This is a genomic window from Paracoccus liaowanqingii, assembly GCF_004683865.2.
Lineage (GTDB): Bacteria > Pseudomonadota > Alphaproteobacteria > Rhodobacterales > Rhodobacteraceae > Paracoccus > Paracoccus liaowanqingii.
In genome coordinates this window covers 722,501-837,843 of the sequence record NZ_CP038439.1, presented here as the reverse complement: position 1 = coordinate 837,843, position 115,343 = coordinate 722,501, and the positions used below count along the sequence as shown (strand labels likewise).

96 protein-coding genes, 1 tRNA gene, 2 rRNA genes and 11 pseudogenes (2 of these 110 running past the window's edge) are annotated in these 115,343 nt (G+C 63.8%); 59 read left to right on the top strand and 51 right to left on the bottom strand.

Annotated elements, in window-relative coordinates; all coding sequences use genetic code 11:
- The 7 genes from E4191_RS04005 to E4191_RS03975 form a co-directional block, all read left to right on the top strand.
- Positions 1-692, top strand: partial view of a glucose 1-dehydrogenase gene (locus tag E4191_RS04005; protein ID WP_135312253.1) — the 3' portion only. Its footprint begins 163 nt before the window's first position; 692 of the gene's 855 nt are visible here — the last part of the coding sequence; its start codon lies beyond the left edge, outside the window; it ends in the stop codon at positions 690-692.
- A 326-nt stretch (positions 693-1,018) separates the two neighbouring features.
- Positions 1,019-1,768, top strand: a complete 750-nt coding sequence (locus E4191_RS04000) for an SDR family NAD(P)-dependent oxidoreductase (RefSeq protein WP_231714309.1) — start codon at positions 1,019-1,021, stop codon at positions 1,766-1,768.
- Positions 1,765-2,613: an alpha/beta hydrolase fold domain-containing protein gene (locus tag E4191_RS03995; RefSeq protein ID WP_135312251.1), complete on the top strand. Its 849-nt coding sequence runs from the start codon at positions 1,765-1,767 to the stop codon at positions 2,611-2,613. Before E4191_RS04000 ends, E4191_RS03995 begins: the two co-directional genes overlap by 4 nt.
- Positions 2,614-2,832: 219 nt before the next feature.
- The gene (locus E4191_RS03990) at positions 2,833-4,350 is read left to right on the top strand and encodes an ATPase domain-containing protein (protein WP_135312250.1); all 1,518 of its coding nucleotides are present in this window, start codon (positions 2,833-2,835) and stop codon (positions 4,348-4,350) included.
- A complete protein-coding gene (locus tag E4191_RS03985) occupies positions 4,347-5,813 on the top strand; it encodes a sensor histidine kinase (protein ID WP_135312249.1) in 1,467 nt (488 codons plus the stop codon). The genes E4191_RS03990 and E4191_RS03985 overlap by 4 nt, the downstream gene beginning before the upstream one ends.
- 164 nt (positions 5,814-5,977) lie before the next feature.
- Positions 5,978-7,906, top strand: a complete 1,929-nt coding sequence (locus tag E4191_RS03980) for a hybrid sensor histidine kinase/response regulator (RefSeq protein WP_135312248.1) — start codon at positions 5,978-5,980, stop codon at positions 7,904-7,906.
- A gap of 211 nt (positions 7,907-8,117) precedes the next feature.
- The gene (locus E4191_RS03975) at positions 8,118-8,342 is read left to right on the top strand and encodes a transposase (RefSeq protein WP_331459641.1); all 225 of its coding nucleotides are present in this window, start codon (positions 8,118-8,120) and stop codon (positions 8,340-8,342) included.
- Positions 8,343-8,596: 254 nt separating this feature from the next.
- Here E4191_RS03975 and E4191_RS03970 read toward each other — a convergent pair whose 3' ends face one another.
- The gene (locus E4191_RS03970; protein WP_135312247.1) at positions 8,597-9,625 is read right to left on the bottom strand and encodes an IS110 family RNA-guided transposase; all 1,029 of its coding nucleotides are present in this window, start codon (positions 9,623-9,625) and stop codon (positions 8,597-8,599) included.
- 18 nt (positions 9,626-9,643) lie between these two features.
- On the opposite strand from E4191_RS03970, the gene E4191_RS03965 reads away from it, so the two are divergent.
- Entirely contained in the window at positions 9,644-10,069 is a 426-nt protein-coding gene (locus tag E4191_RS03965; RefSeq protein WP_331459629.1) for an IS5 family transposase, read from the top strand.
- A gap of 51 nt (positions 10,070-10,120) precedes the next feature.
- On the opposite strand, the pseudogene E4191_RS24810 reads toward E4191_RS03965, so the two are convergent.
- Positions 10,121-10,324 (bottom strand): annotated as a pseudogene (locus E4191_RS24810) (M20/M25/M40 family metallo-hydrolase); the annotation flags it as partial.
- A gap of 392 nt (positions 10,325-10,716) precedes the next feature.
- Positions 10,717-11,211 (bottom strand): MarR family winged helix-turn-helix transcriptional regulator, encoded by a 495-nt coding sequence (locus E4191_RS03955; RefSeq protein WP_176562625.1) that lies wholly within the window; start codon positions 11,209-11,211, stop codon positions 10,717-10,719.
- 119 nt (positions 11,212-11,330) lie between these two features.
- On the opposite strand from E4191_RS03955, the gene E4191_RS03950 reads away from it, so the two are divergent.
- The 7 genes from E4191_RS03950 to E4191_RS24105 all read left to right on the top strand — a co-directional run bounded on the left by E4191_RS03950 (position 11,331) and on the right by E4191_RS24105 (position 16,941).
- The gene (locus tag E4191_RS03950; RefSeq protein ID WP_228461526.1) at positions 11,331-12,659 is read left to right on the top strand and encodes a muconate cycloisomerase family protein; all 1,329 of its coding nucleotides are present in this window, start codon (positions 11,331-11,333) and stop codon (positions 12,657-12,659) included.
- An 86-nt stretch (positions 12,660-12,745) separates the two neighbouring features.
- Positions 12,746-14,128, top strand: coding sequence for a benzoate 1,2-dioxygenase large subunit (gene benA / locus E4191_RS03945; protein WP_135312244.1), 1,383 nt, complete (start codon positions 12,746-12,748; stop codon positions 14,126-14,128).
- A gap of 5 nt (positions 14,129-14,133) precedes the next feature.
- Positions 14,134-14,643 (top strand): benzoate 1,2-dioxygenase small subunit, encoded by a 510-nt coding sequence (gene benB / locus E4191_RS03940; RefSeq protein WP_135312243.1) that lies wholly within the window; start codon positions 14,134-14,136, stop codon positions 14,641-14,643.
- A 76-nt stretch (positions 14,644-14,719) separates the two neighbouring features.
- Complete coding sequence (gene benC, locus E4191_RS03935) at positions 14,720-15,733, top strand: benzoate 1,2-dioxygenase electron transfer component BenC (RefSeq protein ID WP_135312242.1); 1,014 nt, start codon at positions 14,720-14,722, stop codon at positions 15,731-15,733.
- Complete coding sequence (locus E4191_RS03930; protein ID WP_135312241.1) at positions 15,733-15,951, top strand: SDR family NAD(P)-dependent oxidoreductase; 219 nt, start codon at positions 15,733-15,735, stop codon at positions 15,949-15,951. The genes benC and E4191_RS03930 overlap by 1 nt, the downstream gene beginning before the upstream one ends.
- A gap of 152 nt (positions 15,952-16,103) precedes the next feature.
- Complete coding sequence (locus E4191_RS24110; protein ID WP_228461524.1) at positions 16,104-16,349, top strand: COG3415 family protein; 246 nt, start codon at positions 16,104-16,106, stop codon at positions 16,347-16,349.
- Positions 16,336-16,941: an IS630 family transposase gene (locus tag E4191_RS24105; protein ID WP_228461522.1), complete on the top strand. Its 606-nt coding sequence runs from the start codon at positions 16,336-16,338 to the stop codon at positions 16,939-16,941. The genes E4191_RS24110 and E4191_RS24105 overlap by 14 nt, the downstream gene beginning before the upstream one ends.
- 109 nt (positions 16,942-17,050) lie before the next feature.
- Here the strand turns inward: E4191_RS24105 and E4191_RS24965 are convergent.
- A pseudogene (locus E4191_RS24965) lies at positions 17,051-17,191 on the bottom strand (IS3 family transposase); the annotation flags it as partial.
- 187 nt (positions 17,192-17,378) lie between these two features.
- On the opposite strand from E4191_RS24965, the gene E4191_RS03920 reads away from it, so the two are divergent.
- The 5 genes and pseudogenes from E4191_RS03920 (at position 17,379) to E4191_RS03900 (ending at position 20,105) form a co-directional block, all read left to right on the top strand.
- Complete coding sequence (locus E4191_RS03920; protein WP_176562624.1) at positions 17,379-17,525, top strand: transposase; 147 nt, start codon at positions 17,379-17,381, stop codon at positions 17,523-17,525.
- Between the two features lie 15 nt (positions 17,526-17,540).
- Entirely contained in the window at positions 17,541-17,747 is a 207-nt protein-coding gene (locus E4191_RS03915; protein WP_135312239.1) for a hypothetical protein, read from the top strand.
- Positions 17,744-18,262 carry an IS66 family insertion sequence element accessory protein TnpB gene (tnpB, locus tag E4191_RS03910; RefSeq protein WP_456320279.1) on the top strand — a complete coding sequence of 173 codons (519 nt, stop codon included), beginning with the start codon at positions 17,744-17,746 and terminating at the stop codon, positions 18,260-18,262. Before E4191_RS03915 ends, tnpB begins: the two co-directional genes overlap by 4 nt.
- Positions 18,153-19,809 (top strand): annotated as a pseudogene (tnpC, locus tag E4191_RS03905) (IS66 family transposase). Before tnpB ends, tnpC begins: the two are co-directional and overlap by 110 nt.
- Positions 19,809-20,105: a hypothetical protein gene (locus tag E4191_RS03900; protein ID WP_135312238.1), complete on the top strand. Its 297-nt coding sequence runs from the start codon at positions 19,809-19,811 to the stop codon at positions 20,103-20,105. The pseudogene tnpC and the gene E4191_RS03900 overlap by 1 nt, the downstream one beginning before the upstream one ends.
- A 1-nt stretch (position 20,106) precedes the next feature.
- Here E4191_RS03900 and E4191_RS03895 read toward each other — a convergent pair.
- Both E4191_RS03895 and E4191_RS03890 read right to left on the bottom strand, forming a co-directional pair.
- Positions 20,107-20,786: pseudogene (locus E4191_RS03895) on the bottom strand (IS5 family transposase); the annotation flags it as partial.
- Positions 20,787-20,935: 149 nt separating this feature from the next.
- Positions 20,936-21,682 (bottom strand): SDR family oxidoreductase, encoded by a 747-nt coding sequence (locus tag E4191_RS03890; protein ID WP_135312237.1) that lies wholly within the window; start codon positions 21,680-21,682, stop codon positions 20,936-20,938.
- A 214-nt stretch (positions 21,683-21,896) separates the two neighbouring features.
- On the opposite strand from E4191_RS03890, the gene E4191_RS03885 reads away from it, so the two are divergent.
- Positions 21,897-22,745, top strand: a complete 849-nt coding sequence (locus tag E4191_RS03885) for a glutamine amidotransferase-related protein (RefSeq protein ID WP_228461520.1) — start codon at positions 21,897-21,899, stop codon at positions 22,743-22,745.
- Between the two features lie 15 nt (positions 22,746-22,760).
- Here E4191_RS03885 and E4191_RS03880 read toward each other — a convergent pair whose 3' ends face one another.
- Positions 22,761-23,165 carry a winged helix-turn-helix transcriptional regulator gene (locus E4191_RS03880; protein WP_135312235.1) on the bottom strand — a complete coding sequence of 135 codons (405 nt, stop codon included), beginning with the start codon at positions 23,163-23,165 and terminating at the stop codon, positions 22,761-22,763.
- Positions 23,166-23,264: 99 nt separating this feature from the next.
- On the opposite strand from E4191_RS03880, the gene E4191_RS03875 reads away from it, so the two are divergent.
- Together E4191_RS03875 and E4191_RS03870 are read left to right on the top strand one after the other, a co-directional pair.
- Positions 23,265-24,326, top strand: coding sequence for an SDR family oxidoreductase (locus E4191_RS03875; protein WP_135312234.1), 1,062 nt, complete (start codon positions 23,265-23,267; stop codon positions 24,324-24,326).
- Between the two features lie 112 nt (positions 24,327-24,438).
- A complete protein-coding gene (locus tag E4191_RS03870) occupies positions 24,439-25,812 on the top strand; it encodes an amidase (RefSeq protein ID WP_135312233.1) in 1,374 nt (457 codons plus the stop codon).
- A 50-nt stretch (positions 25,813-25,862) separates the two neighbouring features.
- On the opposite strand, the gene E4191_RS03865 is transcribed toward E4191_RS03870, so the two are convergent.
- Genes E4191_RS03865 through E4191_RS03850 form a run of 4 tightly spaced genes read right to left on the bottom strand, consistent with a single transcriptional unit; the run spans position 25,863 to position 36,512 of the window.
- Positions 25,863-26,855, bottom strand: coding sequence for a c-type cytochrome (locus E4191_RS03865; RefSeq protein WP_135312232.1), 993 nt, complete (start codon positions 26,853-26,855; stop codon positions 25,863-25,865).
- Positions 26,852-27,448: an SCO family protein gene (locus tag E4191_RS03860; RefSeq protein WP_135312231.1), complete on the bottom strand. Its 597-nt coding sequence runs from the start codon at positions 27,446-27,448 to the stop codon at positions 26,852-26,854. The genes E4191_RS03865 and E4191_RS03860 overlap by 4 nt, the downstream gene beginning before the upstream one ends.
- Entirely contained in the window at positions 27,445-29,295 is a 1,851-nt protein-coding gene (locus E4191_RS23630) for a hypothetical protein (protein ID WP_176562623.1), read from the bottom strand. Before E4191_RS23630 ends, E4191_RS03860 begins: the two co-directional genes overlap by 4 nt.
- Complete coding sequence (locus E4191_RS03850; RefSeq protein ID WP_135312230.1) at positions 29,280-36,512, bottom strand: cupredoxin domain-containing protein; 7,233 nt, start codon at positions 36,510-36,512, stop codon at positions 29,280-29,282. The genes E4191_RS23630 and E4191_RS03850 overlap by 16 nt, the downstream gene beginning before the upstream one ends.
- 451 nt (positions 36,513-36,963) lie before the next feature.
- Between E4191_RS03850 and E4191_RS03845 the strand changes: the two genes are divergently transcribed.
- The gene (locus E4191_RS03845) at positions 36,964-39,549 is read left to right on the top strand and encodes a trypsin-like peptidase domain-containing protein (protein ID WP_135312229.1); all 2,586 of its coding nucleotides are present in this window, start codon (positions 36,964-36,966) and stop codon (positions 39,547-39,549) included.
- A 67-nt stretch (positions 39,550-39,616) separates the two neighbouring features.
- Here E4191_RS03845 and E4191_RS03840 read toward each other — a convergent pair whose 3' ends face one another.
- From E4191_RS03840 to E4191_RS03830, 3 genes are all read right to left on the bottom strand, one after another.
- Positions 39,617-40,243, bottom strand: a complete 627-nt coding sequence (locus tag E4191_RS03840) for a LysE family translocator (protein ID WP_176562622.1) — start codon at positions 40,241-40,243, stop codon at positions 39,617-39,619.
- Positions 40,244-40,327: 84 nt separating this feature from the next.
- Entirely contained in the window at positions 40,328-40,528 is a 201-nt protein-coding gene (locus tag E4191_RS03835) for a hypothetical protein (RefSeq protein WP_135312227.1), read from the bottom strand.
- 516 nt (positions 40,529-41,044) lie between these two features.
- On the bottom strand, positions 41,045-42,532 hold the full coding sequence (locus tag E4191_RS03830; protein ID WP_135312226.1) for an SARP family transcriptional regulator: 1,488 nt from the start codon (positions 42,530-42,532) through the stop codon (positions 41,045-41,047).
- Positions 42,533-42,622: 90 nt separating this feature from the next.
- On the opposite strand from E4191_RS03830, the gene E4191_RS03825 reads away from it, so the two are divergent.
- The 3 genes from E4191_RS03825 to E4191_RS03815 all read left to right on the top strand — a co-directional run bounded on the left by E4191_RS03825 (position 42,623) and on the right by E4191_RS03815 (position 45,512).
- Entirely contained in the window at positions 42,623-43,669 is a 1,047-nt protein-coding gene (locus tag E4191_RS03825) for a phosphatase PAP2 family protein (RefSeq protein ID WP_135312225.1), read from the top strand.
- The gene (locus tag E4191_RS03820; protein WP_135312224.1) at positions 43,660-43,839 is read left to right on the top strand and encodes a hypothetical protein; all 180 of its coding nucleotides are present in this window, start codon (positions 43,660-43,662) and stop codon (positions 43,837-43,839) included. The genes E4191_RS03825 and E4191_RS03820 overlap by 10 nt, the downstream gene beginning before the upstream one ends.
- Before the next feature lie 125 nt (positions 43,840-43,964).
- Positions 43,965-45,512 (top strand): S8/S53 family peptidase, encoded by a 1,548-nt coding sequence (locus E4191_RS03815; protein WP_135312223.1) that lies wholly within the window; start codon positions 43,965-43,967, stop codon positions 45,510-45,512.
- Between the two features lie 744 nt (positions 45,513-46,256).
- On the opposite strand, the gene hydA (E4191_RS03810) is transcribed toward E4191_RS03815, so the two are convergent.
- From hydA (E4191_RS03810) to E4191_RS03790, 5 genes are read right to left on the bottom strand one after another with little or no spacing between them, the layout of a single operon-like run.
- A complete protein-coding gene (gene hydA, locus E4191_RS03810; protein ID WP_135312222.1) occupies positions 46,257-47,669 on the bottom strand; it encodes a dihydropyrimidinase in 1,413 nt (470 codons plus the stop codon).
- Positions 47,666-48,904 carry a cysteine desulfurase-like protein gene (locus tag E4191_RS03805; protein WP_228461517.1) on the bottom strand — a complete coding sequence of 413 codons (1,239 nt, stop codon included), beginning with the start codon at positions 48,902-48,904 and terminating at the stop codon, positions 47,666-47,668. Before E4191_RS03805 ends, hydA (E4191_RS03810) begins: the two co-directional genes overlap by 4 nt.
- 13 nt (positions 48,905-48,917) lie before the next feature.
- The gene (locus E4191_RS03800) at positions 48,918-49,655 is read right to left on the bottom strand and encodes an amino acid ABC transporter ATP-binding protein (RefSeq protein WP_135312221.1); all 738 of its coding nucleotides are present in this window, start codon (positions 49,653-49,655) and stop codon (positions 48,918-48,920) included.
- Between the two features lies 1 nt (position 49,656).
- On the bottom strand, positions 49,657-50,328 hold the full coding sequence (locus tag E4191_RS03795) for an amino acid ABC transporter permease (protein ID WP_135312220.1): 672 nt from the start codon (positions 50,326-50,328) through the stop codon (positions 49,657-49,659).
- 46 nt (positions 50,329-50,374) lie between these two features.
- Positions 50,375-51,133, bottom strand: coding sequence for a transporter substrate-binding domain-containing protein (locus E4191_RS03790; protein WP_228461515.1), 759 nt, complete (start codon positions 51,131-51,133; stop codon positions 50,375-50,377).
- Between the two features lie 182 nt (positions 51,134-51,315).
- Between E4191_RS03790 and E4191_RS03785 the strand changes: the two genes are divergently transcribed.
- Positions 51,316-52,002: a FadR/GntR family transcriptional regulator gene (locus E4191_RS03785; protein WP_228461513.1), complete on the top strand. Its 687-nt coding sequence runs from the start codon at positions 51,316-51,318 to the stop codon at positions 52,000-52,002.
- 307 nt (positions 52,003-52,309) lie between these two features.
- Here the strand turns inward: E4191_RS03785 and E4191_RS24530 are convergent, their stop codons facing one another.
- Together E4191_RS24530 and E4191_RS24525 are read right to left on the bottom strand one after the other, a co-directional pair.
- Positions 52,310-52,738, bottom strand: a complete 429-nt coding sequence (locus E4191_RS24530) for an acetamidase/formamidase family protein (RefSeq protein WP_269436663.1) — start codon at positions 52,736-52,738, stop codon at positions 52,310-52,312.
- A 32-nt stretch (positions 52,739-52,770) separates the two neighbouring features.
- A complete protein-coding gene (locus tag E4191_RS24525) occupies positions 52,771-53,265 on the bottom strand; it encodes an acetamidase/formamidase family protein (RefSeq protein ID WP_269436662.1) in 495 nt (164 codons plus the stop codon).
- A gap of 825 nt (positions 53,266-54,090) precedes the next feature.
- Here E4191_RS24525 and E4191_RS03775 point away from each other — a divergent pair.
- A complete protein-coding gene (locus E4191_RS03775) occupies positions 54,091-54,309 on the top strand; it encodes a hypothetical protein (protein WP_135312218.1) in 219 nt (72 codons plus the stop codon).
- 93 nt (positions 54,310-54,402) lie between these two features.
- Here E4191_RS03775 and E4191_RS03770 read toward each other — a convergent pair whose 3' ends face one another.
- The 3 genes from E4191_RS03770 to E4191_RS23625 all read right to left on the bottom strand — a co-directional run bounded on the left by E4191_RS03770 (position 54,403) and on the right by E4191_RS23625 (position 55,537).
- A complete protein-coding gene (locus tag E4191_RS03770) occupies positions 54,403-54,834 on the bottom strand; it encodes a hypothetical protein (RefSeq protein ID WP_135312217.1) in 432 nt (143 codons plus the stop codon).
- A gap of 113 nt (positions 54,835-54,947) precedes the next feature.
- Positions 54,948-55,259 (bottom strand): chloride channel protein, encoded by a 312-nt coding sequence (locus E4191_RS03765; protein WP_331459626.1) that lies wholly within the window; start codon positions 55,257-55,259, stop codon positions 54,948-54,950.
- A 128-nt stretch (positions 55,260-55,387) separates the two neighbouring features.
- Positions 55,388-55,537, bottom strand: coding sequence for a hypothetical protein (locus tag E4191_RS23625; protein WP_168217389.1), 150 nt, complete (start codon positions 55,535-55,537; stop codon positions 55,388-55,390).
- A 233-nt stretch (positions 55,538-55,770) separates the two neighbouring features.
- Between E4191_RS23625 and E4191_RS03760 the strand changes: the two genes are divergently transcribed.
- Positions 55,771-56,115: an SGNH/GDSL hydrolase family protein gene (locus tag E4191_RS03760; RefSeq protein ID WP_135312215.1), complete on the top strand. Its 345-nt coding sequence runs from the start codon at positions 55,771-55,773 to the stop codon at positions 56,113-56,115.
- 259 nt (positions 56,116-56,374) lie between these two features.
- Positions 56,375-56,656 carry a hypothetical protein gene (locus E4191_RS03755; RefSeq protein ID WP_135312214.1) on the top strand — a complete coding sequence of 94 codons (282 nt, stop codon included), beginning with the start codon at positions 56,375-56,377 and terminating at the stop codon, positions 56,654-56,656.
- A gap of 94 nt (positions 56,657-56,750) precedes the next feature.
- On the opposite strand, the gene E4191_RS03750 is transcribed toward E4191_RS03755, so the two are convergent.
- Complete coding sequence (locus E4191_RS03750) at positions 56,751-57,119, bottom strand: DUF6481 family protein (protein WP_135314308.1); 369 nt, start codon at positions 57,117-57,119, stop codon at positions 56,751-56,753.
- A gap of 127 nt (positions 57,120-57,246) precedes the next feature.
- Between E4191_RS03750 and E4191_RS03745 the strand changes: the two genes are divergently transcribed.
- On the top strand, positions 57,247-57,450 hold the full coding sequence (locus E4191_RS03745; RefSeq protein ID WP_135312213.1) for a hypothetical protein: 204 nt from the start codon (positions 57,247-57,249) through the stop codon (positions 57,448-57,450).
- A gap of 162 nt (positions 57,451-57,612) precedes the next feature.
- Here E4191_RS03745 and E4191_RS03740 read toward each other — a convergent pair whose 3' ends face one another.
- The 4 genes and pseudogenes from E4191_RS03740 to E4191_RS03725 form a co-directional block, all read right to left on the bottom strand.
- Positions 57,613-58,506: an NAD-dependent epimerase/dehydratase family protein gene (locus tag E4191_RS03740; protein WP_135312212.1), complete on the bottom strand. Its 894-nt coding sequence runs from the start codon at positions 58,504-58,506 to the stop codon at positions 57,613-57,615.
- 336 nt (positions 58,507-58,842) lie between these two features.
- Positions 58,843-60,117, bottom strand: coding sequence for an IS256 family transposase (locus E4191_RS03735; protein WP_135312211.1), 1,275 nt, complete (start codon positions 60,115-60,117; stop codon positions 58,843-58,845).
- Positions 60,118-60,225: 108 nt separating this feature from the next.
- Positions 60,226-60,894: a hypothetical protein gene (locus tag E4191_RS03730; protein ID WP_407947046.1), complete on the bottom strand. Its 669-nt coding sequence runs from the start codon at positions 60,892-60,894 to the stop codon at positions 60,226-60,228.
- Between the two features lie 490 nt (positions 60,895-61,384).
- Positions 61,385-62,513 (bottom strand): annotated as a pseudogene (locus tag E4191_RS03725) (IS3 family transposase); the annotation flags it as partial.
- Between the two features lie 95 nt (positions 62,514-62,608).
- Between E4191_RS03725 and E4191_RS03720 the strand changes: the two are divergent.
- The 4 genes and pseudogenes from E4191_RS03720 to E4191_RS24695 form a co-directional block, all read left to right on the top strand.
- Entirely contained in the window at positions 62,609-63,880 is a 1,272-nt protein-coding gene (locus tag E4191_RS03720; protein ID WP_135312179.1) for an IS256 family transposase, read from the top strand.
- A 223-nt stretch (positions 63,881-64,103) separates the two neighbouring features.
- Positions 64,104-64,208 (top strand): annotated as a pseudogene (locus E4191_RS03715) (IS5/IS1182 family transposase); the annotation flags it as partial.
- A gap of 117 nt (positions 64,209-64,325) precedes the next feature.
- A complete protein-coding gene (locus E4191_RS03710; protein ID WP_135314307.1) occupies positions 64,326-65,678 on the top strand; it encodes an IS5 family transposase in 1,353 nt (450 codons plus the stop codon).
- Positions 65,675-65,761 (top strand): annotated as a pseudogene (locus E4191_RS24695) (IS5/IS1182 family transposase); the annotation flags it as partial. The gene E4191_RS03710 and the pseudogene E4191_RS24695, both read left to right, overlap by 4 nt.
- 20 nt (positions 65,762-65,781) lie before the next feature.
- Here the strand turns inward: E4191_RS24695 and E4191_RS03705 are convergent.
- The 3 genes and pseudogenes from E4191_RS03705 to istA form a co-directional block, all read right to left on the bottom strand.
- Positions 65,782-66,255: an IS66 family transposase gene (locus E4191_RS03705; RefSeq protein WP_228461509.1), complete on the bottom strand. Its 474-nt coding sequence runs from the start codon at positions 66,253-66,255 to the stop codon at positions 65,782-65,784.
- Positions 66,256-66,369: 114 nt separating this feature from the next.
- Positions 66,370-67,098: an IS21-like element helper ATPase IstB gene (istB, locus tag E4191_RS03700; protein WP_135312210.1), complete on the bottom strand. Its 729-nt coding sequence runs from the start codon at positions 67,096-67,098 to the stop codon at positions 66,370-66,372.
- A pseudogene (gene istA, locus E4191_RS03695) lies at positions 67,031-68,639 on the bottom strand (IS21 family transposase). Before istA ends, istB begins: the two are co-directional and overlap by 68 nt.
- A gap of 433 nt (positions 68,640-69,072) precedes the next feature.
- On the opposite strand from istA, the pseudogene E4191_RS24090 reads away from it, so the two are divergent.
- The 5 genes and pseudogenes from E4191_RS24090 to E4191_RS24690 all read left to right on the top strand — a co-directional run bounded on the left by E4191_RS24090 (position 69,073) and on the right by E4191_RS24690 (position 73,040).
- Positions 69,073-70,473, top strand: a pseudogene (locus E4191_RS24090) (replicative DNA helicase).
- Positions 70,470-70,799 (top strand): hypothetical protein, encoded by a 330-nt coding sequence (locus tag E4191_RS03680; RefSeq protein WP_135312207.1) that lies wholly within the window; start codon positions 70,470-70,472, stop codon positions 70,797-70,799. Before E4191_RS24090 ends, E4191_RS03680 begins: the two are co-directional and overlap by 4 nt.
- The gene (locus E4191_RS03675) at positions 70,796-71,776 is read left to right on the top strand and encodes a hypothetical protein (protein WP_135312206.1); all 981 of its coding nucleotides are present in this window, start codon (positions 70,796-70,798) and stop codon (positions 71,774-71,776) included. The genes E4191_RS03680 and E4191_RS03675 overlap by 4 nt, the downstream gene beginning before the upstream one ends.
- 377 nt (positions 71,777-72,153) lie before the next feature.
- The gene (locus E4191_RS24520; protein ID WP_269436661.1) at positions 72,154-72,288 is read left to right on the top strand and encodes a hypothetical protein; all 135 of its coding nucleotides are present in this window, start codon (positions 72,154-72,156) and stop codon (positions 72,286-72,288) included.
- A gap of 44 nt (positions 72,289-72,332) precedes the next feature.
- Complete coding sequence (locus E4191_RS24690; RefSeq protein ID WP_331459625.1) at positions 72,333-73,040, top strand: hypothetical protein; 708 nt, start codon at positions 72,333-72,335, stop codon at positions 73,038-73,040.
- A 472-nt stretch (positions 73,041-73,512) separates the two neighbouring features.
- Here E4191_RS24690 and E4191_RS03665 read toward each other — a convergent pair whose 3' ends face one another.
- The 3 genes from E4191_RS03665 to E4191_RS03650 form a co-directional block, all read right to left on the bottom strand.
- Positions 73,513-76,860: a DEAD/DEAH box helicase gene (locus E4191_RS03665; protein WP_135312205.1), complete on the bottom strand. Its 3,348-nt coding sequence runs from the start codon at positions 76,858-76,860 to the stop codon at positions 73,513-73,515.
- Between the two features lie 280 nt (positions 76,861-77,140).
- Positions 77,141-77,743 carry a YaeQ family protein gene (locus E4191_RS03655; protein WP_135312204.1) on the bottom strand — a complete coding sequence of 201 codons (603 nt, stop codon included), beginning with the start codon at positions 77,741-77,743 and terminating at the stop codon, positions 77,141-77,143.
- A 372-nt stretch (positions 77,744-78,115) separates the two neighbouring features.
- Positions 78,116-79,000, bottom strand: a complete 885-nt coding sequence (locus E4191_RS03650; protein ID WP_176562620.1) for an NAD(P)-dependent oxidoreductase — start codon at positions 78,998-79,000, stop codon at positions 78,116-78,118.
- Positions 79,001-79,290: 290 nt separating this feature from the next.
- Here E4191_RS03650 and E4191_RS03645 point away from each other — a divergent pair, with 290 nt between their 5' ends.
- Complete coding sequence (locus E4191_RS03645) at positions 79,291-80,184, top strand: NAD-dependent epimerase/dehydratase family protein (protein ID WP_135312202.1); 894 nt, start codon at positions 79,291-79,293, stop codon at positions 80,182-80,184.
- Positions 80,185-80,524: 340 nt separating this feature from the next.
- Entirely contained in the window at positions 80,525-81,403 is an 879-nt protein-coding gene (gene ku, locus E4191_RS03640; protein WP_135314306.1) for a non-homologous end joining protein Ku, read from the top strand.
- Positions 81,404-81,727: 324 nt separating this feature from the next.
- Here ku and E4191_RS03630 read toward each other — a convergent pair whose 3' ends face one another.
- From E4191_RS03630 to E4191_RS03615, 4 genes are all read right to left on the bottom strand, one after another.
- The gene (locus E4191_RS03630; RefSeq protein ID WP_135312201.1) at positions 81,728-83,089 is read right to left on the bottom strand and encodes an amidase; all 1,362 of its coding nucleotides are present in this window, start codon (positions 83,087-83,089) and stop codon (positions 81,728-81,730) included.
- A complete protein-coding gene (locus tag E4191_RS03625; RefSeq protein WP_135312200.1) occupies positions 83,073-84,497 on the bottom strand; it encodes a TRAP transporter large permease in 1,425 nt (474 codons plus the stop codon). Before E4191_RS03625 ends, E4191_RS03630 begins: the two co-directional genes overlap by 17 nt.
- 45 nt (positions 84,498-84,542) lie before the next feature.
- Positions 84,543-85,127, bottom strand: a complete 585-nt coding sequence (locus tag E4191_RS03620; protein WP_135312199.1) for a TRAP transporter small permease subunit — start codon at positions 85,125-85,127, stop codon at positions 84,543-84,545.
- A gap of 68 nt (positions 85,128-85,195) precedes the next feature.
- The gene (locus E4191_RS03615) at positions 85,196-86,335 is read right to left on the bottom strand and encodes a TRAP transporter substrate-binding protein (protein WP_135312198.1); all 1,140 of its coding nucleotides are present in this window, start codon (positions 86,333-86,335) and stop codon (positions 85,196-85,198) included.
- A gap of 361 nt (positions 86,336-86,696) precedes the next feature.
- Between E4191_RS03615 and E4191_RS03610 the strand changes: the two genes are divergently transcribed.
- Both E4191_RS03610 and E4191_RS03605 read left to right on the top strand, forming a co-directional pair.
- Positions 86,697-87,569, top strand: a complete 873-nt coding sequence (locus E4191_RS03610; protein ID WP_135312197.1) for an NAD(P)-dependent oxidoreductase — start codon at positions 86,697-86,699, stop codon at positions 87,567-87,569.
- Between the two features lie 51 nt (positions 87,570-87,620).
- Positions 87,621-88,583: a 2-hydroxyacid dehydrogenase gene (locus E4191_RS03605; protein ID WP_135312196.1), complete on the top strand. Its 963-nt coding sequence runs from the start codon at positions 87,621-87,623 to the stop codon at positions 88,581-88,583.
- A gap of 375 nt (positions 88,584-88,958) precedes the next feature.
- Here the strand turns inward: E4191_RS03605 and E4191_RS03600 are convergent, their stop codons facing one another.
- Positions 88,959-89,309 carry a c-type cytochrome gene (locus tag E4191_RS03600; protein WP_135312195.1) on the bottom strand — a complete coding sequence of 117 codons (351 nt, stop codon included), beginning with the start codon at positions 89,307-89,309 and terminating at the stop codon, positions 88,959-88,961.
- Between the two features lie 74 nt (positions 89,310-89,383).
- Positions 89,384-90,733 carry a PQQ-dependent sugar dehydrogenase gene (locus E4191_RS03595; RefSeq protein WP_135312194.1) on the bottom strand — a complete coding sequence of 450 codons (1,350 nt, stop codon included), beginning with the start codon at positions 90,731-90,733 and terminating at the stop codon, positions 89,384-89,386.
- A gap of 399 nt (positions 90,734-91,132) precedes the next feature.
- Between E4191_RS03595 and E4191_RS03590 the strand changes: the two genes are divergently transcribed.
- Positions 91,133-91,384 (top strand): FAD-binding oxidoreductase, encoded by a 252-nt coding sequence (locus E4191_RS03590; protein WP_135312193.1) that lies wholly within the window; start codon positions 91,133-91,135, stop codon positions 91,382-91,384.
- A gap of 18 nt (positions 91,385-91,402) precedes the next feature.
- On the opposite strand, the gene E4191_RS03585 is transcribed toward E4191_RS03590, so the two are convergent.
- The 3 genes from E4191_RS03585 to E4191_RS03575 form a co-directional block, all read right to left on the bottom strand.
- Positions 91,403-92,977 (bottom strand): gamma-glutamyltransferase, encoded by a 1,575-nt coding sequence (locus tag E4191_RS03585; RefSeq protein ID WP_135312192.1) that lies wholly within the window; start codon positions 92,975-92,977, stop codon positions 91,403-91,405.
- A 210-nt stretch (positions 92,978-93,187) separates the two neighbouring features.
- Entirely contained in the window at positions 93,188-94,360 is a 1,173-nt protein-coding gene (locus tag E4191_RS03580) for an ABC transporter substrate-binding protein (RefSeq protein ID WP_135312191.1), read from the bottom strand.
- A gap of 9 nt (positions 94,361-94,369) precedes the next feature.
- The gene (locus E4191_RS03575; protein ID WP_176562619.1) at positions 94,370-95,428 is read right to left on the bottom strand and encodes a GntR family transcriptional regulator; all 1,059 of its coding nucleotides are present in this window, start codon (positions 95,426-95,428) and stop codon (positions 94,370-94,372) included.
- Between the two features lie 245 nt (positions 95,429-95,673).
- Between E4191_RS03575 and E4191_RS03570 the strand changes: the two genes are divergently transcribed.
- From E4191_RS03570 to E4191_RS03535, 8 genes are all read left to right on the top strand, one after another.
- On the top strand, positions 95,674-96,966 hold the full coding sequence (locus E4191_RS03570; RefSeq protein WP_407947044.1) for an ABC transporter substrate-binding protein: 1,293 nt from the start codon (positions 95,674-95,676) through the stop codon (positions 96,964-96,966).
- A 69-nt stretch (positions 96,967-97,035) separates the two neighbouring features.
- The gene (locus tag E4191_RS03565; protein ID WP_135312189.1) at positions 97,036-97,911 is read left to right on the top strand and encodes an ABC transporter permease; all 876 of its coding nucleotides are present in this window, start codon (positions 97,036-97,038) and stop codon (positions 97,909-97,911) included.
- A gap of 6 nt (positions 97,912-97,917) precedes the next feature.
- Positions 97,918-98,748, top strand: coding sequence for an ABC transporter permease (locus E4191_RS03560; protein WP_135312188.1), 831 nt, complete (start codon positions 97,918-97,920; stop codon positions 98,746-98,748).
- A gap of 15 nt (positions 98,749-98,763) precedes the next feature.
- Complete coding sequence (locus E4191_RS03555) at positions 98,764-99,882, top strand: ABC transporter ATP-binding protein (protein WP_135314304.1); 1,119 nt, start codon at positions 98,764-98,766, stop codon at positions 99,880-99,882.
- Between the two features lies 1 nt (position 99,883).
- On the top strand, positions 99,884-100,876 hold the full coding sequence (locus E4191_RS03550; RefSeq protein WP_176562618.1) for an asparaginase: 993 nt from the start codon (positions 99,884-99,886) through the stop codon (positions 100,874-100,876).
- Positions 100,877-100,923: 47 nt separating this feature from the next.
- Positions 100,924-101,826, top strand: coding sequence for a polysaccharide deacetylase family protein (locus tag E4191_RS03545; RefSeq protein ID WP_135312186.1), 903 nt, complete (start codon positions 100,924-100,926; stop codon positions 101,824-101,826).
- Between the two features lie 24 nt (positions 101,827-101,850).
- Positions 101,851-102,147, top strand: coding sequence for a hypothetical protein (locus E4191_RS03540; protein WP_135312185.1), 297 nt, complete (start codon positions 101,851-101,853; stop codon positions 102,145-102,147).
- Positions 102,137-103,102, top strand: coding sequence for a CobW family GTP-binding protein (locus E4191_RS03535; protein WP_135312184.1), 966 nt, complete (start codon positions 102,137-102,139; stop codon positions 103,100-103,102). Before E4191_RS03540 ends, E4191_RS03535 begins: the two co-directional genes overlap by 11 nt.
- Positions 103,103-103,125: 23 nt before the next feature.
- Here the strand turns inward: E4191_RS03535 and hydA (E4191_RS03530) are convergent, their stop codons facing one another.
- Complete coding sequence (gene hydA / locus E4191_RS03530) at positions 103,126-104,559, bottom strand: dihydropyrimidinase (protein ID WP_135312183.1); 1,434 nt, start codon at positions 104,557-104,559, stop codon at positions 103,126-103,128.
- A 216-nt stretch (positions 104,560-104,775) separates the two neighbouring features.
- Between hydA (E4191_RS03530) and E4191_RS03525 the strand changes: the two are divergent.
- Positions 104,776-105,180, top strand: a pseudogene (locus tag E4191_RS03525) (SDR family NAD(P)-dependent oxidoreductase); the annotation flags it as partial.
- Between the two features lie 154 nt (positions 105,181-105,334).
- Here E4191_RS03525 and E4191_RS03520 read toward each other — a convergent pair.
- Positions 105,335-106,771, bottom strand: a complete 1,437-nt coding sequence (locus tag E4191_RS03520) for an IS1182 family transposase (protein ID WP_135312181.1) — start codon at positions 106,769-106,771, stop codon at positions 105,335-105,337.
- Between E4191_RS03520 and E4191_RS03515 the strand changes: the two genes are divergently transcribed.
- Positions 106,770-107,255: a hypothetical protein gene (locus E4191_RS03515; RefSeq protein WP_135312180.1), complete on the top strand. Its 486-nt coding sequence runs from the start codon at positions 106,770-106,772 to the stop codon at positions 107,253-107,255. The genes E4191_RS03520 and E4191_RS03515 overlap by 2 nt on opposite strands.
- A gap of 154 nt (positions 107,256-107,409) precedes the next feature.
- Here E4191_RS03515 and E4191_RS03510 read toward each other — a convergent pair whose 3' ends face one another.
- A complete protein-coding gene (locus tag E4191_RS03510) occupies positions 107,410-108,681 on the bottom strand; it encodes an IS256 family transposase (protein WP_135312179.1) in 1,272 nt (423 codons plus the stop codon).
- A 561-nt stretch (positions 108,682-109,242) separates the two neighbouring features.
- Between E4191_RS03510 and E4191_RS03505 the strand changes: the two genes are divergently transcribed.
- Together E4191_RS03505 and E4191_RS03500 are read left to right on the top strand one after the other, a co-directional pair.
- A complete protein-coding gene (locus E4191_RS03505) occupies positions 109,243-109,470 on the top strand; it encodes a hypothetical protein (RefSeq protein ID WP_135312178.1) in 228 nt (75 codons plus the stop codon).
- Between the two features lie 155 nt (positions 109,471-109,625).
- Positions 109,626-109,934, top strand: coding sequence for a hypothetical protein (locus E4191_RS03500; protein WP_135312177.1), 309 nt, complete (start codon positions 109,626-109,628; stop codon positions 109,932-109,934).
- A gap of 754 nt (positions 109,935-110,688) precedes the next feature.
- On the opposite strand, the pseudogene gfa reads toward E4191_RS03500, so the two are convergent.
- Positions 110,689-111,252 (bottom strand): annotated as a pseudogene (gene gfa / locus E4191_RS03495) (S-(hydroxymethyl)glutathione synthase); the annotation flags it as partial.
- A 282-nt stretch (positions 111,253-111,534) separates the two neighbouring features.
- Between gfa and E4191_RS03490 the strand changes: the two are divergent.
- Entirely contained in the window at positions 111,535-112,914 is a 1,380-nt protein-coding gene (locus E4191_RS03490) for a cytochrome P450 (protein ID WP_135312175.1), read from the top strand.
- A 286-nt stretch (positions 112,915-113,200) separates the two neighbouring features.
- Here the strand turns inward: E4191_RS03490 and E4191_RS03485 are convergent.
- The 3 genes from E4191_RS03485 to E4191_RS03475 form a co-directional block, all read right to left on the bottom strand.
- Positions 113,201-113,277 (bottom strand) — tRNA-Met (locus E4191_RS03485).
- Between the two features lie 59 nt (positions 113,278-113,336).
- Positions 113,337-113,451 (bottom strand): 5S ribosomal RNA (gene rrf, locus E4191_RS03480).
- 117 nt (positions 113,452-113,568) lie between these two features.
- Positions 113,569-115,343, bottom strand: a 23S ribosomal RNA gene (locus E4191_RS03475) (it continues 1,062 nt past the right edge of the window).

The window sequence follows — 115,343 nt, the reverse complement described above, 5'->3', positions numbered from 1 at the left end:
CCGTGGCCGTCCTGTTCGCCCGCGAAGGGGCCAAGGTCGCCATCGCCTATCTGGACGAGCAGACCGATGCCGAGGAGACCGGACGCCTGATCGAGGCCGAGGGCGCGCAGGCACTGCTGATCCCCGGCGATCTGGGCGTCAAGGCCCATGCGACCCATGCCGTAGAGAAGACGGTGGAGGCCTTCGGCCAGCTGGACATCCTGGTCAACAACGCGGCGATGCAATGGGTCGACGAGGACCTGACCGAGCTGTCCGAAAAGCGCCTGCGCCGCATGATGGACAGCAACGTCATGTCCTATTTCTTCTGCACGCAGGCCGCCTTGCCGCATCTGAAGGAGGGCGCCTGCATCGTCAACACAAGCTCGGTCAATGCGTTCAGGGGCAATGACAGCCTGATCGCCTATTCCACGACCCGTGGCGCCTCGTTGGCCTTCAGCCGGTCCATGGCGTCGAACCTGCTGGACAGGGGCGTCCGCGTGAACGCCGTCGCCCCGGGTCCGATCTGGACCCCCTTCATCCCCGGATCGATGCCCGCCGAGATGGTCGAGGACTTCGGATCCCAGGCCCCGATGGGGCGCGCGGGCCAGCCATGGGAGGTGGCGACGGCCTTCCTGTTCCTGGCCTCCTCGGATGGCAGCTATTTCACCGGGCAGACCCTGCATCCCAATGGCGGGATGATCGTCGGCGGCTGAGGGGGCCGTCGGCCAGTCCCGGGGTCAGCGGTCGTGTCTTGCGACAGGGATCCCGGGGACGCCACGACCATGATCGTGCCCGACGCGGGGCGGCCTTCCGAACACAAGACAATTGCGAGGGACAGTATCGCCTGGCGTCGCGCCTTGGCTCGCCTTGGCGCGACATTCGGTCGCTGGCCCTGTTCGCGTTGAGGACAACCGGCCTCGCAACCAGCCTCATCGTGCCGCGTTCTGCCGGGCACGACCCGAGGTGACATGACCGTCGCAGGGTAGAGAGACACAGGAACAGCATCGTGGATTTTGGACTTTCAGGCAAAACTGCTCTGGTGACAGGCGCAACGGGGGGGATCGGCCGTGCCACGGCGCAGTTCCTGATCGAAGAGGGCGTCAAGGTCACCCTGTCGGACATGGACAAGGACAGGCTTGCCGCCTTGGCAGATCAAATGGGCGCCGAACATTGTGCCGCCGATCTGTCCAGCGCCGCGGGATGCCGGGATCTGGTGGCGCAGGCGGGAACCGGCTTCGACATCTGGGTCCACGCAACCGGAGTCACCGGTGCCAAGGGCGATCCTCTGCAGATGAGCGATGCGGATTGGCAGGATGCGCTGGACATCGATTTCCTGTCCGCCGTCCGCCTCGCCCGGGACCTGTGCCCGCCGATGATCGCGCGGGCCTGGGGACGCGTGGTCTTTGTCACCTCCGAGAACGTGGCGCAGCCCTATCCGGATGAAACTGTCTACAACTCGGCCAAATCCGCGCTGCTCAGCTTTTCCAAGAGCGTCGCGATGCAGCATTCGAAATCCGGGCTGCTGGTCAATTGCGTGGCCCCTGCCTTCATCGAGACGCCGATGACCGACGGCATGATGGAAAAGCGCGCCGCAGAGCTGGACTGTTCGAGGGACGAGGCGGTCGAGAGCTTCCTGAAGGAGGATCGCCCCTACCTGGTGCTGGAACGTCGCGGCAGGCCGGAGGAGGTCGCGGCCGTCATCGCCATGCTGTGCAGCACGCAGGCGTCCTTCGTGACCGGGTCGAACTGGCGCGTGGATGGCGGCTCGGTCGGATCGATCAACGTATGATCCCTGCACCCCAGGGGTGGGATGCCCTCGTCGCCCATATCGGGGCGCATCCGGTCGAGGGCGCGCCTGCAGACATGCGGGCAGCCTTCGAGGCACTGTCCTGCGGCGGGCCTTCCGGACATCCCATGACCTTGGGCGGCATCGAGTGTCGGCGCCATGGACCTGACCGGGGACATCCGATCCTGTGGCTGCACGGCGGCGGCCTTGTCTTCGGATCCCCGGCCAGCCATGCCGCCGGTGCGTCCCATCTGTCGAGGCTGACGGGGCGTCCGGTCATCCTGCCGGCCTATCGGCTGGCACCCGAACACCCTTGGCCCGCGCCGCTCGAGGACGCCGCAGCAGTGCTGCGCGCCTTGGGCCGGGCCGATGTGGTCGGCGACAGTGCGGGGGGAATGCTGGCGCTGAACCTGGCGCAAGGCGATTCGGCTGCCGTCACGGCGCTTGGACTGATCTCGCCCAACACCGATCGCACCGGGGCCAGCCTCACGCGCCGCGCGCAGTCCGACCTTGACCTGATGAATGACGACGCCACCGACCTCCGTCTGGCGCGGATGGCCTTCGGAGAGGATCCGGCGGCCCGGGACGGGGCCTCGCCGCTGCAGGGCGATCTGTCGCACCTGCCCCCCGTCTGGATCACCGCGGCCACGTCGGAGGTCCTGCTGGACGACACGCTGCTGCTGGTCCGCGCGCTTGGCCTGGCCGGGCGGCCGGTGGAGGCGCATGTCGAACCCGGCCTGTGCCATATGTGGACCCTGTGGCCAAATGCCTTGGACCAGACCCGCCGCACCTATGCATCGCTGGCGGAGTTTCTGAACCGGACCACCGCGGAGGTGCGGGAGACCTGACATCCTTCTCCGGTTTGCGCACCCCTTGGTGCCAAGGCCCGGCGTGGGTCCCGTCGCATGGTTTTCCGGCCATCTTTTATCAGGTAGAGTGAGCCCCACTAACACCGTAAGGATGAACGCTAAAATGCGCCTTCGGCGCCGGAGACGGAAGGTCTGTTCAAGACGGGACGTCGCCGGTACCGCACCACGTCCCTGATTTGTTTGAGCCTTGGATACGAGATGAGCCATGAAACAGCCGCGGCAGATCCCAACGCACGGTTCGAGACGGGAACATCCGGTCTTGATGCCGTCCTGCAGGGTGGGCTGACTCCGTCCCGACTTTACCTTGTCGAAGGGACGCCCGGATCGGGGAAGACGACCTTGGCGCTCAAGTTCCTGCTCGAGGGGCGCAGGGTGGGTCACCGCGGGCTGTACATCACCTTGTCCGAGACCGAAAGCGAGCTGAAGGCGGTCGCACAGTCGCATGATCTGACGCTGGACGGCGTCGATGTCTTCGAGATGGTCGCCGAGGACGAGTTCGGCGCCGATCACGAGCAGTCGCTTCTGCATCCGAGCGAGGTCGAGCTGGGCGAAACGGTCCGGGGCATCTTCGACCTGGTCGAGAAGACCGACCCGACGCGCGTGGTGCTGGACAGCCTGTCGGAACTGCGGCTTCTGGCGCAGAACCCGCTTCGCTATCGTCGCCAGATCCTGGCGCTGAAGCATTTCTTCGCCCGCAGGAACTGCACCGTGCTGATGCTGGACGACAGGACGGCGGAGCCCGGCGACCTGCAACTGCACTCGATCGCCCATGGCGTCATCTCGCTGGAGCAGTTGGCCAACGACTTCGGATCGGAACGCCGGCGGCTGCGGGTCGTGAAGATGCGCGGTCTCAAATATCACGGCGGCTACCACGATTTCACCATCGAGCGGGGCGGGATCCGTGTCTATCCGCGTCTCGTCGCTGCCAACCATCACCGGACCTTCTCGACCGAGCCGGTGACGACGGGGCTTGCCGGGCTGGATGCGCTGCTGGGCGAGGGGCTGTTTCCGGGGACCAACACCCTGCTTGTGGGGCCTGCCGGCGTCGGCAAGACGACGACCACGGTGCGGTGCATGATCGCGGCCCTGCAACGCGGCCAGAAGGCCGCGTATTTCCTGTTCGACGAACGGCGTTCGACCTTGATGATCCGATGCCGGGCCTTGGGCATGGACCTGCAACCCTTCATCGACAGCGGGCTGCTGAAGATCCGCCAGATCGACCCTGCCGAACTGTCGCCCGGCGAATTCGCCCATGCCGTCCGCACCGCGGTCGACGAGGACGATGTCAGCCTCGTCGTGATCGACAGCCTGAACGCCTATCTGCATGCCATGCCAAGCGACAACTTCCTGGTCCTGCAGATGCACGAGTTGCTGAGCTATCTGGCGCAGCAGGGGGTCGTGTCCCTGATGATCCTGGGCCAGCACGGCGTGACGGGCGACCTGCGGTCCGATCTGGACATAAGCTATCTGGCCGACACCGTGATGATGATGCGGTTCTTCGAAGCCGATGGCGAGGTTCGCAAGTCCATCGCCGTGATCAAGACACGCACATCCGACCACGAGCGCACCATCCGCGAGTTGCGCATCGACACGGGGGGCATCGTCATCGGCGATCCGATCCGCGGCTTCACCGGCATCTTGTCCGGGTCCCCGGTGCTGTCGACGGCGAATGGCAACCTTCTGCCCGCGGGTTCGGGCAAGAGCCCATCCCCATGAACGACCAATCCGTGGCGCCTCGGCGCCGTGATGACATCACACGCGACCTTGGCCTGTCGGTGGCGATCCTGGCCCCTCGCGGCCGGGACGCCGCCGTGGCGACGGCGCTGCTGGACGAGGTCGGCGTGTCGTCGATCACGATCGACACCCTCGACGATCTCGCCGCGGCGATCGGCGGCTCGATCGGCGTCGCCCTCGCCACGGAAGAGGCCCTGACCGCGGCAGACAATGGCCGCTTGCAGGAAGCCCTGGCCCGTCAGCCGTCCTGGTCGGATGTCCCCTTCATCGTTCTGACGAACGGGAAGGCGCGCCATCGCTCCGAGCGGTCCAAGGCCCTGATCGATGCCCTGCAGAACGGGATCCTGCTGTCGCGGCCCATGCATGCCGAGGAACTGGTCCGCGCGGTCCGCTCTGCCCTCAAGGCCCGGGCGCGGCAGTACGAGGCACGGGACCGGATGCGCGAGCTGCAGGTTCGCGAGGCGCAGCTGCACGAGAGCGAGGCCAAGTTTCATGCCATTGCGGATTCGATCGACCAGATGATCTGGTCGACACGGCCGGACGGGTTTCACGACTATTACAATCACCGCTGGTACGAGTTCACCGGCATGCCGGAAGGGTCGACGGACGGGGAGGCATGGGCGGATGTGTTTCATCCCGACGACCAGGACCGGACCTGGGCGCGGTGGCGCCAAAGTCTTGAAAGCGGTGAGGCCTACGAGATCGAATACCGCCTCCGGCATCGGTCCGGCGATTATCGGTGGGTCCTCGGACGGGCGCAGCCGGTCCGCGATGCCGCGGGACAGATCACGCGCTGGTACGGCAGTTGCACCGACATCAACCGGATGAAGGTCGCCGAGGAGCAGTTGCAGCTGGTGCTTGGAGAGATGAACCACCGGGTCAAGAACTCGATGGCGATGGTCCAGTCGATCGTCTCCCAGACCTTGCGACAGGCTGATTCCCTGGAAAACGCGCGTCTGTCCATCCAGTCGCGCATCGCCGTCATGGCTCAGGCCCATGATCGTCTCGTGAAGGCCACCTGGGCGGAGACCTCGATCACGGAGGTGGTCGAGGCGGCGCTCAATCCCCACAGCATGAGCGCGGGACGCTTCCAGCTGGACGGGCCAGACCTTTCCATCGGGTCCAAGCAGGCGCTGGCGCTCACCATGGCTCTGCATGAACTTGCCACAAACGCGGCCAAGTACGGTGCCCTGTCAAGCGATGCGGGACATGTCCGGGTTCACTGGCGCTGCGATGACAGTCCGGGATCGGCCGGATTTCACCTCTGCTGGAAGGAGCAGGGTGGTCCGCCCGTCGAACCGCCCTGCCGGCAGGGGTTCGGCAGCCGCCTGATCGAGCAGGCGCTGGCGGGATACTTCGACGGCACGGCGGAACTCAGCTACGATCCGGACGGTTTGCGCCTTGACCTGGCAGCACCTCTGGCCGGTCTGTCGCGGCAGGAATGACGATCACGGCATGCGCATCTGTCCTTGGGAAACAGTCGTGGTGCAGCCCCGCCGAATTGCGCTGGTCGTCGCGGATGACATCAGGACCGGCACGGCGGCGGCAGACATGATGCGGGACGCCGGGTCACTACACATACGATCACCTGCAGGATGGATCTTCTGTAATGCACCGCCGAACGCCTGACGTCCTGACCGAAGATGCGCGCGCCCCGTTAACCGCGTCGGTCGATGCCGAACTGGTCGCGCGGACCGCGGAACGCGACAGGTTATGGGACCTGAGCCCGGATCTGCTGACCGTCGTCGATTACTCGGGGCGCCTCCTTCGGATAAATCCGTCCTGGATGCGGGTCCTCGGCCATGACGAGGACTTCCTGCTGTCCGGGGATTACGACAGGATCCTGCATTCCGAGGAAGTCCCGCGTATCCGCGCGCTTCTGATCCAGATGAAGACGACGCAACGTCCCACGCGGTTGCAGAACCGGATGCTGACCTCGGACGGCACTTGGCGGACATTCGTCTGGACGCTGTCGCCGGAGCCCGGAGGGGATCGGTTCTATGGCATCGGTCGCGACGTCACCGATGAACAGAGGCAGGCAGATGCCTTGGCCGCCCGCACGGCAGAGCGGGACCAACTGTGGACCCTCTCCGCAGACATGCTGGCCCGCGCGGACTATACCGGCATGATGCTGGCGGTCAGCCCGGCCTGGAACCGCCTGCTGGGCTTTTCCGAGGGTGAACTGCTGAGCCGGCCGTATTCGGACTTCATGCACCCGGACGATACCGAAGAGACGCTCGCCGCCTTGGTGCGGATGGGCGAAACCGGCAGTCCGGTCCGGTTCGAGAATCGCATCCTGACCAGCAGGGGGGATTACAAGCCCATTGGCTGGACCGTCGTTCCCGACCCCGATGGCGACACCTTCATCGCCATCGGGCGCGACTTCACCGAAGCCAGGCAGCGTGAGGACGACCTGAAGCAGATGCAGAGCGCTTTGCTGCAGAGCCAGAAGCTGGAGGCGTTGGGCCAGCTGACGGGCGGCGTCGCCCATGACTTCAACAACCTTCTGACGGCGGTGATGTCCAATCTGGACCTGTTGTCCAGGCGTCTGGCCGGGGACGCGCGTGCCGCCCGACTGATCGACGGCGCCATGCAGGGCGCACAGCGCGGCGCGACGCTGACGCAGCGCATGCTGGCCTTTGCCCGGCGTCAGGATCTGACGGTCGAGCCCCGCAATCTGGCGCATCTGGTGGAACGTGCGGAAGGCCTGCTGCGCCAGTCCGTCGGCAACAGGATCGACCTCAGGCTGGACCTGTCCCGGTCGGTGCCTCTGGCCCTCGTCGATGACAACCAGTTCGACCTGGCCCTGCTGAACCTGGTCTTCAACGCCCGCGACGCCATGCCGACAGGCGGCACGATGACCGTCTGCGTCGACCACCACCCGTCGGAGCAACCCCAGCACGGCCATGTCCGCCTGATCGTCAGCGATACCGGGCATGGCATGGATCCCGAGACTCTGGACAAGGCGACCCAGCCCTTCTTCACGACCAAAGGCGTCGGCAAGGGCAGTGGTCTGGGACTGTCCATGATCCACGGCCTGGCCCTGCAGCTGAACGGCCAATTGCGCTTGGAAAGCGCCGTCGGACGGGGCACGAGGGCCGAGTTGTGGTTGCCCGCCACCGAGATGACCGCCACGGATGCCCAACCCTCGACGGCTCGCGCCGTCAACGGGAGTGGCGCGACGCGGTCGCTCCGCATCCTGATGGTCGACGACGACGCGCTGATCGCCATGAGCACTGTCGACATGCTCGAGGATCTGGGTCACGCCGTCACCTCGGCCTATTCGGGCACCAAGGCCCTGGACATCCTGAGATCCGATGCGGAGTTCGACCTGCTCATCACCGATTTTTCCATGCCGAGGATGAATGGCGGGCAACTGGCCCGGGAGGCCCGCAAACTTCGCCCGACCCTCCCGATCCTCCTCGCGACCGGCTATGCCGAATTGCCGGAAGACGACGACCTCCGACTGCCCCGCCTGGCAAAACCCTACGTTCAGCAGCAGTTGCAGGCTGAAATCGACAGGATCGTGCGGCGGTAGGTCTGGATTTCTGACAGCCGGGCGACGGCATCGATCGACATGCAGCGATTTCAGCTGCTCCGCCTGCTCTGCCCGAGGACTACTCCTGTATTCGTCGGTCCGAAGGGGCAGTTTTGCGAGCAGCGCAAGACACCGGTCGCTTTTGTCAGGGTCCAGAGCCATTGGTTTCGTTTCTTTGGCGTCATTCAAGCTCCTTGAGGAAACCTGAATGATAAGCACCTTGTTCTGGCTAACCGACGCGCAGATGGCACGCCTTCGCCGATTCCGTCCCCAAAGCCATGGCCGCCCGCGCGTTGATGATCTGTGGGTTCTCAGCGGTATTATCTATATCAATCGCAATGGATGGCGATGGTGCGATGCGCCGAGGGAATACGGTCCGGCGCAGACCCTTTACAAGCGCTTGGCGCACCTCAAGGCCTGCAGCCTTCGGGCATAAAACGTATGGCCCGCCCTGTCTGCAAGCGGAAATTTTTGATGACATGATCAGTCTGCACAAACGTATCCGGCATGTCGGCACAAAGGCCGCCGCCAAGATGGAGATCCGCGCGTCACAATCCTCATAAAGGGGCCGGCCTCAGTGGGCCATTTTGCGCCGGAGGTTTTTGCAACGCCGATCAACTGTCAGGCCATCTTCCTTTCACCACTCGCAGCTCGTTGCGCCCGGCTGTGTTCAAGACGGGCGCGTGTTCCTCAACCGGCCGCCTGCGGCACGGCTTCATAGTTTCGCCCGTGCCGCAGAAGCGCCCAGACAGTGCGGGCCATCTTCGCAGCAAGGGCGACAACAGCGACGTTGGGATGGGTGCGCACAAGCAGTGCACGCAGCCAGGCGCCTACGGCAGAATTCGCTTTTGCCAGTGTTGGCATGGCAGATCGCGCGCCTTGGATCAGCATCTTGCGCAGGTATCGACTGCCGCGCTTCGTGATCCCGAGCAGTTTCGGTTTGCCTCCTGTTGTCGCCTGCCTGGGCACCAGACCCAGCCAGGCGGCCAGATTGCGTCCTTTCGTGAATGTCGCGGCGTTGCCGACAGCGGCGACCAATGCGGTGGCATTCAGCGCACCGATGCCCGGAATGCTTGTCAGCCGCCGTGCTCGCTCATCGGTCCGAGCCATGGCCGCGAACTCGGCGTCAAAAGCGGCAATGCGGCGGTCAAGCTCGTCCCACCGCGTGCGCATGTCGCCGAGCAGGAAAGCCATGCGGGGACTGAGGCTGCCCGTGCCGGGGTCGAGCATGTCAGCGAGCAGGTGGCGCAACCGGGCATGGCCCTGTGCTACGACATGTCCCCGTTCCAGCAGAAGGCTCCTGATCTGGTTGGTCAGCGACGTGCGTTCTCCGACCAGTCGATCCCGCACCCGATGCAACGTCTGGACGTCGAGTTGCTCCTCGCTCTTGAGTTCGACAAAGCGCATGGTGGGTCGGGTTGCCGCTTCGGCAATGGCCTCAGCGTCGCGATCATCATTCTTCTGCGCCTTGACGTAAGGCCGGACATATTCCGGCGACATCAGCCGGACCTCATGCCCCAGTGCTGCCAGCGACCGTCCCATGTGATGAGCGCCGCAACACGCCTCCATGGCCATGATGCAGGCCGGCAGCTTCGACGCGAAGGCGATGACGCCGTCACGACGCAATCGCCGTCGCACCACCACTGTCCCCAGGCTGTCGAGACCGACGATGCTGCAGCTGTTCTTGCCTAGGTCGATGCCAACGATCACAATGCTCATGGTCCGCTCCTTCCTCCATTGAACACCGACATCCTACACGGAGATCGGCGGGAGGGGCGGGCCATCCATAAAGGGGGGCGCGGTCGCCAGATCGGTCGAACGAAGGGCGGCATGAACACAAAGCTGCACGCCGTCACTGATGCGAAAGGCCGACCGATCCGGTTCTTCATGACGGCAGGGCAGGTCAGCGACTACACGGGGGCGGCGGCGCTGCTGGGCAGCCTACCGAAGGCCGACTGGCTCTTGGCAGACAGGGGCTACGACGCGGACTGGCTGAGAGAAATGTTGGAAGACAAGGGCATAAAAGCCTGCATCCCCGGCCGGAAGTCCCGCAAAAAGACCGTGAAATACGATAAGCGCCGCTACAAAAGGCGCAATCGCATCGAGATCATGTTCGGTCGGCTGAAAGACTGGAGGCGGGTGGCCACACGATACGACAAATAGGCCGGGAATGTTGTGCAACGCATAGATTGCGGACATCGGCACCAAGCCCAAGAGCCTGTCAGCGATCATCGCCGCGGCACCCGTCAGCGGTTCCTCGACGGGCTGGAAAATTAAGGCCTCATTGACCGGCAGATTGGGCTGTGCGGCAAGGAAAGCCGCCACAGTTAGAAGGGTGGCCATGTGGCCGTCATGGCCACAGCCGTGGTAGCGCGGTCCTTCAGTGGTCTGCACCGTGCCATCGGCAGGCCCGGCCATCGGCAAAGCATCCAACTCGGCCCGCAACCCGACAAAGGGCGCCGCACGATCGGCCCGTGCGCCGCGCAGCAGCCCGACCAGACCCGTGCCGCCAAGGCCTTCGATCACCTCAAGCCCAAGCCCACGCAGAGCAGACAGCACATAGGCAGCCGTCCGACTCTCCGAGAACCCGGTTTCCGGCATGGCATGCAGCGTCCGGAACCACTCAAGGCTCTGCCCCTGTTGCGCGTCATGCCAGAATCAAAAAGAAGACGTCATTTCGTTGCGTCCACAAATATTCTTGTGATGCAACTATTTGCGACTGCGCATTTTAAACAAGGTATCAGGCCATACCCGGACGCCCTGTTTCGGCACACAGCACAGCCGTCAAGACCGGGCCGTGCACGACCATCTTAGGGCTTTGGGTCGGTCTTTGCCGCCGGATATACTTCCAAGGCGCGCTTATAGTCGTCAGACCGAACCCATTGCCCAAGCCGTTCAATCTGTTCAAACAACCGCTGGCGATCTTCGGGTGGAAAGGTGCCCAGCAACAGCCCCTCAAGCGCGTCAGATACGGCCCTGCCGCGCTCACGAAGGGCTTTGCCGGCCTCGCTTGTGGAGAGATGATATTTGCGCGCGTCGGTACCGGAAGATGTCCGCACAAGCAGACCGTCGCCGATCAGCTTTTGCAGGATGCGCGATGTCAGACTGCGCTCAAGACCGCTTTTGGCCCAGACATCAACGAAGGTCACACCAGGGTTGTCATCGACGATTCGCAGCACGCGAACTTCGCGGATCGAATAGCCAAGCTCTCGCAGGAAAATCGCATCATTCCCGGCGATGGCTTCGTCGGCAATGATTTCCAGAAGATATGTCAATCGTTTGCTTGAAAAGCCGGTACTGGGCATCTGATCCATCCGTAGGCGCTGGTGTGAACGCGCCTCTTTGATGACCCATCTTGCGTCAGATAGTATCTGTATGCAATAGTTGCACTTCAAGATTATCTTTGAACGCAACAGGTTTGCCGATGCTTCAGTGTTTGCCCGCCATCACGTCGAAAGGTGCCAAGCACGGCACCTTTCCGATGCTGTGCGCACAGGGCGATGGGCGCTTTGGGTATCGCACCAGACCGCAACGGTATTGGACCAAAGACGCCCGCCAGTGCCATCTTCAGGTCATCGAAAGACCCGAAGAAAAGGCCAACGCCGTGACGAAGATTGATCGTATCGAAGCCATCATCGTCGACGTTCCGACCGTGCGGGGACATGTTTTGTCGATGACAACGATGTTGACCCAGTCGGTCGTCCTGGTGCGCATCCGCTTTACGGACGGGTCCGAGGGTCTGGGCGAAGGAGCCTCGATCGGTGGGCTGTCTTACGGGCCGGAAAGCGTCGAAAGCGTCAAGCTGGCGATCGACACCTACGTCGCTCCGGCTTTGATCGGCATGGATGCCGATGCGATCACCGCTGCAAGCGTCCACATGGAAAAGGCCGTGAAGGGCAATCCGATCGCCCGCGCCGCCGTGGAATGTGCGCTGTGGGATGGGCTGGGCCGCAGGTCTGGCCTGTCGGTCGGACAACTGTTCGGCGGTCGCATCCACGACCGCCTGCCCGTGGCCTGGACCTTGGCCAGCGGCAATAGCCAGACCGATATTGATGAGGCCGAGCGGATGCTGGACGCCCGCCGCCACCGCGATTTCAAGCTGAAGATCGGCAAGCGCAGCGTCAAACAAGACATCGCCCATGTTGCCGCCATTGCCACTGCCGTGGGCGACCGTGGCACGATCCGCGTGGATGTGAACCAGGCCTGGAGCTTGACCGAAGCCCGCTACGGTGCGCGCGGCCTGCAAGAGATTGGCTGCATCCTGATCGAACAGCCTGTCTCGCGAGACAAGCTGACCGCGCTGAAATCGCTGACCGATGGGTATGAGATTGCCATCATGGCCGATGAGGTATTGCAAGGCCCAGCCGATGCGATGCGCGTGGCCGCCAGCCGGTCGGCCGACGTCTTCGCGGTGAAGGTCTGCCAGTCGGGCGGGCTGAAGCCGGCGTCCGATGTGATCGCCATTGCCCGCGCGGCAGGGATCGACCTCTACGGCGGCACCATGCTGGAAAGCGGGCTTGGCACTGCCGCCGCCATCCAGCTTTTTGCCACAGTACCGGAGTGGCAGTTCGGGACCGAGATGTTCGAACCCTTGCTGCTCAAGGACGAGATTCTGGCCACGCCGCTGGAATATAAAGATTTCTCGGTGACCGTGCCCACTGGGCCGGGCTTCGGGGTCAGCCTCGACGATGACAAGGTGAACTTCTACCGCCGTGACCGGACGGTCACGGTTAAGGCCATCGCGGGCGAATAACACCCCTTCGGAGGGAGGGTCAGAGCGTTGAACCCCGGTTCAGCGCACGGGAGAGATTTGCCCATCGGGTACAGAGGGAGGATACGATGTTCACCGACGCAGGACTCGACGAAATCAGCCGCCGCCTTGACGGCATCGTGCAGGACAAGCCCGAAGAGGGCATTTTCCGCGCCCGCCGCGACATGTTCACCGATGCCGAACTGTTCGAGCTGGAGATGAAGCATATCTGGGAAGGGAACTGGATCTATCTGGCCCACGAAAGCCAGATCCCGAACGTCAACGACACCTTCACCACCCATATCGGCCGTCAGCCGATCATGATCACCCGCGACAAGACCGGCACGCTGCATGCGCTGATCAACGCCTGTTCGCACCGCGGCGCGATGCTGTGCCGCCACAAGCGCCAGAACAAGGCCACATTCACCTGCCCCTTCCATGGCTGGACTTTCAACAACACCGGCAAGCTCCTGAAGGTGAAAGACCCCGAAGGCGCGGGCTATCCCGACCAATTCAACAAGAACGGCAGCCATGATCTGAAGCGCGTTGCGCGGTTTGAAAGCTATCGCGGGTTCCTGTTTGGCTCGCTGAACCCCGATGTGATGCCTCTGTCGGACTATCTGGGCGAGGCAAAGGTGATGATCGACATGGTGGTCGATCAGTCCGACGAAGGACTGGAAGTCCTGCGCGGGTCGTCCACCTATACCTATGCTGGCAACTGGAAGCTGCAGGCCGAAAACGGCGCTGACGGCTATCACGTCTCGGCCGTGCATTGGAACTATGTCGCCACCACCAGCCACCGCGCCGATGAGGGCAAGGACGAGGTGAAATCGGTCGATGCCAGCAAGTGGAACAAGCAAAAGGGCGGGTTCTATTCGTTCGACAACGGCCATCTGGTGCTGTGGACGAAGTGGGCTGACCCTTCGAACCGCCCGCTTGCCCCACGCCGCGACGAGTTGGTGGCCAAGTATGGCGAGGCCAAGGCCGATTGGATGATCGGCTATCTGCGCAACCTGTGCCTTTATCCGAATCTGTTCCTGATGGACCAGTTCTCCAGCCAGCTGCGTGTCTTCCGCCCGATCAGCGTGGATCAGACCGAAGTGACCATCTACTGCGTCGCGCCGAAGGGTGAGAGCCAGGAGGCCCGCACCCGCCGCATCCGCCAGTATGAGGATTTCTTCAACGCCTCGGGCATGGCAACGCCGGATGATCTGGAAGAATTCCGCGCGACCCAAATGGGCTATGCTGCTGCCCCCACCGCGCAGTGGAACGACCTGACGCGGGGGGCCAAACAGTGGATCACCGGCGCGGATGAGGAAGCCGACCGCATCGGGATGAAACCGATCCTGTCCGGCGCACGCACCGAAGACGAAGGCCTGTTCGTCATCCAGCACACGCAATGGACCGAACGCATGGCCGCCGCCGTCGAGGCAGAGCGCGCCGCAATCGCAACCAAGATCGCAGCGGAGTAAGACAGATGAATGCCGTGACCGAAACCACCCTGTCCTATGAAGCGATCTGCGCCTTTCTTTTCGCCGAGGCGCGCGCGCTCGACGACCGCCGCTTTGACGACTGGATCCAGTTCTATCACCCCGACTGCCCGTTCTGGATGCCCGCTTGGGATGACTACGACACCCTGACCGAGGACCCGGCGAACGAGATGTCGCTGATCTACTACCCCAACCGGGGCGGGATCGAGGACCGGGTGTTCCGCATCAAGACCGACCGTTCCAGCGCTACCTCGCTGCCCGAACCGCGCACCGGCCATAACATCACCAACATCGAGGTGCTGTCGCGTGACGGATCAAAGGTGCAGATCCGGTTCAACTGGATGACGCACAACTACCGCTACGGCACCACCGACACTTATTGGGGCACGTCGTTCTACACGATCGACACCGCCAGCGGCACGCCGCTGATCACCTCGAAAAAGGTGATCCTGAAGAACGACCGCATCCACCATGTGATCGACGTCTATCACATCTGACCCAACCAGACGCCGTCCCGCAACGGCACCTCGGCGCGGCCCCTGAGGAGGAGGCCCGCCGGGGAGAGGAGGAGCCATGACCTACAAGATTGCCCTGAACTTCGAAGACGGCATCACCCGCATCATCGACTGCGACGCCGACGAAAAGGTGTCGGATGCTGCCTTTCGGCAAAAGATCAACGTGCCGATGGATTGCCGCGACGGGGTCTGCGGCACCTGCAAATGCAAGGCCGAGCGGGGCGAGTTTGAACTGGGCTTCTACCTAGATGATGCGATGACCGAGGAAGAGGCAGCCGCAGGCATGGTACTGACCTGCCAAATGATGCCGAAATCCGATTGCGTGATCGCCATTCCTGCCTCGTCGCTGGCCTGCAAGACCGGGGCACAGACCGTTCAGGCCACCGTCGCGGGGGTCGAGGCGCTGTCGGAGACATCGTATCGACTGCGGGTGAAACTGGTGGCCGGGATGGGCTTTCTGCCCGGTCAATACGTCAATGTGCAGGTCCCTCGAACCAACCAGACCCGCGCCTATTCCTTCTCCAGCCACCCGCAGGCGGATGAGGCATCCTTCCTGATCCGCAACATTCCGGGCGGGCTGATGTCGGGCTACCTAGCCCGCGCGCAGGCTGGCGATGCCGTGGCGCTGACTGGGCCGATGGGCGCGTTCTACTTGCGCCCAGTAACCCGTCCCCAGGTGTTTCTGGCTGGCGGCACCGGACTTGCGCCCTTCCTGTCAATGCTGGAGCTGATCGCAACCGCCGGAACCGATCAGCCTATCCGCCTGGTCTATGCCGTGACCAAACTGGCCGATCTGGTCGAGATGGACCGCCTGCAGGCGCTGGCGGCCAAGATCCCTTCACTGACGCTGACCACCATCGTCGCCGACCCCGAGGCCGATCACCCGCTGAAGGGCTATGCCACCAACCACCTGACCGCCGCCGACCTGTGGGACGGTGCCGCCGATGTCTACCTCTGCGGCCCGCCGCCGATGATCGAGGCGGTGCGCAGCCATATGGCAAGCATTGGCGTCACGCCCACCTCGTTCCTGTTTGAGAAGTTCAACCCTTCGGAAACGAAGGCGGCGGCGTGATGCGGTTCAGGGATAAGGTTTTTGCCATCACCGGAGCCGCGCAGGGCATTGGCCGCCGCGTGGCCGAGCGGGCCGCACAAGAGGGCGCGTCGGTTGCGGTGATCGACCGCTCGCCAATCGGGGCCGAGGTGGCCGATGCCATCACGGCAGCGGGCGGTCAGGCTGTCTATTTCTCGGCGGATCTGGAAACCTACTCCGGCAGCCACTATGGGATATGATTCCCTTGTGCTAAGGCAGAGATGGGGGATCTGATGGGCAAGCCACATCCAATGGAGCTTCGGACCCGGGTCGTGACCTATGTGGACGAAGGGCATGGGCATCGCGAGGCGGCGCGGCACTTTCGGGTCTTGCCGAAATTGTCAACGATCTGGTGAAGCTGCGACGCGAGACCGGGTTGTTGACGCCGAGACAGCAAGGCAATGGCGGCGGGTGCGGGAAGCTGGTGGGCGTCGCCGGTTGGCTCAAGGCGCGTGTCACCGCCAAAGGCGAGATCACGCTCAATGAACTGGTGGCTGAACTGGCCCAAACCCACAGCATCGCCGTCCATCGTGCCACTGTCTGGCGGATGTTGCGCGGGCTTGGATTGACACACAAAAAAAGCCTTGCAGGCGCTTGAACAGAAGCGCCAGGATGTTGCTGGCCTGCGTCATATCTGGATCGCAAGGCGCCAACCCCTCATGGCCAACCATCTGGCGCGGCTGGTTTTCCTTGATGAGACCGGGCTCAAGACCAACATGACCAAGACCACCGGCTGGTCGCCTTGCGGGCAACGTTTCGTGGATCATGCGCCGTTTGGACATTGGCGGAGCCAGACCTTCATTGCAGCGCTGCGCCATGACAGGCTGGACGCGCCTTGGGTGAGCGACGGGGCGATGAACGCCGAGATGTTCGAACTTTATATCAAAACCCAACTGGTCCCGACGCTCCGGGCCGGCGACGTCGTCATTCTGGACAACCTCTCCAGCCACAAGAGCCCTGCCGCTGCGGCGGCACTGCATGATATCGGCGCGTGGTTCTTGTTCCTGCCGCCATACAGCCCCGATCTCAATCCGATTGAAATGGCATTTGCCAAGCTCAAGGCTCTTGTCAGAAAAGCTGCCGCACGGACCTACGATCAGCGATGGGCCGCGGTCGGCCAAGTCTGCGACCTGTTCTCCGACGAGGAGTGCTACAACTACTTCAAAGCCGCAGGCTATGAGGTCGATTGAGTGCAACCGGCTCTAATTTGCGACAAGGAGTCGAACCAAGCTGCCACAGTTCGAATTGGGCAGGCGACAGCACCCCGTTCCTCGCGTGCTTTCGCATTATTTTTTAGATCATCTTGAGGTAAATCAAAAAGTTATGACTTGCTTCTTGGCGGGTCAGGTATGTCCTGCGCCCAATCCGTTCACGCTTCAGGAGATTGAAGAAACTTTCGGCAACCGCATTATCGTGACAGGTGCCACGGCGGCTTATCGAATGTTCAAAAATCTTGGAGCACAGGACCGCGGCCGGTCCATTCTAGTGGACTGGTTGCCCTGATAAGACTGAATCAGCACCTCTTCTGGAACCACCCGGTTGTGGCCGCCTGCCTAGGGTGAGGCCTGTGCCTTAACTTGCGTCGTTACTGACGTCGTTACCGACGTCATATGCGATGGAGGCTGTCATGCGGAACGGGTTGGTGCTTGGGGTTGAGCGGCAGAGGCGCTGGACGGATGAGGCCAAGCTGGCGATCTTGGACGAGGTCGGGGTGGACGGCTGGACCGTGGCGGATGTTGCGCGGCACCATGACGTGACGCGCCAGCACATCTAGCAGTGGCGAGGGGAGATGCTGCGCAAGGGGCTGTGGCAGGCGTCCGATGCGGCCCAGTTCTTGCCGGTAGAGATGTCGACTGTGCCGGAGGTCTCTGCAGAGCCGGGTGGGGCCTTGGCGGAGATCACGGCGGTGCTGCGCATCGGTCGGCAGCTGCGGTGTCCTGACGGGATCGGGGACGCGGCGCTGGTTCGGCTGGTGCGGCTGTTGGAGACGGCATGATCGGGCCGGGGACCGGGGTGCGGGTTTGTCTGGCCTGCGGTGCGACCGACATGAGGAAGGGTATCGCGGGGCTGGCGGCACTGGCGCAGGACCAGTTGCGGCAGAAGCCCGCGAATGGGGCGGTGTTCGCGTTTCGGGGCCGCAAGGGCGACCGTTTGAAGCTGCTTGACTGGGACGGCCAGGAGTTCTGCCTCTTCTACAAGGTGCTCGAGCGCGGCCGGTTTCCATGGCCAAGCGCGGGCGACGGAGCTGCGCGTTTGACCTCGGCGCAGCTGCGATGTTGTGGGAGGGCATCGACTGGCGGAGGCCGGACTGGGGTGCGGCGCCGGCCCGTGTGGGATGATTTATCCGGCTGGATCGCCTTGTTTTTATGGCGTTCATGCGTGACCGGTGGTAATTTTGGGCATGCCCGCGGATGCCGCAATCCTGCCCGAAGATACTGCGCTTCTGAAGGCGATGATCGCTGCCTTGCAGGCCGAGAATGCCACGATGTCGGCCACCATCCGCGCTCATGATTAGCTGATTAAGACACTGCGGCTGCGTATCGAAAAAAGCTGAAGAAGCAGGCCTTCGGAAAGTCCTCGGAGAAGGTCCAGCGCGAGATCGAACAGCTGGACCTGGCGCTGGAGGACCTGCTGATCGCCGCCGCCGAGGGCGACACCAGGCCGCCGACCGAGGACGAGGCCGCACCGCTGGTCCCCACCGGAGAGGCGGCCGGGCGCAAAGCGCGCCGCCGTCCGCGTGTGTCGGAAGCCACCCCGCGTGAGCGCCGCGAGCTCGACCCTGGCATTTGCTGCCCCAATTGCGGTGGCGATCTGCGGCCGGTGGGCGTGGACGTCAGCGATGTCCTCGACATGGTCGTGGCGCAGCTGAAGGTCCTCGAGATCGCACGCCCGAAGAAGTTCTGCCGCCGCTGCGAGAGTAAGCGGGTAAACGCGATCCGTCCGAGAGAACCCGCGAACGGTGCAGGTGCCCGCTCCGAGCCGACCGATCCCGGGCAGCATGGCGAGTGCCGCCCTGCTGGCCTACATTCTCGTCTCCAAATTCGACGACCACCCTCCCCTGTATCGCTTGACCGAGATCTTCGCCCGCATGGACGCGGACATCCCTGACAGCACGCTGGTCGACTGGCGCGGGCGCCATGAAGGTGCTCCAGCCCCTGATCGACAGGATCGGGGCCGAGGTCATGGCCAACGACCTGCTCCACGCCGACGACACCCCGATCCGGGTTCCGGACCGCTTCCTGCGAGACCGGGGCCTCGGCAAGGGCGTGGAGAAGGGCCGGCTCTGGACCTATGTTTGCGACCAGAGACCTTGGGCGGGAACCGCGCCCCCCGGGGCGGTCTATCGGTTCGCCCCGGACTGGAAAGAAGAACACGTCCGCGATCACCTGCGCCAGACGAGCGGCATTCTCCAGGCCGATGGCTACAAGGGATATGCCAAGCTTTACGATCCCGGCCCGGACGGTGCCCCACAACTCCGCGAAGCGGCTTGTTGGGCGCATCTGCGTCGTGACTTCCATGATGTCTGGACCACGACGGGCTCAGCGATTGCCCGCGAGGCGCTGGACCGTATCGGCGCGCTTCATGACATCGAACGCGAGATGGCGGGGCAACCCGCCGATGTCCGCCGGTCTGTCCGTCAGAAGCAGAGCAAGCCCAAGGTCGAGGCCTTCCGCACCTGGGCCGAGCAGCAGCTCACGCGCATCCCCGGCAAAGGCGATCTCGCCCGTGCCTTCCGCTACGGCCTCAGCCGCTGGCCGTCGTTCCGCCTGTTCCTTGAGGACGGCCGCGTGGCCATCGACAACAATGCGGCCGAGCGTGCCCTGCGACCCATTGGCGTCGGGCGCAGGAACTGGCTCTTTGCAGGCGCCGACACCGGTGCCAAAACCCTCGCGCGCGCCATGACCATCATCGAGACGGCCAAGATGAACGGCCTCGACCCGCAGGCCTACCTCGCCGACATCCTCGATCGCATAAACGATCACATGATCAACCGGCTCGACGAACTGCTGCCTTGGAACTGGGCGCCGCGCACCGCCCCGCAGGCCAAGGCCGCCTGATGGCGACCGTCACACAGGTCTACGCCCTTGACCATGTCGCGCGGATGCTCGGCGAGGACCTGGAAATGCTGGAAGCGATCGTCAGCAACGACGACAACCTCAGCTACGGAAACATCATCAGCGTCCACACCGGCACCGACGAGAGCGCCACCGTGCTCACCGCCCATGGCATCGACGAGCTGCGCGACATGCTCCGCGACTCCAGGCGCACTCCGGAGCATTGGAGTAACTTTCTTGTAGACTTAGTCGAAGACCCGGACATCATCGCGCGCGTCAAGGAAAACGGTCCGCGGTAGCAATCGGGCCGTGACGCTTGTAGCGACCCTCGTCATGTTTGATCGGCGTCCTGCGTTGCTTCCGACCGGGGATGCAGGCGCCTATCCCTTTGTCCTGCAACGCGTCTCTCGACCAGTCAGCATCATGACCGCGATCGCCAAGCAGCCATTTGACATTTGGCGAGCCGCTGGACCAGCGCCCATGCGCCGATATGATCGCTCCCTGACCGGCGGTGATGAACAGGTCGAGCGGCCGTCCCTGGCTGTCGCAAATGGCGTGCAGCTTGGTGTTCATGCCACCCGTACTCAGGGAAACAGTCCACCGGACTGCTTCCTGATCCTCGAACTGCAGCCGATCAAGCGACCACGCCCCCCTTTCTGACGGCCATTCTGGTCGCTGTGCGATGTGCCTTCAGGTATGTCGCGTCTATCATCACGGTCGTCTCTCCACCGTGTTCGGCAGCAAGTCCGGCCATCATCCGGGCTAACATGCCTTTTCCGCTCCAACGACTCCGACGGCTGCAAAGCGTCTGTGAGGGCCATAGGCGGTAGATGCGTCGCGGCAGCGTAAGCCATTTCTGGTCATGAAGATAATCCCGCTGATAACCCGACTGTCATCAACGCGCAGCTCGCCGTAGGATTATAAGAAAAAGGGGCCATGCGTGCCATCTGAGCGTCAGTCAGCCAAAAAAGGTCGCTCATTTCGCCACTCCTTTTCCGGGCCATGAATCACGCAGCGAAACGGAAATCAATGCATCCTGACCCTAGTGAGGCGGTGCTTCCGAAGCATTGCGCTCCGAAAATAAGCCGACCACCGAAAGAACCCCCCATCATGTGCCACGGATCAGCCATCACCCCAGCCCCACCTTCCGGCGGATCGCTTCGTCGCGCAGGGAGATCTCGGAGCCGAGGAAGCTGTCCGCCGCAGGGGTGCACATCCAGACCAGCGTGCGCGCGGGCCATTCGGGCGGGATGTGGACCGACCAGTCGATCTGGCTGACCGGGTTGATGCCGCTGGCGCGGATCGTCCGCTGCATGTCGGTGGCCACCGTACCGGGCGACAGGCTGATGGCGCGGATGCCCTCGGCGCGCGCCTCGTGGTCCAGCGCGCGGGTCAGCATCAGGGCGCCCGCCTTGCCGGCGCAGTAGGCGCTCCACCCGATCTGCGGGGCATGGGCCGCGCCCGAACCCACGGTCAGGATCGTCCCGCCCCCGCCCGCCCGCATGACCGGCAGCGCCGCGCGCATCCCGTGAAAGACGCCCTTGAGGTTGACGTCGATGGCCTGCCCCCACGCCTCGGGATCGACGGCCGCCAGATCCGCGATGGGTCCGATCAGGCCCGCATTGTTCACCAGCACGTCCAGCCGCCCGAAGCGGTCGTGCAGGACGGCCACCGCGCGCTCCAGGTCCAAGGCCCGCGCCACATCGCCGCAGATCGCCGTGCCGCCGATCTCATGGGCCAGGTCCGACACCGCCGCCTCGGTCCGCGCCATGGCGCCGACATGGGCGCCCGCCGCGGCGAAGGCGCGGGCTGCGGCGGCGCCGATGCCGCGGCTTGCCCCGGTGATCAGCACCACCTTTCCCTGAAGATCGACCATGTCACCCTCCGTTCCGCGCCTCGGGCGCCCCTGTCCGCTCGGGCCGCCATCCGGCCGGCCCCGTGTCATCGCTCCATCTGGATCATGCGCATCCGCGCCGTGCAAGCCGGTCCTGCGCGCGGCCCCCCGCGCCCGGGATGTCGGGATCGTGTGCGAACGGAAGGGCGCCCGCCCCGTTACCCCTGCCCATTCCCCAGCCACGGACCTGTTCAACGTGCCCCTTCGCGTCCTGATCGTCGCCAGCGAGACCCCCTCCCAACGCAGCACCCGGCGCCGATCCGCGGGCACCTCCTCGGACGAAAGCTATGCCCGGACCCTGCGCGGGCTGCGGGACGACCTGTCGGTGGACAGCCTGTCCTGCGTCGACGGCGGCGATGCCGAGCTGCCCGATCTGTCCCGCTACGACGGCGTCTTCTTCGCCGGATCGCCGATCCAGATGCACGAGGACACGCCCGAGACGCGGGCGGCGGCGCGCTTCATGGCGGGGGTGTTCCAGGCCGGGGTGCCGTCCTTCGGATCCTGCGCGGGCCTGCAGATCGCGGCGGTGGCGGCGGGGGGCGCGACCGGGCCCCGCACCAGCGGGACCGAGGCCGCCTTCGCGCGCAACATCACCATGACGGATGCCGGCCGGACCCATCCGCTGCTGCAGGGCCGCCCTGCGGTCTGGTCCGCCCCGGCCATGCATTCCAGCGTGGTGACGACCCTGCCCCCCGGCGCCGTCCTTCTGGCGCGCAACGCCGACACCCCGGTCGAGGCGGTCGAGATCCGGCATGGCGCGGGTCTGTTCTGGGGCGTGCAGTACCACCCCGAGATCACCTTGGCCGAGATCGCCGCCTCGCTGCGCCGACAGGCGCAGAACCTGGTCGACGAGGGTCTGGCGCGCGACAGCGCCGCGATCGAGGATCACGCCGCCCGGCTGGAGGCGCTGAACGACGACCCCCACCGCCGCGACCTTGCCTGGCAGCTGGGACTGGACGCCGAGGTGACGGATGCCGCGCGGCGGACGCTGGAACTGCGCAACTTCCTGGCCATGATCACCGAACGCTCGACCGCGATGGCGTGATCCCCCGGGCGGACCTCAGGGCGCAGGGTCGGCCCCGTCGCCGCGCCGCCGCGAGGTCGCCCGTTCCTGCAGCTGGTCCAGTGCGTCGGCATTGTCGCGCCCCCAGCCATAGACCAGATCGACCAGACCCACGAAGCGGTGGCCCAGGGGCGTCAGCCGGTATTCGACCGCCGGCGGCACCACCCGTTCGACATGGCGGGTCAGAAGGCCGCTGGCCTCCATCTCGCGCAGGGTCTGGACCAGCATCTTCTTGGAAATGCCCGGCAGGCTGCGCTGCAGCACCCCGGTGCGCGCGGCGCCTGCGTGGCGGGCCTGCAGCGTGTGCAGGATCATGCTGGTCCATTTGGTCGAGAACAGCTCCATCACGCGGCGGGGCGCGCAATCCTCGCGCCAGTCCTGATCGGGGCCGGTGGCCTGCATGATGGTAACCCTTCGGTGCCTAGGTCCCGAAATGGTGCCGTCTGGAGGATGCGGGCGCAAGCCCCTACCTGATGGGTCGACACCTTACAGGAGACAGCCATGACCCGCACCGCACTGATCGTCGGCGCCACCGGCATCCAAGGCAGCGCCATCGCCCGGCAGCTGGCCGACGAGGGCTGGACCGTCCTCGGCCTCAGCCGCACCCCGCAGCCGCAGGAGGGCGTGACCCCCGTGGCCGCCGACCTGCTGGACCCCGCATCCCTCGCCACCGCGCTGCAGGGCCTGACCCCCAGCCATGTGTTCCTGACCACCTGGCTGCGCATGCCGACCGAGGCCGAGAACATCCGCGTCAATGCCGCGATGATCCGCAACCTCTTCGACGCGCTGCGCCCGGTGGGCAGCCTGCAGCATGCGGCGCTGGTCACGGGCCTCAAGCATTACCTGGGCCCCTTCGAGGCCTATGGCCAGGGCCGCCTGCCCCAGACGCCGTTCCGCGAGGACCAGGGCCGCCTGGACGTCGCCAACTTCTACTACGCGCAGGAGGACGAGCTGTTCGCCGCCGCCGACCGCGACGGCTTTGGCTGGAGCGTGCATCGCCCGCATACCGTCATCGGCCAGGCGGTCGGCAATGCGATGAACATGGGCACCACGCTGGCCACCTATGCCACGCTCTGCCGCGAGACCGGGCGGCCGTTCCGCTTCCCCGGATCGGCGGCGCAGTGGAACGGGCTGACCGACATGACCGATGCCCGGCAGCTGGCCGCGCAGGTGATCTGGGCCGCCGGGACCCCCGCCGCCCGCAATCAGGACTTCAACATCGTCAATGGCGACGTCTTCCGCTGGCGTTGGATGTGGCCCCGCATCGCCGGCTGGTTCGGGATCGAGGCCGAGGAGTTCGACGGCACGCCCCGCCCGCTGGAGGCGCAGATGCAGGACGACGCCCCCCTCTGGGCCGAGATCGCGGCGCGCGAGGGGCTGGCCGAACCCGACCTGGGCCGCCTGGCCTCGCCCTGGCACACCGATGCCGATCTGGGCCGTCCGATCGAGGTGGTGACCGACATGTCCAAAAGCCGCCGGATGGGCTTCACCGGCTATGTGGCGACCGATCAGGCGTTCTTCGACCTCTTCGAGCGGCTGCGGCAGGATCGGCTGATCCCCTGAGGGGCACCGCCCCGGCGCCGTGCCGCCGGGGCGACGCCATGGCTTCCCCATCGGGGCGGGCTGGGACAGGATGGCGGCCAGACCTCCGTCCCAGCCAGAAGGAACCGCCCCAATGATCACGCAAGACGCCACACGGCAGCTGGCGGCCCTGCGCGCCGGCACCCTGACGCCCCAGCAGCTGATGGTAAATACGCTGGACCGGATCGACGAGATCAATCCGCGCATCAACGCCATCGTCGCCCTGCGCCCCCGGGCAGAGCTGCTGGCCGAGGCCGCCCGGGCGCCCGCCGGGCCCCTGCAGGGCCTGCCCATGGCGATCAAGGATCTGGCCGACACGGCGGGCATCGTGACCAGCTATGGCTCGCCCGCCTTCTGCGACCATGTGCCGGTCGCGGACAGCCCCATGGTCGCGCGGCTGCGCCGGGCGGGGGCGGTCATCATCGGCAAGACGAACACGCCGGAATTCGGGCTGGGCTCGCACAGCTACAACCCCGTCTATGGCGTCACGCGCAACCCCTATGGCCCGACCCGCTCGGCCGGGGGATCCAGCGGCGGCGCGGGCGCGGCGCTGGCCTGCCGGATGGTGGCGCTGGCGGACGGATCCGACATGATGGGATCGCTGCGCAATCCGGCGGGCTGGAACAACGTCTTCGGCTTCCGTCCCAGCTACGGGCTGGTGGCGGGCGGCGGACCGGGCGATCTGTTCCTGCCGCAGCTGTCGACCGAAGGGCCGATGGCCCGCTCGATCCGCGATCTGGAGCTGCTGCTGGCCGTGCAGTCGCAGCACGACCCCCGCCACCCGCATTCCACCGGCCCCTACCGCCCCGAGGCGTCCGCGCGCAAGCTGCGCATCGGCTGGCTGGCCGATTGGGGCGGCGCCTATGCGATGGAACCGGGGGTCCTGGACCTCTGCGCCACGGCGGTGGGCGTGCTGGAGGATCTGGGCCACCATGTCGCGCCGATGGCCCCGCCCTTCCCGGCCGAGGCCCTGTGGGAGGCCTGGACCCTGCTGCGCAGCTGGACCATCGCCGGAACCCTGGGCACGCTGCTGGACGGCGCCCCCGACATGGTCAAGCCCGACTTGCGATGGGAGATCGAGCGCGGGCGGGCCGCCACGGCGGACCAGATCCGCCGCGCCAGCGCGCTGCGGTCCGACTGGTTCCGCCGCACCGCCGCGATGGAGGTCGACATCCTGGCCCTGCCCTCGGCGCAGCTCTTTCCCTTCGACGCCGACCTCACCTGGCCCGCCCGGATCGCCGGGACGGCGATGGACAGCTATCACCGCTGGATGGAGGTCGTCGTGCCCGCCTCGCTGACCGGCCTGCCCGCGCTCTGCGTCCCGGCGGGCTTCGGCCCCGCAGGCACCCCCATGGGCCTGCAGCTGATCGGCCACCGAGGACAGGATGCGACGGTCCTGAACCTGGGCCGCGACTACGAGGCCGCCACCGACTGGATCGCGCAGGCGCCAGACGTCCGGGGAGGCTGAGAGGCTGAGAGGCCCAGCTGACCTGTCAACCCGCGAACCTCGTCCCTGGCTCACTTCCGGTAGACCTCCACCAGCCCGGACGGATCCAGCCGTTCGACATCCTCCGCCAGCCGCCTGCGCGTCGGGGTCCGGCCGTGGTCCCGCAGCAGGCCCAGCACGGCACTCGTGGCGGCATAGGCATGGGCCGCCCTGCCCGTCCGGCGGTGGTCGACGGCCCAGGCCATCGCCTCGGGCGGGGGGCCGATGACGACGGCCTGGGTGCCGGGCCGATCCAGCAAACGGGCCAGCTGCGGGCCGATCTGGTCCAGCGTGCCGACGACCCGCCGCGGCGCGTCGGGCGCGGCGGCGTCGACGAGGCGGGCCGGCTGCAGGCCGGGATCAGCCTGCAGCAACGCCGTCACCCGCCGGTCTTCGGCCTCGGCCAGCCGTGGCAGAAGCTGCGCGAGGGCGGCGCCAAGGTCCAGGAAGGCCGGGGCGCCCTCGGTGATCCGGCGTCCGAAGGCCCCGCCCTCGGCATTGAAGGCCGCGATGGCGGCCAGAGCCGCCGGGCGCAGGTCCGGATCGACGGGCAGGGTCACGGCCAGATGGGTGGGCCCCAGCCCTTGCTGCTCGGACCGGTCCAGCGACTGCAGATGGGCGACCAGCGCCGCCATCGACCGATCCTCGCCCTGAAAGCGCGGCATCCCGGCCGAGATCGTGCGCCCCGAGGGGGTGACGCCCGTCCTCAGCAGGCGGGCCAGCGCGGCGCTGTCATAGGCGGGCCGGTCGGGCGTGGGCACAGCCAGCGCGGCCCACCCGATGGGCGGCGCGGCCGCGGCCCCGCCCTCGGTCCCGCCCGCGCCATCCGCGCCGTGGCATCCCGCGCAGGTCAGCGTCCCCTGTGGCAGGACCGGCCCGTCCGGACGGGCCAGATGCGCCGTCAGCCCCTCGGCCCGGTGAAACACCGCCGCACCGTCCTTTGCCGCGCCATCCTGTGCGGACCCGTCCTGCGCGGCCACCGGCCCGGCCAGCATCGACAGCCACAGGATGGCGGCCCGCCTCATGAGCCGGACGCGATGTCCCGGGCATGCCGGATCAGCATGTCGGGGTCCGGTACGCCCGGGATGCGCAGGAACCGACCCGTGGCCAGATCGCCCAGCAGATAGACCGCCTCATGCGCCTCGACCGGGCCCGCCGGCAGGCCGAAGGCCGACAGCAGCGCGGGCGTGTCGCGCGGGCTGGCCACGACCCAGTCCCACCGCGCGCTGGCCTGCATCTGGGCGGCCTGCCGGGCCAGCGCCTCGGGCGTGTCCCGCGCCGGATCGACCGAGACCGCGATCAGCGTCAGCCGAGGCGCATCCGGGCGCTGCAGGTCCTGATCGACCAGCTGCATCACCCCCCGGATCATCCCGCAGGTGTCGTCGCATCCGGTATAGAGAAACGAGATCAGCACCGGCCCCGCCTGCCCGTAGCGGGTCCGGAACCCCTCGGTCGCACCCGTGGCATCGGTCACCGGAATGTCGGGCAGCAGCAGGTGCTCCCGCGACAGGGCCTCGCTCATGGCGGTGGCGGGCGGATGGACGTGCCCCTCATGCGCCGCGGCATCGGCCCCGGTCAGCGCGAGGACGGGGGCCAGCACGAAGGCCAGGTGCCTCATCGGATCTCCTCCAGAACCAGCGGCGCGAAGCCTGCGGGCTGGTCGCGCAGGGTCGCGTCGCGCGCCGTGACGACCAGCGGCAGGCGGGCGCGCAGATCGTAGCTGTCGGCGGTCATCCCCTCGGCATCGGTGGTGAATCCCTGCCGGGCGCGCCAGTTGCCGGTCAGGGCGGCCAGCTCCAGCATCCCCGTCAGAGCCGCGGCGGGCGTGCCGTCGGGCGCGACGAAGCGCAGCCGCAGCCGCCCGTCCGACAGGGACTGCGCATCGATCCGGCCCGTCGTGGCGACCTGCGCGGGCGCGGGCGGCGTGGGCACCGGCGCGCAGAAGGCAAGCTGGCCCAGGCCAGTGCTGACGACCAGTTCCCAATCGCCGGGGCGCGGCAGCCGGGCGGCGGCGGTGAAGCGCCCCGGCGCGGTCTGGCGCAGGCTGCGGTCCAGCGCCCGGACATGGCGCGGGATGCCGCCGCGCAGGCGCATCGCCTCCATCGGGGGCTTGCCGCTGATCGCGTGGCTGCCGTTCAGCACGAAACCCGAATAGCTGGAGGCATGGACGGCCAGCATCGCCGGTTCCGGCAGCAGCGGCGCCAACAGGCTTGCCCCCGCGCGTCCGGCCCCCTCGCGTGCGGCGGGGTCGGGCGCGGCAGGGTCGGGCTGGCCCAGGGCGACGCGCCCCACCACCGCCTCGGCCCCGGGATCGATCTGGCGCAGGTCCATCACCCCGACGCCCGACCCGTCGGCCAGCCGCAGCATCGCGGTGTCGGGCAGGAAGGCGATCTCGGCCACCGGGCTGTCGGTCCCGGCGCCCTGCACCATGCGGCCCAAGGCCAGATCGACGATCCCGAAGCCGGTGTGGCCCCGCGCATGCAGATAGACGATGCGGCCTTGGGGGCTGACCGCCACGCGGTCGAAATCACCCGGCAGCGGGATCGTCGTCGGCTGGTCGGGGGCATCCAGCCAGATCACATGCAGGGCGCCCGGGGCCAGCCACAGCGCCGCCTCCGAGGTCAGCCCCACGGCCCGCGCGCCGGGTGCGGGGGTCTGCAGCGCGATGCGCCCGTCATCCTCAAGCACCGTCAGCCGGTCGGGCGACAGCACGGCCAGGCGCCGCGCGGGCTGGCTGTCGCCGTCGCCCGCGATCTGGCGCGCATCGAGGTCGATCCGCTGCGGCGCCCGGTCCGAGTGCAGCCGCAGCACGTCGCCGCGTCCCTCCTCCAGGACCCAGCCCCCGCCCGCCACCGATGCGACCAACGGGCCGGGCCGGTCCAGCCCCCCGGCCAGCACCGACGTCTCGCCATAGGGCGTCATCGCCAGCACCTGCCCCTTCTGCGCGCCGCGACCGGCCAGACTGACCAGGAACTGCCCCGTCACCGGGTCGGCCGCGATCGCCTGCGGCGGCGGATCGAAGCGGTGGGCGGCCAGCAGGTTGGCGGTGCCCAAGGCGCGTTCGGGGTCCAGGATGGTCAGCGCGCCATCCTCCATCACCACGCCCAGAACGACGCCGTTCAGATCGACGCTGCCGATCGAGGCCCGTCCCGCCGCGCGGAAGGCGGCCGCGGATTCGCCGCAGGGCAGGTCCGAGGGGCTGCGGTCGCGCAGCCAGGCCATCGGCGCCAGGTCGCCGGGCACCGCGCCCAGGGCCGAGGTGAACTCGATCCCCACATCGAAGGGCTGGCCCGGCTGGATCAGGTCCAAGGGGGCGCCTTGCGCGCCGGTCAGCCGCATCTGGGCCGACAGCGGCGCCCGCAGCGCCGCCTCCTGCGCCTGCGCCCCGCCGGGTCCGATGCAGACGGCCAGCGCGACGAGGCCCGCCCGCAAGGCCCGCGCAAGGCGATCTAGGGCCGGGGGCATTGCGCGCCATAGGCAAAGCGGATCAGCCCCCAGGTGCCGCCCGCCATCATGTGGCTGGGCCCGTCATGCCACAGGACCGTCCCCTCGGCCGGAACGCGCGTGCCCTCCGGCCCCGGCACGGTCGGCGGGTACAGCCAGGCCGAGACCGACTTGACCGGCGCCAGAAGCGCGGCATTGGGAAAGCCGAAACCGGGGAACAGGTCGTCATAGCCCATGCTGGTCAGCGCGAAGGCCCTCTGCCGGGCACGCCCGCCGGGATGGACGGCGCGGATCAGGACCTGCTCGCCCGGGCAGGCCTGCAGGGTCAGGGGCTGGCGGTCGGGGTCGGACTGGTCGCTGCCGTCCAGGCGCGTGCTCTGCCCCGCCAGGAAGCGGTCCGGGAAGGTCAGGGCGTTCATGTCGTCGCTGGCCTCGATCCGCCCGCCGGGGCCGATATCGGCAAAGCGCAGCAGGCTGGCAAAGGGGCGGCTGCGATAGCTGACGCCCTGCTCGCCCCAGTCGTAGCTGTCGTCGCAGACCAGGCAGTCGGGCGTGATCCGGGGCAGCGCCCCGAAGGCGGCGGCGGCGCTGGTGACGGCGGCGGGCTGGCCCTCGGCCTCCAGCCTCCACTGGATCAGCGACCGGGCGTCATGATGGTTCAGCCCGTCCTGATAGAAGATCACGAACTCGCGCACCGGACGCTGCGCCGCCCCCGCGGGATCGGGCCCCGGGGCAAAGCGCGCCGGCGCGCCGAAGCCCGGGGCGACCGCCGCACTGCGCCAGACCGGCGCAGAGGACGTCGGGGCAGAGGACGTCGGGGCATCTCCGGGCGCGACCTCGGCCAGCACCTGGGCCAGCGCAGTGTCGCTGTCGGGCGCCGCCATCGGCGGGACCAGTGCCGCGGGAAGCGTCCAGTCGCGCGGCACCACATCGATCACCCCGAACAGCCCATGCGTTGTCTGCGCGATCATGTCGCCCGTCACCCGCACGGGCACCGGCCCATAGGCATAGGGGATCCAGCGGATATGCTTGTGCAGAAGGGTCGCGGCCATCGCGCGTAGCTGTTCGACCTGCGCGGGCGTCAGGTCGGCGCCATCGACGCTGAACCCCGTGCCCAGCACGGTGAATTGCGCGGCCTGATCGTCCGCGACACGCACCGCCGAGAACTCGATCTCCGGCTGACCCAGCCAGTCGCGCAGGCGTCCTCGCATGTTGTTCACGGTCTTCTGTGCGATCTCGGAGTTGAAATCGGTCCCGTGCTGCGCGCCCTCGGGCGGGGCGATGCGCATCCGTCCCGCGTAGAAGCGTAGCTCGCCCGAGACTGTGACCCTGCCACCCTCGGCCGGGGCCATCGGGGGGGCATTGATGCCATAGCCCAGGGGCAGCGTCCGGATCAGGTCGCCCCCCGGCAGCCCGATGCTGAGCGCCAGATGCGCCGAGGGTCGCAGCCCCGTCACCGGGCGTGTCGTGGCGGACAGGGTGCCCTGCACCCGCGTCTCGCGCGTGGTCCCGCCATCCGAGACCGATATCTGCGGATCGGTGTTCAGGGGCGCGATGGGCGGCATCAGCGCATCGCCCAATTGGTCGGGCATGCCCGCGCCCGGGGCGGTCTCGCGCAGGGCGTTGAGATAGCGGATCGACACGCAATCGCCCGCATTGACGCGCACGACCAGCGGCTCGGGCCGGGCATAGACGTTGCGCAGGGCGGCCAGGACGGCGTCGGTCCGGGGCCGGTTCGCGCCGGTCCAGTCCGCATCGTCGCGCATGTCGCGCCGCCCCCCACCCGCCATCGGCAGGCTGTCGGGGTTCAGCGCGGCCAGCATCAGCCCGTCGGGATCGCGCCGGTGGCCGCCATAGTCGGTGCCGCCCGGGAACAGGTCGGCCGTGCGCAGCGCGACCAGAAGCAGCGCGGTGTTGGGGCCGGCGCGCGGGTCGGTCGGCAGCGGGCAGCCCGGCGCATCGGCCAGCAGCCCCGGAACGGCGGTCTCCGCCCCGCTTTCCGCTGGCTGCCTCATGCGCCGGATCGGGGGCAGCGGCGGAACGGGGGCCGCGTCGGTGACGCCCTCCGGTTGCCAGCGGCTCAGCAGGTCGCGGCGCCCGGCCTCGTCGGCATAGACCCGCAACAGGCCCCAGGCCCCGTTCCACAGCGCATCGATCGTGCCGAAATTGTACAGATAGTCTGAGGCCTCGGGGATGCCGCCCCCGGTCGTGGCTGCGGTCGGATCATTGGCCTCGATCGTGCCGACATCGGCCCGCAGCCGCCCGCGCAGCTCGAAATGCTCGGAAATGCCGACCTCCTGCGCGAAGGTATAGCCTTCCAGGTTGTCGCAATTGGCCAGCGCGTCATCCAGTCGGGCGAAATACTCCAGCTGCGCCTGATCGTCCGCGTCCGCCGGATCATAGAGGTCCCTCAGGTCCGGGGTCATGTCCAGCCAGGTGTCATACCATTCCGGCCGCGTCCGGCGGACGGCGTCGAAGCAGGCCTGGCGCGCGGGCGGGGTCGATACGGCCAGCGCGCGCATCCCCCCCGCATGGCGCTGGTCGACATTGCGCGGCCCCGCCAGACCGGCGACGTTGAAGCTGTGCTGCACCTCCTGCGCGCCCTGGATCAGCCGGAACATCAGCCGCTCGTCCTGATAGGCCTCGAAGCGCGGGGTCTCGGGCTCTCGCGTGGGCACGTCCCGCCGCCCCGGCGCGAAGGAGCTGAGCGCATAGGCCGCGTCGCCCGCCAGACCCGACAGCTGATAGCGATAGCTGCACAGCGGCATCCGGCCCTCGGTCAGCGCTGCGACCACCTCGCTGTCGGAATCGCCGCCCGGGACACCGCCGGGCGCGCTCATCGCGAAGGGCGCGCAATCGGCGCTGGCCGAGCCGTCGGCATTCTTGGTGGCCAGCCGCAGCGGGATCGGGGCGTTGCGATAGTTCACCAGATAGGGGTCGTGGTGATCGACCGAGATCGATTCGGGGCGCGCGGGCGGGGCGACGGGGCGGGCCAGGACCGGCCCCTCGACCGGCTGCCCGTCGATCGAGGCGGCGCGGGTGCGATAGGCGACCAGATGCGCGCGCAGCCTGTCCGCATCCTCGGGGCGCATCAGGTTGGCATCCGGCCCGTCATCCGCCGCAAGGCCGCCGCCCGGCGCGCCCGAAGCCCACCATGCGGGCACGACCTGCGGCTCGCCCGCCCCGCCATTGCCGCAGAGCGCGTCGATCTGCGTCCCGCGCCCCGTGGCGGCCAGCAGCGCCTCGCAATCCAGCCGGGCCATGCCGTCGCGGCCGCTGTCCGGATCGGCGTCCAGCGCGGCGATGTCGTCGCGGTCGCGCGGATCGTAGAGCAGGGCGAAATCGGCCACCGCCAGCGCGAACTCGCGGTAGTCGGGATGGAAGGGATCCCTGGCCGCGTTGGCCAGGATGACCTTGTGGCTGCCGACCCAATCGGCATCCGCATCGGCCGCCCGGAACGGTGTCTGCGGCTGCACCTGCGCCGTGCAGTCCTGCGGATCGGCCGGGTCGCAGATGCGGGCCGCGCCGGGCTCGATCAGCAGCGCGGTATAGAAGCCGTGCTGCTGGATCGAGGAGGGGCCGAAATGGTCGTGGCTGAAGACCGTCCGCATCGTGCGGTCCTGCACCCGGCCTTCGCCATCCAGCGTCATGATCGGATCGGCGAACCAGCGCTGCACGGTGGTCTGGAACAGATCGCGCGTCTCGACAGGATCGTCCAGCCCCGGAACATCGACGGTGTGCGGGCTGCCGTCCGGCCCCTCGCCCATCGGCAGACGCCAGATGCGCGACAGCGGGCTGGCCTTGTCATGCGCCGCATCGCAGAGCGCGGGCGTCGGGGCCGTGAAGCCCCAGGCGGGATTGTCGGGCAAGGGCGCCTCCGAGGCCAGATTGGCGCAGCGCCGCGCCATCAGCTCGTCGGCGGCAAAGGTGCCGTCCTCGTAGTTCCAGCCATTGCCCGACCCGTCCGAGGCTGTGACGTCGAACTTGACCAGGTGGATGTGCTGCCCGATCGTGTCGGTCGGCGTCTTCACCTGGAAATCGTCCAGCTCCAGATCCTTGGGCAGCTCGTTCGTGTGCCGGAACTCGATGCACTCGCCCGAGATCGCGCGGAAGAAGAACGGCTCGCTGTCGTCGCGGATGCGGGGCGAGATGCGGTCGCGCGTCTCGGCGCCGGCATCCTTGTAGCCGTCCGATCCGTCGGTCAGCACGTCGATGCGGGCCTGCGGATCGTGCCAGCCCGCCTGGTTGACGACCAGATCCAGCTGCACCGCCGACACCTCGTAGCGGCGAAAGCCCAGAAGGTCGGGATCGGTGACATAGCCCGCACCGCCCACGAAGGGATCGTTGCCGCTGGCCGGCCCGTCGCGCACCGGCGCCCCGCCGCAGGGATCGGCGAAGGGCGCCCCGGGGGCCGCCGGCGCACCGTTGACGTGGAACCGCCCCGGCGGCATGTCGGACCCGCCCGGCAGGGGCGCGGTCAGCGTCTGATACGACCCCTCCGAGGCGCTGGCGGGCGTGCCGTCCGGTTGCAGCACCGTCAGCCCGGCGCCGTCATGGTGAAAGGCCTGCGCCGCCTGTTCCAAGGGCTCGCCCTCGGGGTGCAGGGCGCGGATGCGGGCATTGTCCAGATGCGCGCTCATGTCGCCCAGGGCCAGCGCCTTGGCGACGATCCGGCTGCGCAGCGCCTCCAGCCGCCGCAGGTTGCCCGGGGCGTCCAGATCGGATGCCAGCGCCGTATCGAGGGCCAGGATGTCGTCGGTCAGGTAGTCCAGCTTGCGGTCGGCACCGGTCACGACATGCCGCCCCAGCCCGCCCGACAGGTAGTCGTCGGTGGGCTGGCCGTCGGCATCCAGCCTGCGCGCGATGTCGCGCGGCGCCTGCGGGGGGCGATGGCCCGCCGCGCCCGCGATATAGAAGGGATAGCCGGGCATGGCATCGATGCGGGGGGCCGCATCGGGGTCCACCGGGGCGGCGGCCTCGGTTCGGATGAGGCGTTCCGGTCCGTCCCGGACAAGGGCACGGTCCCGCAACCCCATCGACGGCACGCCCCGGCGCCCCGGCAGGCTGTCCGCCGTGCGCCGGACCGGGGGTGCGACCGGCTGCATTGCGGCCTGATCCTCGTCGGTCGCGTCGGGCAGGGCCGCCGCCGCGGGGTCGGCATAGCTGGGCAGCGGGGGCAACGGCTCTCCGGGCAGGGGGACCAGCGCGGGGATCGGCGTGCCCGCGCCCTCGATCCGGTCGGGCGTGGCCGGATCGTCGCGGTCCAGCCAGGCCCCGGTGCGGGGGTCCACGCTGCCCGTCCGGGTGAAGTCGGCCTCCTCGGGGGCGCGGATCTGCGCCGACAGTCCGGGCGTGGCCTGGCCATCGGGCAGCTTGCGGCTGCCATCCTCGAACACGTCATGGACGCGCCACAGCGCCCACATGCCCTGGGCGAAATGGGGATAGAGGTGGCAGTGGAAGATCGAATCCCCCACCGTCCGGTTGCGGTTGCCCGAGCCCGCCACGAAGGGACCGCCCTGCCCGTCCCGGCGCCCGCCGTGATAGATGTTATAGCTGAACCCCTGCCCCGGCGCGACGGTCTGGCTGTCCAGATAGCTGCCGCGCCCCGGATCGTTGCCCGCGAACCATTGATGCGCGTGCAGGTGGAAGACATGCGTCTCCTTGGGTCCGGCATGGAAATTGCGGAACACGACCGGGTCGTTCAGATAGGAATGATGCACGTTCGACGGATCGTCGGCATACCATTCCAGCAGCGCCGGATCGCCATTGGCCCAGGAGGTCAGGAAGAACTCCTCGTAGAGGCACTCCATGCAGCTGGCCGAGGGGCCGATCCCCTTGCGGTTGGCCAGAAGCAGCGTGCCCATGCCGCTGGCGCCGTAATTGATCGCGAAGGCGTCGCGCACCCCGGCCAGCTGGCCGAACTGTGCCAGTTCCTCGAAATTGCGGGTGTAGAAGGTCTTCAGCTCGTCATGGAAGAAGACCGAGAATTCGCGGAAGGCGCTGAACACCGGCTCGACCGTGCCGGCGTCCGCATCGGTCCCTGCGGCGCAGCCCAAAGGCTGGGCGGCCCGCGCGGCAGCCGATGCGGCGTCGCACCAGATGATCGCGTTCAGATCGGCATGGACCAGCTCGACCGCGCGGGCCTGCCCGAAGGCGGCGCCGTCCAGCGACCGCGCCATGTTCAGGACCGGCACTTCTCCGATCCGATGTTCGTAATCCAGCCAGTCCTGCCGGGCATGGCGCGGCGCGTCCGCGCGCGGGGCCCAGACCGCATCCATCGCCGCCTGCGACACCTGGCTGCGATACCAGCGCGTGCCCGGGCGCTCGGCCATGACGGCACCGAACAGCCCATGTGTGATCGACCCGCCATCGCCATTGCCCCCGGAGGGCGCGGCGCGGCTGGACAGGAAATGCGTCCCCTCCTGCACGACCTCGAAGAGGCAGGTGAACGCCTCGTTCGGCGCGACGGCATCGAGGCCCGAGCAGGCGGGGTTCGGCGCGCTCTCGCCGGGCAGCGCCAGGGGCCGCAGCCCCTGCAGGGTCAGGTTGACCGACCGCGTGCGCGGCCAGTCGGGCGCGCCATCGGCCGCGTCGGCCCCGCCGGCATCCGAGGGTCGAGTCCCGAAGCAGGTACCGTGCTGCGCGAAGGGCCCCTCGTCGCGCGCGATCTGGGCCGAGACCTGGGCGCGGCTGGGATCATCGGTGGGCCCGGTCGGGCAGAAATCGGCCGACAGGTCCAGGGGCGCCAGATCGCCGGGCCCGTCGCCGGGGGCCAGCAGGTTCGTCACCCGCAGATACATCAGATCGCCCACATTCGCGCGCAGCACCAGCGGGCGCGGGCGGCGGCAGTCGCGCAGGCGCACCCCCCCGGCACTCAGCGCGCCGGCTGTCGCCTCCTGCGTGCCCGTATCCGTCCCGCAGTCGATCGCGGCGGGCGTGTCGTCCAGCGACATCGGCACCACGTCGCGGCGCAGGGCAAAGATCATGCCGAAGGGGTTGAACGAGCCGAAGCGGTTGTAGACCAGCATCTGGTCCAGCGCGACCAGATCGGCACAGACGACGCGCAGATCGCGATCCCCCGCAGCCTCCTGGCACTGGGTGTGGAACGTCGTTCCTTCGGGCGGCGATTTCTGCGCAAGGGCCGGGTCGGGGGGCAGCAGGACGGCCAGACCCAGCAGCAGGGACGCCGCGCTGCGACGAGGAAAACGGCGGGAGATAAAAGCGGATGTCCGAAACATGGCGCCTCTTACAGCTTAACAAACGGCCGCCCTTGGCGCCGCCTGTATTCGGGCCAAGCCGACAAAACCATTCACCGAAATTCATCAGGAGATAACATGAACGAGGTTGCCACGAGTCGGTCGACGTGGCAATTATTTATTGATTTCGGATTATGTCTGTCACATCAGCTTCGCAAGGCGTTCGATTGAAACAGTTCGTGTGATTTGATAGGAATGACAAAACTCTAAAATTATTTACATAGAATACAATTATTTGGACAATATATAGTTAATATTATGCACATCCCGCAAATTTGCATTCCACGAAAGTTATTCCGGCGAGTTCAGTTCGTTTCTTTTTGACTCCCGAATTTCATCTCGGTCCGCCAATACCTTGCCGCAGATTGCCTGACGAATGGCTCCCACTTTTGCTTCACCCGTCACCAGTTCTCTTTTTCTCGGAGGTTGACCCATGCAGCATGACCTTGCGGCGGCCCGGAGGTTCCTGGCCATGGGTCTGGATCACCCGCGCGCCCGGTCGATCATCAACGCGATGCGGCCGATCTTCCGCTATGATGCGGTCGATGCGGGCCGGGCCGCCGCCCTCAAGGCCCTCGCCGAGGCCTGCGGTCCGAGGATCGCCCGGCTGGAGGTCAAGTTGAACGGCCAGTTCGTGCCCCTGGCGACGGCCTGGCCCTGCGCCTCCGGTCTGGACCCGGACGCGCCGGGACCGACGCGGCGCTTCGTGACGGCGGGCCATGTGCTGCCGCTGTTCTTCCAGACGGCCCAGATCCTCAGCTTCGCGGGCAGCGTCCAGACGCGGGCCATGCACCCCGGACGGGTGGTCTTTCCCGACGGCCGGACCTTCGAGATCCGCAAGTGGATCTCGGCCCATGACCTGGATCTGGCGGTCTTCGACATCGAGGGGCAGTGCGAGGGGCTGATCCTTGATCGCTCGGGCACCCTGCCGACCGTCGTGGCGCCGATCGGCTATCCGCTGGTCGCGGGGGTGGGGCTGTTCGCGCAGATCGATGCCGCCTATCGCGAAAAGCTGTTCGCCGGGACGGGGGACAGCCGGCCCCATTCCTCCAGACGGCTCAAGGGCTACTTCCTGCACGATGCGACGACTATCCCCGGCTATTCGGGCGCCCCGGTCTTCGACCCGGCGACGCAGCGGGTGGTGGGTGTGCATGTCTGGGGCTCGGCCGACCGGCCCGACATCGCCGGGAGCAGCCCCGAGGCCGACCCCTTCGCCGCGGACCTGAACGATGCCGTGCGGATCGCGGCGGCACTGGGGGACGGCTGGATGCGGGACATCCTGGCCGGCCTCAGCGACGCCCCGCCCGATGGCGCACCGACCCGCCCGTGGGAGGCCCGGCAGAGCCCCGAGGCCGCCCTGTCGCTCTCCGCACTCGGGCAGGAGGCGCTGCGCCGCATCGCCCCGGCGCGGCGTCCGGTGGCCCCGCCCGATGCCGGGATCGACCGCGACCGGCCCGACAGCCGCGACCGCTGGTTCCGCCCCTCGCTGGCCCCGCCCGCGCAGCAGATCCTGCCCCAGCCCACCGTCATCGGTGATCAGGCGACCGAGGGCAGCTGCGCCGCCTTCGCCGTCGCCGCCGCCATCGAGCATCACCTGGCGCAGCGCCCGGACCATGTCGCAGCGCCCGTCTTCCGGGCCAGCGTGCGGATGCTGGACCGCATGGCACGCCGCCACGACGAATGGCTGGACGACACTCCGGACGGCACCAGCCTGCGGGCCGTCCTCAAGGGCTTCTACCACAACGGCGTGTGCAGCTGGGATCGCGCGCCCTATGTCCCCGGGCTGACGGATTTCTTCCTGACGCGCGACATCGCCAAGGAGGCCCGCCGGCTGACCCTGGGCAGCTATCTGCGCGTGCGCCCGACGCTGGACGACATGCGCATGGCCGTGCAGGAGGCGCGCGTCGTCATCGTCACCGCCCGGATCCATGACGGCTGGCGCCATCCGGACGCCGACCACCGCATCCCCTACGACACCGCCGATCCCCCGCAGCCGCGCGGCCTGCATGCCTTCGTCATCGACGGCTATACCGACGAGGGATTCATCGTCCAGAACTCGCGCGGGCCGGACTGGGGCGGGTTCGCGGGCCTGCCCGGCCATGCGCTGTGGAGCTTCGACGATTGGGCCGCCCATGGCGGGGATGCCTGGGTGATCCGGCTGGCCCCCGACAGCGCCAGGGCCTTTGCCGTCGCGGCCGGCGGTCATGCCGGCGCGGGCACCCGACGCATCGGGCTTCTGGGCCACATGATCCATGCCGAACGGGGCGGCCTGATCGAGGACGGGACCCTGGGACTGGGCGCCCGCGGCGTGGCCGAGACGGCGGGCTACCTCGCCTCGGACGAGGGGCGGGCCGCCTATCCGCGCCTGCTGCTGATGGTGCATGATCCGCTGCTGGACAGCGATACGATCGCGGGTCTGGCCCTGCCGCTGACGATGCGGCTGAAGGCGCGGGGGATCTATCCACTCCACATCGTCTACGGCATGGACGAGATGCTGGGGTGCCGCCTGCGGCTGGCCCATGATGTCGGGCAGGCGGTCACGCGCTATCTGCGCGAGGGCGGGTCGCGGGACGCAGCGCTGGCGCGGCAGCTGGGCCCCGGGATCCGCGCGCAGGTCGACAGCTATCGCCGCGGCGCGCAGGAGGCCGCGCCCCGCCTGATGCGCGACGCGCTGGCCGTGCTGCCCCTGTTCGCGGCCGACGAGGGGCGGCGGATCCAGATGGTCTCGGTCGGCCTGGGTGCGATCCCGGCCCGGGCGCTTGGCCGCGCGGTGCCGGACGTCCGCCCCGACCATCTGGCCATCGCGCCCCCGGTCCCGATGCGCGCGGCACGGGTCTGGCGGCTGAGCGACACGCGCGACGAAAGCGACCTGCCCGGCTGGCGCGGCAGCCTGACCGACCTGATCGCCGCCGCCCATGACTGCCGCATCCGCGCCCGCGGCGGCACCCCTGCCGCGACCATCCAGGCCCTGCTGGGACAGGCCGATTTCACGGAACAGCTGGTGGAGAGGCTGGGGTGAGGGGCCGCGTCAGCCGGGACGCGGCTCGGCGATCGAGGCCTTCGATCCCGGGCGGCAGCCCCGACCGTCAGAGGCCGGGGGTCGCCATGCCCGCGATCATCCAGATCGTGGTGCAGGCCAGCAGCGCGGCCATGGCGCGCTGGACAAGGCGGGCATGTTCGGTCGTGCTCAGCAGGCGCTGCAGGCGGCAGGCCAGCAGGACGTAGCCGCCATAGACGGCGCCAGGCGCCGCCACGGTCACGATCGCCACCGTCAGCAGGGAGGACCAGTCGATCCGGTCACCCGTCGAGCCCGCGGACAGAAGCGCGACGAAGAACAGCAGGCTGAGCGGGCTGGCCAGTCCCGCGACGATGCCCGCCGTCAGGTCGGCACCCCAGGACGCGGCACCATGAGCCGCGCCGACCGCGATGCCGCCACGGGCGGCCGATCGCCAAAGGTGCAGGACGACGGTCCCCAGATAGGCGATGACCATGGCCTTCGCCGCCAGGATGATCGCCCGGGGATCGCCGATCCAGAGGACGAGGCCGCTCATCACGGCAGCCAGGGTCGCCAGCTTTGCCAGGATGACCCCGGCGGCGAACAGGGCCGCCCCGCGCCGTTGCCCGGCCAGCGCGCGCGCCAGCAGGATCGCCACGACGGGGCCGGGTGCGGCGGCGACCACGGCAAGCGCCGTGGCATAGGACAGGATTTCCACCAAGGCCTCCAGTTCCGGAACGTGACGGCATCGCGGGGTGTCCCTCGGCGCCCGGTCGATTGACGTGCCCTTGACGCGGACGACCTAGAGCCGCGCTTCCTGCCGGGAGTGGATGCCGCATCTCCAGCGCTTGACCTGCCAGCCGGCATGCGCCTGCTGCCACCGCGCGACCTCGGTCTGCCCGGACATCATGCAGGTCAGCATCGAGACCTCGGCGGGATCGTAGAGGTTCGAGAATTCGCGGCACTGCCCGTGCAGGCAGGCAATGATGATGAGCTCAAGCATCGTGATCTCTCTCCGACTGTCAAAAGGGGTCCCGCGCTCAAGGCATCCGGACCCGGAACGGCAGGCCGCCTGACGGTGCATCAGCTGCGCTGCCCGCTCGTCACGGGTCTCCGCTGTCGCGGCCACACAGGCGGACGGGGTCGCCATCGGCGCGGTGCCGATGGCGACGGGGGCATGGGAAGGATGGTGATCCCCGTTGCGCGACCGCAGTCGCAGGACGGCGTCCCCCGGTGCCGACGGACCTGCAAGAAGCCCGCGTGATGGTCCCCCTGCCCGAACGGGGTCAGGGGAAGGCGGCGGGATGCGACGCCGACTGGTTCAAAATGTCACTGTTCACTGATGGTCATCATCCCGCGCGCCGGCGTCCTGTCGCGACGTCCCGGCATCGTGGCTTTCGGGGTCATGTGTCGCAGGTCACCGGGCCATCCTCCGTGTTCGCGGATCCGGCGTCCTGCCGATCCGCGACTCAGGGTATGCCATCGATGCGTGATCGCGGTGTGAGCGGCGCGTGACCGGCTAGAGGCCCGACTGCGTCACGTTCAGCAATCCCATGCGCCGCAGGGTCGTGACCGGATAGTCGGGGCTGGCCATCAGCTGCAGGCTGAAATCCGGCTCGGCGCGGCGCAGCGCGCTCAGCGCCTCGGCGGCACCCGCCTCGTCGTGCCGGTGAAAGCGCAGGGCGGCCAGGATCCGCAGCGCCGGGCGGCAGTCCGGGGCATAGGCCAGCGCGGTCGCCGCGGCGGCCTCGGCCTCGGCCAGGCGGCCCAGGCGCAGCTGCGCCACCGCCCGCCGCATCTGCCAGCTGGCCTGTCCCAGCACCGCCATCGGCCCCGCATCGGCGCGCAGGATCGTCGTCAGGGCGTCGCTGTCGCGCCCCGCGTCGTTGAGGGCCTGCGACAGGGCCAGATGCGCCATGTCATGGCCCGGGGACAACCGGCAGGCCAGACGTGCCAGGTCCAGCGCCCCGGCCACCTCGCCGCGCCAGGACCTCATCAGCGAACAGATCGCCAGCACGATCGGATCGCCCGGTGCCGCCTCGAAGGCGCGGCGGCAATGCGCCTCGGCCTCCTCCAGAAGGGCGCGAGGGTCCGCGCCCTGCCGCTCGATGATCAGGGTATAGCGCAGGAAGGCCCGCAAGGCGCAGGGTACCGCCCCCTCGGCCTGCTGCAGATGTCGGTCCGCCGCCAGCAGCCGGCTGCGCGAAAAGCTGAACAGGTCGGGAAGCGGATAGAGCATCCAGCCGCCCTGCCCGGCCTGGCGCGCGGTCTGGATCATCGTCATCGCCAAGGCGCCGCTGGCCCGGCGCAGATCGTGCAGGGCGGACGACAGGGGATAGTGCTGCGCCCAAAGCTGCGTGCCGCTGGCGATGTCGCGCAGCACCATCATCATCAGGACCTTGTCGTCGGGCTGGCCCAGGCACCAGCTTTCCACCAGCAGGCCCTCGCCCGCCTCGGCCATCTGCGTGGCGCGGGCGGGGATCAGCGGTGCGGCCCGTGCCGCGGCCTCCTGCAGCAGGAATTTCGTCAGCATTCGCGCCTGCGCGCTGTCGCCCTGCGGTTCGCCGACGATCAGCAGCGGCAGCTGGCGCGCGGGCGCTTGGTCCTCCAGCGCCAGGCGCATGTCGCGCAGCCAGTCCTCGAACTCGGGATCGTCGATCTCCAGCCCCTCGGCGAACTCGGCCGGCTGCCCGGCAAGGCCGGGCGCGGGACGCAGATCCACCGACACGACCGCAGGATCGAGCCCGGCCCAGCCGTCGCCGCCGATCAGCGCCGCATCCAGGGCATGGCGCAGGTCATGCAGCGTCTGCCGCAGGCTGGCCGCGCCCTGCGCCGGGGGACTTTGGCTCCACAGCAGGTCCTGAAGCCGCGCCCGCGCCATCCGCAGGCCAGGGGCCGTTCCCAGCAGCGCCAGCATCCCCCGCGCCTTCCGGCTGCGCGGCGTCACATCCTGGCCCAGGGCGCTGGTCAGGCCGACCGGTCCCATGAGGCGTAGCCGAAAGCGCATGGCACCACTCTCTTAATTTTGCTCTCGACCATGTTACCATAGGTCAACCGAATCGAGGTCACGAAGCGGCCCGGCCAGAGGGATGATGCGATGTCGTTCGCCAATGCCCACAATGCGCACAACGCCCACAATGCACATAATGCCCATAACGCGCATGGCGGAGGGGCGGACGGCCAGGGCCCGATGCTGGCGCAGGCGCTTCTGATGTCGCGCGAAGCCCTCGCGCCTATGGGAGAGGTCGCCCTGTCGCAGCCCGCAGCCCGGACGCAGGGCCTTGGGGCACGGCTGCGGCGGATCGAGCCGCAATTCGCCGTCGCGGCGCTTCTGTCCGAGCTGTGCGAAGGCCTGCAGGTCAGCGCAGCGGCGGAGGCCCTGACGATCACGGTCCCGCAGGGTCAGCTGATCCGCATCGCCCCGCCGTCCGATGACGATCTGAAGACGGAGACGCAGCTTGTCGCGGGCTATGCCGAGCTGCGGGCAGAGCGGATAGCCGAGATCCTGGTGCAGACGGAGCAGATCCTGCCCTTCTTCACGACGATCCTTCCCCTGGACCCCCGCTGGACGCCAAGCGCCCTGCTTCTGGCATCACTGGCCTCCGACTTGGCGACGGCCATCGTTCAGCGTGCAAAGCTTGGCTTTGGCATTGCGCGGCCGCATGTCCTGTCGGCCGACATTCAGCCCATCATCGCCTGCCCCGGGCATTCGGCCTTCCCAAGCGGTCACGCCACCCAGGCCTTCGCACTGGCCGGCGTGCTGGCCGCGCTGACCGGCCGGGCCTCGCCCGAGATGGCCAGTCCGCTGGATCGGACCGCCGCGCGCATCGCGGTGAACCGCACGGTCGCGGGCCTGCACTACCCTTGCGACAGCGCGGCGGGGGCGGCGCTTGGGCTGTCCCTTGCAGGCTGGCTGGTCGCCCGCGCGACGGCGGGCACGGCACCGCAGATCGGTTTCGACGCGCCGCGATGGGGCGAGGATGCCCCGGCGGGATCGCGGGATTTCCACCTGCCGGCCTTCTGCGCGGCATGGGAGGGCAAGACCTGCCTGACGCGGGGCGCAGAAGTCGCCTTCGCGCCGGCCCCGCTGCTGGCAGCCCTGTGGTTCAACGCGCGGCAGGAATGGGCCGAACGATGGGGATGACGCCGCATGTCTGGACGCCGGCCCCGCCCGAAGAGGCGGCACGGATGGGGGACGAGGACTGGCCGCTGCTGGACGAGCTGCTGGCCCCGATGACGACTGCCGTGCCGGACCCCGACCGTCAGGAACGGCGCGCCGCCCTGCAGGCCCTCATCCAAGCGGCGTTCGAGTGATGATCGCTACGGATTCCCTCGAGTTCTTCGGCCCGATCCTGGATCGCATCCCAGATCTTCTGCCAGCCCAGACCCTTGTGAGGGCGAGCACGCCGTTGATTGAAAACGGCCCTTTCCTTCACCCCTTGGCACACCCGCCCGATCCGGACCGGGCGACCATCGTGGCGGTGATCGACCACGCGATCCCCTTTGCCCATCCCCTGTTCACGACCCGCGAGGGCCATAGCCGGGTCGCGGCAATCTGGCTGATGGAGGCGCAGGCCGTCGACCGCCGCCCCGACATCGCCTTCGGGCGCGAGCTGCGCGGCCCGCAGATCGACGCGCTGCGTCGCCCCGATGATCCCCATGCCGCCTATCGGGCCTGCGGCCTGATGACCGCTGCCACCAGCTTTGCCATGGCCCATGCCGGCAGTCACGGCGCCGCGGTCGCGGCACTGGCGGCGGGTCATGATCCCACCGATGACCGCGGGCGGGCCGTCCCGATCCTGGCGGTCTCTCTGCCGCAGAGCGCCCTGGCGGACACCACGGGCAGCCTGGCCGGGCTTTTCATCCAGTCGGCCATCGTCTTCGTCATCGCCCGCGCCCGGGCCCTTGCCCGCGAGATGTCGGCGCAGGCCGGCCGGACCGTCCGGCCATCGCTGGTCGTCAATCTGTCACTGGGCGTGACGGCGGGCGCCGATGACGGCAGCGCACGTCTGACGCGATTGCAGGACGCCATCGCGACCCGGACCGGATGGGAACTGGGACCGATCTTCTTCGTCCTGCCGACCGGCAATCACCGCCAGGATCGTCTGCGGGGGCGGCTGGACGCCGGACAGGAGATCGGCTGGCACATTCCGCCCGCCGACCCGACCCTGAACGCGATCGAGATCTGGGGCGGGCCCGGCGAAGCGCTGCCGCAGGTCGAGGTCGCGACTCCGGACGGCACGCGGCTTGTCGTGCCGCTGACGACGACGGGGTCCGGACGGATCACCGATGCGAACGGCACCGCGCTGGCCCGGGTCGTCCTGCAGCGTCGCGGGGGATCGTCGGGCAGACCTGTCGTGACCATCATCGTGCCCCCGACCCTTCCGGCGGCGGCCCGCGCTCCCTGCGCGCCGCCCGGCCTGTGGCATCTGCGCCTGATCCGGGCGGGCCCGTCCGGATGCGACCTAGCCGTTCACCGCGACGACCGGCTGTCCGGCTTCCGCGGTCAGGGACGACAGTCCCGTCTGGTCGAGCCCAGCTACGCGCCTCGAACTGACAGCGGTCGCTGGCAGGGGGCCGACGATCCGGCGACAGTCGGCCTGATCCGCCGCAACGGGACGGCAAATGTCTATGCCCGCGGCAGGCGCCAGATCCGGGTGGGCGCCAGCCTGGCCCGGCCCGCCGGCCAGATCAGCGCCTATACCGGCCTGCTGCCCGACGGCGCGCCCGGCGACGTGACGGCACCCGCCGACACAAGCTTTGCGCTGCCCGGACTGCGCCTTCCCGGCATCGCGCCCGCATCGCGCCAGCGCCTGAGCGGCACCAGCCTCTCCGCCCCGCAACTCTGCCGCTGGCTGTCCGCCGCCTTGGCCGACGGCGCGCGCATCTTCGACCGCGACACCCTGCTGACGGCGCTTGGCCCGGATGGCGGGGCCCCAGATTTTGGTGTGCCCGACCTGGCATGGCGCTGCGTCAGGGCCGACTGAGCGCGCGGCTGCCTGCAGACCGGGCGGTGACCGAAGGGACGACATGATCGGGGGCGCGCATGCCTCTCCCTCGCCTCGCGGCAATCCCCGCAATCGAAGTGCAGACGGGCGATCCCGCCCCCAGGACTTTCATGCGGCCCCTGCACCGGTCCCGGACTGCACCACCATCCCGGGCGGGCCGCCCGGGATGGTCCTTGGGCGATCTGGCTGCTGGCGCCGGCCGCGTGGCCCGCGCCAGCAGCCACGCGACCCCTATGCGCCACTGTCACCGTACCGATGGCAGGCAAGGCGCGATCTTCTCTGCCATGTCGGTCGGGACACCAGTACGCTTGCCGCTGCCGACCTCGGCCTTCTTGACCTACGCGTTCAAGTGCTGGGGCTCACAGCCGATCCTTGCGGAAATCGACATGGCCGGCTGCCGGCGCGGTCCGTGCTGATCTTTGTTGTCCAGAACCAGCCTCACCGCGCGGTCACGCACCCCATGGGAAGACGTGTTCGTTGTCTTGCCCATGATGCTCCACCCCATTCAGCAGTTGGGGTTTTCGGCAAACCTGGCACGGTTCGGTTGCGTCAGTTCGGTATCATGGACGTGGTGACGCTCAGTTCCGCTGGAAGAGACCACCGCGGCTGTCGAAGGCGTCTGACGACGCTGCATGGCAAGACGCATCACAGCCAATTGACCAGCGGCTTCTCCAGATCGCGCAGAGCGATTCGCATCTGATCGCCGTCCCCGCATCAATTGGATCAGGCGTTTTCGAACGTCTCGCTGATGGCACGGGCCAGATGCCCTCCCTGTGGCTGACCGGTTGGAACTCCGTCCCGGGCGATGGTCCGACCGCGCAGCAGGGTGCGGACCGGCCAGCCGGTGATCTCCATCCCCTGGTAGGGTGTGTAATCGCAGCCGTGGTTCAGCGATGACTGTCGGATGGGCTGGGTCAGGGTCGGGTCCCACAGCGTCAGGTCCGCATCCGCGCCGATCGCGATGCTGCCCTTCTGCGGATAAAGGCCATACAGCCGCGCCGGGTTTGTCGAGGTCAGCGCGACGAAGCGCTGCAGGCTGATCCGACCCTTGCTGACGCCTTCGGAAAACAGGATCGGCAGGCGGGTCTCCACGCCGGGGATGCCGTTGGGCACCCATTTGAACGAGGTCCGGGCCCGGGGATTGTCCTTGCTGCCCGGTCCTTCGATGCGGAACGGGCAATGGTCGGACGAGAACAGATCGAACGTCCCGTCGCGCAGCCCCTGCCAGATCGCCGCCTGGCTGTCCGCATCACGCGGCGGCGGCGAGCAGACGCATTTCGCGCCCTCGAAATCCATGTTCAGCCCGCGCAGATCCTCGGCGGTCAGGGCGATGTATTGCGGGCAGGTCTCGGCATGGACCTTGAGGCCGCGGGCGCGGGCCCATTGGATCTGCTCCATCGGGTCGCGGCCCGAAACATGCACGATCACGATGGGCACGTCGATCAGCTGGGCGTGGCTGATGGCGCGGTGGGTGGCCTCGCGCTCGGCGATCTGGGCATGGGCCTGACCGTGGTAATAGGGCGCGGTGCGACCCTGATCCTCCAGCCGGCGGGTCAGGTGCTTGATCGCATCGTGACCCTCGGCATGGACCATGACCAGCGCGCGTTCGCGGCGGGCGACCTCGAACACGTCCAGCAGCTGCGCGTCGTTCAGCACCAGATCGTCATAGGTCATGAAGACCTTGAACGAGGTATAGCCGTCGCGCACCAGCGCCGGCAGCTCTTGACCCAGAACCTGCGGGGTGGGGTCCGTGACGATCAGGTGGAACGAGACATCGGTGTGGCAGTTGCCTTCGGCCTTGCGGTGATACTCTTCGACGCAGGCGCGCAGCGACTGGCCCTTGATCTGCAGCGCGAAGGGCAGGACCGTCGTGTTGCCCCCCGCCGCCGCCGAGCGCGTGCCGCTGGCGAAACCGTCCGCCATGACCGTCCCGTCCGAGGTCGGCTGGTCCAGATGCACATGGGCGTCGATCCCGCCGGGCAGGACCAGCAGGCCCGAGGCGTCGATGCGGTCCGCTCCGGTCAGCCCCTCGCCGATCTGGGCAATGCGCCCGTCGCGGATGCCGATATCGGCGGTGTAGCTGTCAGCGGCGGTGACGACCGTGCCCCCCGTGACGACCAGATCCAGACCGCTCATGCCGCCTCCGCCAGGATGGCGGTCAGCGCCTCGGTCAGGCGGTCGACCTGCGCGACGGTGTTGTAATGGACCATCGAGACGCGCAGCACGCCGCCCTCGTGGTCCTCGCCCAGATGCTCGACCAGCCGGCGCGAGTGGAAATCGCCGAAGCGCATGGCGATGCCGTGATCGTCCATCGCCCGCGTCAGCTGGCCCGAGTCGAGGCCGTCGAACCTGAAGGCGATGGTGGGGACGCGGGTGCTGTCCCGGTTGGCGGCCTCGCCGATGATCCGGCAGTCGTTGCGGGCGCCGAGCCATGCCAGCAGGCGGTCGGTCAGCAGATCCTCCTGGGCGGTGATCAGGCCATAGGCGGCGGCCAGCAGCGCGCGATCGTCGCCCACGGCCCCATGGTGGCGGGCAAGGCCGGTCAGATAGGCCAGGATGCCATCGGTGGCATAGGCAGCCTCGTAGCTGGGATTGCCCGGCTCCAGCTTGGCGGTGACTTTGTCCTTGCCGTAGAAATAATGATAAAGGCCGTCCAACCCGGCCAGCAGGTCGTATTTCCCGTACATCAGCGCCCCATGCGGGCCGTAGGCCTTGTAGAGGCTGAAGACATAGTAATCGACGTCCCAGGCCCGCACGTCGATCAGCCGGTGCGGGGCATAGGCCACTGCATCGACGCAGATCAGCGCGCCCCGGTCATGGATGAACCGCGCGAAGTCGGCGATGGGATGCACCTTGCCCAGAATGTTGGACACATGCGTGACGCAGACCAGCCGCGTGCGCTCGGACATCAGCGGTTCCAGATCGGCCAGCTGCAGGTCCATCGTCTGCGCATTCAGCGGCCAGACCTTGAGGATGACGCCGAACTCCTCCAGCCGGGTCCAGGGGCCGATATTGCTCTCGTGATCGGCCATGGTGACGATCACCTCGTCACCCGGCACGAACTGTCGGCGCATGGCCTGCATCAGGTTGCCCATCAGCACCGTGGTCGAGGGGCCGAAGACGATCTCGTCGGGGCGGGCGGCATTGACCAGCGTGGCCGCCGCCTGCCGCCCTGCCGCCAGAGCCTGCGCGGCAGCCTGGGACACGGCATAGCTGCCGCCGATCTGCACGTTCCGGTGGGTCAGGAACTCGACCATCCGATCAAGCGCCGGCTGCGCGATCTGGGATCCGCCGGCATTGTCGAAGAAGACCCAGTCATCCGTCAGGCCGGGAAACTGGGACTGCACGTAAGCCATGTCCAGCTGTGTCATCGAATAGCTCTTTTCAGTGGTTCAGCACGGCGCCCAGAAAATCGCGCGTGCGGGGTTCGCGGGGACGGGACAGCACCTGTGCGGGCGGTCCCTCTTCGACGATCTGTCCCGCATCCATGAAGATGACGCGGTCGGCCACCTGGGACGCAAAGCCCATCTCGTGCGTGACGACGATCATGGTGACGCCGGTGCGGGCCAGATCGCGCATGACGTCCAGCACCTCGCCCACCATCTCGGGGTCGAGCGAGCTGGTGGGCTCGTCGAACAGCATCACCTGCGGTTCCATCGCCAGGGCGCGGGCGATAGCCACGCGCTGCTGCTGGCCGCCCGACAGATGCTCGGGGTACTTGTCGGCCTGATTGCCGATGCCCACGCGGTCCAACAGGCGGTCGGCCTGGGCGCTGGCCTCGGCGCGGGCGGTGCCGCGCACCCGGCGGGGGGCCAGCATGACGTTCTGGCGCACGGTCAGATGCGGGAAGAGGTTGAAGGACTGAAAGACCATGCCGACCTCGGCGCGGACCTTGGCCAGGGCACGGCCCGAGGTGACGGGAATGCCGTCCACGCGGATCTCGCTTCCCTCCGAGAACGCCTCCAGCCGGTTGATGCAGCGGATCAGCGTCGATTTCCCCGACCCCGAGGGGCCGATGATGCAGACCACCTCGCCCTTGGCCACGTCCAGATCGATCCCCTTCAGGGCCTCGAAGCTGCCATAGGACTTGCGCAGGTTCCTGATGCTGACAAAGCCGGTCATCCTAACGCCTCCTTGCCGCGAAGCGGCGTTCCATGCGCGACACCAGCGCGACCAGCGGCCAGAGGAACGCGATGTAGATCATCGCGGCCACGATCAGCGGCGTCGGATTGGCGGACAGCGCCTGCGCCTGCGTGGCCTGCTTCAGCAGGTCGGGCATGGCCACGACCGAGGCCAGCGCGGTGTCCTTGACCACGTTGATCGAATTGTTCGTCAGCGGCGGAATGACGATCCGCACCGCCTGCGGCAGGATCACGTCGGCCATCGTCTGCCTCCCGCTGAGGCCCAGGGCGGCGGATGCCTCGAACTGGCCCTTGGGGATCGCCTCGATGCCGGCGCGGAAGATCTCGGCCGTGTAGGCGCCCGAGACCAGCGTCAGCGCACTCATGGCCGAGACGAAGGGCGACAGGCGAAGCCCCACGAAGGGCAGCGCGTAATAGACGATGATCAGCAGCACCAGAAGCGGGATCGACCGGAAGATGTCGATGTAGAACCGGGTCAGGACCCGAAGCGGTCCGGGTCTGTAAAGCCGCGCCATGGCCAGGGCCAGCCCCAGAGCCAGCCCCCCCACGATGCTGGCCGCCCCCAGCTGCAGCGTGATCCACAATCCCTGCATCAGCATGGGAAAGGTCCGCCGCATGACCTCGGCGTTCAGGAAGGTGTCGAAAATATCCATGAGCGTCCTTTCGGGTCCGGGACCGGCCCGGACCCGGGTCTTCGGATCAGTCCAGCGCCGGCATCGGCAGGACGGTCATAGTCGAGGAGCCCTCGTCGGGAGCCACGCCGAACCATTTCTCGTGCAGCTCGGCCAGCACGCCCTCGGTCTTCAGCTCGTCCAGCACCGCGTTGACCTGGGTCGCCAGCTCGGCATCCTTGGCGAACATCATCGAATAGGTCTCGCCCGTCGGAATGCGCTCGACCACCTCCAGTTGCGGCTTGTCGCGGACATAGTATTGCAGCGCCGGAATGTCCGAGACATAACCGTCGATCCGCCCCGCCTGCAGGTCCAGCATCGCGGGTGCCAGCCCCTCATAGCGGCGGATGTCGGCAAACCCATAGGTCTCGGCCTGCTCGGTCGCCCACATGTCGCCGGTCGATCCCGTATCGACGCCGACGACCTTGCCGTCCATCTCGGCCAACGATTTCGGCCCCTCGGCCAGTGCGGTCAGCGACTGGTCGCTGTCGTAATAGGGCTGGGCGAAGCTGACCGATTCCAGACGCTCGTCCGTGATGGTGATGGACGAGGTGGCGATGTCGATCCGCCCCGACTGCACCGCCGAAAAGAGGCCGTTGAAGGGAATGTTCACCGTCTCGACCTCGGCCCCCAACCGCTCGGCCACGGCCGCCACCAGATCGATCTCGAAGCCGACGAAGTCGCCGGTGTCGTCCTGGAATTCCCACGGCACGTTGCCGATATTGGCGCCGACCGTCAGCGTCTCCTGCGCCGCCGCCGAAAGCGCCGTCCCCGCCAACAGCGCCATGGTCAATCCCGTCAGTCGCATTCCCTGTCCCGGCATGGTAACTCCCCGTCCTTATGATTTTGGATTGACCGGCCTAACCGGTCTGACCAGTATCAAGCCACGCTCGGGATGCGTTTGCAATGCCTGTCGCGGGATGTGCAGATGGCAGCGGGCAGGATGCCGCCAAGAGAGGCAGTTGGGACATGATGTGGGACAAGGCGCCGGTGACGCAGGTGATCGCGCGCAGATTGCAGGACATGATCCGCTCGGGCGAACTGAAGCCAGGCGAGCGCCTGCCCTCGCAGCGCGTTCTTTCCGAGCAGATGAACGTCTCCCGGCCCACCCTGCGCGAGGCCTTGCTGACGCTGGAGACCCTGGGCCTTGTCCAGACCCTGCCCGCCCGCGGCACCTTCGTGCGGGATCCGGCGTCCCGGCCTGCACAAGCGGTCTGGCGTTATGACGACGCGCACGATCTGCGCGACGTCTTTCAGACGCGGCTGCTGATCGAGGCCGAGATCTGCGCGCTGGCGGCAGAGGCCATGACCCGGGACACCATCGACTCGCTGCAGTCCGCCGCCAAGACGTTCCAAGACGCCTGGCATCGCGGCGATCTGGTGGCCCATGTCGAGGCGGATCTGGCCCTGCATCAGGCCATCGCCGATGCCTGCCCCAACCGGATGCTGGCCAATGTCTATGCCAACATGCAGCACCTGCTCAGCGAAACGCAGCGCCAGCCCATTCCGAACACCGACCCGGACCGCATGCTACAATCCATCGAGGAACATCGCTCCATCATCGCCGCCTTGGAAGGCCAGGATGCCGACGGGGCACGGCGGCACATGCAGCAGCACATCCGCAACACGGCCCGCTGTGCCGGCCACAGCGTCTGAACGGCCATCCAAGGCCTCGGGTATCCGCAATCGCTGAGGTCCGCCTGATGATCCCCGGCGGTCTGCGACGACAGCAGTGTGGCGACTTCCGGCGCCCGGATCCGGATTGTGAGCCCGGCCCCGGCGGCCATGGCCTGGATGACCTGGGCCACCTGCTGCCAGATCGGGTTGTCGGGAGCGGTCATATCGACGCTGTCCACCCCGACCGAGCCTGGTCACCCGGGTCGTTTTCCAGCACAATCCGCTCTCAAAACGCCTACAAACCAATACAAACCTAGGCGCCGCCGAAATCGTCCCCCGAATGTCGTCAGCCTTTGGTGAGAAGCGTTTTCTTCAGTCGGCCGTGAACGCCCTTTTCGCCGTTCACGGTCTGGGTCACCGCGAAGTCCACGGCGAGCGAACAGAACTGGTAGGCCTCGGTCGGGGTGATGCCGGTCCGTTCGCAGATGATGGCGATCATCTGGCGCAGGGCGATGCGCATCGCCTCGTCCAGATCGGCGTGAAAGCCCATCGAGATGATCTCGTCCGCCGTCTCGGCCCGGGGCAAGGTCACCGAATGCTCGCCGGCCTTGCGCAGCGTGAAGGTGAAGGTGCCGATCAGCGACATCTCCAGCGCGGTGATGCAGACCTCGCCGTCGCCTTGGCAGCCGTGCCCGTCGCCGCAGGAGAAGAGCGCCCCCTCGGCATGGACGGGCAGCGACAGCGTGGCGCCCGGCGTCAGCAGCTTGAGGTCCATGTTGCCGCCATGCAGGCGCGGCTGGATCGAGGTCAGCTCTCCCCATTCGGGGGCGGGGCGACGCCCATCACCCCGAAGAACGGGTTCAGGGGCAGCACGGCGCCCCAGGGCAGCCGCGCCGTGCAGGCCGCGCGATCGACCGGGATCAGCGTGGTCGCCTGCTGCGAGACCGGAAACTCGCCGATCAGCGTCCCCGAGCTGGGACGCACCAGGTTGAAGCCCCAGTCCGCGCCCAGCTCGACCGCATCGATGCGGATGTCCAGCACGTCGCCGGGCTGCGCCCCCCGGATCGCCACCGGCCCGGTCAGCAGATGCCCCCGCCGGGGCAGGTCCGTCACCAGGATGTCCCGCAGCGCCGGGGCGACGGTCATGCCCGACCCATCGGGCGGCAGCACCTCCTCGCGCCCCGAATGGGTCTCGATCGTCAGGGTGTCGCCGGCGTCGATCTCCAGCACGGGGGGCAGTCCGGACCAGAAGCGGCCCCAGTGAACGGTCCGGGGCGTGGCCGCGAGAAAGTGGGTGGTCATCGGTCGGTTGCCTTCCATCGTCGAGACACTGCGCGTCAGGTCTCGGATCTGTTGTCTTCGAACCATGATCACGGTTCTGTCGCGATCATGGCTGTCAGCATCGTATTTCCGCCGCCAGGGGCGCGATCGCAAGGTTCCATTGGGGCTCAGCCCCGCCTGCCGGACCTGGAACTCGTCGACCGTCCAGGTGCGGGGCACCTTCGGTCATGGCAGTCGAGATAACCAGGGATCGCGGAAAAGCACCTTCAGGGGGGCCGTGATCCGCGCCGGAAGAGCCTCGGATCGCCACGATATCGGGCATGAAGACCTGGAACTGCGCGGCTCACCTTCACCCCCCGGTTCATGCGAGGCGCTTCATCGATAGCGATCCTGTTGCACCGGTCGGCTTTTTGCAGTTCGGCGTCGCTGGCTGCGCTGAAACGCCCGGGAGGCCTTCCCGAAACCGGTCATCCGGCTTGTCGGGACGATCCGCAACGGGCATTATCTTGCGTGCGAGTCGTTGCCGACACTTTGTTACGTCACCGGTGGAACGATGCAGAGATCTCTTGCGGCCCGCCATTGGCACCCTGACTGGTTTGCGGCCACCAGGAAGACACCGCTTCCGCTGGTGCGAGTTAACCGGGCCGCGATGGACTTGAGTCGAACGCTGTTACTGGCGATGCCGTCTATCAGGAATGAGACGGCGCCGGACTCAACTTTAGCGTGCCTCGTCTTCAGGCCCGTCAGGGCCTGTGCTAGGGATCACCGGTCGAGCAGGCTTCGAGGAGTTGCCTGAAGATTAAATGGCACGCTAAGGTTTGGCAGACCCGACGGAGACGAGTGACGATGAGCGACGTGCCGAAGGAATTGGTCCCGTTTCCCCTGGATTTCGACCTCGATGAGGGGCCGTGCCTGGTCTGCGGCGGCCAGCTTGACCTGGAGTGGAGATGCACGGAATGCGGGGCAGATCATTTCGAAGGCGTCATGCTGATCATCGGATACGGAACGCCCCCGAAGGGCGCCTTCACGTCATCGGCGACCAAGCCCACCCCGTCGAACCGATGAGTCTGACTAATCTGTAACCCATTCAATGGCGCGGCATCTCGTCGACCGTGCAGGTCGGGTCCACTTGTCGCTAGTCTGCCATGACTCGGCAGTTTACGTACCGGTGCCGGATTTCTGATTTTCGATCCGCGCCGGAACAGCCGCTCTCGGATGACGATGCCCCCTGATGACCCCAGGCTCCAGGTAATAGCAGAACGAGACATAGATCTTGGTCACCGGTGAACGGATCTCGTCCGAGAACTGCTCCGCGAATGACGGCCAGGACGTATTGATGGCCTCGTGCCAGATCTCGGTCACCTTGTAGACGTTGAAGCAGTTGCCCCCGCGTGAACTGAAGGTGTCGAGGCACCGCAGGGACAGCCATTCGTCGGTTCGTGGCAGATGGGCCAGTTCGTAGGACCCCAGGAAGACCTCCTCGGATATGTCGAAGACATTGTCTGCCACGTTTCGTGCGACAAGACGATCTTCATAAATCTCAGCGCGGAATGTCACGGTCGTCCCCTTGTCAGCGTCCAGCAAGACCATGTAGCAGCCCTGCTGGATAGGTCAAAATATTTGACCGATTCTTGGACGGCCCGAGGCTGACCGAAGGCCCCTGCCCTTCACCGTTCGTGCCCCGCGCCCTTGACCACGCCATGTCAGTCGGACAGGGGCAGCCTGGGTTCGCAGGGCTGCTGCCCCGACGGCGGTTCTACCGGCGAAGGCGTTGACGCTTCCGGAAGTGCCGGGGAAAAGACCCCGCCACCCATCCACCCGCCCGGCGTGATCGCCATCCCCAAGGCCTTGACCACCGCAACCATGATCGCCTCGGCCAGCCCGATCTGCCCCAAGAGCGCTGCGGCCGTGGTCTCGTACCTGACGCCGATGATATGGGGAAAGAGGATGCCGATCATCCCCAGCGCCAGTCCCGCAAGCGTGGGCCTGATGGGTGCGTCAAAGCTGGATCCCAATTCACCAGAGACGTCGAACTTCTTATCTCAACGGTCTCCGGTGACAGCCGTCCTCAAATAGACCTGTCACGAAGGGCCGAATTCACCTGATGCCGGATCAGGGCCAGAAAACCGAACAGACCTGAAATTCAGATCTTTGTCTTGAGGCTGCGAGAGCCATGGGGAACTGATCTGACCGGAGTGGAAATACCCCACGCACCCGCTTGAAGTTGCAGGCGTTCCTGCAGTTCACGATAATCCGCCCTGTGCGCGTATAATCCGATCGCGGAAATGATCATTCCCAAGTCCTTTGCGGAAACACAGGAACGAAGTTCCGCAATATTTATCTGCTGTGACATTTAAAAATCCTACTCTACGAAAATGCTTATGATCGTTAATACTAGGTGGTTCAGATGTCCGAAACCTGACTTTTCGCACAGGTTGTTTTCGGGGAGGGATCAACGCCCCCATGGTTGAGAACTTGTCTACAGGGCGGGCAGGCGCTGCCCGACCATCACCTATACCGGCGTTAATGAACGCTTCTCCCCGTCAGGGGCTCAGGGCCTTCGACGTTCTTGAACGCGCCGGTAGCGACCTAGGAACGGATGATCTGACACCGGAGGTTCTGGTGCTGGCACCGCCCCCACTTGGGGAGCTATACCCCGAGGGGCGGGCAGAGCGTTTTGCCGGGGGCGTAGAAAAGACCCACGCGCTTCCCGAGCATGACCAGACGATTGCGGAAGCGGCCGATGCGGAGTTCCTCGATGTCGGGACACTTGCTGAGACGGATGGGATAGACGGGTTGCATCTGTCGGACGGTGCGCATGAGAACATTGGGCGAGGAGTGGCCGAGAAGGTGAGGGCCATTCCGGAATAGGTCGTCTATGAGGCGCGTCTGGTTCACAGGCGCGCCGCTCGAACGCAACCCGTTGCCCATGGCTGCGGGTCACGGCATGGGCCAGCCGCGCCCGGCCCCTCAGGTCACCCAAGCTGGCCATATGCGGGACCAGCGCCATTCACAGACTGACAAACGGCAAACGTCTTTACCCGGTCCCCTCCTGCCCTCTTGCCCCGGCCACGAGGACCACCTGATCCGTAATGGTCACCTTCATGCGGCCCTTTCAGAGGTAGATCATGTGGCTGTGCTGACCACGGACGTGCTGGTCCTTCCGGCCGATCGCGATCAAACCAGTTCAATTTCGATCGCGGCCAATGGCAAGCCATTGAAGCTGGCCTGCTATATCTCCCCCGGACAGACCGGCAATGCGCGCGTTAGTGTGCCGGTCGTCACGAGATCGCTGGCCTTCAAGGGCACGGCGCCGGGCATCCTGGCAATCAGATCGACGAGGTGGCCCAAGGCTGCATTCTCAAGGCCGGCAACGAAAGTTCCCGATCTTGAGGCATTTCAGCCGAAGTGACTCTTGAGGCAAAACCGGACAATCTTGCCCTGACCGATGGTTCATACAGAAGCCATGAACAGAGGCAGTTCATGTCCGGAAGGAAACCGGTGTTCTAGCGCTTCTTCGCTTTGCGGTTGGCATAGCGCCGGTCGCGCTCGGCTTTCTGGGCCGCCTCATCCTCAGCGGTACGTGAGTTGAGGTCCTTCTCAACCTCATCACGCGTTTCCGCCTCGATTTTGGCCGTCGCATCGGCTGCCAAGGCTTCACTGCGCGCGCGCTCCTGCTCTGCAAGCTTCACCTTCGTGGCCTCTGCCTGGCGTGCCTCTCTGGCTGCAGCCACCGCCTTGAGTTCTTCCTGGCGTGCCAGTCGGGTCGGTTCAGCAGCTTCCTGCGCAGCCCGGTGCGCTTGCAACAGAGCAGCCTTTGCGTCCGCAGCATCGCTGCGACGACCGGTGAAATCATTCTCTCTCGGGTTTTTCATGTTCATGTTCCGTTGGAAGTAGGGTCGCTCGACACGTCAATCCTGCGCGACGTAGTGCAAGAGGCGCACATTTGCCAGCTTCGAGTGGTCCCGTTGCTCCGATTGACCCGGCGCGCAGCAGATATTAGTGAAAAGTTCCGGTTTTTTGGAGGAGGCGTTGGTAGCCGCAGTCGTCGCCATGACCCGGCACAATCGCCAAGCCAATGCCGACTTCGGCCATCCCGCGGCGTACAACCCTATCGCGCCCACCGTGAAGATCGCAGACCTGCGCAACAACCTTGACATGACCCGCGTGGCGGATCCTACCTTCCCGATAAGGGGCGGTCACTGAAATACCTCAAGGTGCTCAGGGTGCGGGGCGTTTCCCCGGAGTGGAATGGGGGTTCCGGCGCTCCTGTCCTGTGACCAACACTTGGCCCTCCGCAAGCTCCAAGTCGCCACGAATTCGCAGCTCCAGAGCTTGCGGACACCCCCCCTGCCCCTGCCGGCCAGATCAGACGTCCACGTAGTTCCGCCACGGATGCGCTTCCCGAAATCCCAGCACGTCGCGGATCTTGCGATTGGAGAGCGGGGCCTCGTCCTTGCCCATCGGCCGGGTGATCGGCGTATCCGGCGCATATGTCGCCAAGAATTCCGCCGTCGGCAGGGTGGCGGTGATGGTGTCGTTCACCGCGTTGAAGACCTGATAGCCGAGCCCGTCCTTCTGCAGGCAAAGATGCACGATCTCGCCCAGATCGCGGGCGTCGATATAGCTCCAGGCGTTGCGCTTGCGGCTCATCGGGTCGGCCAAGTAGCCGGGGAAGTTGGCGTATTCATGCGGCTCGATGACGTTGCCGATCCGCAGGGCATAGACATCCGCCCCATAGCGCATCGCGAAGGCACGGCCGGTCTTTTCGTTGACGACCTTCGACAGGCCGTAGCTGTCCATCGGATCGCTGTCGTAATCCTCCTCCAGCGGGAAGGAGTGATAATCCTTGTCCCCTTCGCCAAAGCAGACGCCATAGGTGGTTTCCGAACTGGCGAAGATCACCTTGCGCACGCCCAGCTTCATCGCCGCTTCCAGCACGTTGTAGGTGCCGACGGTGTTCTGCGCGAAGGTGGTGTTGTCGGGGTTGATCATCACCCGCGGCACGGCGGCGAAATGCACGATGGCGTCGGGGGCCTTCGGCGGCGCGCCTTCGTCGAAGCCGTCAAAGCCGAAATGGGTGGTGAAGGCGTTGAAGACCTGGCCGCTGTCGGTGATGTCAGTGATCAGCGTGTTCACCCCCAGACAGTCGAGCGGCTTGAGATCGACGTTCAGGATCTTGTAGCCCTTGGCCAGAAGATGGGGCACGGCATGGCGACCGGCCTTGCCGGTGCCGCCCGTGAAGATGATGCGCTTGGTCATGAGACTCTCCGTATCCTTAAATTTGTCCGACGGTCCTGATCAGCTGGTCGCAGCCGGCAACACCCGTGGTCGAGCGCTTTTTCGCACGCGAGGCGGTATGAGTTTTACCTTTATTGTTGCGGGAACAGTTTTTTAGCTGTTGCTGTCATCTCCCATTGTGCAGCCCGTAAAGCTTCGCCGACCGACGGCACCACGCGATCTGACTGAGCATTCTTCAGTCCCAAGGCGTTCGGACGGACAACGATATGTGGCACTTCCCCGGTCAGGATCAATTCATTCTTGCGTGTATCGACAACCTCAGCCGAGCTATGCGGGATTTTGGGTGACGCGGCCTGATCAAGCGGCGCGGCTTTCGTTGGCGTCCTGCTCGGCGACACCGTCAGCGAACTTGACGCCTTCGACGACGAGAGGCAACTGGTTTGCGCCCTTCAGCCGTCGCCATTTCTTCGCTGCAGCCTGAACCAGCTTGAACACCATCAGCTTCGCCGTCTTCTGAGACAGCGCGCCTTTGGCTCGGACGGTGCGATGGCGGACGGTCGCGAAGACGCTCTCGATCGGGTTGGACGTGCGCAGGTGGTCCCAGTGAGTGGCCGGGAAGTCGTAGAAGGCCAGCAGTGCCTCTCGATCCTTGGTCAGGCAGGCGACGGCTTTCTCGTATTTCACGCCATACTTCTCGACGAAGGTATTGACGGAGGTTTCTGCCGCCGCGCGGGTCGCGGCTTGCCAAATCTCCCGCAGGTCAATCTTCACCGCCGGGTGCATCGACTTAGGAAGCTTTTTCAGGATGTTGGACACCTTGTGGGTCCAACAGCGCTGGCGGCGCGTGTCGGGGAAGATCTCATCCAGCGCCTTCCAGAAGCCAAGGGCACCATCTCCGACCGCGAGGTCCGGTGGCGCCGAGAGGCCGCGGACCTTGAGGTCGACCAGAGGTTCGTGCCAGCTCCGCGCGCTCTCGCGGACCCCGACCTGGAACGCCAGCAGCTCCTTCTTCCCTTCCGGCGTCGCGCCGATGATCACCAGCATGCACTCGGTCTGCAGCTCCATCCGGGCCTGCAGATACACGCCGTCGGCCCAGACATAGACGTAGCGCCGGGCCGAGAGGTTTCGGCGTTGCCAGCGGTCATGTTCGGCCTGCCACTCGCCCGTGAGCCGCGAGATCGCTCCTGGCGACAGGTTGGGCGCATCCGGACCGACCAGCGCGCTCAGAGCCTCCTGGAAGTCTCCAGTCGAGACGCCGCGCAAGTAGAGAACCGGAAGCAGAGCATCAAGGCTGAGAGAACGGCGCGCCCACTTCGGAACAATGCGCGAACTGAACCGGATCCTGTCCTCCGGCGGCGCATCAGCTGCCCGGTCGCGCACCTTCTGTCTTTGCACCGGGATAAGGGCCGATCCCCGTCTGGATGTTGCGCTCATGGCCCCGGTGCCGTGGTGGACAACGCGCTGCCGGCCATCGGGCGGGCGCTCCTCAGCAAACTGCGCGACAAAACTCGCGGCCTCAGCCCTGAGAGCCGCCGCCAGCATCTGCCGGGCGCCGTCGCGTGCAATCTCGGTGAGTGGATCAACGACAGATCCGGGCTGGTGAAGCGGGGTGATCGTGATATCATCTTCCAAGGCGTATCGCTCCTTCGGGAGGTTCTGGTAGGCTTTGACACCCGCCACGATACGCCGCCTTCTCAGACCCCATCACCCAAAATTGGCCATAGCTCGGTGACCTCCACATTAATCGTCCGCTATGCCGCCATCCGGCCCATCGAAAATGCTGCGGCATGAACGAATGGCTGCAGTGCGAAAGCGGCACCGCAGCATCCGCAGTACGGATGACGAGAGCAAATTCACTTCGCGCCATCGCGCATCTTCCTTGCCGTAGAAGGCCGCGAACAGCTCCAGCTCGGAGACGCCATGGTCGGCCTCGACATTAATGACGTTCATCCAGACGTCCCACTTGCCGAACGGGCGCTCTTTGAACCGGGCGTAGGACGAGTGGTCGATCTTGAGAACAAAGAAAGGGATCAGCTCTGCAAAGAGGCGTGCCGGTTCCTGCGCAAGGGCGCCACCGCGTTTGGTCAACCCGAGTTCGCCTTTTAAGTGTCTACCGAGGTGCAGAGTTATAAGAAGGTAGCGCAGGACCTCGAGCGGCAGGAGTTCGTATTCGTTGATGACTTTGCTGTAGCGAAACATCTCTTCGGCCCCTTTCCCGGGCCAATCGAAGTTCTCGACCGCCCATTGCACGAAGACACGCCTGAATGCCTTCATCTTGGTCGAGCCGATAGATCGATGATCCTGGGCATAGCGAAGCGTCAACAACGTCGCGCGCAAGAGCGGCGAGTGCGCCAGGTCGGGATGGTCGTCAGGGAGGGTACGAAACCCGATCACGGCCGATGCTGCCACAGCAGATTTCACGACGCCAGAATCAAAAGGTCCCCGCGTTTCCGGGGGCCTCGTCCAACGTTGATGTGGCGTTGAGCTGCTTTCTGGCCATGCGAAAGCCCCGCTATTGGGCGGGGCGTAGGGTATTGTTATTACGTGTATTTTTGGTTGCGGGGACAGGATTTGACCTCAACCGAACTCTTTCAGTTCTGCAAAGGTCACCGTCAACCTTCAGGTTGTGAGCCTAACCCGACGATTTCAGCTAAGCATCACAGATCCACCGTTGCAGTATAACAATTTCATATTGGGGAGCTTTAATCCCGGCGCGGGTCGTTCCTTACCGCTTTTCGCCTACACGAGCCGCCTGAGAACGACGTGTCAGCGTTGAGGTGGCGTTCATCTGACAGTAGCCTGCCTCATAAATTTACATCAAGCATTCGGCATAGACTCCAGACCTATTGAACTCAGGCTTTTGGCGTGATTCTGGTCTTGCCCCTCTTTCACCGGACACTCAGGCGGTTGTGGTTTGAGCTGCAATGAACTCGCGAGGCGAGCGCATTTTCAGCCCTGAATGCGGGTGATTGTCGTTGTAGTCCTCGATCCAGCCTCCGATCAATCCGAGAACGGTTTGGGCATCTGGTAATGGCGTCACCTGAACGTAGTCGCGCTTTAACGTCTTTACGAAAGCCTCTGACATGCCGTTGCTCTGAGGGCTCCGGACCGGGGTGAAGCAAGGCTTCAGACCAAGTTGGCGGGCGAAGATCTGCGTGTCCCTGGCGATGTAAGGTGAGCCGTTGTCGGACAACATCTCGACGACCGAAGGCGCACGGTATGTCCCGAAGCGACGCTCGACGGCTTCGAGCATGATGTCGCGGATGTCGGACCCGCTGATCCCGGCGTTCACCACCGCACGCCAGGCGATGATTTCGCGGGCGTGGGCATCAAGGATGAAGGCGCCACGAACGATGTCTCCGTTCCAGCAGGTGAACTCGAACCCGTCTGAACACCAGCGCAGGTTCGAACGCATGACGATGACCTTGCCGTCATGAACATGCTCGGGCCGTTCCATATATTTCCGCGCCAGCAGCAGGCTATGGGCCTGCATAATCCGGTAGACCCTCTTGTGATTGACCCGTGCCAGGCTTTCAGACCGCAGCTGGCGGTTCAAGATCGCAGTGATGCGACGGTAGCCATAGGTCGGCTTGGCCGTCACCAGCGTGGCGATCCGCGGCACCAGCTCCGCGTCCTGCGCCTTGTAGTAGCGCCGACGCGGCTTTGTCTTGCCCTTCAGTCGATCAACTAGGTTCGAGCGGGCCACACCAAGGGTTTCTGCCACGACCTTCACCGGAAACCGTCCGTCAGCGGCGACCGCGCGTGCAAGGTCAGTTTTTTTGAGCGTGACTTGTCCAGGGCCTCGCGCAGGATCTCGGCCTCGAGCGTCTTGCGGCCAAGATGCCGTTCAAGTTCGCGAATGCGATCCTCGAGTTGCCGCACGACTTTGTTGCTGTGACGTCATCATCCTCGGTCACAGCGACACTCCCCCCTTCGAGCATGAGCCTGCGCCAACGATACAACAGGTTGGGTGCAACGCCATTGCGCCGCGCAACGATGGAAATGCTGGCTTGATGTTCCAGCGTCTCGAGCTATGGCCGATTTTGGGTGATGGGGTCTGAGAAGGCGGCGTATCGTGGTGGGTGTCAAAGCCTGCCAGAACCTCCCGAAGGAGCGATACGCCTTGGAAGATGATATCACGATCACCCCGCTTCACCAGCCCGGATCTGTCGTTGATCCACTCACCGAGATTGCACGCGACGGCGCCCGGCAGATGCTGGCAGCGGCACTCAGGGCTGAGGCCGCGAGTTTTGTCGCGCAGTTTGCTGAGGAGCGCCTGCCCGATGGCAGGCAGCGCGTTGTCCACCACGGCACCGGCCCTGAGCGGAACATCCAGACCGGGATCGGCCCTATCCCGGTGCAGAGACAGAAGGTGCGCGACCGGGCAGCTGATGCGCCGCCGGAGGACAAGATCCGGTTCAATTCGCGCATTCTTCCGAAGTGGGCGCGCCGTTCGCCTAGCCTTGATGCTCTGCTTCCGGTCCTCTACTTGCGCGGCGTCTCGACTGGAGACTTCCAGGAGGCTCTGAGCGCGCTGGTCGGTCCGGATGCGCCCAACCTGTCGCCAGGAGCGATCTCGCGGCTCACGGGCGAGTGGCAAGCAGAACATGACCGCTGGCAACGCCGAAACCTCTCGGCCCGGCGCTACGTCTATGTCTGGGCCGACGGCGTGTATCTGCAGGCCCGGATGGAGCCGCAGGCCGAGTGCATGCTGGTGATCATCGGGGCGACGCCGGAAGGGAAGAAGGAGCTGCTGGGGTTCCAGGTTGGGGTCCGCGAGAGCGCGCAGAGCTGGCATGAACTGCTGGTCGACCTCAGGGCCCGCGGCCTCTCGGCGCCACCGGACCTCGCGGTCGGAGATGGTGCCCTTGGCTTCTGGAAGGCGCTGGATGAGATCTTCCCCGACACGCGCCACCAACGCTGTTGGACCCACAAGGTGTCCAACGTCCTGAACAAGCTTCCGAAGTCGATGCACCCGGCGGTGAAGACTGACCTGCGGGAGATCTGGCAAGCCGCGACCCGCGCGGCGGCAGAGACCGCCGTCAATACCTTCGTCGAGAAGTATGGCGTGAAATACGAGAAAGCCGTCGCCTGCCTGACCAAGGATCGAGAGGCACTGCTGGCCTTCTACGACTTCCCGGCCGCTCACTGGGACCACCTGCGCACGTCCAACCCGATCGAGAGCGTCTTCGCGACCGTCCGCCATCGCACCGTCCGAACCAAAGGCGCGTTGTCTCAGAAGACAGCGAAGCTGATGGTGTTCAAGCTGGTTCAGGCCGCAGCGAAGAAATGGCGACGACTGAAGGGCGCAAACCAGTTGCCTCTCGTCGTCGAAGGCGTCAAGTTCACTGACGGTGTCGCCGAGCAGGACGCCAACGAAAGCCGCGCCGCTTGATCAGGCCGCGTCACCCAAAATCCCGCATAGCTCCAGCGTCTCCTCGACGATCCGCAGCTTCTCGGCAGCGGTCCAGCGGCGCCGACGACCGCCATCAGTGATGATCTCAATCTCAGACATAAGCACGTGCTCAGGCATATGCCTAAGCCTCCATGGCTATGCCTAAGTGTCCGGTCGAAACAGGGGCCAGTTCAGATTCATGCGCCGCAGGGAGACCTGATCGATGAGCAACCTCTACTGGCTGACCGAGGCGCAGATGAAGCCGTTCTTTTCGAAAAGTCATGTCAAACCCCGCGTCGATTATCGGCCCGTCCTCAGCTACCTAGTCCGGCCTGAACAACATTTAACCATTTAGATTTGTTTGCTTATTCTCCCAAAGCGATAGCGGGGAATTGCAAGGTTTCGTATGCTGGTACTTGAAACCTTGCGAATTTCCGGAGCTGTGATGAAGCCTCGTCCGCGCGCTGAAGAGCAGGATGATCTCCTGCGTCCCCGCCTGACCGACATGATCGATCTGCGCCATGAACTGGCGAAACTGGCCGCGCTGATTGACTGGGAGTTCTTCGAGACCGAATGGGCAGGCTTCTTTCCTTCCACCACAGGGCGGCCGGCCACATCGCCGCGGCTGGTGGCGGGCCTGCTGTATCTTCAGCACGCCTATCGGCTCTCTGACGAGGCCGTCGTCGCTCGTTGGGCCGAGAACCCTTACTACCAGCATTTTACCGGTGAGACGTTCTTCCAGCACAGCCCACCGATCGACCCGTCCTCCCTGACCCGGTGGCGCAAGCGGATCGGCGAGGAAGGTGCGGAGTGGCTGCTGACCAAGACGATCGAGGCCGGGCGCAGATCAGGCGCGGTGGAGGATCGCAGCCTGTCGCGTGTCGCCGTGGATACGACGGTGATGGAAAAGAACATCGCCCACCCGACCGATGCGCGCCTGTATGAGACCGCACGTGGAAAGCTTGTCGCCCTCGCCAATGAAGGCGGGATCACGTTGCGGCAGAACTACAATCGTCTCGCGCCGCGCCTGGCGGTGCGGATCGGGCGCTACGCCCATGCCCGGCAGTTCAAACGCATGGGCAAGGCTCTGAAACAGCTGAGGGGATACACCGGTCGTGTCCTGCGGGATATTCGCCGGCAGTTGGACGGGATTGCGGAGGGGTCCTTCCGCGAACGGGTTCTGGACACTCTCGTGCTCGTCGGTCGTCTGCTCCATCAGACCCCCAAAAGCCGCGGCAAGATCTACGCCCTGCATGAGCCCGAGGTCGATTGCATCTCAAAGGGCAAAGCCCGCAAGCGCTACGAGTTCGGCACCAAGGTCAGTCTGGCCACCACCATCGACGAGGGCTTCGTCGTGGGCATGCGCGCCTTGCCGGGAAATCCTTACGATGGCCACACATTGCCCGAAGCCCTGGAGCAGGTGGCCATCCTGACTGGCAGGACCCCGGAGCTGGCGGTCGTGGACCGCGGGTATCGCGGCCATGGGGTGTCGGAAACGAAGGTCCTGATCAGCGGCACCCGCCGCGGCCTGACGCAAAAGCTGAAAGCGCTGCTGAGGCGACGCAGCGCCATCGAGCCCGAGATCGGACACATGAAGACAGACGGACGCCTGTCGCGCTGCCCGCTGAAAGGCACGTCCGGCGACGCCATCTTTGCCGTGCTCTGCGGCTGCGGCCACAACATCCGCAAGATCCTGGTCCACCTCAGGGCTTTGTTGGTCTTTATTGTAGCCGCTATCTTGCAAGTGATCAGGACAGAAAACGGCTATCTCGCTCATGGGCAGCGTTGTTCAGCCTGAACTACCTAATCTTTATCAATCGCAATGGGTTGCGGTAGTGCGATGCGCCGAAGGAATACGGCCCAGCCAAGACCTTGTATAACGTAAGGGCGACGTTGCGGCCCTATGCGGTGAGGCTTGACGGCTGCATGTGGCGCCAGGGCATGAGGTCCTCGATGCGTGATCTGGGATGCCCGTCAAGGATGGCGCGGAGGGTGTCCGCGAAATAGTTGACGGGGTTCACGCCAGCCATTTTGCAGGTGGCGACGAGAGAGGCGAGCATGGCCCAGTTCTCTGCGCCGACCTCGTTGCCGGCGAAGAGGGCGTTCTTGCGCGTCAGCGCGATCGGGCGGATCTGGTTCTCGACCGGGTTGGTGTCGAGCTCGAGGGTGCCGTCGTCAAGGAAGCGGATCAGGCCGGGCCAGTGGCCAAGGGTGTAGCGGATATCTTCTGCCAGCATGGATTTCTGCGGGATGCGCGAGAGCTGGGTCTCCAGCCAGGGCTTGAGCGCTGCGATGATCGGGGCGGCCTGGGCGCTCCGGACGGCGAGACGGTCGGCGGGAGCCTGGCCGCGCACGGTCTTCTCGATCTGTGTCAATCGGCGCCCAATATTGACCCCCTTTCGGCGTGCAATTTTGACCCCTTAGCTGTGTGGTGATCAGGGTCTGTCCCGACGCAGCTGATCATGTTGCGGAGGCGGGACAGACCCTGATCAGGCGCGGTTCTTGAAGCGCCAGGACTCGTTGCCGGTTTCGAGGATCTCGCAGTGATGCGTGAGGCGGTCGAGCAGGGCCGTTGTCATCTTGGCATCGCCGAAGACGGCCGGCCATTCGCCGAAGGCAAGGTTCGTCGTGACGATGATGGACGTGCGCTCGTAGAGCTTGCTGATCAGGTGGAACAGCAACTGGCCGCCTGCCTGAGCGAATGGAAGATATCCCAGTTCGTCGAGTACGATGAAGTCGAGACGGGTCAGGTATTCGGCCGTGCGCCCCTGTTTACCGCTGCGGCTCTCGGTATCGAGCCTGTTCACCAGATCGACCACGTTGAAGAAGCGGCCTCGGGTGCCGTTCCGTATCAAGGCGCGAGCGATCGCGATGGCGAGATGTGACTTTCCCGTGCCAGTGCCACCGATCAGCACGACATTGCGCTGGTCGGCCACGAATGTGCCAGTCGCAAGATCGCGCACCAGGCCCTCGTTGACCGGTGTGTCGGCAAAGTCGAAGTCTTCGATATCCTTCGCGAGCGGCAGCTTTGCCACGGTGAGCTGATACTTGATCGATCGGGCCTGCTTCTCGGCGATCTCTGACTGCAACAGATCACCGACAATACGGGGCGGTTCGAACTGGCGCTTGATACTGGTGGCCATGATCTCGTCATAGGCGCTGCGCATCCCGTAGAGCTTGAGAGTGGCCATCAATTCCAGAACCTGGGTGCGTTCCATCGTAGTTTGTCCTCCTGAGGCTGTCGTAGCGTGCGCAATCAGCCACGGGCTCGTGGGTCAGCCGCAACGCGGTGGGGGTGAGAAGCAATGGAGGTGGTGCCGGGTCCCGGCTGCGCGCGAGGATGTTGATGATGACCGGCGCCGAAAAGACGCCCTGTGCGAGGGCCTCCTGGCACGCGGCTTCCACAGCAAGGAGGCCATCGGTCGCGACGCAGCCGAGGATTGCCACCATCTGTCGGTCGCCGTCATTCATGCTCTTGAGCTTGCGGCGCACCGTCGCTATCGCGGTCGGCAGCACCCAGTTCTGGAACGGGGCACCATTCCGTAAGGCGCCGGGTTTGCGTGCCAGAACAGGCACATAGTGCCAGGGATCGTAGACCGTCTCGTTCCTGCCAAAGCAGCGGGAATGTTCTGCCACGATGACCCCGTCCTGCCGGATGACGATCTTCTCGGCATAAGCGTGGACTTCGACGGGCCGTCCGACAGCCGTCGAGATCACGGAATACCTGTTGTTGTCGAACCGGACGAGGCAGGTCTTGGAGACGGAGGCCGGAACGGAATGGAAGCCGTCAAACGAGCCGACATAGGGGACGAGGGTCGCGCGCTCTGTCTCGAACATCTGCCAGATCATCTGATCGCTGCGCTCAGGGTGCTTGTGCGCCTTCGCATAGGCGATGCATTTGTCGAGCAGCCAGACGTTCAGCTCGTCCAGGCTCCTGACCCGAAGCCTTGGGGTGAAGAACCGTTCGCGCACAAGGCCAACCTGGTTCTCGACCTGGCCTTTCTCCCAGCCCGACGCAGGCGTGCAGGCAACCGGCTGAACCAGATAGTGGCTGCACATCTGCAAAAAGCGCCGATTGTAGAGCCGCTCCTTGCCGATAAAGACCGCCTCGACCGCCGTCTTCATGTTGTCGTAGATCCCGCGCGTGCAAGTGCCCTTGAAGAAGGCGAAGGCCCGGTCATGCGCGTCGAACATCGAAGCCACCGCGGCGCCATCGGTTTGAGCCCGATGGCTGAGGCTCCTGGCTCTCGCGCATATACGCCCGGGCGAACATCATGCGGCTGTGGCAGAGCCTGACATGCGCGACCTTGACCGTCGTCGTCACGCCGTTGATCAGCACGACCTCATGGCTCCAGTCGAATTGGTAGGCCTCGCCGGGCGCATAGTAGAGCGGCACGTAGGCTTCGGCAGCCGCTGATCCGCGCGCCTTCGACCAAGTCTTGGCGTAACGCCGGATTGCATCGTAACTGCCCTCGTAGCCGAGTGACCGGACCTCCTCGTAGATCCGGATCAGGGTCAGCCGTTCTCGCGACGCCTTGCCTTCATTGGCAACTAGGAACCGATCCACCTCCGACTGCCAGGGCCCAACCCGCGGCATCGGCTGATGGTCACGCTCGTAGGTGAAGTCCGTCTCGTCTGACCGCAGGATCTTGCGCACCGTGTTGCGCGACACATGCAGGTCCCGGACGATGCGCTTCATCGACCAGCCCTGCACATGAAACGCCCGACGCACCCGCGCTATCGTATCCACTCGCTTCAACTCCCCCTCCATCCGCTGCCTCGCAACGGATGGTCAGATGAAACCCGAGGGGGGTCAAAATTGGACGCCGATTACCCCGCCAAGGGGGTCAGTTTTGCACGCCGAAACACAGCAGGGAGCAGCATTCCGATCGCAAGCTCAGCGCGCAGCGCGTCGGGAAGCGGAAGTGAACGCCTTGAAAATTGCAAGCGAGAGCACCTGTGCGCTGAAACAGTCGAACTGGTCGCTGATCACAGACGCAACGAAGGTGCAGCATGATCATTCATAGCGCCGATATCACCTATCCCGAAATTGACTCAACTGTGGCGCCGGTGATCCACTCGCCGCGCGCGGAGACGCCGAGGGCCGAAGGTTATGAAGATCCGACATGGCCTTGGAAGCACGTAGCGAAAGTGGCGGCCGCAATGGTGCTCGCAACCAGTAGGAGCGCGCGATGAACGTTGCAGCTCCGATCCCGCTGGATGCCGGCTTCTACTCGATCGAGGCCGAGCAGCAACTGCTCGGCTCGTTGATCCTGTCTGATAGGCTGACGGCGATTGTGATGAGGTTCGGGGGCGACGCGCTCTTTTATGACCCGGTTCATGCCGAACTCTATCGGCTGATTGCGCGGAAGTACAACGCAGGTGAGCTGGTAAGCCCGATCACTTTGAAGGCGGTGCTGGAAGGCGATGATCTTCTCGACGGTCATGGCGGCATCGCGTACGTCGTAAGACTTGTTGGCGGTTCAATCTTTACCGATCGAAAGTCGGTTGAGGGCATTGCGCAGCTGCTTGGCCAATATGCTCAAAAGCGGGCGCTAAATGCTGCCATCTTGAAGGCGCAACAAGAGCTCATGCGCGGCGAAATGCCGCCTGATGATATCGCGACACGGCTCGAGGGCGCTCTGGCTGCGCGCGAGATGGCGGTGCAGACGATGCGCCCGACGTCCATGCTAGCCGCGGTAAACGAGGCCATCAGCTTGGCGAACGAAGCCTACCGTGGCGAAACCGCAAACCTCGTTCGTTTCGGCATCCCCCCATTGGATCGCCTCATTCCGGGCCTTTACCCAGGAGAACTTACGTTGCTTGGCGGGAGACCTGCGATGGGAAAGTCGGCCGTTGCGCTGACGATGGCGCTGAACGCGGCCAGAGCGGGCCATGGAGTCGCTATCGCCTCTTTGGAGATGACACCGGCGGCGATGGCTTAACGAGCGCTCTCAGAGGCAACAGCGCGAGCGGGAAGCTCTGTACCCTACACGAGCATGCGGCGCGGCGACATGGAGGAGGGACAGTTCCGGTCTGTCATCGAGGCAGCGCAGCACGTTGGCCATTTGCCGATCACGTTTCTATCCCGCGCCTACTCGAACGTCGATGCCCTCGTGGGCGGCGTCCGGCAGATCGCCCGTACGACTCCCAACCTCCGCCTCCTGATCGTCGACTACGCGCAGTTGCTCAAGGCGCAGGGAAAGGACCGGTATCAGCAGGTTACCAATATCAGCCTGGCGCTCAAGGGCATGGCAATGGCGCTGGACATCCCTGTGCTGGCCCTGTCGCAGCTGTCGCGCGACATCGAGAAGCGAGTTGATAAACGTCCGACGCTGTCGGATCTCCGCGAGTCTGGCCAGTTGGAACAGGATGCCGACAACGTCCTCTTCTGCTTCCGGGATGAATACTATCTCGCCCAAGAGGAGCCTGATGGCAAAGACATCGACAAGCTGGCTGAGTGGCAAGTTCGGATGGATTCCACGCGAAACCGCCTCGACCTCATCGTTGCAAAACAGCGCATGGGTGAGACAGGCACCGCCAAGGTGATGTTCGAAGCTTCCACCGGCATGATCTGGGAGGCCGAACGATGACCAAAAAGCTGTCCGTCTCGCTGCTTCCTCATCACATGCCAGTGCCGCCGGCTAAGAGCAATACATGGGGCGACTGGGTAAGCTGGTTCGTGATGGTCATAAACCCGGACGACGCGCAGTTCGGGTTCATCGCTTCGTTGCTCCATGATGTGGTGAAGCACGGCTCGCTGGGTGCGCATCAGCCTGCGGCTTCGAACAATGTCATCCGCCGGGTTCAGGTGGCCTACTACCTAGGGGAGCATTGCCTGAAACTTCGGCTCTCACCGCACAAGGCGATTGGCTTCCGCCCGTGGCTAGCAGTCGACAACACGAAAGAAGGTGCATGATGCGGGACTATGCCAAGATTTCCTGTACGCTTTGGGGAAGCCGGAAGTTCAGAAGCCTGCCTGACGATGCCAAGCTGTTGTATCTCTACCTGCATACCTGCCAACATGTGAACTCCGTCGGCTGTTACGTGCTTCCTGAAGGATATGCGACGGCCGATCTGGAATGGAATGTTGAACAGGTCCGAAACGGTATCGAAATGCTTTTAAAAGCCGACCTGATCGCCTTCGACCGCACTGAGAACCTCGTCCGCATTGTGGACTTCCTGAAGTACGACCCGTTCGCCAACCCGAAGCACGCGGCGGGTGCAGTCAAGATCGCAATGAAACTGCCAGACTGTCCGGAACGCCGGCGTTTGCTGGAGGAGATTTCTCGGCAGACGCATGCTCAGCCAGTCCTGAAGCAATACGGTATCGATACGGTATCGATACCGTATCGATACCCCGAACCCGAACCCAAACCCGAACCCAAGACCAAGCCCGAGCCCAAGCCAGCCGCAGCGCACGACGAAGATCGAAAGGTCGAACTCCGGCAGAGGGTAATTGCTGTGCTGGGCTTGAAAGGAAATGAGCTGAACACCAGTGGCACGTTCAAGGTGCTGGGGATGGATAGGGACAATTGGCCGATGCGTTTGGAGGTTTGGAATCAGCATAGACTGTCCAATGATCAAATCATTCTGGCCATCACGGGCGCCGTCGGCCGTGCGCGGCAGAAGGATCCCACGTTCTGCCCGAGTTCGGTAAAATATTTCGATCAGCCGATCGCCACCTTTGCCCGCGACCTGATGTCCGGGAAGGTCGATGCAACAAGTGAACGGGTCGCTGTCCCGATCTACCTGATCCCAGAGCATGCTGCGCGCGATGCAGCTATTCGAAAGGAATACGAGGGACTGATGGATAGGGAGGATTCAGCTTCCGTTGCGCGCCGCAAGAAGTTGGTGAAGGAGCTGGCTGACCTGAAGATAGAGGCGGCCGCGTAATGCTGTCATGGACGCCAAGCCGCCACTACAGCTTTGGCATCTATTGCACGCCGTTGGAGTGGCGCCACGGCAATGATCGCGAACGCTTGCCACAACGGACCGGCCCCCGCCGGCCTTGGGTCCTTCCACTGCAGTTTTGTATGCGGTGGGCTTAGTCGCGCAAGGTTTCCAGTTGCAGGCGAGAAATCTGGGTTTCCACCTGGAAACCATTGCTTTCCACCCGGCCGAGGGTTTCCACTCCGTCTTCGGTTTCCACTTGCCCGGGAGGGGGTCAGCAATCCCGCACCACATTCCCTCCCGCCTATCGGTGATGCATGTCACCAAACTGGGAGCCCTCTGACATGACCCGCGGTTCCAACCCCCTGCCAGCGGGCAGAATGATGGCCACCGAGCGTCGGCGCGAACTCTGTGCGCTCCTAGGTCTGGGCCTCGTTCGGCTCCGGATGCGCATCGATGGCCTCGGCGGCCTTGCCCGGGAGATGCTGGCCGGCGCGATGGAGCGTGCGGCGTGACGCGCGCAGCGCCCGTTTCCGCCCCTGCCCCTGTGCCCGAGGCCATGACACTGCATGTGCCCTTCCGCGTAGTGAAGCGTGGCGGACGCAAGGAGATCCAACTGCCGGAGGGTGCGCCGCAGCATCGCCGACGCGACAGTGCTCTGGTCAAAGCGCTGGGACGCGCTTTTCGCTGGAAGCGCATGCTGGAGAATGGCGAGTTCGCCACCATTGGTGACCTGGCCGGGTCCGAGAGCATCGCCCATTCCTATATGACCCGGGTCCTGCGGCTGACGCTGCTCGCCCCGGACATCGTCGAAGTCATCCTCGACGGCAAACACGGCCCCGAACTGACACTGCGCAGGCGTCCCACGATCTTCGAGGAGGGTCGGCAACGCCCTCACGGGCGAGCGATGCCGGCCGGCCTCGTGGATGCCCGAACCACATCAAACAGGAGAATGACGATGAACATGGACGAAGGCCATCGTTGGGTCGAGAGGGAAGTCTTGCAGCAAATGGCACGGGAACTTGGCGCCCATCTTGTCGGCTGCCTTCTTCACCTAATCGCCGATGCCGAGGACAACGGCGAGATCGCGTACCAGACCGCAGTCATGCTTCTGGCCGCTGCTCCGGACATGAGCAAGCTGAAAGCACATAAAGATGTTTCAAGACTGGTGAAGGCTGGATGGCTTGCCGAGAAGGGCGACCAGCTGGCGATCAAGGGGTACGGTACCACCTTCATCCAAGACCGCACGCAAAAGCCGCCGGCCTGAACTCAAGGCCGAACGCAGGGACCTGCCGGAGGGGACGCTGGCCCCGCTATGTAGCACGGCCGACAAAGGCAACGAGTCCAGAGAAACTTACGGTGAAGCCGCGCCTCCGGGTGCGGCTTCACCCGATCTCGGCGGTTATCCTGGTCCTCACACGGCGAACAGCACACAGACCGTGTGAACCAGGTATACGGTTCGAGGCATTGCCCCGGCGCTGAAAGAGCAGGCGGACGCCGTGCTGGAATGTAAAGATATTGCGACTCCAGCTCAAACGGTGCGGTGACGGGTTTGACGCTGGCATATGCCTCCCGGCCGGAAGGGCCGCGACGGGGGCCGGTTCCACGCGTTTTCCCGGGACCTTAAGTCCGTGCGCGCATCTTTCGAGGCTGCAACGTCGCTGGTTGCGCGGTACCCTCGCCCGTACGCGACCCGGCAAGAGGGCGTAAGGGGGAGACGGGGGCGCATCCGAAGCCTGTCATGGGCTCAGCGGGGCGAACAGATCCTGCAGGGTGGCCTCGTCGAGCAGGATTTCAGTCGCGCCGGACGCGTCGTCGAACAGCGCGTCCGCCAGCGCCTGTTTGCGCGCCTGCATGTCGAGGATCTTCTCCTCCACCGTGCCTGCGGCGACGAGCCGGTGGACGAAGACCGGCTTTTCTTGTCCGATCCGGTGGGCGCGGTCCATCGCCTGCCGCTCCACTGCGGGGTTCCACCAGGGATCGTAGAGGATCACCGTGTCGGCCTCGGTCAGCGTCAGGCCGACGCCGCCCGCCTTGAGACTGAGCAGGAAGACCGAAGCGTCGCCGCGTGCGAAGGCGTCGAGTACCCCGGCGCGGTCTTGCGTCTGGCCGGTGAGCATCAGGTAATCGATACCCGCCGTCGCCAGATCGTCCTCGATCAAGCGCAGCATCTCGACGAATTGTGAGAACACCAGAACACGTCGCCCTTCGGCGACCAGCTCGGCAAGCAGATCGCGCAGCCGGGCGCGTTTGGCGCTGTCGGTCACGGAGCGGGCGGCTTCCGTCTTGACTAGGCGGGGGTCGCAGCAGACCTGCCGCAGCTTCAGGAGCGCGTCCAGCACGGTGATCCGCGCCGCGGCCGCCCCCCGTTTGGCGATAGCGTCGCGCACGCGGGCATCCATCGCGCTGCGCACCGTCTCGTAGAGCGCTTGCTGGGTTTTGGGCAGCTCTACGCGGTCGAGGATCTCGGTCCGGGGCGGCAGTTCGGCGGCGACCGCCTCCTTCGTGCGGCGCAGCAGGAATGGGCGCAGGCGACGGTTCAGCCGGGCCTGCACGGCGGTGTCGCCGTGCTTCTCGATTGGCGTTCGGAACAGCGTCTGGAAGCGCTTTCGATCACCCAGCAGCCCCGGGTTCAACCAGTCGATCAGGGTCCAGAGGTCTTGCAGCGAGTTCTCCAGTGGCGTGCCCGTGAGCGCCAGACGCCCGCGCGCGGGGACCTCGCGCAGGGTCTTCGCCATTTGCGAGGCGGGATTCTTGAGCGTTTGCGCCTCGTCGAGGATCACCAGCGGCCAGTCCTGGGCCGCCAGCCAGTCACGGTCGCGGGCGAGAAGCGGATAGGTCGTCACCACCAGATCGGCCCGCAACGCGTCGTCCCGCAGGGACCCGCGGCCCGTGCCATGCAGGACCGCAAGACGCAGCTCGGGCGTGAACTGCGCGGCCTGCGTCTGCCACCCGTGCAGCAGGGACGTGGGCACGATCAGAAGCGCCGGGCCGGGCGCTCCGGCCTCGCGCCGCGCCTGCAGGAGGGCGAGCGTCTGCACCGTCTTGCCGAGCCCCATATCGTCGGCCAGCACTCCGCCAAACCCGGCCTCCAGCAGGCTGCCCATCCACGCCGCGCCATAGGCCTGGTAGTCGCGCAGTTGCGCGGTCAGGCCCGCGGGCGGCGTGAAACCTTCGGCCTCGGCCAAGGTGCGCAGGCTCCGCGCAAGCGGCAGGATCCCGGCATTGTCGGCGAAACGGACCGTGCTGCCGGCAAGCGCTTCTTCGGCCAGCCGCGCGACGTTGGCGTCGGACGGGTGCAGCGATCCCCACTCCGCGTGATGGGTCAGGAAGAGGTGCAGAAGCGGCGCCAGCGGGCTGAGATCTACCGCAACATAGCCGGCCTTGCCCCGGTTTAGATAGACCCGCCGCCTGGCAAGATGCTGCGTCAGGGTCTCGACATCCGGCACCCTTCCCCAGTCCTCGCGAACTTGCTCCAGAAACGCCGCGACCAGCGGCGCCACATCCACCACCTTGCCGCCGATCTCGACCTTGAAGCCCAGCGAGAACCAGTCGTTGCCCTGGAACGCCTCGCCCGCCTCTGCCTGCGTCGTGACCATCAATTCGGCCGCTTCCGTGCTCAGGCGATAGGGCCAGTTCGAAGTCTCGACGATGTCCCAGCCCTCGCGACGCAGCTCGGGCACAATCCGAAAGGCGAAATCCACAGCCGCGTGCGGGTCCGACCTCTCCAGCGTGTGAAGGTTCATCTCGCCATCGGCGAAGACGAAATCGCACGCCATCATGCGCTCGCCCGGCCAATGGACCTCCAGCTCATCCACCGGCAGCGCGCCCACTTCCATCAGTCGCGTGGCGCAGGCGGCTTCCCACTGCGGATCGCGGGTCAAGGTGACAACCTCGCCGTCACGGACAGTCCGCGGATCGGCGTCGCCCTCTCCGACCTCCAGCCCGTCGTAAAGGAAGCGCAGCGTGAGCGTGGGCAGCTGCACTGTTGAGCCGTAAAAACGCGGCCCGTCGCGTGCGCTCTCGCGGCCTAGGGTCAGTCGGGCTGTGCGCTGCCTGGCCGCCCGCTTGGCCTGGCGGATCGCACTCGGGCGCGGCAGGTCCAGCCCCGCGAGCGTATCGGGCAAGGCCGCGCCGAGCTCGGCGACCTCTTCCGGGGCGACCTCAGGGCTGGCCTCCACCAGTTGGAGAGCGTCTGCGTCCACATCCCCTTCAAGCGCCCCGATCCGCCCCTGTGCGGTATCGACCCAGAGCGTCGCGCCATCAAGGCTGCGCAGACGGAGGGGATGGCCGGCGCCATCCGCGAAGCTCAGCCGCTGGCGGCCGTCCGCAGCCATCAGCCAGGTCAGGCGCGGCGCAGGCCGCTCATCGGTCCAGTACAGCTGCGCGTCCGGCGCGTTGTCGTGCAGGAAGCGGCCCGTCTCGCACAACCTGCGGATCAGCGCGATCGCGTCCTGCCCCCTCGGGCGCAGCAAATCTGGCAGCCCGTAGCTGTGGCCAGCATCCCACAGTCGCGCCTGCGCCAGCGCCGAGAGCAGCTCGAGATCCACCGGGCGTATGAACTTGGCCGGACCGGTGCTGCCCAGAGCATGGGCCGCGTCATAGCGGCGGATTGAACTGGTAAGCCCGTTGCCCGCCGCGTTGATCCGCCCCTTGCAGATGTCGATTCGCATCTGCGGGCAGTGCGGCGAAAGCACATAGAGCAGGCGATCCTTCACCTTGTCCGGGTAGTCCTCGTCTCGGGTTTCAGGTGGCTGCGCACGGGACACGCTCTCCTTGACGCGGCGCAGCCAGCCCTGCACCGGCGCGGCCAAACCCGGTCGAGCGTGCCGCTTCGCAGCCCATGTCACCACCACCGCAGCCACATGCTTGCAGTTATGGCCAAGTGGGCAGGAGCACTGCCCGTCCAGCCATCCTTCGCCAAGGGCGATCCGCTGGCGATACGTAGTACCGCGACCGTTGGACACCCGTGCCGCGAGCGTACCGTCCCCCGATACATCGACCGACACGACGAGACCACGCCGCACATAGTCGCGCCCGCGCTGCAGCGCCGCCCCGTCGAAATGATCGCTTAGCCGGATGTCCATGGATCGTTACTAACGCTCCTCGCCCCCATTGGAAACGACGGCGCAGCCGGCCCCCGCCGCTTCCGCCTGCCGATCACGCTGGCTTTCCTCTGGGAAGAGGGCGGCCGCCCCCGCGCCATGATCCACCCTTTGGCTGTCTGACCTGCTCCCGCCCGGACATGGCCACCTATACCGTTAGGCCTCATGCTTCGTCCCAGCGCAGGCGGCGCAAAGCTGCCGTCGGTCACGATGACTGGCAAGGCGGTGTAGCCCGCACGAAGCAGTCATTGGCGCGATGGAGTTAGCTGACTTCGCCTGAGGTGCCGTTGGTCCGGTTTTGGCGATAGCTTGCGGACGTCTGTGCTGCGCTCTTCCATATGTCGGGCGTGAGGTAGACGACCGTCTCATCGACGCTCACCATTACGTCGCCATCTTGTATATTGACTTGGAGCTTCATCGCGCGGTTGGCCAACTGTGCCAATGCGGCCGTGTCGGCCTCCGTGAAACTGATGATCTGCAAGTTCTCGAAACGGGTGGTGCCGTTCCTGACCTTGTCCCACCACATTTCGGCAACCCTGCCACCATAGGGGTAAACAATAACCCTCGCAGCTTTAATGCTGGACTGACGCAGGACCTTTTCGCTTGGAAGTCCTAGTGCCACCCACAAATCGATCTCGCCGCTAAGGCTCTTCTGCCAGATGTCGGGTTCACTGTCCGTCGACAGTCCTTTGGTCATTTCCAAATGCTCATGGGCGTTCAGGGCAAAGGCGAGAATACGGACCATCAGCCGCTCATCAGTCTCCGAAGGATGCTTTGCCACAGTCAATTTATGGGTCTCGTAATAATGGCGATCCATGTCAGAAACTGATAGCTCGATTTTATAAATGGTGGCGTTTTGCGCCATGATCTGCCCCAACCCTAAAAGGATCCGGCTGCCTACCCCGTCCGGTGTTCCTTGGAAAGCGGATACAAAGCCCGCCAATAAGCATTGGCCGACATACCGCGTCAAAGATGGATGACGTCACGGTTGAGTTGATCAATTCGCGTTCTCAACTCTTCAGCTGCCGTTGGCCCTTAACGGACGGCCTACTGTTGCCACGCGCTGCAGTGCAGCGTCCTCGAACCGGACACCGTTTTTCGAGGAGGGCTAGGATGTGCGCGTTCCATTGGGAACATCGCTCCTATCTTAGCATCTTCGGACGCGACCTCGTGGGGTTTGGCGCCTCATCACGGGGTCCGGAGGCTTCAGTCTGAGGGACGGCGCACAGGCTCGTGGTCATAGACCATTGGCCTTGGCGATGTAATCCGACAGATGCGGCACGTAGTCTTCCGGGCCATCTCCTCCCGTAGCCATCGCCAGCGCAAAAGCGTTTTTCACGGCGCTGGCCATCGGCGTGGCGATGGTCGCGCCGTTCGCCATGGATTCGACATAGCGCATGTCCTTGTAGGCATTTCCCAAGGTGAACTTGTGCGCCTCGCGGTTGCCGTCCAGCGCATAGTCCATGAATGTCTGGTAGAAGCCGCAGTCCATCCGGCCACCCCGGATGACCTTGTCGAAGTCTGCCACCGGAATGCCGACCTTGCGCGAGAGGGCGAGCGCCTCGGAATACAGCGCAGCATAGCCGAGCGACAGGAAGTTGTTCAGAAGCTTCATCTTGTGGCCGTCGCCAACCGCGCCGATATGCACGATCTTGGCGGCCCAGGTGGCGATGATCGGCTGCACCCGCGCAAAGGCGGTGTCGCTGGCCCCCACCATGCAGTCGAGCGTTCCGGCCCATGCCTCCTTCGGGGTGCGCGACAGAGGCGCGTCGACGAAATCCACGCCGATCTTGGCCAGGTCCGCCGCCAGACGCAGGGTGACGGTCGGGTCGGATGTGGAACAATCCACCACCACCGCGCCCGGTGCCAGTCCGGGCTTCAGGGCCGCCACCGCGGCTGCGACCTCGGGGGAGCCAGTCAGGCACATCAGGATGACGGTGCAGTTGCGCGCAAGGTCCTCCAGGGAGGCGGCTTCGACGGCACCGCGTGACATCAGGTCATCGACTGCCGCGCGCTTGCGGTGGGCCACCACGGTCAGCGGATAGCCCTTTTCGACGATGTTCTTCGCCATGCCGTGCCCCATCAGGCCAAGTCCGACAAAACCAATCTTCTCTTGCGTCATCGTCATTCTCCGGGTGAGTCAGGAAAGGTCAAAGCGGCAGCGCAGGTCGGCGATCCGTTCGGGCATCAGAAAGCGCAGCGTCCGACTTTGCAGCATCGGACCCAGCATGTCGATCCTTGCAGGTGCGTCGGATCGGCCGGAGGTGCTTGTCCTTGGCGACCGGATGGTGGTGCTGATAGAAGGCGTCATTACCGGGGTCCTTCCTCTTGGATGCTGCACCGCCACGGGTGTTGCCGGCTGCGACCAGCTGACCAGGACCGTCGGACAAACTTAAGGATACGGAGAGTCTCATGACCAAGCGCATCGTTTTCACGGGCGGCACCGGCAAGGCCGGTCGCCATGCCGTGCCCCATCTTCTGGCCAAGGGCTACAAGATCCTGAACGTCGATCTCAAGCCGCTCGACTGTCCGGGGGTGAACACGCTGATCACCGACATCACCGACAGCGGCCAGGTCTTCAACGCCTTCACCACCCATTTCGGCTTTGACGGCTACGACGAAGGCGCGCCGCCGAAGGCCCCCGACGCCATCGTGCATTTCGCCGCCGTGCCGAGGGTGATGATCAACCCCGACAACACCACCTTCGCGCAGAACACCGTCGGCACCTACAACGTGCTGGAAGCGGCAATGAAGCTGGGCGTGCGCAAGGTGATCTTCGCCAGTTCGGAAACCACCTATGGCGTCTGCTTTGCCGAAGGGGACAAGGATTACCATTCCTTCCCGCTGGAGGAGGATTACGACAGCGACCCGATGGACAGCTACGGCCTGTCGAAGGTCGTCAACGAAAGGACCGGCCGTGCCTTCACGATGCGCTATGGTGTTGATGTCTATGCCCTGCGGATCGGCAACGTCATCGAGCCGCATGAATACGCCAACTTCCCCGGCTACCTGGCCGACCCGATGAGCCGCAAGCGCAACGCCTGGAGCTATATCGACGCCCGCGATCTGGGCGAGATCGTGCATCTTTGCCTGCAGAAGGACGGGCTCGGCTATCAGGTCTTCAACGCGGTGAACGACACCATCACCGCCACCCTGCCGACGGCGGAGTTCCTGGCGACATATGCACCAGATACGCCGATCACCCGGCCGATGGGCAAGGATGAGGCCCCGCTGTCCAATCGCAAGATCCGCGACGTGCTGGGATTTCAAGAGGCACACCCGTGGCGGAAATACGTGGACGTCTGATCCGATAGACCGGGCGTCGCGGTCGCGATACGCCGGTTGACCAAACCTATATGGGATTGCCGCGATATGGGGGCACTCTTGGTTGCAAGCGCTGCGAGCATTAGCCTCGATTATTGGGTGCGATCGCTGTTTCATGGCGCAGAATGCTGTTGTTCGGCGTCGGTCGGAGGCGCTGCGACGCAGCGCGCCCACTCCACCCGTTCACGCTCGCTTCAGCGGCCCCGATCAGGCACCATCTCCACCGTGATCGAACCCGGAATAAGTGCCGCATCAGCACTATGTTCCAGCGGACACATGAACTGATCAGTGCTTGCCGAGTTCTCTAAAAAGGGAGGCTGTCATGGCGTCACGTGCCGTCTGGAAGGGTCAGCTGCGCATGTCCCTTATTGCCATTCCCGTCGAACTTCATGCGGCCACCAAGTCGGGGGCGCGGGTGTCGTTCCGGCAGATCCACGGACCTTCGGGGAAACCGGTCAGATACGAAAAGACCGTAGCGGGTATGGGGCCGATCAAGGCCGACGACATCCTGAAGGGTTATGATGTCGGGGACGGCGATTACCTGCTGCTTGACCCTGAAGAGATCGACGCGATCAAGCTGGACACCAAGAAGACGCTAGAGCTGGTCCAGTTCGTTGATCAGTCCGAGATCCCGCCGCTGTGTTACAACAAGCCCTACTATGTCGTTCCGACCGATGATCTGGCCGAGGATGCCTATCGCGTCGTGCGCGACGCCTTGCGGGCCGAGAAGAAGACCGCACTTGGACAACTGACGATGCGGGGGCGGGAATATCTGTGCGCGATCCGCCCCTGCGGCGACGGCCTGCTGCTGGAGACCCTGCGCTATGAGGATGAGATCGGCGAGGCCGAACCGTTGTTCGCATCCATCGAGGACGCGGCCAGCGACAAGAATCTGCTTGAGGTGGCGACCCAGCTGATCCAGCGGAAGTCGTCGTCGTTCAACGCCGAGGCCTTCAAGGATCATTATGACAAGGCGCTGCGTGACCTGATCGAGGCAAAGCGCAAGAACCGCAAGACCCCGCGCGCCAAGGCAGGGGACGACGATGGCGGCAGACCCTCGGGCACAAACGTGGTCGATCTGATGTCGGCGCTGAAGGACAGCCTGAAGAAGGATGGCGGCAAGACCAAGGCGCCGGAGGGCATGGGTCTGACTTCGAACCTTCTCCAGCCAGTAAGCTGGTCATTCGAACTTAACATGTGATCCTTCAGATGACAGCGCTTGTAATTGTAGCGCAAGGCGTGGGCGATATGCATTGCCGATCTTATGACACTGCATCTTGCACCTTATTCAGCTAGCTGTTTTGGCGGTATACGATTGGCAAGCTGAAGTGCGGAGGCTTGCCGGCTTGAATCATCACGTATTCAGCGCCTGCGCGATCTGAAGGTCGTATAAAGATCCCAGCCTGCGAGAGCTACAGTTAGAGCTACCACAGATGCAAGGTCTACTCTTGGCACATGGAAAACTAAAATACCAAGAAACACAACCAATACGACAAACGCCAATAAAGCCATAAATATGTTCATTTTATTGCCTTTCATTTCCATAAGTTTCAAGGTACTTGGCCAGCCAATTTGCCGTGCGCAAAAGCCGGGCGTCATTGCCTTGCCGCCCAACAAGCTGAATTCCCATGGGAAGCCCATTTTCCGCCGTGAACAAGGGCAGAGTAATTGCCGGCAATCCAGCCAGCGTCCAAAGACCATTGAAGATCGAGTTTCCTGTATCAGCCAGTCCCGATGGTGCAGGGCCCAAGGCTGCTGGGCACATGATTGCGTCGCAACGCGAAAAAATTACATCCGCTCCGGCATTGATAACCTCGCGCCAATCAAGGGCAGAAAGATAATCCCGTGCAGGCACGGATTTTCCTTCGTCGATCGCCGCTTTGAGGACATTAGACATCTGGTCTCGACCGCGCCGCTCGAGCGCATAGTAGCATTTGGACATTTCGGCGAAGTTAATGCGCTGGCGTATCGTCGCGACTTCATCCAGCATCGGAAAGGGGACCTCGCAGCAATGCTCACCCAGCAGCGCGGCAAGCTCTTGAACAGCCGCTCTCATCTGCGGCTCTGCCTGATCCCAACCCGGGATCCGTGCCAAGCCGAAGACCGGAGTGAGCGGCACGTCTGATAGGGCAGTTTGCAACAGACGCGGTATGGGCAAGGCGTCCGTGGCCTTGTCCGCGGGATCATGCCCGCACAACACCTCGGCAAGAAGCGCGCAGTCGGCAACGCTTCGCGCAAATACGCCCACCGTATCCAGAAAGGGCGATTGTGGCAGTATGCCGGTCCGAGGAATCAGGCCAAAGCTTGGCTTCATCCCGACGATGCCACAGAAGGATGCAGGACGGATGACCGACCCCCCGGTCTGCGTTCCAATCGCCAACGGCACCATTCCGGCGGCAACGGCCGCGGCTGATCCCTGCGAGGATCCGCCCGGGGTATGCGCGCTGTCATGGGGATTGCGGGTCTTGCCCGGATGCATGAAAGCACATTCGGTGGTGACGGTCTTTCCCAGAATGATGGCCCCTGCCGCGCGCAGTCGCGCGACGATCCACGCGTCCTCGGTAGGGACCCGCCCCGCATCGATGGACGTCCCGTTCTCGGTAGGGACCCCCTTGGTATCGATGATGTCCTTCAGCCCGATTGGAAGGCCATGCAGCGGGCCCAACGACCGTCCTGACTGGCGCCATTGATCCAGGCGCTTTGCCTGCGACAAGGCATAGTCCTGGTCAACCCACGCCCATGCGCCCACCGTGGGTTCTAAGTTTTCGATACGTGCCAGGCACTTCTGGACAACATCGACCGCCCGCAATGCCCCAGAAGCAAGGCGGTCGCGCATCTCGACCGCCCCAAGCCCCAGGATGGCATCTCCCTTATCGTGAAGGGCCATAAACCGCATCCGGTAACATGAAGACGATCTGCGGATAGACGTACATCAGGATCATCGCGATGATGACCATGCCGCAATAAGGCAGGACACCCGCAAAAATTTCGGTCAGCTTTACGTTCGCTGGTGCGATCCCTTTCAAATAGTAGGCGCTCATTGCCATAGGTGGGGTCAGAAAACTGGTCTGCAGGTTCAGAGCGACGAGGACGCCGAAGAAGAGTGGATCGATCCCGAAGATCGGAAGCAGGGGCAAGAAGATCGGGACGAAAATGATTATGATCTCCGACCACTCGAGCGGCCAGCCAAGCAGGAAGATGATCAACTGAGCAATCAGCAAGAACTGGATCGGGGTCAAATCAAGGCTTTGAACAAACTCTGAGATGACCTGTTCACCTCCCAAATAGCTGAACACTGCGGAAAAGACATAGGACCCCACGAACAGCCAACAAACCATCGCCGTTGTCCGGACGGTGAGATAGACGCTTTCACGAAGGCGATCGAACGTCATGGCCCGATAGGCAATGGCCAGCAGTATGCCGCCCAAGGCGCCGATCGAGGCAGCTTCGGTCGGTGTGGCAAGGCCGAACAGGATCGACCCCAACACTGCCAGGATCAGGACGGCCAATGGAAGAAAACTTGTCGCCAATAGCCAGAGCAGCTTGCCCATCGGGACGCTCGGCAACTCCTTTTCAGTAGGCTTGGGGGCGAGTGCTGGGTTTATCATCACCCGAACCACGATGTAGACAAGATAGAGCCCGACCAACACCAGACCCGGCAGAAGGGCGGCCGCGTAGAGGCGCACGATGGAGACGCCGGACGAGGCTGCATAGACGATCAGCATGATCGATGGCGGGATAAGGATTCCCAAGGTGCCGCCAGCACAGATGATGCCGGTCGCAAAACTGTGGTTGTAGCGCATCTTGAGCATCTGAGGCAGGGCCAGCAGACCCATCAGCGTTACGACCGCCCCAACGATCCCGGTCGCTGTCGCAAACAAGGCGCAGGTGATCAGCGCCGCAACGCCAAGTGAACCCGGCACATTCCTCGTTGCTACCGCGATTGAGCCAAACAGCTTGTCGACGATATTTGCACGCTCGACGATGTACCCCATAAAGAGAAACAACGGGATGGCCGTCAGGACCTCATTCGAAATCACCGTGTAGGTCTGATTAACAAAGAGATCAAAGATTCGGTTGTTGTAAAACCCTTCGATCCAGAGCGTGGTACTTTCCCACCAACCTGCAGTCTCATCAAGACGATCGTATGAACGCCACATCCGACTAGGTTCATAATAGGCAAAGTAGCCGAATCCAATCCCAATCGCCATCAGTGTGAATGCGATGGGAAATCCGAGGAAGACGCAGAAAATAAAGATGCCAAGCATGAACAAGGCGATCTGAGGATCGGTCACGTCGAGGACTCCGGAATCTGAAGGACGGATGCGGGTGGGACGGCGTCAGGCCGGACCGTTTGTCTGCTTTTGCGCAGCAGTTTGGGCAAGGATAGTCTCGGTCTCTTCGACGTCTTGGGGGAGTGGTGGCCAGTATCCCTGGCGGATGCAGATGAGGCAGCGAAAGACCTGAGCGATCCCTTGGATAAACAGCAGGATCCCAGCGGCCACGATCACTGACTTAAACTGATAGATCGGAATGCCAGCCGGGCTGTTGACCGAAACCTCTCCATACCCCCAAGATCGGCTGGCATATTTCCAACCGGCAAAGATCAATGCAAGAATTCCGGGAAAGAAGAATACAAAATAAAGGACGAGATCCACCCGGGCCTGTGTCCGATCTGACCATAGCCGATATAGAAAATCGCCCTTCACATGGCCGCCACGGGACAGGGTATAAGCCCCGCCCATCATGAACATCGTTCCATACATAATGAAACTCATATCCAACGCCCAAGGGGTTGGGCGGTTGAACAGATAGCGGACAAGCACCTCATAGCTCATTCCGAGAGTCATTAGAATGACGAGCCAGCCGAAGGCCTTGCCAAACCATGCCGAGAGGTTGTCGGCAAATCGAATATAGTTTTGCATGATGGAAACTCCGAGGGCGTGGCAGGGCCGATAGCGAATGGCGCGGTTTTACCGCGCCAAACACTAAGTTACATGCTGAGCTTTCCCGGAAAGTAATGCTCGTATGCCAAGCCCAAATCGGCCGAGTTCATCAGCTCGTAATATGCGACGCGCTCTGTCCAAGCCCGTTGGCTGTCCATGACCTTTTTGTTGAAGGGATCCGTTTCTAGATCTGCAATCAACGTGTCCCAAGCCTGCAATTGGGCCGCAAGAATGTCCTGGGATGTCCGTCGAACCGTAACGCCCCCTTCAGATTGAAGTTCAGCCAGATCCTTCGAGTACTCCGACATGGCCAAAGCTAGGTTCGAAGTTGCGGATGCCTCCACTGCATATTTTAGAATTGCCTGAAGATCTGCGGGAAGGTCGTCCATGAAATCACGGTTGAACAGGAACTCGAAAGATTCCGACGCCTGGTGGTACGAGGACAGGTAATAGTTTTTCGCCACGTCTTGAGCGCCGAAGCGGCGGTCCGACGAGGGGTTGTTAAACTCGAACGCGTCGATCACGCCACGTTCCATTGCCGGCACGATTTCGCCGCCTGGCAACTGGGCTACAGACATTCCCATTTCTTGCAACAGATCTGCTGCAAGCCCGACGGTCCGGTATTTCAACCCCTGAACGTCCGCAACCGTGCTGACCTCGTTCTTGAACCAGCCGAGAGGCTGGGCGGGCATGGGCATGCCCATGTAGCCGTAGACGTTGAGGCCGAGAATGTCCTGGGTGAGCTCGCGATACAGTTCGGCACCGCCACCTTGGTAGAACCAAGCCAGCATCGTTGTCGCCGAGCCGCCAAAAACCGGACCCGTCCCGAAGAACGACGCCGCCTTGGACTTGCCGTACCAGTAAACCGGCACGGTGTGGGCGGCGTCGATGACCCCGTCAGCCACGGCATCCATCACCTGGAATGCACCGACGACCGCACCGGCAGGCAGAAGGTCGATGGTGATACGACCGCCTGACATTTCTTCGACACGCGTCGTGTATTCGCGGGCCATGTCCATCCAAATGTCCGACGCGGGCCAAGACGTCTGCATCCTCATCACAATCGGAGACTGCGCAAGCACGGCAGGTGCCGCAAGAGCGGTGACTGCTGCTACAGAACCGCCAACGGCGCCAGTGCGTAGAAATGAACGGCGAGAATGACGTGCTGTTTCACGAGTTTCAGTCATCGGTGTCCTCCCAGACAATATGGCCGCTGACGCGACATGCGATCCCTCCAGACCAGAAGACCCGCCTAAACCCCTTGGCGCAACAGATTTTCAGCCGGACCTGAGTATTACTTAAAAGGAAGGTCCGGATGGTTGGTCAATACGACCTTCGTCGGGAAAGCAGTTCATTCCGTATTGCCCAATAAACAAAATGCGACAAAGGTTTAGACATCCGCCGCAATAAGCGGTCCTCATATCCGCGCCTTTGGCAGGACGGTCACATCATTTGTGCCGGACATCTGGCACGCGCCGTGCTGATTGCATCTGAACATGTCCCGATCGCACAATCAGGGTCGAACCGCTAACAGGGGAAAGAGCATCAATGACCAAAGTGGCATTTCTGGGACTCGGGGTGATGGGGTATCCGATGGCGGGGCATCTGCACGCCAAAGGCCACGAGGTCACCGTCTACAACCGGACCGCAGCGAAAGCAGAAAGATGGGTCGAAGAGCACGGCGGGAGCATGGCCTGGACACCGCAAGAGGCGGTTGCTGGGGCGGAGCTCGTTTTCGCCTGCGTCGGCAATGACGATGATCTGCGCGCTATTTGCATAGGACCGGATGGCGCCTTCGCCGGCATGACGGCAGGAACGATCTTCGTGGATCACACGACCGTCTCCGCAGCAGTCACCCGAGACATGTGTGCGGCCGCAGCCGCCCTCGATCTGGGGTTCGTCGACGCGCCCGTGTCCGGCGGGCAGGCGGGGGCAGAAAAGGGCGTCCTTTCCGTGATGTGCGGGGGAACGCAGGCTCATTACGGCAAGGCCGAAGCCATCATTTCCGCATATGCCCGGATCTGTCGCCGGATCGGCGACAGCGGCGCGGGACAGGTGGCCAAGATGTGCAATCAAATCGCAATCGCCGGACTGGTTCAGGGCCTGTCGGAAGCGCTGCATTTCGCGGAAAAGGCCGGGCTTGACGGCGCGGCAGTGGTCGAGGTGATCAGCCAGGGGGCAGCGGGCAGCTGGCAGATGGCAAACCGGTACGAAACCATGCTCAGCGGTCATTTCGAACACGGCTTTGCCGTGGACTGGATGCGGAAAGACCTCGGGATCTGCCTCGACACCGCGAATACGACCGGAGCCAGCCTGCCGGTGACGGCACTTGTTGATCAGTTCTACAAGGATGTTCAGAAGATGGGCGGTGGCCGATGGGACACCTCGTCGCTGATCAAGCGCCTGCGCCATCTGGGTTAGCAAGTCAAACGTTTCAGCCAGTCATAAGCAGTCGATATCAAGGTGAACCCAATGGCCAAACCCAGACTCTTGATCACGCGCAAGCTTCGCACGGTTGTCGAAAAGCGGGCCTCGCATGACTACGATGTCGTCTTCAACGTGGACGACGACGTCTTTTCTGAAGAGGATCTTATCTTGGCCTGCCAGGGCGTTGATGCGGTGCTGCCCTGCCATTCCGAGCGTTTCGATGCCGCAGTCATCCGCGCCATCGGTCCCCGGCTTAAGATCATCGCGAACCATTCCGTTGGAACCGACCATGTCGATCTGGATGCGGCCAAAGCGGCTGGGATCGTGGTGACGAACACCCCGGACGTGCTCTCGGACGCCACGGCTGAAATTGCGATCCTGTGCATGTTGGGGGCGGCCAGGCGGGGTGCGGAGGGCGATGCCCTCGTTCGTTCCGGGCAATGGACCACATGGTCCCCCTCGTTCATGGTCGGTCGACAGGTCACAGGTCGTCGGTTCGGCGTGTTGGGAATGGGCCGCGTGGGTCAGGTCACTGCAGATCGGGCGCGCGGCTTCGGTATGGAAATCCATTACCACAATCGGCGTCGGCTGCCCGATCACCTTGAAAAAAGGGCGGTCTATCACCCAACCCTCGACGGCCTGCTCGCTGTTTCCGACGTATTGAGCCTTCACTGTCCGGCGACGGCAGAAAACATGAACGTCATGAACGCCCGCACTCTGGCTCTGCTGCCGGACCGGGCAATTGTCGTGAACACGGCACGTGGTGCGCTGATCGATGAAATCGCGTTGATCGCGGCGCTGAGATCGGGAAAGCTGTTCGCGGCGGGCCTCGACGTCTTCCAGACGGAGCCGGGTGGAAATTCGACCCTTGCCGGCATGTCTAACGTTTTTCTCCTGCCGCATATCGGGTCCGCGACGGAAGACACCCGTGATGCCATGGGGTTCAGGGCACTCGATAATCTCGATGCGTTTTTCGCTGGCCAAGCCCCGGGTGATCGCGTGGCATGATCCCTTGATCGGGGGCCTAACAAAGGCCATCCTGGCATCCAATTTTCTAAATGCTTCAGTTGGTATTTAATGGGCAGAATAAAGAGTCTGGACAGGGCCGTCGCTTGACGGCATCGCAATCATCATCTCGCCATAAACGGTATTGGCTTTTGTGCATTGCGGCCAGACCGGGCATATATGAGATTGGGGATTACGGCAGGTTCTGCGGATGCTTATGGCGGATCAGAAAGCGCATCGTCGATCGCATCGATGGCGGAATTAAGAAGTAAAGGGGCAGCCACTTGGACGGGGGCGGAATAACCCATGTCGGTTTGATTGCCACGCGGCTGATGTGAGATCATCACGCGAGGCAATCGTGTCATGCACCGTCAAGGTCTACTTCGGCATTTCGTAGGTTGCCGTGATCGAAGCATACCATGCGGCCAAATTCCTGATGTCATCATCGCTGAGATCGCTTGCGATAATGGACATCTGCGGGTCCTCGCGTCGGCCCGCACGATAGTCCTGAAGAGCTTTCGACAGGTATTCGGGACTCTGCCCGCCAATATTCGGAATGATCGGGTTTGTGCCCACCCCGTCCAGACCGTGACAGACCCGGCATGTCTGGGTGAGATTGGAACCCGCCTGCTGCGCGCCCGGAGCAGGATCGTCGGTTTGCGCAAAGGCAGGACCGACATGGAGGCCGGCCATTGCAACGAGAGCCGCCGCGCGGTGAAGTAACGTCATGATATGTCTTTCCTGGCTTGGTCCGGGGCAGTAAAAGTTGCCCCGGATAACGTCAATCTGTCAGCCCGATGTCGTTAGTTGGCAGGCGCTGCGGCCCCTTCGTCAGCCTCTTCCTCAACCTGTGCGGCACCGGTGGACGTGGCGCTGTCTGCTCCGGCGTCAGCCTGCTCAGAGCCCTCTCCGGTATAGGCGATCCGCCAGATCGCCCCCGCGAAGTCATCCGAAATCAGCATCGAGCCGTCGCGGAGGAACGCCACATCCATGGGACGACCCCGGTACTCACCGGTTTCCTCGTCCAGCCAGCCATCGGCAAAGACCTCGGTCCCTGCGGCATTGCCGTCTGCATCGAGGCGAGTGAACATCACCCGCGCACCGATGGGGGTGGTCCGGTTCCAGCTGCCGTGCTGGGCCGAAAAGATGCCTCCCTTATACTTCTCGGGAAAGCTGCTTCCCCGGTAGAAGCTCATGCCGAGATCTGCGGCATGGGCGTCCATCTCGACCTGGGGCTCGCTGAAATCCACACCCTCGGGGCGCTCCACGCCCTTGTAGTCCTCGATCTCGAACGAGGCATTTGTCCAAGGAAAGCCGAAATGCTGGCCCGCTTCCGTCTGCCGGTTCAGTTCGCCCGGCGGAATATCGTCGCCCAAGCCGTCGACCTGGTTGTCCGTGAACCAAAGATCGCCATTGGTCGGGTTGAAGTCATGCCCGACTGAGTTGCGGATACCCCTCGTGTAGACCTCGCGCCCGCTGCCATCGGCATTTACACGGATGATGCCGCCGATCCCGATCTCGTCATACGTCGCCACCTTGTCCTGAGGCTGGACATTGTATGGCTGGCCGAGAGACACGTATAGCTTCCCATCGGGGCCCACGCGGCAAACACGGGCGGTGTGGTTGAAGCTTTCCTCCTCCTTAGGGATAAGTTCACCCTGCGCGATCACAGTGCTAACGGCAGGGTCCGGGCCTTCAAAAAAGAATTCAGCAGCCGGGAAGCTCAAAACCCGGTTGCGTTCGGCAATGTAGAGGAAACCGTCAGGTGAAAAGCAGGGACCGTTCGGAACGTCGAAGGTCAGCGAGGGTGCAAAGTCCATGACCTCGTCGGCCACGCGGTTGCGGTCACGATCCACGACAGACCAGACCTTGTCCTTTCGGGTGCCCACGAAGACGACAGTGCCCTGGGGGGCGACAGCCATCGACCGGGCATCGGGGACGACGGCATAAAGACTGGCTTCAAAACCGCTGGGCACGTTGATATGGGGCACGATCGCTTGCAACGCATCGGCAGTCGGGCCCGTCTGGTCAATCCGGGTGAATGTCGCGTCGGTGCGCTGCATCCCCTGCAGCGTCTCCAAGTTGTCTTGGGCAAGTGTTGGTGTCGCAAGAGCCGTCGTCACGAGCAAGCCAATCATGGACGCACGCTGCATGGTGTCTCCTCCCTGGTGAAATTCGTTCGGATCAGATTTCGCAGGGCTTCCTGACCTGGCACATTTTCCTCGAGCCGTTGGCCAGTCTGCCGCTGCAGATAACTTGGACAATGTCGCGCCCCTCCGCCCGACAAATGCCTGCGCCCGAGAATCTGCGGTTTAAGAACCACGTCAACTTATTTCCTTTGATATCACACCAAAGAATTGGTCTCCGTGAGCCGGATGGGAATCCATTCAAGGATTCGATCCGTGTTGCGTAGCTGTAGAGGGGGGTGCAAGGATCAGAAGGGTCGTCGTGTCATGGATGGGCGGGCGCCTATTTTGCCAAAGTCACAGAGGCTCAGAGGGCGACCTGCGCAAGATGTCCCTCACGCTTTGCGGGCTGCCGCCGGAGGTGCCGTGGCGTTTTCCTTGGGGGGCTTCTTCGCCATGACGGCGGAACGCTATCTGCATCTCAATCAGGTCTCCCCGAATGTCATGGTAGCAATGGGCTGCAACGGACGCGGCGTCGCCATGGCCTTGGTCATGGGAAAAGTGCTGGCGGATTGGGCCTCGGGCACCGCACCGCAGCCGATCCCGTTTCACTTGATGAAGAAGCCGGCCGTCATGGCAACGGTGGTATGGTCGTGGCTGCGCGACGCGCTGAAGTAGCCTCCGGGCAGCACCCGATCACACCTCGCCTTCGTGAACCGCATCCCCCCAAGGGCTCATGATCTCGGTCGCGCCGCAGTTACGACCCGCTTCGCGCATGACGCCTGCAGGCACGGCAAAGGCATAGGGGTGGACGGTGCGTTTCGCGGTCGTCACGGGACCGAGGGCCGCCAGCGCCTCGGCCACGTCGGGCGGCAGATCCTCGTCCATCACGGTGCCTGTGGCGCCGGAGGCGTCGATGCGGGGGGTGTGGAACGCGGCCTCCAGATCCATGCCGAAATCCACCATGAAGCTGACCAGATTGGCCACCGCCGGCAGGATCTTGCGCCCGCCCGAGGCGCCGATGGCGAACATCCGGTCGCCCACCTGCCCCACGGTCGGGCAGACATTCATCAGGCAGCGCTTGCCCGGCGCGAGGGAGTTGGGCTTGCCGGGCTCGGGGTCGAACCACATGATGCCGTTGTTCAGCAGCATCCCGGTCTGCGGCGAGACGACATGGCTGCCGAACATCGACAGCAGCGTCTGCGTCACGTTCACCATGTTGCCGTGCCGGTCCACCACGCTGAAGCTGGTGGTGCAGGCCGGGGCGCGCGGGCTTTCGCCGGTATCGCCCCCCTGGGCCAGCCGGTCGCGATAAGCTGCGCCCAGCCCTGAGGCCAGCGCGCCGTAGCTGGCCGCCGAGGGCGCCTCGCCCGGCAGGAAGGCGACCTCCATCTGCTGCAGGGTCTTCACCAGCTCCGCCCCGGCGGACAGGCCCGAGGGCGCATGGATCACCGCGTCGCGGTAGCGGATGGTGCGGGGCGTCGTGGCCAGCGCCCGATAGGCCCGCAGATCGTCCAGCGACAGGCAGCCCCCCTTGGCCCCGACATCCTCGACCAGCATGCCCGCGATGGCGCCGTCGTAGAAGTCCTGCGCGCCGTGGTCGGCAAGACGACGCAGGGTGGCGGCATGGGTGCGCTGGTCCAGCCGGGCGGTGGCCGCCGTGGTCCAGCCCGCGATATCGGGCCATTGCCCATCCGCCAGAAACATCGCTGCCGCATCCGGATCCTGCGCCAGCTGGCGCGCCGCCGAGGCGATCAGCAGCGATGAGTACCAGTCGAGCTGCATCCCTTCCTCGGCCAGCGCCACGGCGGGAGCCAGCAGATCGGCCCAGTCCTTCGTGCCATAGCGCTCATGCGCCAGCGCCATCCCCGCCACCGTGCCTGGCACCGCGACAGAGGTCGCGCCAAAGATGTTGCGGTCGTCCCGGACCCGCGTCCACGGGAACAGATCCGCCGCCTGCCGCCCCGGCTCCAGCGGGTAGTCGGCGACGTCCAGCGCGGCGGGGGAACGCATGCCGAACTCGATGGTTTCGGCCCGCGCCTCGCCCGCACGCCACAGGGTCATCATGCCGCCGCCCATCGGTCCCGACATCCACGGCTCGACCACCCCCACCGCAAACGAGGTCGCGACCGCCGCATCTATGGCATCGCCCCCCGAGGCCAGTACCGCCGCCCCGACCTCGGCAGCCTTGCGGTGCTGGCAGGCAACAACACCCCCATCGGTCCACACGACGTCTTTGCGGATACGCTGCGTTCGGGAGAAATTTGTCATGTCATCGGCTTTCTGTCGTCATGGGTGCTTGGAAGCAGGCGTCCGCCATCAGACGGCGCTGCGGCCGGTCATGCAAGGTCGCCAGAGACGAAAGCTGGCCCATCGCCAGCCAAACCGGCAGCGGACGATCAGAAGACGGGCGGCTGTCTGCCTCGGGAGCGTGCGGGCCTCGGCTTTCAATCCCTGCCACTGCTCGGCAGCGTGCGTTTGTCAGGAGATGATAAATTCTCGCCAGCGTCGGATTAAGTAGTTGTTCTCCGGCATGATCGTCGACCAGAACGCAATTCGCTCCATCCGATCACGATAACTGCCGCCGGCGCGTTGTTCGCCCTGTTGGGCGACAATGCGTCCATCAGGTCCTGGCAAATCTTCTTCCGCAGGCTCGCCTGCATACCAATACGCCCACTCGGCAGAGCTCAGCGTGTCACGTAGCGGCCCGGCGACCGAGGTATAATAGCCGCGCCGGGCCATAATCGCACCCGGCTCTCCGTCCAGCCACCAGTTGAGGTATGCATAGGCCATTTCAAGCACCTCTCCCTCTACCGTTGAGGAGATGCAGTTCCCGGAATGCCACCCGCGCGCGCCTTCGACCGGATTGGCATAGATCAAATCTTTCCCCTCCGCGCGCAATAGGTAATAGCCCGGCGACCAAAGCGAGCCAATGGCGGCAGTCGAGCTAGACATACCGCGGACCGACTCTTCCATCGTGTTCCAGCAACGGCCAAAATGCCCGGTTCGGCGGTGCGACATGAGAAAGGCAAAAAGTTCGTCGATCTCCTCAATGGAAAGATTGCCCGGATCCGCTGCAGAAAGCACACCGGCGGCACGCGCTGCGATGGCAAGCTCAACCGCGCTTCCTGCTGGATCGGCACTCAGCAGGCAACGTCCATGCCACGCACTGTCGAGTAGCCAAGCCCAGCTTTCTTGGCGGTTCTCTCCATAATGTCGTGCTACCTCGGAAGTATATGCAAAGCTGTCTGCATTGTAGACCGTCGGCAGCATGGAAATTTGCGGCGGGCATGACTCACTAGCCGCCCCTGCAAGAGTGCCATCAGGCTGAACATACAGAACATTCCCCGGCCGGCTGCCCGACCCGCGCCAAGCCACTTCAACCGAGCCGGCGGGCACGACTTGGGACCAGCGCCGGATAAGTGCAGTGTCGATTGGACGGATGGAGCCGGCGGTCCACAGAAGATCAACAGAATGGAACCACTGGTCGTAGATGTCATAACTCTCGGGTGCCATGACGCCCCGGCGCAAGCAGTCCACACCGTCAAGTGCTTCAAACGAGATTGAAAATCCTAAGTCGGTGCGCGCGCGTCGGCAGATTTCTGGGGTGAGAGTTGTTGAGGTGCCTATGACCCTAAGTATAGGTTCAGTCATGAAAAACCTTCAGTGGATCGCTGTCATATATGGTGCATGGTCTGGCAGCGGTAATTGCGAGAGGACCCTCAGCCGGGCAAGGGTCAGAGCCTCCGTCCGCTGCAAATGAGAACATAACCGCGCACACGCGGCTTTGATATCGCCATGCAACAGAGAATTCAGGATGGCCGCATGATCGTACAATCCAGGCAAGTCGTCGCGTATGGAAAAATGCTGGCGAAAGAGCTTGGGCACCAGAAGCGAAATCTGGTTGCGCTGAATCGACCCCAGCAGCCGCGAATTGCGCTGCCCGTCATACATCGTGCGAAACATAGCCTGTTCAATACCATCCAGCTCGGCGGACCCGCAGGCAGGAAACGTGGCGATTGCCTTCTCCACACGCTGAGCGATACCGACGATCCAAGCTTGGGACAGACCTTTACCCACATTCGCAAGAGCAGCGGGCTCAAGGAGCGTCCGCATCTCGATTGTCTCGTGTAGGTCACGCGCTGTCATCTGTCCCACTATCCAGTGCGACTTGCGGTCCTTCTCGATCAGGCGTTGATCCATGAGCCGCCAAAGCACATCGCGCGCAACAGTGCGGCTCACAGCGTGATAATCGCCTAGTTCGGCTTCTTGAATGCGGAACGTGCCGAACGGCATACAAGCGGTCACTTCATCCACGACCTCGGCGAGAATGCGCTCCCAAGCGGCCGAACGGTCGATGTCGCCGGGCTCGCGGTTCAGGATCTGCTGCAATCTGCGCGGCGAAATCACCACCTGCGCATCGGCGCGCCCGCTGACCACATAGCCCTGCCCACGAGCAGGGGTGATCAGGCCGCGTTCTACCAACAGACCAAGCGCACGACGCACCGGCGCGCGGCTGATTCCAAGTTGATGAGACAGGCTCGTCTCCTTGAGCACCGTACCTGCAGGCAGTTCGCCGCTCGTGATCCTTGCCGCCAGCAAATCGTGGATCGTGCCATACAGAAACGGTGCCGCAGCGGGTATCCCTATCCTGTTCAACCCTTTCTTTGGCTGATCGCATGTTTGCATCATGATCTCGCTATATTCTGGCGCCCTCATCATAGATTGCTCGCCCGTTCCTGCGCCCTGACTGCACATGCATGCGGCAGAGCTGTGGCAGAGCTGCGGACCATGCGCCCATTTTCATCATGGCCAGAGAAGCTCCTCAGGCCAAGAAAATTGTGCTTTGCATTCTAAAAACGGATTGCTACGCTCTTGGTAGCCGACATGTATGGGCGACCCTGGCGAAGGGGCATTGATCGGTGGAACAAATCTACCTGCAACCTATCGCCCCGGGAGGAGCCCCCATGACCGAAATGAAGAACAGTATCGACCTTTCGCGGCGCAAGTTTCTCCAGTCGACGGCCGCTGTCACCGGTGCCGCCGTCGGTTCAGGCGTCATCGGTGCGCCGATGATCTGGGCGCAGAACATCCGTGACATCACGATCAGCTGGACCGGTCCGTCCTTTTCGGTCATCGCCGACATCGCCGATAAAGCAAGCGAAGATCTGGGTTTCCGCATCGTTCCCCAATCGGTCGAAAGCACGAACCTGATGCCCAGGATCATCAACCAGCCCGAGACGCTGGAAATCGTCGACATGGAGTACTGGGCGCTGGCAAAGGTGTGGCGATCGGGTAATTTCCAAGCCATCGACAAGACAAAGATCGGCAATTGGAGCAGGATCACGCCGATCATGAAGGACGGAAAGAACTTCGATGGCAGCGACCTGTCGCGGCAAGGCATTCTACCTTTCAAGGTGATGTACCTGGAGTCGGCGGATGCAGACGGTTTCGCGGCAGAGGAGACGGATATCGTCAGCACGGTGCCGACGATCTACAACGCGGATACGCTTGGAATCCGTCCGGACCTGATTGGTCGCCCCATCGAAAGCTATGCTGAGCTGTTCAACCCCGAATTCAAGGGCAAGACCGCCCTTGTGAACGTGCCCGGCACCGGCATCCTGGATGCTGCTAACGCTTTTGAAGCCATGGGAGAGATAACCTACGGCGACAAGGGGAACATGACCCGTGAAGAGATCGATTTCACCATCAATAACTTGATCGAGCTGAAGCGCGCGGGACAGTTCCGTGCCTTCTGGCTCAGCTTTGACGAGTCAGTGAACCTGATGGCTGCGGGCGAAGTCGTCATTCAGTCGATGTGGGCACCGGCTGTCACCGCTGTTAAGGCACGCGGTATTCCCTGCGTCTATCAAAGCATGAAGGAAGGCTATCGAGCTTGGGGTTCGGGAATTGGTCTTATGGGGCATCTTGAAGGGATGAAGCGCGACGCTGCCTATGAGTTCATGAACTGGACGCTTTCGGGTTGGCATGGTGGGTTCATCGGGCGACAGGGCTACTATTCGTCTATCCCCGAACACGCCCGTGAATTCATGACCGATAACGAATGGGGATATTGGTACGAGGGGCAGCCGGCGACGGAGCAGATCGTCGACCCCTACGGCACAGTGATGGATGGCGAAGGCGCACAGCGCGACGGCGGCTCGTTCCAGGATCGGATTGGCAATATCTCGGTCTGGAACACAGTGATGGACGAAGAGCGCTACATGGTTCAGCGCTGGAACGAATTCATCTCGGCCTGATTTAGACGGCTCCGGCGCACCATGCCCCGGAGCCATGTCCGACCCAGCACACATTCACGGAGTTGCGCCATGTCTAGCCGTTCGTCGGGCGGGAGTTCAGGACTCAGTGCCTATCTGCAGGTCGCGCCGCTGGCGCTTTTCACAATCGCCTTCGTTGGCGTTCCGATCGGAACTCTGGTCTTGCTCAGCTTCTGGCAGACGGACGGCATCTTCATCTACCGCGAGTTCACGCTCGACAACTACCGGCAGATGCTTAGCTCCCCGCTGACTTATGCGTTATTCTTCACAACAATCAAGTTTGCGGCGATCACCTTGATTGTAACGACGATCATCGGTTTCATCTGCTCGTATTTCCTAGTGTTTCATGTGCGGAATCTGAAATGGCAGATCGGGCTTTTGCTGCTGTGCACCATCCCGTTCTGGACTTCGAACGTGATCCGCATGATATCATGGATCCCGTTCCTGGGCCGCGAGGGGATCTTCAACCAGACTATCATCGCGATGGGCCTGACAAATCAACCACTTGATTTCCTGCTCTACTCCGAGTTTGCGGTGATCCTGACCTATATTCATCTCTATACGCTGTTCATGATCGTCCCGATCTTCAACAGCATGGCCAAGATCAACCCCAATCTGATCGAAGCTGCGCGGGATGCCGGAGCATCCGGGTGGCAGATCCTGTACACGGTCATCATTCCACTTTCCAAGACCGGCATCGCACTCGGTTCTATATTCGTCGTCACCCTGGTGATGGCTGATTTCTTCGTGGTCCGCGTGATGAGCGGCGGACAAAGCGCGTCGGTCGTTTCAGCCATGAAAAACCAGATCGACAACTTGTTTTATCCGCAGGCAGCAGCCATGGCGATCATGTTGATCGCCGTCGTGGCGCTGCTGGTTTCGGGTATCCTGCGGGTGGTCGATATTCGTGCCGAATTGGCGCGCTAGGGGGCGATGAACATGTCGAACGGTCAAAAACGGGGCCTTGGCTTCTATCTGCTCGCCGCCTTCTTCGCGATGTTCGTGATCTTCCTTTACGGGCCAATGCTGATGATCTTCATTCTCAGCTTTCAGGGAACAACCGGCGGGCTTACCTTCCCAATGCGGGGCGTGTCGGTTCACTGGTTTGGCGACCTTTTCGCGTCAAGCCGCTATGGCGATCTGGGCGGAGCCCTCACTCGGTCGGTGCTTTTAGGGCTGGTGGCCATGATTATCACGACGGTGGTATGTCTCTTTGCCGGCCTCGCCTTTCGCCGACGGTTTATGGGCGCTGGGCCGCTTTTTTACCTGTCCATTATCAGCCTGGTGGTTCCGGGGATCCTGCTTGGCCTTGGCATCAGCCAGATGTTCCAGTTGCTGGGGATCCGTCTCCACTGGCTGATGTCGGGGCTTGTCGCGCATCTCAGCTGGACGTTGCCCTTTGGCCTTCTGATCATGTTCGCTGTCCTCAATCGGTTTGACTCCTCATGGGAAGAGGCGGCGCGCGATGCGGGCGCCCGTGCCCTGACCATCCTGCGGCTGGTGACCATCCCGATCCTGTTTCCGGGCCTGATTGCCGTCGCGCTGTTCGGCTTCACCCTGTCCTATGATGAGATGCCACGCTCGCTCCTGACCGTGGGCGGCAACAACACACTTCCCATCGAAATATCGAACATGACCACCACTGTCACGACACCGGCGCTTTATGCGATCGGGACACTGACCTCGGCGCTCAGCTTCCTCGCCATCGCCATCTCTTTCATCGCTATTGCCATCATCCAGAAACGACGCCGCGCACGCGATTGACCAGGAATGCTAGACATGAGTGAACAAAGCCGTATCGACATCCGCAATGTGACTAAAGCCTTTGGATCGGTGAAGGCAGTCAACAATGTCGATTTGACGATCGAAGGGGGATCCTATTGCAGCATGATCGGTCCTTCGGGTTGCGGTAAGACGACGCTTTTGCGGATGATCGCCGGACACGAGACACCGACATCGGGGACGATCACCATCGGCGGCGAGGATGTGACCCATGCCCGGACCGGCAGCCGGGGCACCGCGCTGATGTTCCAGAACTATGCGTTGTTTCCGCATCTGTCCCTGACGGACAATGTCGCGTTCAGCCTGCGGGTGAAGGGCGTGGACACAGATAACCGCCGCACCCAGGCTAAAGAGATGCTTGACCGGGTGCAGCTTGGCCACCTTGCCGACCGTCTGCCGTCCGAACTTTCGGGCGGTCAGCAGCAACGTGTGGCGCTTGCACGGGCGCTGATCACCAATCCAAAGGTGCTGCTGCTGGACGAGCCGCTCTCGGCGCTCGACGAATTCCTGCGTCTGCGGATGCGGGTCGAACTGAAGCGGTTGCAGAATGAACTGGGCATCACCTTCATCCACGTCACGCATACCCAACCCGAGGCCATTGCCCTTGCCGATCAGGTGGTGGTGATGGACCACGGTCTGATCGAGCAGGCTGCCAGCCCGCGCGACATCTACAACCGTCCGCACAGCCCCTATGTCGCCCGGTTCATGGGGGGGCAGAACGTGCTGACGGGCAAGGTAACCGGAGTCGGCGAGGACGGGATGGCTAGGGTCGAAGGCAAAGGCGGCTTTAATTTCGGAGTAAGGCCGCTCGACAGGGTGCAGACCGGCCAGGATATGCGTTTCTCGGTCCGCCGCGACCGGATCAGACTGGGCAGCGCCGCCGGAGCGCGCGATTGCCTTTCGGGGACGGTAACCAACACCGAATATCAGGGCACTTTCGTGAAGATCGCCCTTGATACAGGGGAGCGGGAGGAATTCATTATCTACCTGGATGTGGAGGCCTATTTCGAGCGTCCGATCCATGTCGGTGAATTGGTCCATGCGGAATGGGATGCGTTCCTCAATCACCATCTGGTCGGTCTCAACAACTCGACCGGAAGCCCGCATGAGGACTGACATGATACCGCGCGTCGAGATCATCGCCCTAGGCGGAACGATCGCCTGCCAGCCCGACGCAGCGGGTGCAGGCGTTGCCCCCAGCTTGACTGCGGCCGATCTGGTCATCGCGGTGCCGGCGTTGGCCGGCAGGGCCGTGGTAGGCGCGCGCGACCTTGCCAACTTGCCGTCAACAGAGATCGACCTTCCACTTCTGTTTGCACTCGCAATCTTGATCCGTGCATTCGAGCAGGACGGGACCGAAGGAGTCGTGGTCACTCAGGGCACCGACACGATCGAGGAGACTGCCTATGTTTTGGACCTCCTTCATAACGGGAGGCTGCCGGTTGTTGTGACAGGTGCGATGCGCAACCCGTCGCTTCCCGGTGCGGACGGGCCGGCGAACCTTTTGGCCGCTGTCACCTGCGCCGTAGATCCCGCCTGTCGGGATCTTGGTGTGCTGGTCGCCTTTGACGACACGATCCATGCCGCACGTTGGGTGCAAAAGCGCGACACCACATCGACAGGAGCCTTCTGGTCGCCTGCCCCACTCGGCTGGCTAGCTGAGGGCGAGGTTGCGCTTTACGCCCGAGCCAAACGACGCGCGGGCGTTTCGGTGCCAACGGATGCGGCGGTGCCATTTGTTCCGATCCTCAAGCCCGGGATCTCGGACGAACCCCGATTGATCGAGGCCGCGATGGCGGCGGGTGCGGCGGGACTGGTCCTCGATCTTGCTGGCGGTGGCCATGTGCATACCGACTGGCTTGCCCCGCTGAGCGATGCGGCCAAGCGCGTGCCGGTCGTCTTTGCCAGCCGTACGCGTGGAGGCCGGGTACTTGGTGGTACCTATCGCCAACCCGGCGGTGAGATCGACCTTGTCTCGCGTGGCCTTACAGGGTCTGGCGATCTTGATGCACTTAAGGCGCGCCTTCTTCTGATGCTTCTTTTGATGGCAGGGCGGCCCGATGAGTTCGCCCTGCGCGCCAGCCTGTCCCTGCCAGCCTTGACGTCATGACAGCATTCAATGCGGCCCGCCGGCCGTTGACCATACAGGAGAACGAAATGGCCAAGAAAATTTATTGCGCTTTCGGTACCGATATCGATTCGGTCGCAGGCTGGATTGGGTCCTATGGCGGCGGCGACAGCCCCTCGGACATCCAGCGGGGGATCTTCGCCACCGAGGTTGGCGTGCCGCGCCTGTTGCGCTTGTTCAAGAAATACGACCTGCGCACCAGTTTCTTCATCCCGGGCCATTCCCTTGAGACCTTCCCCAAGGAAATGCAGATAATCGTGGATCAGGGGCATGAAATCGGTGCCCATGGCTATCTTCACGAGAATCCAGTTGCCATGACGCCGCAGCAGGAAGAGGACGTTCTGGTAAAATCGATCGAACTAATCGAAAAGCTGACCGGACGCGTGCCCCGCGGCTATGTAGCACCCTGGTGGGAAATGTCAGAGGTGACCGCGGCGCTTCTGAAAAAATACGATTTCAGCTACGATCACAGCCAAGGGTATCGCGATTTCCAGCCCTTCTATGCTCGGGTCGGTGATGAATGGAACGTCATCGATTACACCAAGCAGGCCAAGGAATGGATGCACCCCCTCAAGCACGGCAAAGAAATCGACCTCGTGGACATCGCTGCCAACTGGTATGTGGATGACCTGCCGCCGATGTTGTTCATGAAGAAGGCGCCCAACAGCCACGGCTTTGTGAATCCCCGGGACATCGAGGAACTATGGCGTGATCAGTTCGACTGGATGTATCGCGAGATGGATTACGGCGTCTTTGCCTTTACGATTCATCCTGATGTCTCTGGCCGCCCGCAGGTGCTTTTGATGCTGGAAAGACTGATCGAGTATATCAACGGCCACGAGGGCGTCGAATGGGCCACCTTCGAAGAGATCGCCGACGACTTCCGCAAACGGTATCCGTTCGAGAGTGGCAAGCGACCCGAGGTGATCTGAGCTGGAACGAAGGGAGGCGCATCTATGTGCAGTGCGTGCGGTTTTCCCGCCAAGCCCGGCCATTGGACCGACGCGGGGGCCAGTTCCCCTGCTGAAAGGCTGCGCCTCCGCTTCATCCGACTGGCATCCGTCAACCGTCTTCTCGCCCCATGGGGGCTGAAGGCCCATGATGATGGCGCAACGCCGGGGTTGCAGCTTTTTGCCCCCGGCGGAGCGCGGGTTCTGGTGGACGATCTTGAAAGCCTGTGGCTCGAGGCCGCCCGTATGGCGGGCGAGCCGATCGATCCGTTGTCTGCCCGCGCTCTTGACCATGAAGGCTGAGGCGGGGCGCCGCGACGGGCGGATCCCCCTGACCCTGCTTGGGGGCTTTCTGGGCGCCGGTAAAAGCACGTGGCTTCGCCACCAGTTGCATGAAGGCAGATTCAGGAAACGCCATTTTCTTGTGAACGAGGCGGCGCTGACGCCAGTGGACAACCTGCTTCTTGGCAAGGCCGCACGAGTCGAAGTGTTGGCCGGCGGTTGTGCCTGTTGCGATGGGCTTCCTGCGCTTGTCGCCGCGCTGCGTCAAATCTGTGACGAGGCAACTACCTCTGGCGCAAGCGGCATCGATGGCGTGCTGCTGGAAACAAGTGGTCTTGCAGATCCGGGTGCAATTGCAGTCGCATTGGCTGCGGATCAGGTTTTGGCCAGGCGGCTGGTGATGGAAAAGGTTGTGGTGATTGTCGACGCGGTTCACGGGCGCGATCAGCTTGCCGGCGAACCCCTTGCCCGCGCCCAGGTCGAGGCCGCCGATGAACTCATTCTCAGCAAGCCGCTTCTTGCCAAGTACGGCGATCTTGCGCGCCTTGCTGCCACCATCCGGGTGCTTAATCCGACCGCCGTGATCAGCGCGGCCGAACACGGGACGCCGGTAAGTCTGACGCTGGGTTCAGCCCTGCCCTTTCCCTTGCCGGTCGTCGCTGCCATGGCCGAACCTATCCGCCCCTACCGCATCGAGGTGGGCAAAGATGGCGGCTGGATTGCCCTTTCAACCTGGCTCTCGGCCCTCTTGCAATCTAGAGGCGATGATGTAGTGCGGGTCAAGGGCATCGTGCGCGCGCCTGCGGGCCTGCTGCTGCTGCAATCGGTGCGCCGCATGGTTCAGCCCCCGGAGATCCTGCCCGAACGTGACGCGTGGCTGTCAGGTCCGGCACCCGAGGAGGGCATGATCGTCCTTATCGGGCGCAATCTGGATGGCGAGCTGCTGGAACGATCCTGGCGGCGGTTCGGCGCCTGAATGGCTCCCGCCGCACCGTTACCTCAATCAAGCGCCGCGCCGGCCATCCGTCCGGCCATGGGTGACAGCGCGCGCGGCAGGAATTTCCCCTGATCCTTGCGCCCCAGAATCCGACCCTCTTCCATCACCACCTCGCCGCGCAGGATGGTCGCCCGGGGCCAGCCGGTCACCCGGAACCCCTCCCAAGGGGTATAATCGGCCCCATGCTCCATCAGTGCCTGTGTAATCGTGACCTCGTGCGCGGGATCCCAAAGGACGATATCCGCGTCAAAGCCCGGTGCAAGAGATCCCTTGGTCGTCAGTCCGTAGATGCGGGCATGATTGGTCGAGGTAAGCGCCACGAACTGGTTTGCGGTGATACGGCCCTTGGCCACTCCTTCTGACCAAAGGATCGGCATGCGCACCGCGACGCCGGGAATGCCGTTCGGCACCCACTGAAATCCGGTACGCGCCTTTGGGTTCTTCTTGCCGACCTCTCCCTCGAAGTAGAACGGGCAATGATCCGAGGAGAAGGTCTGGAAGACGCCGGTCTGTATCCCGTTCCATATGGCTTCCCAGCTTGCATGATCGCGGGGCGGCGGAGAGCAGACATACTTCGTGCCGGTATCGTCCATGTTAAGACCCTTGAGGTCCTCAGCCGTGAGCGAGATATACTGGGTGCACGTCTCTCCCATGATCTTTAGCCCTCGCGACTGCGCCCAGCGGATCTGCTCCATCGCCTCACGTCCCGAGACATGGACGACCATGATCGGCACCCCGGTCAGTTCCGCGTGGCTGATGGCACGGTGGGCGGCTTCGCGCTCCACCGACTGTGGGCGTGAAACGGCGTGATAATAGGGTGCCGTGCGGCCGGATTTCTCCAGCTTTTCCGTCATGAAACGGATGGCGTCATACCCCTCGCAATGCACCATCACCAAGGCACCGCATTCTCCTGCAGCATCAAATACTTCAAGTATCTCGCGGTCGTTGAGAACCAGGTCAGCATAGGTCATGAACACCTTGAGCGATGTATATCCAGACGCGACCAATGCCGGCAGATCCTGCCCCAACGCCGCCGGCGATGGATTGGCGACGATCATGTGAAAACCGTAGTCGCAATAGGACTGGCCATCGGCCTCTTTGTGGTAATCCTCCACCGCTTGGCGCAAGGATTCACCACGTCCCTGCATGGCGAAGGGCAAGACTGTCGTATTGCCGCCGGCAATTGCCGATCGCGTGCCGGTCTCGAAACCGTCGGCCATGGCCGGGCCGCCGAAAGCGGGTTGCGCAAGGTGCACATGACTGTCGATGCCCCCCGGCATGACCAAAAGGCCGCTGGCGTCGATTTCTTTATTCCCGCGGCCCAGGTTCAGTCCAAGGGCCGCAATCGTGCTGCCCTGCACACCAATATCTGCGCGCGTTGTCTCAGACGCCGTGACGACGGTTCCGCCACGGATTACCAAGTCGAAATCGCTCATCGGTCCATCCCCTCCTTGTATAATTCCTCTGGTGGCGATGCCGAACCCAGCGGTCGGAAAAGTCTAAGCCACGGCAGAACATTGTCAATCTTAGCTCTTGCCAGCACGCTGAGTGCAAGACGCGTATATCCCACCGCCGCATCATCTTCTCGCACCGGGATCGCAGAGACGGCTCTTCCTGAGTTCGGCGGCTTCGACACTTGAGTCAACAACGCGGCAGTGGCCACCTTCGGTATCCTGCAGGAGACGCCAATGGAGGACCACCGCCCCGCCTTCAATGTCAACTACTTCGTCTTGGTGATGGGATCACTGGTTGCAGCACGCCTTCTGCGCCAGCGCAGCGGCAGCGCCATCATCAACGTGGGCTCCGTGCTCTCGGATTGCGCAATCGTCTACCAAGGCGCGTACAGTTCCACCACGTATGCCATCCGGGCTTTTACGAACGTGTTGCGCATGGCGTTGGAGCGCGATGGCGTCCCGGTTGCCGTAGCCCTCATCAAGCCCGGCGGCATGCATACGCCCTGCCCCGAGCACGCCCGCAGGTACGTAGATCAGGCCCCGCGTGTTCCACCAGTCATCTACGACCCCCGGCTGGTCGCAGACGCGATCCAGACCGTGTGAAAACTTGGGGAAGTCTGATGGTGTGCAGGGGTTTTGGCTGGATCGGAGCCTTTCCTTTAGAGGATCCGGATCAAACGCTTAATCGTGGGTTTTGGGATCCTGTGGGGATCTCTGAAGGCAAATATGGGCTGACACTTAAGGAAATGGGGAGCCTTCACAGCCTGACAGCCGCAATCAACGCCGGAATGCCGACAAGGCTGATCGCTCGACGCAAATTGTAGGCGATGGCCGTCAGGCTGAACTCAGCGCGCACGTTCTCCAGCCTGCGCATCAGGAATGCACCCTGGCCCATCCATTGCTTCACGGAGCCGAACGGGTGCTCGACGCTCTCGCGCCGCTCATCGAGCACCCCGGGCCGCGCGGCAAGCCGTTTCGCCATCCGGTCCAGCACGGCCTCGTTCTCATAGCGCGCAACCTTGCGGTAGGCCGCGGTGGTGCAACGTGTCTTGAGTGCGCAGGACTTGCAGGCAGCGGCATTGGCATAATCGAACACGCGGATCTCGCCACGAACCGGGCGGCTGTGCACATGGCGCAAAGCCGCGCCGCCCGGGCATGTGTAGATGTCTGCCTCGGCATCATAACGGAACTGGTCCTTGGGAAAAAATCCCTTGGCAACGGCAGATCCGCGCTGCGGTTTGGGAACGTAAGGGACGATGCCTGCCGTTTCGCAGGCCTCGATATCTTCGATCTTGAAGTAGCCCCGGTCGGCCACGGCATCGATCTGCGCAACATCGAGGGTCTCACGCGCAGCCTTGGCCGTCTCGGTCAGCAGGCCCAGGTCGCTGACCTTGTTGTGGACCTGCTGCTCCGCAATCAGTTTGTGCTTGGTATCGACCGCAATCTGGACGTTATAACCGACCCCGACGCGACTGCTGGAGTGCATCGCGCGTGCGTCCGGGTCGGTCAGCGAGATCTGGTCCGCGCCGCTGTCTGCAAGGGCTTTGCCATGATCATCAAGCCGTTCACGCCGCTTGCGGAGCGCTGCGATCTTTTCCTGCAGCCTCTCGACGGTGCCCCTCTCTGGCGCGTCCTCACCGTCCTTGTCGGCCTCATCGAGCTGCTTGAGATACCGCGCCAAGCGCTCATCGCTTTCCGCTATCGCTTTGGCCAGCTTGGCCTTGGTGAAATTCCGCTCCCGGCTGTTCACGGCCTTGATCCGGGTGCCGTCGACTGCGATCAACTCTCGTCCGAACAAGTCGAGTTCACGACACAGCAGCACGAACTCCCGGAACACCTGGCGGAACGCCGTTCTGTTGTCGCGTCGGAAGTCTGCGATTGTCTTGAAGTCGGGGGTCAGGCGGCGGAGCAGCCAGATGACTTCAAGATTGCGATGCGTCTCTACCTCCAACCGGCGGCTGGACCGCACCCGGTTCAGGTATCCGTAAATGTAGAGCTTCAAGAGATCGGCCGGATCATATCCCGGTCGACCGGTACTTTTCGCCTGGACCCGCCCAAAGCCAGCTGCCCTCAGATCGAGCCCGTCAACGAAAGCATCGATAAACCGGACAACATTGTCCGGCCCCACATAGTCGTCCACAGAGTCCGGCAAAAGCAGGAGTTGGGACCGATCACCGCCTGAAATATGTGCCATGCCCAAAAATACCACGGCCGCTCAATGCTGGGAATCCGGTTCGTGTTTTCACACGGTCTGGATCCTTTTTGCGACTGAACATCCTAATCGCACACTTTCGATCGACGGCAACGGCATGATGATCTCTCTCATGGGGCAAGTGGCGCCGCGCCTGATGGACCTGGTCATGGAAGCAAAGGGTCGCCCTGCAGAGGTGAAGCCGAAGCACCTAGGCGATCCAGCCCAGCGAGACAACCTTTACAAGGCCCGGTCCAACGGTGTGATCGATGGGGACCAAGACATCTACTTCCGCCGGCAGAGCCTGCTGCTGGAAGTGCAGAAGCGGCCCCTGTCCGCGGCAGCTGTGTTGGGGGCGGTCGGATGGGCGACGTGGACCATGGTGTCGAACAGCCGGCGTGGCTCGGTCCCACACATGTGGATAGGCGTGGAACGAAGCAGAGCCATTGCGGACGCCGCTCCGGAAGCGCGGCGCCGAACCTTCTAGACCCTAAGACTCGACATTGCCCCATCGCGATGCGGATTCATGTATGGCAAGCTCGCCGCGCACTTGCGGCGTCTACGCCACCCCTGCTGTGCCGTCACTAGACGAGGCGGAGCACTGACTGGAGCTATGCGGGATTTTGGGTGACGCGGCCTGATCAAGCGGCGCGGCTTTCGTTGGCGTCCTGCTCGGCGACACCGTCAGTGAACTTGACGCCTTCGACGACGAGAGGCAACTGGTTTGCGCCCTTCAGTCGTCGCCATTTCTTCGCTGCGGCCTGAACCAGCTTGAACACCATCAGCTTCGCTGTCTTCTGAGACAACGCGCCTTTGGTTCGGACGGTGCGATGGCGGACGGTCGCGAAGACGCTCTCGATCGGGTTGGACGTGCGCAGGTGGTCCCAGTGAGCGGCCGGGAAGTCGTAGAAGGCCAGCAGTGCCTCTCGATCCTTGGTCAGGCAGGCGACGGCTTTCTCGTATTTCACGCCATACTTCTCGACGAAGGTATTGACGGCGGTCTCTGCCGCCGCGCGGGTCGCGGCTTGCCAGATCTCCCGCAGGTCAGTCTTCACCGCCGGGTGCATCGACTTCGGAAGCTTGTTCAGGACGTTGGACACCTTGTGGGTCCAACAGCGTTGGTGGCGCGTGTCGGGGAAGATCTCATCCAGCGCCTTCCAGAAGCCAAGGGCACCATCTCCGACCGCGAGGTCCGGTGGCGCCGAGAGGCCGCGGGCCCTGAGGTCGACCAGCAGTTCATGCCAGCTCTGCGCGCTCTCGCGGACCCCAACCTGGAACCCCAGCAGCTCCTTCTTCCCTTCCGGCGTCGCCCCGATGATCACCAGCATGCACTCGGCCTGCGGCTCCATCCGGGCCTGCAGATACACGCCGTCGGCCCAGACATAGACGTAGCGCCGGGCCGAGAGGTTTCGGCGTTGCCAGCGGTCATGTTCTGCTTGCCACTCGCCCGTGAGCCGCGAGATCGCTCCTGGCGACAGGTTGGGCGCATCCGGACCGACCAGCGCGCTCAGAGCCTCCTGGAAGTCTCCAGTCGAGACGCCGCGCAAGTAGAGGACCGGAAGCAGAGCATCAAGGCTAGGCGAACGGCGCGCCCACTTCGGAAGAATGCGCGAATTGAACCGGATCTTGTCCTCCGGCGGCGCATCAGCTGCCCGGTCGCGCACCTTCTGTCTCTGCACCGGGATAGGGCCGATCCCGGTCTGGATGTTCCGCTCAGGGCCGGTGCCGTGGTGGACAACGCGCTGCCTGCCATCGGGCAGGCGCTCCTCAGCAAACTGCGCGACAAAACTCGCGGCCTCAGCCCTGAGTGCCGCTGCCAGCATCTGCCGGGCGCCGTCGCGTGCAATCTCGGTGAGTGGATCAACGACAGATCCGGGCTGGTGAAGCGGGGTGATCGTGATATCATCTTCCAAGGCGTATCGCTCCTTCGGGAGGTTCTGGCAGGCTTTGACACCCACCACGATACGCCGCCTTCTCAGACCCCATCACCCAAAATCGGCCATAGCTCACTGACTGGGAGCGCTGTCAATCTGCTTGAGCCTGCCCAGCTACGCCCCCTTTGGGTCCTTCCAACGCTCTTTCGTATGCGGTGGGCTTAGTCGCGGCAGGTCGCTAGTTGCAGGCAGAAAATCGGGGTTACCACCCGGTAACCGGAGGTTACCACCGACTGAAAGGATACCCCTCGCAAGCAGCAAATCCCTGCAGCGACAGGTCCGGCAATCTGATGGCAGATCCCGCCCGGCGTCGAGCAGTCGGACACGACCGACGGATTCAATCCCTTGCCAGAAAGCAAATTACCGAAGCGAAGTGTCGCCGTAAGCTCTGCGCCTTTCTCGGGCCGGGCCTTGCTCGGCTTCGCGCGCAGCAGCGACTTTACGGAGACAGTCCGCAACGGTGCAGATCCAGTGACTACACATCCGCCTCGGACAGAGCGGTAGTGTGGAACAACGAAAGTTCAAAAGAAGACAAAAACGATGAAGGTCGATCAAAATCTGGCACGTCTAGCCAACTTGTCCAAACCTGAGCGCGTCGCCCACTCCTACACGACCCGGGTTCTGCCGCTGACGCTGCTTTCTCCTAGCGTAGTCGAGGTTATCCTCGACGGCAGGCAAGGCCCTGAACTGACGCTACCCCGGATGCTGGAGCCGTTTCCGGCAGACTGGGCGGTGCAGCTGTCGCACTGGAGGGCAGCGCTGCGATAGCAGCGGGCCCACCGCCACCCCCATACCGTCTGACCGAGGATGATCTCTCGCGAAGACGTCCCACGATCCTCGAGGAGGGTCGGCAACGCCCTCACGGGCTAACGATGCCGGTTAGCCTCGTCGATACCTCAGCTACATCAAACAGGAGAATGACAATGAACAAGGACGAAGGTCATCTTTGGATTGAAAGGGAAGTCTTGCAGGAAATAGCAGGGGACCTTGGCGCCCATCTTGTTGGCTGCCTTCTTCACCTGATCGCCGATGCCGAGGACAACGGCGAGTTCGCGTACGAGACCGCAATCACGCTTCTGGCCGCTGCTCCGGACATGAACGAGCGGACGGCACAGAAGGATGTGTCCCGACTCGTGAAGGCCGGATGGCTCGTCGAGAAGGGCGGACAGCTGGCGATCGAGGGATATGGGAGCATCTTCATCCAGGACCGCAGGCAAGCGCCGCCGGCCTGAATTCGGCGTCGGACGCATGGACCTGTCGGAATGGATGCTGGCCCCGCCGCGCAACGCGACCAACCAAGCCGACGAGGCCTGATCAAACTCATGGTGAAGTCGCGCCTCCCGGCGCGGCTTTGCTGGACTTCAACGTTCATAAGAAGACTTGCTTCCCCAAACCAGTCACTCATGCTTTGCACCGCGACCATAACCCCACAACAAACGCAATGGGGTACGCCCGTCGGCATAAGCTTTTCCGCCGGCACGAACAGGGCCCCGACCCTGCGCCGGATCGGTTCAGACCTTCTGCCCGCTCTGCCGGCGCTCTTCGCGCCCGAGCTTATTGTCGGACCATGGCCGGCCTCGATCTGATAGACTACGACCTGAACGCAGTGTTCTCGACCGACGAGAATTTCCGCCGCCGGGTCGAGAAGTTGCACAGGATGGACGCCGACCGCTGAAGCCGTCGGGCTCGTCCTTGCCGATGAAAGGCAGGAACGTGCCCGGGAGCGACTTGGTTGTGGGTAGCAGGATTTGGCTGTGGTTCACCGGGCGCACTGCCGGGTCAGTCGTCAAGCACCCACCCCAATGTGGGGATGCTCACCAAGTCCGCAGCCGCAAGATGCCCCTATCGTTGACCACCGCCAAACAGCTTGTTCATCAGTCGGGCGAGTATAGATCCGCCCTCTTGCGCAGGCTGCGTCGGGGCTGACTGCCGCTCTGCCGCCGCAGATGCGCTTGGCGCCGCCCTGGCCGATGCGGGTCTAGCCGGTTGTTTGGCGGCATGGGTCGCTATCGCATCCATCAAGGGCGGAGATAATGTATCATAAGGATGAAGCCGCAATTCCCGAAGACGACCGCGGATCCCGTTCATGCGGGACGGATCGACACCGGACTCGATGATTGAGCTGACAAAAGCTGCAAACTCCGGCTCGGACCACCCCGTTTCTTTCGACAATTCGGTATGCACGAAATCGAGCCCATAGAACGGGTGGTCCGGGTTTTCGATCCGCCCATACATATGCACACCGCATTCCCGGCACCGGTGACGCTGAATGGGCGCCTGAGCGTTCACGACCTCCAGCTTGGCTGCCTGCTCAACCACCTTGACGGCGTCTCGCGAAACGACGGCCACCTGACTGAAGATTGCACCATCGGGTTTCCAGCATTTGGTACAGCCGCAAACGTGATTATGCGCGGTTTGTGCGCCGACACGAAGCTTCACAGGATTGCTGGTGCAATGGCACGTCAGAACGCCTCCGGAGAAACTCGGATCGCCTTGTTTTATTCCATTGTCGACTGCGGGATGAATAAGCACGTTTTGAGTGTTTGTCATGGTCCTCTCCTCCGATGACCAATTTGCCTCAACGTTGCCTTAACGGGAAGTAACAGCAAGCTGGCAGAAAGTGGCAGATCCGAGAGAAAGTCGCTTGAAGAAACTCAATGGTCTTGTGACGGCCGGCTTTGGGTACATCGGGGTAAAGGCAAAATAGCGAACGCCTCAACTCCAGGCTGTGTTCAAGTGCCAGATCCAGGTGGACCAACAAGGCGCGTAAAACCAGCATGCGAATTGGGGTCCCCCGTGCTATTATTGCTCAACCCGACAGGGGAGCGAGACATGAATGGAGAACCCTCATCGGGGCCAAAGGCCTTCAAGCCCCCAAAGATTGAGATGGCCCGTGGGCATCTCTCAACCCTCGCTCTGCTGCGCGTCATGGTGCGGAACCCAATAGCGGCGGTTCCACCGGCAGCCTACGAAGAGCCGCACGCCAGTCTGCAGGCGGCGGGACAGGCAATGTTTTTCCCGACCAAGCCGGCAATCGTAAATACCATTCTTGTGCAAAGACACGAAGATTTCGCCAAGTCCCGTATCGACAACCGGCTGCTCAACCCGATCCTTGGGGATGGCCTCCTGACGGCGGAGGGTGAAGCCTGGCGCTGGAGGCGCCGGCTGGCTGCGCAAGCCTTTCGTCCTGCCACGCTCTCGACCTACCTGCCTGTAATGCGCGGCCCCTTCGAAGAACTGGCCGGGCGCTGGAAGAGGAGCCCGGGACTACACCGGATTGACGACGCCATGACAGCGGCAACGATTGCTGTCATCTGCCGCACATTTTTCTCGAGCTTTCACCAATCGGAGGCGGACCGGATATCAGGGGTAATCGACAGATATCTGCGTCCCTGCAGCTGGCCGGTCTCTTATGAATCCCTGGGCCTTCCCAGGTGGATGCCTCACCCGGGCAAGCTTCAGATGGAACGGGCCTCGGCGGAAGGGCGGCAGCTCGTAAGGTCTTTTGTGGCACGACGGCGACAGGGGCGCCAGGATCCGCCCGACCTCGCTCAGATCCTGATAGATGCACGCGATCCTGAAACGGGGCGGGCGCTGAGCGACGAGGACCTCGTTGACATGTTCCTTACTCTGATCGCGGCCGGAAACGAGACTTCTGCCAATGCGCTGAGCTGGACACTGTACTGCCTCGCGGCCCAGCCCGACCTCCAGGAGGTGCTCGCAGATCACGTCCGGGTCGTCGCAGGACACGGCCCGGTTGAGACGCCGCATCTCGAAATCCTGTCTGACCTGACTCAGTTCCTCGAAGAAACAATGCGTTTGCTTCCGCCTGTTCCGCTGTTGAGCCGACGCGCGCTCCGCCCGTGCGAGATCGCGGGGCAGACAATCGAGCCAACCGCGCTCGTGTTCATCCCCATCTATGCCATCCACCGGCACAAGGCGCTGTGGTCGTCCCCGGACACCTTCAACTCAGATCGCTTCGAAAGCCTGTCAGCAGCGAGCCGTCCGCGCTGCGCGTACATGCCGTTCGGAGCCGGCCCGCGGGTTTGCCTCGGAGCCAGCTTCGCAATGATGGAGATGGTGGCAGGTCTCGCAACGTTGCTTACCGCAATCCGCTTCCATCTACACGACACGACGCCGCCGGAGCCAATGCACCGGATAACTCTGCGCCCCCGGAACGCCATCGTCCTGCGACTGGAGCCGCGCCCGTAATGCGCCCAAACGAGGTCTGCCACGACGCGCTTTGCGGAATTGATCGAAGTTGCAGTCATCGGCCTCTGCAATGTTATTACGGCCTTACCGTTGGGTTTTGCAGTAGCGGTTCGTCCGAAGCCTTCAGAATGCCCCTCTGTAACGAACCCGAGCATCCGGCGACCGGGTGGTGCGATTCCCCGCCATCCGCCGCCATCGTTTTGCTGACACTATGTTGACACGTTTGCGGAACGCAAAAAGCCTCCCGTGAGGGAGGCTGCTAAGCTGCTGATGCAGTGATCTATTTTGGTTGCGGGGATAGGATTTGAACCTATGACCTTCAGGTTATGAGCCTGACGAGCTACCGGGCTGCTCTACCCCGCGCCATTTTTGTCCTGTTGGGGTGTTTGCGTCGTTCGGAGAGATGTTGCGTTTCTTACCAGGTCTGGCGGTGACCTACTCTCCCACGTCTTAAGACGCAGTACCATCGGCGCAGCGGCACTTAACGGCCGAGTTCGGGATGGGATCGGGTGTTTTGCTCGCGCTAGGGCCACCAGACCAGGAAAGAAACGCTCAGCGTCGCCCTGCTTGCGCAGGGTGAAGTTGTCCAAGGATGCCTTTTGGAGAAGGGGTCTGCGTCGTCTTTCGAGGACGCGGATCTTGCTTCTACCGGATCAAATCAAGCCTATCGAGCCATTAGTACCGGTCAACTGAATGCATTGCTGCACTTACATCTCCGGCCTATCGACGTGGTGGTCTTCCACGGCTCTCAAGGGAGACCTTGTTTTGAGGGGGGCTTCACGCTTAGATGCCTTCAGCGTTTATCCTGTCCGGACATAGCTACCCTGCACTGCCGTTGGCACGACAACAGGTCCACCAGTGGTCCGTCCACCCCGGTCCTCTCGTACTAGGGGCAGCTCCTCTCAAGTCTCCAACACCCACGGCAGATAGGGACCGAACTGTCTCACGACGTTCTAAACCCAGCTCACGTACCTCTTTAAATGGCGAACAGCCATACCCTTGGGACCTGCTCCAGCCCCAGGATGAGATGAGCCGACATCGAGGTGCCAAACGATGCCGTCGATATGGACTCTTGGGCATCATCAGCCTGTTATCCCCAGCGTACCTTTTATCCGTTGAGCGATGGCCCTTCCACTCGGGACCACCGGATCACTATGGCCGACTTTCGTCTCTGCTCGACTTGTCAGTCTTGCAGTCAGGCTGGCTTCTGCCATTGCACTCAACGACCGATTTCCGACCGGTCTGAGCCAACCTTCGCGCGCCTCCGTTACTGTTTGGGAGGCGACCGCCCCAGTCAAACTACCCACCACGCAGGGTCCCGGACCCGGATAACGGGCCGCGGTTAGACATCAAGAGTGCGAAGGGCGGTATCTCAAGGATGGCTCCACGAGGACTAGCGTCCCCGCTTCAAAGCCTACCGCCTATCCTGCACATCGCAATCCTGATGCCAGTGCGAAGTTGTAGTAAAGGTGCATGGGGTCTTTCCGTCTAACCGCGGGAAGTCTGCATCTTCACAGACAATTCAATTTCGCTGAGTCCACATTTGAGACAGCGGGGAAGTCGTTACGCCATTCGTGCAGGTCGGAACTTACCCGACAAGGAATTTCGCTACCTTAGGACCGTTATAGTTACGGCCGCCGTTTACCGGGGCTTCAATTCAATGCTTGCACATCTCCTTTTAACCTTCCGGCACCGGGCAGGCGTCAGACCCTATACGTCGCCTTACGGCTTCGCAGAGCCCTGTGTTTTTAGTAAACAGTCGCCACCCCCTGGTTTGTGCCCCCGGCCTTCACTTGCGTAAAAACCGGGCCTCCTTCTCGCGAACTTACGGAGGTATTTTGCCGAGTTCCTTAAATGTGGTTCTCTCAAGCGCCTTGGTATTCTCTACCAGTCCACCTGTGTCGGTTTAGGGTACGGTCTTGTGGAGGGCTATTTCCAGGAACCCCTAAGCAGCCCGATCAATCCGTTAAGATCGAACTACCCTCGGGATCCGTCACCATCTCCTGGCCCAGGAATATTAACCTGGTTCCCATCGACTACGCCTTTCGGCCTCGCCTTAGGGGCCGGCTTACCCTGCTCAGATTAGCTTTAAGCAGGAACCCTTGGACTTTCGGCGACAGGGTCTCTCACCCTGTTTGTCGCTACTCATGTCAACATTCTCACTTCTGATCACTCCACCGGTTGCCTCACGGCCCGGCTTCACAGTCAGAACATTGCCTCCGTTATATCTTGCGATACAAAAGAGGCAGCGTTCTATATCACAGAACGCTCCGCTACCACGCATCCCGAAGGATGCATCCAAAGCTTCGGCTCGTGGCTTGAGCCCCGTTACATCTTCGCCGCAAGACCTCTTGATTAGACCAGTGAGCTGTTACGCTATCTTTAAAGGATGGCTGCTTCTAAGCCAACCTCCTGGTTGTTTTGGAAGT

What these genes read in the sequence shown, in the direction of transcription:
- E4191_RS03995 (WP_135312251.1), top strand. Translation starts at nt 1,765, where the DNA reads ATGATCCCTGCACCCCAGGGGTGGGATGCCCTCGTCGCCCATATCGGG.
- E4191_RS03990 (WP_135312250.1), top strand. Translation starts at nt 2,833, where the DNA reads ATGAGCCATGAAACAGCCGCGGCAGATCCCAACGCACGGTTCGAGACG.
- E4191_RS03985 (WP_135312249.1), top strand. Translation starts at nt 4,347, where the DNA reads ATGAACGACCAATCCGTGGCGCCTCGGCGCCGTGATGACATCACACGC.
- E4191_RS03980 (WP_135312248.1), top strand. Translation starts at nt 5,978, where the DNA reads ATGCACCGCCGAACGCCTGACGTCCTGACCGAAGATGCGCGCGCCCCG.
- E4191_RS03970 (WP_135312247.1), bottom strand. Translation starts at nt 9,625, where the DNA reads ATGAGCATTGTGATCGTTGGCATCGACCTAGGCAAGAACAGCTGCAGC.
- E4191_RS03955 (WP_176562625.1), bottom strand. Translation starts at nt 11,211, where the DNA reads ATGCCCAGTACCGGCTTTTCAAGCAAACGATTGACATATCTTCTGGAA.
- E4191_RS03950 (WP_228461526.1), top strand. Translation starts at nt 11,331, where the DNA reads ATGCTTCAGTGTTTGCCCGCCATCACGTCGAAAGGTGCCAAGCACGGC.
- benA (WP_135312244.1), top strand. Translation starts at nt 12,746, where the DNA reads ATGTTCACCGACGCAGGACTCGACGAAATCAGCCGCCGCCTTGACGGC.
- benB (WP_135312243.1), top strand. Translation starts at nt 14,134, where the DNA reads ATGAATGCCGTGACCGAAACCACCCTGTCCTATGAAGCGATCTGCGCC.
- benC (WP_135312242.1), top strand. Translation starts at nt 14,720, where the DNA reads ATGACCTACAAGATTGCCCTGAACTTCGAAGACGGCATCACCCGCATC.
- E4191_RS03930 (WP_135312241.1), top strand. Translation starts at nt 15,733, where the DNA reads ATGCGGTTCAGGGATAAGGTTTTTGCCATCACCGGAGCCGCGCAGGGC.
- E4191_RS03920 (WP_176562624.1), top strand. Translation starts at nt 17,379, where the DNA reads ATGCGGAACGGGTTGGTGCTTGGGGTTGAGCGGCAGAGGCGCTGGACG.
- E4191_RS03915 (WP_135312239.1), top strand. Translation starts at nt 17,541, where the DNA reads ATGCTGCGCAAGGGGCTGTGGCAGGCGTCCGATGCGGCCCAGTTCTTG.
- tnpB (WP_456320279.1), top strand. Translation starts at nt 17,744, where the DNA reads ATGATCGGGCCGGGGACCGGGGTGCGGGTTTGTCTGGCCTGCGGTGCG.
- E4191_RS03900 (WP_135312238.1), top strand. Translation starts at nt 19,809, where the DNA reads ATGGCGACCGTCACACAGGTCTACGCCCTTGACCATGTCGCGCGGATG.
- E4191_RS03890 (WP_135312237.1), bottom strand. Translation starts at nt 21,682, where the DNA reads ATGGTCGATCTTCAGGGAAAGGTGGTGCTGATCACCGGGGCAAGCCGC.
- E4191_RS03880 (WP_135312235.1), bottom strand. Translation starts at nt 23,165, where the DNA reads ATGCAGGCCACCGGCCCCGATCAGGACTGGCGCGAGGATTGCGCGCCC.
- E4191_RS03875 (WP_135312234.1), top strand. Translation starts at nt 23,265, where the DNA reads ATGACCCGCACCGCACTGATCGTCGGCGCCACCGGCATCCAAGGCAGC.
- E4191_RS03870 (WP_135312233.1), top strand. Translation starts at nt 24,439, where the DNA reads ATGATCACGCAAGACGCCACACGGCAGCTGGCGGCCCTGCGCGCCGGC.
- E4191_RS03865 (WP_135312232.1), bottom strand. Translation starts at nt 26,855, where the DNA reads ATGAGGCGGGCCGCCATCCTGTGGCTGTCGATGCTGGCCGGGCCGGTG.
- E4191_RS03860 (WP_135312231.1), bottom strand. Translation starts at nt 27,448, where the DNA reads ATGAGGCACCTGGCCTTCGTGCTGGCCCCCGTCCTCGCGCTGACCGGG.
- E4191_RS23630 (WP_176562623.1), bottom strand. Translation starts at nt 29,295, where the DNA reads ATGCCCCCGGCCCTAGATCGCCTTGCGCGGGCCTTGCGGGCGGGCCTC.
- E4191_RS03850 (WP_135312230.1), bottom strand. Translation starts at nt 36,512, where the DNA reads ATGTTTCGGACATCCGCTTTTATCTCCCGCCGTTTTCCTCGTCGCAGC.
- E4191_RS03845 (WP_135312229.1), top strand. Translation starts at nt 36,964, where the DNA reads ATGCAGCATGACCTTGCGGCGGCCCGGAGGTTCCTGGCCATGGGTCTG.
- E4191_RS03835 (WP_135312227.1), bottom strand. Translation starts at nt 40,528, where the DNA reads ATGCTTGAGCTCATCATCATTGCCTGCCTGCACGGGCAGTGCCGCGAA.
- E4191_RS03830 (WP_135312226.1), bottom strand. Translation starts at nt 42,532, where the DNA reads ATGCGCTTTCGGCTACGCCTCATGGGACCGGTCGGCCTGACCAGCGCC.
- E4191_RS03825 (WP_135312225.1), top strand. Translation starts at nt 42,623, where the DNA reads ATGTCGTTCGCCAATGCCCACAATGCGCACAACGCCCACAATGCACAT.
- E4191_RS03820 (WP_135312224.1), top strand. Translation starts at nt 43,660, where the DNA reads ATGGGGATGACGCCGCATGTCTGGACGCCGGCCCCGCCCGAAGAGGCG.
- hydA (WP_135312222.1), bottom strand. Translation starts at nt 47,669, where the DNA reads ATGAGCGGTCTGGATCTGGTCGTCACGGGGGGCACGGTCGTCACCGCC.
- E4191_RS03805 (WP_228461517.1), bottom strand. Translation starts at nt 48,904, where the DNA reads ATGACACAGCTGGACATGGCTTACGTGCAGTCCCAGTTTCCCGGCCTG.
- E4191_RS03800 (WP_135312221.1), bottom strand. Translation starts at nt 49,655, where the DNA reads ATGACCGGCTTTGTCAGCATCAGGAACCTGCGCAAGTCCTATGGCAGC.
- E4191_RS03795 (WP_135312220.1), bottom strand. Translation starts at nt 50,328, where the DNA reads ATGGATATTTTCGACACCTTCCTGAACGCCGAGGTCATGCGGCGGACC.
- E4191_RS03790 (WP_228461515.1), bottom strand. Translation starts at nt 51,133, where the DNA reads ATGGCGCTGTTGGCGGGGACGGCGCTTTCGGCGGCGGCGCAGGAGACG.
- E4191_RS03785 (WP_228461513.1), top strand. Translation starts at nt 51,316, where the DNA reads ATGATGTGGGACAAGGCGCCGGTGACGCAGGTGATCGCGCGCAGATTG.
- E4191_RS24530 (WP_269436663.1), bottom strand. Translation starts at nt 52,738, where the DNA reads ATGGACCTCAAGCTGCTGACGCCGGGCGCCACGCTGTCGCTGCCCGTC.
- E4191_RS24525 (WP_269436662.1), bottom strand. Translation starts at nt 53,265, where the DNA reads ATGACCACCCACTTTCTCGCGGCCACGCCCCGGACCGTTCACTGGGGC.
- E4191_RS03775 (WP_135312218.1), top strand. Translation starts at nt 54,091, where the DNA reads ATGAGCGACGTGCCGAAGGAATTGGTCCCGTTTCCCCTGGATTTCGAC.
- E4191_RS03770 (WP_135312217.1), bottom strand. Translation starts at nt 54,834, where the DNA reads ATGGTCTTGCTGGACGCTGACAAGGGGACGACCGTGACATTCCGCGCT.
- E4191_RS23625 (WP_168217389.1), bottom strand. Translation starts at nt 55,537, where the DNA reads ATGATCATTTCCGCGATCGGATTATACGCGCACAGGGCGGATTATCGT.
- E4191_RS03760 (WP_135312215.1), top strand. Translation starts at nt 55,771, where the DNA reads ATGAACGCTTCTCCCCGTCAGGGGCTCAGGGCCTTCGACGTTCTTGAA.
- E4191_RS03750 (WP_135314308.1), bottom strand. Translation starts at nt 57,119, where the DNA reads ATGAAAAACCCGAGAGAGAATGATTTCACCGGTCGTCGCAGCGATGCT.
- E4191_RS03740 (WP_135312212.1), bottom strand. Translation starts at nt 58,506, where the DNA reads ATGACCAAGCGCATCATCTTCACGGGCGGCACCGGCAAGGCCGGTCGC.
- E4191_RS03710 (WP_135314307.1), top strand. Translation starts at nt 64,326, where the DNA reads ATGAAGCCTCGTCCGCGCGCTGAAGAGCAGGATGATCTCCTGCGTCCC.
- istB (WP_135312210.1), bottom strand. Translation starts at nt 67,098, where the DNA reads ATGGAACGCACCCAGGTTCTGGAATTGATGGCCACTCTCAAGCTCTAC.
- E4191_RS03680 (WP_135312207.1), top strand. Translation starts at nt 70,470, where the DNA reads ATGACCAAAAAGCTGTCCGTCTCGCTGCTTCCTCATCACATGCCAGTG.
- E4191_RS03675 (WP_135312206.1), top strand. Translation starts at nt 70,796, where the DNA reads ATGATGCGGGACTATGCCAAGATTTCCTGTACGCTTTGGGGAAGCCGG.
- E4191_RS24520 (WP_269436661.1), top strand. Translation starts at nt 72,154, where the DNA reads ATGATGGCCACCGAGCGTCGGCGCGAACTCTGTGCGCTCCTAGGTCTG.
- E4191_RS24690 (WP_331459625.1), top strand. Translation starts at nt 72,333, where the DNA reads ATGACACTGCATGTGCCCTTCCGCGTAGTGAAGCGTGGCGGACGCAAG.
- E4191_RS03665 (WP_135312205.1), bottom strand. Translation starts at nt 76,860, where the DNA reads ATGGACATCCGGCTAAGCGATCATTTCGACGGGGCGGCGCTGCAGCGC.
- E4191_RS03655 (WP_135312204.1), bottom strand. Translation starts at nt 77,743, where the DNA reads ATGGCGCAAAACGCCACCATTTATAAAATCGAGCTATCAGTTTCTGAC.
- E4191_RS03650 (WP_176562620.1), bottom strand. Translation starts at nt 79,000, where the DNA reads ATGACGCAAGAGAAGATTGGTTTTGTCGGACTTGGCCTGATGGGGCAC.
- E4191_RS03645 (WP_135312202.1), top strand. Translation starts at nt 79,291, where the DNA reads ATGACCAAGCGCATCGTTTTCACGGGCGGCACCGGCAAGGCCGGTCGC.
- ku (WP_135314306.1), top strand. Translation starts at nt 80,525, where the DNA reads ATGGCGTCACGTGCCGTCTGGAAGGGTCAGCTGCGCATGTCCCTTATT.
- E4191_RS03630 (WP_135312201.1), bottom strand. Translation starts at nt 83,089, where the DNA reads ATGGCCCTTCACGATAAGGGAGATGCCATCCTGGGGCTTGGGGCGGTC.
- E4191_RS03620 (WP_135312199.1), bottom strand. Translation starts at nt 85,127, where the DNA reads ATGCAAAACTATATTCGATTTGCCGACAACCTCTCGGCATGGTTTGGC.
- E4191_RS03615 (WP_135312198.1), bottom strand. Translation starts at nt 86,335, where the DNA reads ATGACTGAAACTCGTGAAACAGCACGTCATTCTCGCCGTTCATTTCTA.
- E4191_RS03610 (WP_135312197.1), top strand. Translation starts at nt 86,697, where the DNA reads ATGACCAAAGTGGCATTTCTGGGACTCGGGGTGATGGGGTATCCGATG.
- E4191_RS03605 (WP_135312196.1), top strand. Translation starts at nt 87,621, where the DNA reads ATGGCCAAACCCAGACTCTTGATCACGCGCAAGCTTCGCACGGTTGTC.
- E4191_RS03600 (WP_135312195.1), bottom strand. Translation starts at nt 89,309, where the DNA reads ATGACGTTACTTCACCGCGCGGCGGCTCTCGTTGCAATGGCCGGCCTC.
- E4191_RS03595 (WP_135312194.1), bottom strand. Translation starts at nt 90,733, where the DNA reads ATGCAGCGTGCGTCCATGATTGGCTTGCTCGTGACGACGGCTCTTGCG.
- E4191_RS03585 (WP_135312192.1), bottom strand. Translation starts at nt 92,977, where the DNA reads ATGACAAATTTCTCCCGAACGCAGCGTATCCGCAAAGACGTCGTGTGG.
- E4191_RS03580 (WP_135312191.1), bottom strand. Translation starts at nt 94,360, where the DNA reads ATGACTGAACCTATACTTAGGGTCATAGGCACCTCAACAACTCTCACC.
- E4191_RS03575 (WP_176562619.1), bottom strand. Translation starts at nt 95,428, where the DNA reads ATGATGAGGGCGCCAGAATATAGCGAGATCATGATGCAAACATGCGAT.
- E4191_RS03570 (WP_407947044.1), top strand. Translation starts at nt 95,674, where the DNA reads ATGACCGAAATGAAGAACAGTATCGACCTTTCGCGGCGCAAGTTTCTC.
- E4191_RS03565 (WP_135312189.1), top strand. Translation starts at nt 97,036, where the DNA reads ATGTCTAGCCGTTCGTCGGGCGGGAGTTCAGGACTCAGTGCCTATCTG.
- E4191_RS03560 (WP_135312188.1), top strand. Translation starts at nt 97,918, where the DNA reads ATGAACATGTCGAACGGTCAAAAACGGGGCCTTGGCTTCTATCTGCTC.
- E4191_RS03555 (WP_135314304.1), top strand. Translation starts at nt 98,764, where the DNA reads ATGAGTGAACAAAGCCGTATCGACATCCGCAATGTGACTAAAGCCTTT.
- E4191_RS03550 (WP_176562618.1), top strand. Translation starts at nt 99,884, where the DNA reads ATGATACCGCGCGTCGAGATCATCGCCCTAGGCGGAACGATCGCCTGC.
- E4191_RS03545 (WP_135312186.1), top strand. Translation starts at nt 100,924, where the DNA reads ATGGCCAAGAAAATTTATTGCGCTTTCGGTACCGATATCGATTCGGTC.
- E4191_RS03540 (WP_135312185.1), top strand. Translation starts at nt 101,851, where the DNA reads ATGTGCAGTGCGTGCGGTTTTCCCGCCAAGCCCGGCCATTGGACCGAC.
- E4191_RS03535 (WP_135312184.1), top strand. Translation starts at nt 102,137, where the DNA reads ATGAAGGCTGAGGCGGGGCGCCGCGACGGGCGGATCCCCCTGACCCTG.
- hydA (WP_135312183.1), bottom strand. Translation starts at nt 104,559, where the DNA reads ATGAGCGATTTCGACTTGGTAATCCGTGGCGGAACCGTCGTCACGGCG.
- E4191_RS03515 (WP_135312180.1), top strand. Translation starts at nt 106,770, where the DNA reads ATGCCCAAAAATACCACGGCCGCTCAATGCTGGGAATCCGGTTCGTGT.
- E4191_RS03520 (WP_135312181.1), bottom strand. Translation starts at nt 106,771, where the DNA reads ATGGCACATATTTCAGGCGGTGATCGGTCCCAACTCCTGCTTTTGCCG.
- E4191_RS03505 (WP_135312178.1), top strand. Translation starts at nt 109,243, where the DNA reads ATGAAGGTCGATCAAAATCTGGCACGTCTAGCCAACTTGTCCAAACCT.
- E4191_RS03500 (WP_135312177.1), top strand. Translation starts at nt 109,626, where the DNA reads ATGAACAAGGACGAAGGTCATCTTTGGATTGAAAGGGAAGTCTTGCAG.
- E4191_RS03490 (WP_135312175.1), top strand. Translation starts at nt 111,535, where the DNA reads ATGAATGGAGAACCCTCATCGGGGCCAAAGGCCTTCAAGCCCCCAAAG.